Origin of the sequence: Streptomyces sp. NPDC048196 (genome assembly GCF_040652715.1) — a bacterium.
Lineage (GTDB): Bacteria > Actinomycetota > Actinomycetes > Streptomycetales > Streptomycetaceae > Streptomyces > Streptomyces siderophoricus.
In genome coordinates this window covers 1-112,745 of the sequence record NZ_JBEZMM010000005.1, presented here as the reverse complement: position 1 = coordinate 112,745, position 112,745 = coordinate 1, and the positions used below count along the sequence as shown (strand labels likewise).

At 71.1% G+C, this 112,745-nt stretch carries 110 protein-coding genes, 2 tRNA genes and 1 pseudogene (1 of these 113 running past the window's edge); 66 read left to right on the top strand and 47 right to left on the bottom strand.

All coding sequences use genetic code 11. From position 1 onward, the window contains the following. From AB0E02_RS08640 to AB0E02_RS08595, 10 genes are all read left to right on the top strand, one after another. A protein-coding gene (locus tag AB0E02_RS08640; RefSeq protein ID WP_362137262.1) for a cell division protein FtsK crosses the window boundary here: on the top strand, nt 1-120 show its end. Its footprint begins 2,076 nt before the window's first position; 120 of the gene's 2,196 nt are visible here — the last part of the coding sequence; the start codon falls outside the window, past its left edge; it ends in the stop codon at nt 118-120. Nucleotides 121-260: 140 nt separating this feature from the next. Continuing rightward, complete coding sequence (locus AB0E02_RS08635) at nt 261-512, top strand: hypothetical protein (RefSeq protein ID WP_362137261.1); 252 nt, start codon at nt 261-263, stop codon at nt 510-512. Nucleotides 513-630: 118 nt separating this feature from the next. Then, complete coding sequence (locus tag AB0E02_RS08630) at nt 631-819, top strand: hypothetical protein (RefSeq protein WP_362137260.1); 189 nt, start codon at nt 631-633, stop codon at nt 817-819. Nucleotides 820-830: 11 nt separating this feature from the next. Then, nucleotides 831-1,301, top strand: coding sequence for a hypothetical protein (locus tag AB0E02_RS08625; protein ID WP_362137258.1), 471 nt, complete (start codon nt 831-833; stop codon nt 1,299-1,301). A 15-nt stretch (nt 1,302-1,316) separates the two neighbouring features. Beyond that, a complete protein-coding gene (locus AB0E02_RS08620) occupies nt 1,317-1,478 on the top strand; it encodes a hypothetical protein (protein ID WP_362137257.1) in 162 nt (53 codons plus the stop codon). Between the two features lies 1 nt (nt 1,479). After that, nucleotides 1,480-1,860: a hypothetical protein gene (locus AB0E02_RS08615; RefSeq protein ID WP_362137256.1), complete on the top strand. Its 381-nt coding sequence runs from the start codon at nt 1,480-1,482 to the stop codon at nt 1,858-1,860. Nucleotides 1,861-1,975: 115 nt separating this feature from the next. Continuing rightward, nucleotides 1,976-2,860, top strand: coding sequence for a bifunctional DNA primase/polymerase (locus AB0E02_RS08610; protein WP_362137255.1), 885 nt, complete (start codon nt 1,976-1,978; stop codon nt 2,858-2,860). After that, nucleotides 2,857-4,020 carry an AAA family ATPase gene (locus AB0E02_RS08605; protein ID WP_362137254.1) on the top strand — a complete coding sequence of 388 codons (1,164 nt, stop codon included), beginning with the start codon at nt 2,857-2,859 and terminating at the stop codon, nt 4,018-4,020. Before AB0E02_RS08610 ends, AB0E02_RS08605 begins: the two co-directional genes overlap by 4 nt. After that, nucleotides 4,017-4,241: a helix-turn-helix domain-containing protein gene (locus AB0E02_RS08600; RefSeq protein WP_362137253.1), complete on the top strand. Its 225-nt coding sequence runs from the start codon at nt 4,017-4,019 to the stop codon at nt 4,239-4,241. Before AB0E02_RS08605 ends, AB0E02_RS08600 begins: the two co-directional genes overlap by 4 nt. Further along, on the top strand, nt 4,238-5,404 hold the full coding sequence (locus AB0E02_RS08595) for a site-specific integrase (RefSeq protein ID WP_362137251.1): 1,167 nt from the start codon (nt 4,238-4,240) through the stop codon (nt 5,402-5,404). Before AB0E02_RS08600 ends, AB0E02_RS08595 begins: the two co-directional genes overlap by 4 nt. A 77-nt stretch (nt 5,405-5,481) precedes the next feature. Here the strand turns inward: AB0E02_RS08595 and AB0E02_RS08590 are convergent. The 3 genes from AB0E02_RS08590 to AB0E02_RS08580 all read right to left on the bottom strand — a co-directional run bounded on the left by AB0E02_RS08590 (nt 5,482) and on the right by AB0E02_RS08580 (nt 7,610). Then, nucleotides 5,482-5,555, bottom strand: a tRNA-Pro gene (locus AB0E02_RS08590). Nucleotides 5,556-5,567: 12 nt separating this feature from the next. Beyond that, on the bottom strand, nt 5,568-6,296 hold the full coding sequence (locus AB0E02_RS08585; protein ID WP_362137250.1) for an integral membrane regulator: 729 nt from the start codon (nt 6,294-6,296) through the stop codon (nt 5,568-5,570). A gap of 387 nt (nt 6,297-6,683) precedes the next feature. Next, nucleotides 6,684-7,610, bottom strand: coding sequence for a metallophosphoesterase (locus AB0E02_RS08580; protein WP_030801414.1), 927 nt, complete (start codon nt 7,608-7,610; stop codon nt 6,684-6,686). Between the two features lie 335 nt (nt 7,611-7,945). Here AB0E02_RS08580 and AB0E02_RS08575 point away from each other — a divergent pair, with 335 nt between their 5' ends. Next, nucleotides 7,946-8,410, top strand: a complete 465-nt coding sequence (locus tag AB0E02_RS08575; protein WP_362137249.1) for a GatB/YqeY domain-containing protein — start codon at nt 7,946-7,948, stop codon at nt 8,408-8,410. A 382-nt stretch (nt 8,411-8,792) separates the two neighbouring features. Here AB0E02_RS08575 and AB0E02_RS08570 read toward each other — a convergent pair whose 3' ends face one another. After that, complete coding sequence (locus tag AB0E02_RS08570; RefSeq protein ID WP_362137248.1) at nt 8,793-10,988, bottom strand: transglycosylase domain-containing protein; 2,196 nt, start codon at nt 10,986-10,988, stop codon at nt 8,793-8,795. Nucleotides 10,989-11,618: 630 nt separating this feature from the next. Between AB0E02_RS08570 and AB0E02_RS08565 the strand changes: the two genes are divergently transcribed. Next, the gene (locus AB0E02_RS08565; protein WP_030412585.1) at nt 11,619-11,960 is read left to right on the top strand and encodes a WhiB family transcriptional regulator; all 342 of its coding nucleotides are present in this window, start codon (nt 11,619-11,621) and stop codon (nt 11,958-11,960) included. A gap of 178 nt (nt 11,961-12,138) precedes the next feature. On the opposite strand, the gene AB0E02_RS08560 is transcribed toward AB0E02_RS08565, so the two are convergent. After that, nucleotides 12,139-13,479: an ArsA family ATPase gene (locus AB0E02_RS08560; RefSeq protein WP_362137247.1), complete on the bottom strand. Its 1,341-nt coding sequence runs from the start codon at nt 13,477-13,479 to the stop codon at nt 12,139-12,141. Then, nucleotides 13,476-14,507 carry an ArsA-related P-loop ATPase gene (locus AB0E02_RS08555; RefSeq protein ID WP_261956500.1) on the bottom strand — a complete coding sequence of 344 codons (1,032 nt, stop codon included), beginning with the start codon at nt 14,505-14,507 and terminating at the stop codon, nt 13,476-13,478. The genes AB0E02_RS08560 and AB0E02_RS08555 overlap by 4 nt, the downstream gene beginning before the upstream one ends. Nucleotides 14,508-14,693: 186 nt before the next feature. Here AB0E02_RS08555 and AB0E02_RS08550 point away from each other — a divergent pair, with 186 nt between their 5' ends. From AB0E02_RS08550 to AB0E02_RS08535, 4 genes are all read left to right on the top strand, one after another. Then, entirely contained in the window at nt 14,694-14,864 is a 171-nt protein-coding gene (locus tag AB0E02_RS08550) for a DUF4177 domain-containing protein (protein ID WP_362137246.1), read from the top strand. Next, nucleotides 14,861-15,331 carry a RidA family protein gene (locus AB0E02_RS08545; protein ID WP_030801424.1) on the top strand — a complete coding sequence of 157 codons (471 nt, stop codon included), beginning with the start codon at nt 14,861-14,863 and terminating at the stop codon, nt 15,329-15,331. The genes AB0E02_RS08550 and AB0E02_RS08545 overlap by 4 nt, the downstream gene beginning before the upstream one ends. Before the next feature lie 218 nt (nt 15,332-15,549). Then, the gene (locus tag AB0E02_RS08540) at nt 15,550-16,629 is read left to right on the top strand and encodes an NUDIX hydrolase (protein WP_362137245.1); all 1,080 of its coding nucleotides are present in this window, start codon (nt 15,550-15,552) and stop codon (nt 16,627-16,629) included. Further along, the gene (locus AB0E02_RS08535) at nt 16,626-17,462 is read left to right on the top strand and encodes an MBL fold metallo-hydrolase (RefSeq protein ID WP_362137243.1); all 837 of its coding nucleotides are present in this window, start codon (nt 16,626-16,628) and stop codon (nt 17,460-17,462) included. Before AB0E02_RS08540 ends, AB0E02_RS08535 begins: the two co-directional genes overlap by 4 nt. A 601-nt stretch (nt 17,463-18,063) precedes the next feature. Here the strand turns inward: AB0E02_RS08535 and AB0E02_RS08530 are convergent. Beyond that, nucleotides 18,064-18,738: a Crp/Fnr family transcriptional regulator gene (locus AB0E02_RS08530; RefSeq protein WP_006604164.1), complete on the bottom strand. Its 675-nt coding sequence runs from the start codon at nt 18,736-18,738 to the stop codon at nt 18,064-18,066. 433 nt (nt 18,739-19,171) lie between these two features. On the opposite strand from AB0E02_RS08530, the gene nth reads away from it, so the two are divergent. From nth to AB0E02_RS08515, 3 genes are read left to right on the top strand one after another with little or no spacing between them, the layout of a single operon-like run. Further along, nucleotides 19,172-20,188: an endonuclease III gene (nth, locus tag AB0E02_RS08525; RefSeq protein WP_362137242.1), complete on the top strand. Its 1,017-nt coding sequence runs from the start codon at nt 19,172-19,174 to the stop codon at nt 20,186-20,188. A gap of 60 nt (nt 20,189-20,248) precedes the next feature. Next, nucleotides 20,249-20,992 (top strand): CoA pyrophosphatase, encoded by a 744-nt coding sequence (locus tag AB0E02_RS08520; RefSeq protein WP_362137241.1) that lies wholly within the window; start codon nt 20,249-20,251, stop codon nt 20,990-20,992. A 13-nt stretch (nt 20,993-21,005) separates the two neighbouring features. Further along, nucleotides 21,006-22,205 (top strand): MarP family serine protease, encoded by a 1,200-nt coding sequence (locus AB0E02_RS08515; protein ID WP_362137240.1) that lies wholly within the window; start codon nt 21,006-21,008, stop codon nt 22,203-22,205. A 184-nt stretch (nt 22,206-22,389) separates the two neighbouring features. On the opposite strand, the gene AB0E02_RS08510 is transcribed toward AB0E02_RS08515, so the two are convergent. The 7 genes from AB0E02_RS08510 to AB0E02_RS08480 all read right to left on the bottom strand — a co-directional run bounded on the left by AB0E02_RS08510 (nt 22,390) and on the right by AB0E02_RS08480 (nt 31,573). After that, nucleotides 22,390-22,587 (bottom strand): hypothetical protein, encoded by a 198-nt coding sequence (locus AB0E02_RS08510; protein WP_078866024.1) that lies wholly within the window; start codon nt 22,585-22,587, stop codon nt 22,390-22,392. A 145-nt stretch (nt 22,588-22,732) separates the two neighbouring features. Further along, complete coding sequence (locus AB0E02_RS08505) at nt 22,733-23,671, bottom strand: alpha/beta hydrolase (RefSeq protein ID WP_030412594.1); 939 nt, start codon at nt 23,669-23,671, stop codon at nt 22,733-22,735. Further along, nucleotides 23,668-24,126 (bottom strand): phage holin family protein, encoded by a 459-nt coding sequence (locus tag AB0E02_RS08500; RefSeq protein ID WP_362137239.1) that lies wholly within the window; start codon nt 24,124-24,126, stop codon nt 23,668-23,670. Before AB0E02_RS08500 ends, AB0E02_RS08505 begins: the two co-directional genes overlap by 4 nt. A 44-nt stretch (nt 24,127-24,170) precedes the next feature. Further along, nucleotides 24,171-25,568 (bottom strand): Na+/H+ antiporter NhaA, encoded by a 1,398-nt coding sequence (gene nhaA, locus AB0E02_RS08495; RefSeq protein ID WP_362137238.1) that lies wholly within the window; start codon nt 25,566-25,568, stop codon nt 24,171-24,173. A 274-nt stretch (nt 25,569-25,842) separates the two neighbouring features. Continuing rightward, nucleotides 25,843-27,807: an acetate--CoA ligase gene (gene acs, locus AB0E02_RS08490; RefSeq protein WP_362137237.1), complete on the bottom strand. Its 1,965-nt coding sequence runs from the start codon at nt 27,805-27,807 to the stop codon at nt 25,843-25,845. A 149-nt stretch (nt 27,808-27,956) separates the two neighbouring features. Further along, the gene (locus tag AB0E02_RS08485) at nt 27,957-30,287 is read right to left on the bottom strand and encodes a SulP family inorganic anion transporter (protein WP_362137236.1); all 2,331 of its coding nucleotides are present in this window, start codon (nt 30,285-30,287) and stop codon (nt 27,957-27,959) included. Nucleotides 30,288-30,586: 299 nt separating this feature from the next. Then, nucleotides 30,587-31,573 (bottom strand): ATP-binding protein, encoded by a 987-nt coding sequence (locus tag AB0E02_RS08480; RefSeq protein ID WP_362137235.1) that lies wholly within the window; start codon nt 31,571-31,573, stop codon nt 30,587-30,589. Between the two features lie 101 nt (nt 31,574-31,674). On the opposite strand from AB0E02_RS08480, the gene AB0E02_RS08475 reads away from it, so the two are divergent. Further along, nucleotides 31,675-32,532, top strand: a complete 858-nt coding sequence (locus AB0E02_RS08475) for an oxidoreductase (protein WP_362137234.1) — start codon at nt 31,675-31,677, stop codon at nt 32,530-32,532. Nucleotides 32,533-32,921: 389 nt separating this feature from the next. Here AB0E02_RS08475 and AB0E02_RS08470 read toward each other — a convergent pair whose 3' ends face one another. Beyond that, the gene (locus tag AB0E02_RS08470; protein WP_362137233.1) at nt 32,922-33,806 is read right to left on the bottom strand and encodes an HAD-IB family hydrolase; all 885 of its coding nucleotides are present in this window, start codon (nt 33,804-33,806) and stop codon (nt 32,922-32,924) included. Between the two features lie 524 nt (nt 33,807-34,330). Between AB0E02_RS08470 and ssd the strand changes: the two genes are divergently transcribed. The 7 genes from ssd to AB0E02_RS08435 all read left to right on the top strand — a co-directional run bounded on the left by ssd (nt 34,331) and on the right by AB0E02_RS08435 (nt 40,285). Next, the gene (gene ssd / locus AB0E02_RS08465) at nt 34,331-35,530 is read left to right on the top strand and encodes a septum site-determining protein Ssd (protein WP_362137232.1); all 1,200 of its coding nucleotides are present in this window, start codon (nt 34,331-34,333) and stop codon (nt 35,528-35,530) included. After that, nucleotides 35,527-36,693, top strand: coding sequence for a TadA family conjugal transfer-associated ATPase (locus tag AB0E02_RS08460; RefSeq protein ID WP_362137231.1), 1,167 nt, complete (start codon nt 35,527-35,529; stop codon nt 36,691-36,693). The genes ssd and AB0E02_RS08460 overlap by 4 nt, the downstream gene beginning before the upstream one ends. Continuing rightward, on the top strand, nt 36,690-37,775 hold the full coding sequence (locus AB0E02_RS08455) for a type II secretion system F family protein (protein ID WP_362137230.1): 1,086 nt from the start codon (nt 36,690-36,692) through the stop codon (nt 37,773-37,775). The genes AB0E02_RS08460 and AB0E02_RS08455 overlap by 4 nt, the downstream gene beginning before the upstream one ends. Nucleotides 37,776-38,155: 380 nt before the next feature. Beyond that, complete coding sequence (locus tag AB0E02_RS08450) at nt 38,156-38,716, top strand: type II secretion system F family protein (RefSeq protein ID WP_362137229.1); 561 nt, start codon at nt 38,156-38,158, stop codon at nt 38,714-38,716. 274 nt (nt 38,717-38,990) lie between these two features. Next, complete coding sequence (locus AB0E02_RS08445; RefSeq protein WP_267887879.1) at nt 38,991-39,149, top strand: DUF4244 domain-containing protein; 159 nt, start codon at nt 38,991-38,993, stop codon at nt 39,147-39,149. Then, nucleotides 39,136-39,534, top strand: a complete 399-nt coding sequence (locus tag AB0E02_RS08440; protein WP_362137228.1) for a TadE family type IV pilus minor pilin — start codon at nt 39,136-39,138, stop codon at nt 39,532-39,534. Before AB0E02_RS08445 ends, AB0E02_RS08440 begins: the two co-directional genes overlap by 14 nt. Then, nucleotides 39,509-40,285, top strand: coding sequence for an Rv3654c family TadE-like protein (locus tag AB0E02_RS08435; RefSeq protein WP_362137227.1), 777 nt, complete (start codon nt 39,509-39,511; stop codon nt 40,283-40,285). Before AB0E02_RS08440 ends, AB0E02_RS08435 begins: the two co-directional genes overlap by 26 nt. 337 nt (nt 40,286-40,622) lie before the next feature. Here AB0E02_RS08435 and AB0E02_RS08430 read toward each other — a convergent pair whose 3' ends face one another. Further along, nucleotides 40,623-42,989, bottom strand: coding sequence for a DEAD/DEAH box helicase (locus AB0E02_RS08430; RefSeq protein WP_362137226.1), 2,367 nt, complete (start codon nt 42,987-42,989; stop codon nt 40,623-40,625). Between the two features lie 161 nt (nt 42,990-43,150). On the opposite strand from AB0E02_RS08430, the gene bldG reads away from it, so the two are divergent. The 7 genes from bldG to AB0E02_RS08395 all read left to right on the top strand — a co-directional run bounded on the left by bldG (nt 43,151) and on the right by AB0E02_RS08395 (nt 50,440). Then, nucleotides 43,151-43,492 carry an anti-sigma factor antagonist BldG gene (gene bldG / locus AB0E02_RS08425; RefSeq protein ID WP_030412609.1) on the top strand — a complete coding sequence of 114 codons (342 nt, stop codon included), beginning with the start codon at nt 43,151-43,153 and terminating at the stop codon, nt 43,490-43,492. A 109-nt stretch (nt 43,493-43,601) separates the two neighbouring features. Then, on the top strand, nt 43,602-44,045 hold the full coding sequence (locus tag AB0E02_RS08420; protein WP_362137225.1) for an ATP-binding protein: 444 nt from the start codon (nt 43,602-43,604) through the stop codon (nt 44,043-44,045). Nucleotides 44,046-44,692: 647 nt separating this feature from the next. Then, complete coding sequence (locus tag AB0E02_RS08415) at nt 44,693-47,101, top strand: sodium-translocating pyrophosphatase (RefSeq protein ID WP_362137223.1); 2,409 nt, start codon at nt 44,693-44,695, stop codon at nt 47,099-47,101. Nucleotides 47,102-47,318: 217 nt separating this feature from the next. Beyond that, entirely contained in the window at nt 47,319-47,924 is a 606-nt protein-coding gene (locus AB0E02_RS08410) for a small secreted protein (protein WP_362137222.1), read from the top strand. 101 nt (nt 47,925-48,025) lie between these two features. After that, nucleotides 48,026-49,576 (top strand): methyltransferase, encoded by a 1,551-nt coding sequence (locus tag AB0E02_RS08405; RefSeq protein WP_362137221.1) that lies wholly within the window; start codon nt 48,026-48,028, stop codon nt 49,574-49,576. A 103-nt stretch (nt 49,577-49,679) separates the two neighbouring features. Then, nucleotides 49,680-49,877 (top strand): hypothetical protein, encoded by a 198-nt coding sequence (locus AB0E02_RS08400; RefSeq protein ID WP_362137220.1) that lies wholly within the window; start codon nt 49,680-49,682, stop codon nt 49,875-49,877. A gap of 158 nt (nt 49,878-50,035) precedes the next feature. Next, a complete protein-coding gene (locus AB0E02_RS08395) occupies nt 50,036-50,440 on the top strand; it encodes a hypothetical protein (RefSeq protein WP_362137219.1) in 405 nt (134 codons plus the stop codon). Between the two features lie 41 nt (nt 50,441-50,481). Here AB0E02_RS08395 and AB0E02_RS08390 read toward each other — a convergent pair whose 3' ends face one another. Continuing rightward, complete coding sequence (locus tag AB0E02_RS08390) at nt 50,482-50,898, bottom strand: DUF2752 domain-containing protein (RefSeq protein WP_362137387.1); 417 nt, start codon at nt 50,896-50,898, stop codon at nt 50,482-50,484. Nucleotides 50,899-50,903: 5 nt separating this feature from the next. After that, nucleotides 50,904-51,503: a hypothetical protein gene (locus AB0E02_RS08385; protein WP_362137218.1), complete on the bottom strand. Its 600-nt coding sequence runs from the start codon at nt 51,501-51,503 to the stop codon at nt 50,904-50,906. A gap of 441 nt (nt 51,504-51,944) precedes the next feature. Between AB0E02_RS08385 and topA the strand changes: the two genes are divergently transcribed. From topA to AB0E02_RS08360, 5 genes are all read left to right on the top strand, one after another. Further along, the gene (topA, locus tag AB0E02_RS08380) at nt 51,945-54,782 is read left to right on the top strand and encodes a type I DNA topoisomerase (protein ID WP_362137216.1); all 2,838 of its coding nucleotides are present in this window, start codon (nt 51,945-51,947) and stop codon (nt 54,780-54,782) included. A 148-nt stretch (nt 54,783-54,930) separates the two neighbouring features. Beyond that, complete coding sequence (gene tmk / locus AB0E02_RS08375; protein WP_362137215.1) at nt 54,931-58,332, top strand: dTMP kinase; 3,402 nt, start codon at nt 54,931-54,933, stop codon at nt 58,330-58,332. 287 nt (nt 58,333-58,619) lie between these two features. Further along, nucleotides 58,620-59,873, top strand: coding sequence for a DNA polymerase III subunit delta' (locus tag AB0E02_RS08370; RefSeq protein WP_362137214.1), 1,254 nt, complete (start codon nt 58,620-58,622; stop codon nt 59,871-59,873). A 467-nt stretch (nt 59,874-60,340) separates the two neighbouring features. Then, the gene (locus AB0E02_RS08365) at nt 60,341-61,930 is read left to right on the top strand and encodes an alpha/beta hydrolase (RefSeq protein ID WP_362137213.1); all 1,590 of its coding nucleotides are present in this window, start codon (nt 60,341-60,343) and stop codon (nt 61,928-61,930) included. Nucleotides 61,931-62,046: 116 nt separating this feature from the next. Then, nucleotides 62,047-62,120 (top strand) — tRNA-Thr (locus AB0E02_RS08360). A 469-nt stretch (nt 62,121-62,589) separates the two neighbouring features. Here AB0E02_RS08360 and AB0E02_RS08355 read toward each other — a convergent pair. The 3 genes from AB0E02_RS08355 to AB0E02_RS08345 all read right to left on the bottom strand — a co-directional run bounded on the left by AB0E02_RS08355 (nt 62,590) and on the right by AB0E02_RS08345 (nt 65,398). After that, a complete protein-coding gene (locus AB0E02_RS08355; protein ID WP_362137212.1) occupies nt 62,590-62,892 on the bottom strand; it encodes a hypothetical protein in 303 nt (100 codons plus the stop codon). 353 nt (nt 62,893-63,245) lie between these two features. Beyond that, the gene (locus AB0E02_RS08350) at nt 63,246-64,664 is read right to left on the bottom strand and encodes an ATP-binding protein (protein ID WP_362137211.1); all 1,419 of its coding nucleotides are present in this window, start codon (nt 64,662-64,664) and stop codon (nt 63,246-63,248) included. Continuing rightward, nucleotides 64,658-65,398 carry a response regulator transcription factor gene (locus tag AB0E02_RS08345; RefSeq protein ID WP_362137210.1) on the bottom strand — a complete coding sequence of 247 codons (741 nt, stop codon included), beginning with the start codon at nt 65,396-65,398 and terminating at the stop codon, nt 64,658-64,660. Before AB0E02_RS08345 ends, AB0E02_RS08350 begins: the two co-directional genes overlap by 7 nt. Before the next feature lie 1,416 nt (nt 65,399-66,814). On the opposite strand from AB0E02_RS08345, the gene AB0E02_RS08340 reads away from it, so the two are divergent. Continuing rightward, nucleotides 66,815-67,699: a glycerophosphodiester phosphodiesterase family protein gene (locus AB0E02_RS08340; protein ID WP_362137209.1), complete on the top strand. Its 885-nt coding sequence runs from the start codon at nt 66,815-66,817 to the stop codon at nt 67,697-67,699. A gap of 441 nt (nt 67,700-68,140) precedes the next feature. Here the strand turns inward: AB0E02_RS08340 and AB0E02_RS08335 are convergent, their stop codons facing one another. Then, nucleotides 68,141-68,287 (bottom strand): hypothetical protein, encoded by a 147-nt coding sequence (locus AB0E02_RS08335; protein WP_362137208.1) that lies wholly within the window; start codon nt 68,285-68,287, stop codon nt 68,141-68,143. 43 nt (nt 68,288-68,330) lie between these two features. Between AB0E02_RS08335 and AB0E02_RS08330 the strand changes: the two genes are divergently transcribed. Continuing rightward, a complete protein-coding gene (locus AB0E02_RS08330; protein WP_362137386.1) occupies nt 68,331-69,542 on the top strand; it encodes an acyltransferase family protein in 1,212 nt (403 codons plus the stop codon). Between the two features lie 687 nt (nt 69,543-70,229). Then, nucleotides 70,230-71,072 carry an arylamine N-acetyltransferase gene (locus AB0E02_RS08325; RefSeq protein WP_362137207.1) on the top strand — a complete coding sequence of 281 codons (843 nt, stop codon included), beginning with the start codon at nt 70,230-70,232 and terminating at the stop codon, nt 71,070-71,072. Here the strand turns inward: AB0E02_RS08325 and AB0E02_RS08320 are convergent. From AB0E02_RS08320 to AB0E02_RS08310, 3 genes are all read right to left on the bottom strand, one after another. After that, nucleotides 71,020-71,325, bottom strand: coding sequence for a PT domain-containing protein (locus AB0E02_RS08320; RefSeq protein WP_362137205.1), 306 nt, complete (start codon nt 71,323-71,325; stop codon nt 71,020-71,022). The two genes, AB0E02_RS08325 and AB0E02_RS08320, sit on opposite strands and share 53 nt — an antisense overlap. 31 nt (nt 71,326-71,356) lie before the next feature. After that, nucleotides 71,357-71,749 (bottom strand): RidA family protein, encoded by a 393-nt coding sequence (locus AB0E02_RS08315; protein WP_362137385.1) that lies wholly within the window; start codon nt 71,747-71,749, stop codon nt 71,357-71,359. Nucleotides 71,750-72,155: 406 nt separating this feature from the next. After that, nucleotides 72,156-73,037: a spheroidene monooxygenase gene (locus AB0E02_RS08310; protein ID WP_362137204.1), complete on the bottom strand. Its 882-nt coding sequence runs from the start codon at nt 73,035-73,037 to the stop codon at nt 72,156-72,158. A 174-nt stretch (nt 73,038-73,211) separates the two neighbouring features. On the opposite strand from AB0E02_RS08310, the gene AB0E02_RS08305 reads away from it, so the two are divergent. Continuing rightward, nucleotides 73,212-73,808: a TetR/AcrR family transcriptional regulator gene (locus AB0E02_RS08305; RefSeq protein WP_362137203.1), complete on the top strand. Its 597-nt coding sequence runs from the start codon at nt 73,212-73,214 to the stop codon at nt 73,806-73,808. Nucleotides 73,809-74,033: 225 nt separating this feature from the next. Here AB0E02_RS08305 and AB0E02_RS08300 read toward each other — a convergent pair whose 3' ends face one another. The 4 genes and pseudogenes from AB0E02_RS08300 to AB0E02_RS08285 all read right to left on the bottom strand — a co-directional run. Continuing rightward, complete coding sequence (locus AB0E02_RS08300) at nt 74,034-75,254, bottom strand: alpha/beta hydrolase (RefSeq protein ID WP_362137202.1); 1,221 nt, start codon at nt 75,252-75,254, stop codon at nt 74,034-74,036. A 184-nt stretch (nt 75,255-75,438) separates the two neighbouring features. Then, the gene (locus tag AB0E02_RS08295; RefSeq protein ID WP_362137201.1) at nt 75,439-77,121 is read right to left on the bottom strand and encodes a bifunctional 3'-5' exonuclease/DNA polymerase; all 1,683 of its coding nucleotides are present in this window, start codon (nt 77,119-77,121) and stop codon (nt 75,439-75,441) included. A 208-nt stretch (nt 77,122-77,329) separates the two neighbouring features. Further along, on the bottom strand, nt 77,330-78,160 hold the full coding sequence (locus AB0E02_RS08290; RefSeq protein WP_362137200.1) for a crosslink repair DNA glycosylase YcaQ family protein: 831 nt from the start codon (nt 78,158-78,160) through the stop codon (nt 77,330-77,332). Nucleotides 78,161-78,266: 106 nt separating this feature from the next. Continuing rightward, nucleotides 78,267-78,491: pseudogene (locus tag AB0E02_RS08285) on the bottom strand (crosslink repair DNA glycosylase YcaQ family protein); the annotation flags it as partial. 259 nt (nt 78,492-78,750) lie between these two features. On the opposite strand from AB0E02_RS08285, the gene AB0E02_RS08280 reads away from it, so the two are divergent. The 9 genes from AB0E02_RS08280 (at nt 78,751) to AB0E02_RS08240 (ending at nt 84,428) form a co-directional block, all read left to right on the top strand. Continuing rightward, on the top strand, nt 78,751-78,996 hold the full coding sequence (locus AB0E02_RS08280; RefSeq protein ID WP_362137384.1) for a chaplin: 246 nt from the start codon (nt 78,751-78,753) through the stop codon (nt 78,994-78,996). Between the two features lie 244 nt (nt 78,997-79,240). Continuing rightward, nucleotides 79,241-79,639: a rodlin gene (locus AB0E02_RS08275; protein ID WP_362137199.1), complete on the top strand. Its 399-nt coding sequence runs from the start codon at nt 79,241-79,243 to the stop codon at nt 79,637-79,639. A 363-nt stretch (nt 79,640-80,002) separates the two neighbouring features. Then, a complete protein-coding gene (locus AB0E02_RS08270; RefSeq protein ID WP_362137198.1) occupies nt 80,003-80,236 on the top strand; it encodes a chaplin in 234 nt (77 codons plus the stop codon). Between the two features lie 269 nt (nt 80,237-80,505). Beyond that, complete coding sequence (locus AB0E02_RS08265) at nt 80,506-80,793, top strand: hypothetical protein (RefSeq protein ID WP_362137197.1); 288 nt, start codon at nt 80,506-80,508, stop codon at nt 80,791-80,793. Nucleotides 80,794-81,128: 335 nt separating this feature from the next. Continuing rightward, a complete protein-coding gene (locus AB0E02_RS08260) occupies nt 81,129-81,530 on the top strand; it encodes a rodlin (protein WP_362137196.1) in 402 nt (133 codons plus the stop codon). 475 nt (nt 81,531-82,005) lie between these two features. Next, on the top strand, nt 82,006-82,401 hold the full coding sequence (locus AB0E02_RS08255; protein ID WP_362137195.1) for a rodlin: 396 nt from the start codon (nt 82,006-82,008) through the stop codon (nt 82,399-82,401). 148 nt (nt 82,402-82,549) lie between these two features. After that, nucleotides 82,550-83,161 carry a chaplin gene (locus AB0E02_RS08250; protein WP_362137194.1) on the top strand — a complete coding sequence of 204 codons (612 nt, stop codon included), beginning with the start codon at nt 82,550-82,552 and terminating at the stop codon, nt 83,159-83,161. Further along, entirely contained in the window at nt 83,158-83,412 is a 255-nt protein-coding gene (locus tag AB0E02_RS08245) for a hypothetical protein (RefSeq protein ID WP_362137193.1), read from the top strand. The genes AB0E02_RS08250 and AB0E02_RS08245 overlap by 4 nt, the downstream gene beginning before the upstream one ends. A gap of 170 nt (nt 83,413-83,582) precedes the next feature. Further along, nucleotides 83,583-84,428: a nitrilase-related carbon-nitrogen hydrolase gene (locus AB0E02_RS08240; protein ID WP_201810333.1), complete on the top strand. Its 846-nt coding sequence runs from the start codon at nt 83,583-83,585 to the stop codon at nt 84,426-84,428. 24 nt (nt 84,429-84,452) lie between these two features. Here AB0E02_RS08240 and tatA read toward each other — a convergent pair whose 3' ends face one another. Further along, complete coding sequence (tatA, locus tag AB0E02_RS08235; RefSeq protein ID WP_030414946.1) at nt 84,453-84,662, bottom strand: Sec-independent protein translocase subunit TatA; 210 nt, start codon at nt 84,660-84,662, stop codon at nt 84,453-84,455. A 54-nt stretch (nt 84,663-84,716) separates the two neighbouring features. Further along, on the bottom strand, nt 84,717-84,962 hold the full coding sequence (locus AB0E02_RS08230) for a hypothetical protein (RefSeq protein ID WP_362137192.1): 246 nt from the start codon (nt 84,960-84,962) through the stop codon (nt 84,717-84,719). A 75-nt stretch (nt 84,963-85,037) separates the two neighbouring features. On the opposite strand from AB0E02_RS08230, the gene rpmG reads away from it, so the two are divergent. The 5 genes from rpmG to AB0E02_RS08205 all read left to right on the top strand — a co-directional run bounded on the left by rpmG (nt 85,038) and on the right by AB0E02_RS08205 (nt 87,717). Beyond that, complete coding sequence (rpmG, locus tag AB0E02_RS08225; protein ID WP_030801565.1) at nt 85,038-85,202, top strand: 50S ribosomal protein L33; 165 nt, start codon at nt 85,038-85,040, stop codon at nt 85,200-85,202. A 5-nt stretch (nt 85,203-85,207) separates the two neighbouring features. Beyond that, a complete protein-coding gene (locus AB0E02_RS08220; RefSeq protein WP_310728319.1) occupies nt 85,208-85,459 on the top strand; it encodes a type B 50S ribosomal protein L31 in 252 nt (83 codons plus the stop codon). After that, nucleotides 85,459-86,607 (top strand): GTP-binding protein, encoded by a 1,149-nt coding sequence (locus AB0E02_RS08215; RefSeq protein ID WP_362137191.1) that lies wholly within the window; start codon nt 85,459-85,461, stop codon nt 86,605-86,607. The genes AB0E02_RS08220 and AB0E02_RS08215 overlap by 1 nt, the downstream gene beginning before the upstream one ends. Before the next feature lie 87 nt (nt 86,608-86,694). Continuing rightward, nucleotides 86,695-86,958, top strand: coding sequence for a 30S ribosomal protein S18 (gene rpsR, locus AB0E02_RS08210; RefSeq protein ID WP_362137190.1), 264 nt, complete (start codon nt 86,695-86,697; stop codon nt 86,956-86,958). A 519-nt stretch (nt 86,959-87,477) separates the two neighbouring features. Next, nucleotides 87,478-87,717 (top strand): DUF397 domain-containing protein, encoded by a 240-nt coding sequence (locus AB0E02_RS08205; RefSeq protein ID WP_261956420.1) that lies wholly within the window; start codon nt 87,478-87,480, stop codon nt 87,715-87,717. A 147-nt stretch (nt 87,718-87,864) separates the two neighbouring features. Here AB0E02_RS08205 and AB0E02_RS08200 read toward each other — a convergent pair whose 3' ends face one another. Then, nucleotides 87,865-88,359 (bottom strand): ATP-binding protein, encoded by a 495-nt coding sequence (locus tag AB0E02_RS08200; protein ID WP_030414952.1) that lies wholly within the window; start codon nt 88,357-88,359, stop codon nt 87,865-87,867. Nucleotides 88,360-88,672: 313 nt separating this feature from the next. Here AB0E02_RS08200 and AB0E02_RS08195 point away from each other — a divergent pair, with 313 nt between their 5' ends. From AB0E02_RS08195 to AB0E02_RS08180, 4 genes are all read left to right on the top strand, one after another. Continuing rightward, entirely contained in the window at nt 88,673-89,536 is an 864-nt protein-coding gene (locus AB0E02_RS08195; RefSeq protein WP_362137189.1) for a helix-turn-helix transcriptional regulator, read from the top strand. 104 nt (nt 89,537-89,640) lie between these two features. Next, on the top strand, nt 89,641-91,098 hold the full coding sequence (locus AB0E02_RS08190; RefSeq protein WP_362137188.1) for an aldehyde dehydrogenase family protein: 1,458 nt from the start codon (nt 89,641-89,643) through the stop codon (nt 91,096-91,098). Nucleotides 91,099-91,814: 716 nt separating this feature from the next. Next, nucleotides 91,815-92,363 carry a DinB family protein gene (locus AB0E02_RS08185; protein ID WP_362137186.1) on the top strand — a complete coding sequence of 183 codons (549 nt, stop codon included), beginning with the start codon at nt 91,815-91,817 and terminating at the stop codon, nt 92,361-92,363. A 204-nt stretch (nt 92,364-92,567) separates the two neighbouring features. Continuing rightward, entirely contained in the window at nt 92,568-93,209 is a 642-nt protein-coding gene (locus AB0E02_RS08180) for a PadR family transcriptional regulator (protein WP_362137185.1), read from the top strand. A gap of 157 nt (nt 93,210-93,366) precedes the next feature. Here AB0E02_RS08180 and AB0E02_RS08175 read toward each other — a convergent pair whose 3' ends face one another. From AB0E02_RS08175 to AB0E02_RS08160, 4 genes are all read right to left on the bottom strand, one after another. After that, nucleotides 93,367-93,843: an SRPBCC domain-containing protein gene (locus AB0E02_RS08175; RefSeq protein WP_362137184.1), complete on the bottom strand. Its 477-nt coding sequence runs from the start codon at nt 93,841-93,843 to the stop codon at nt 93,367-93,369. 105 nt (nt 93,844-93,948) lie between these two features. Then, nucleotides 93,949-95,364 carry a glutamate decarboxylase gene (locus AB0E02_RS08170; RefSeq protein ID WP_362137183.1) on the bottom strand — a complete coding sequence of 472 codons (1,416 nt, stop codon included), beginning with the start codon at nt 95,362-95,364 and terminating at the stop codon, nt 93,949-93,951. Between the two features lie 16 nt (nt 95,365-95,380). Then, nucleotides 95,381-96,010 (bottom strand): NAD(P)H:quinone oxidoreductase, encoded by a 630-nt coding sequence (wrbA, locus tag AB0E02_RS08165; RefSeq protein WP_362137182.1) that lies wholly within the window; start codon nt 96,008-96,010, stop codon nt 95,381-95,383. 83 nt (nt 96,011-96,093) lie between these two features. After that, on the bottom strand, nt 96,094-96,315 hold the full coding sequence (locus tag AB0E02_RS08160; RefSeq protein ID WP_362137181.1) for a DUF397 domain-containing protein: 222 nt from the start codon (nt 96,313-96,315) through the stop codon (nt 96,094-96,096). A gap of 12 nt (nt 96,316-96,327) precedes the next feature. Between AB0E02_RS08160 and AB0E02_RS08155 the strand changes: the two genes are divergently transcribed. Further along, on the top strand, nt 96,328-96,471 hold the full coding sequence (locus tag AB0E02_RS08155; RefSeq protein ID WP_362137399.1) for a hypothetical protein: 144 nt from the start codon (nt 96,328-96,330) through the stop codon (nt 96,469-96,471). 20 nt (nt 96,472-96,491) lie between these two features. Here AB0E02_RS08155 and leuE read toward each other — a convergent pair whose 3' ends face one another. Next, the gene (gene leuE / locus AB0E02_RS08150) at nt 96,492-97,187 is read right to left on the bottom strand and encodes a leucine efflux protein LeuE (protein WP_362137180.1); all 696 of its coding nucleotides are present in this window, start codon (nt 97,185-97,187) and stop codon (nt 96,492-96,494) included. Between the two features lie 114 nt (nt 97,188-97,301). Between leuE and AB0E02_RS08145 the strand changes: the two genes are divergently transcribed. Next, nucleotides 97,302-98,060 carry a MerR family transcriptional regulator gene (locus AB0E02_RS08145; protein WP_362137179.1) on the top strand — a complete coding sequence of 253 codons (759 nt, stop codon included), beginning with the start codon at nt 97,302-97,304 and terminating at the stop codon, nt 98,058-98,060. Nucleotides 98,061-98,124: 64 nt separating this feature from the next. On the opposite strand, the gene AB0E02_RS08140 is transcribed toward AB0E02_RS08145, so the two are convergent. Next, nucleotides 98,125-98,493, bottom strand: a complete 369-nt coding sequence (locus AB0E02_RS08140) for a YbjQ family protein (protein WP_362137178.1) — start codon at nt 98,491-98,493, stop codon at nt 98,125-98,127. Nucleotides 98,494-98,714: 221 nt separating this feature from the next. Here AB0E02_RS08140 and AB0E02_RS08135 point away from each other — a divergent pair, with 221 nt between their 5' ends. Both AB0E02_RS08135 and AB0E02_RS08130 read left to right on the top strand, forming a co-directional pair. After that, nucleotides 98,715-99,425: a VTT domain-containing protein gene (locus AB0E02_RS08135; RefSeq protein ID WP_362137177.1), complete on the top strand. Its 711-nt coding sequence runs from the start codon at nt 98,715-98,717 to the stop codon at nt 99,423-99,425. Nucleotides 99,426-99,887: 462 nt separating this feature from the next. Next, nucleotides 99,888-101,570: a threonine/serine exporter family protein gene (locus AB0E02_RS08130; RefSeq protein ID WP_362137383.1), complete on the top strand. Its 1,683-nt coding sequence runs from the start codon at nt 99,888-99,890 to the stop codon at nt 101,568-101,570. A gap of 69 nt (nt 101,571-101,639) precedes the next feature. On the opposite strand, the gene AB0E02_RS08125 is transcribed toward AB0E02_RS08130, so the two are convergent. The 9 genes from AB0E02_RS08125 to AB0E02_RS08085 all read right to left on the bottom strand — a co-directional run bounded on the left by AB0E02_RS08125 (nt 101,640) and on the right by AB0E02_RS08085 (nt 110,487). Continuing rightward, entirely contained in the window at nt 101,640-102,479 is an 840-nt protein-coding gene (locus AB0E02_RS08125; protein WP_362137176.1) for a hypothetical protein, read from the bottom strand. Between the two features lie 181 nt (nt 102,480-102,660). Next, nucleotides 102,661-102,843, bottom strand: coding sequence for a linaridin family RiPP (locus tag AB0E02_RS08120; protein WP_362137175.1), 183 nt, complete (start codon nt 102,841-102,843; stop codon nt 102,661-102,663). A gap of 127 nt (nt 102,844-102,970) precedes the next feature. Beyond that, entirely contained in the window at nt 102,971-103,552 is a 582-nt protein-coding gene (locus tag AB0E02_RS08115) for a hypothetical protein (protein ID WP_362137382.1), read from the bottom strand. A gap of 2 nt (nt 103,553-103,554) precedes the next feature. Beyond that, nucleotides 103,555-104,568: an alpha/beta hydrolase gene (locus tag AB0E02_RS08110; RefSeq protein WP_362137174.1), complete on the bottom strand. Its 1,014-nt coding sequence runs from the start codon at nt 104,566-104,568 to the stop codon at nt 103,555-103,557. Between the two features lie 72 nt (nt 104,569-104,640). Next, complete coding sequence (locus AB0E02_RS08105; protein ID WP_362137173.1) at nt 104,641-104,988, bottom strand: helix-turn-helix domain-containing protein; 348 nt, start codon at nt 104,986-104,988, stop codon at nt 104,641-104,643. A 41-nt stretch (nt 104,989-105,029) separates the two neighbouring features. After that, nucleotides 105,030-105,791 (bottom strand): class I SAM-dependent methyltransferase, encoded by a 762-nt coding sequence (locus AB0E02_RS08100; protein WP_362137172.1) that lies wholly within the window; start codon nt 105,789-105,791, stop codon nt 105,030-105,032. 310 nt (nt 105,792-106,101) lie between these two features. Next, entirely contained in the window at nt 106,102-107,586 is a 1,485-nt protein-coding gene (locus tag AB0E02_RS08095) for an NAD(P)/FAD-dependent oxidoreductase (RefSeq protein ID WP_362137381.1), read from the bottom strand. After that, entirely contained in the window at nt 107,583-109,568 is a 1,986-nt protein-coding gene (locus AB0E02_RS08090; RefSeq protein WP_362137171.1) for an ABC transporter ATP-binding protein, read from the bottom strand. The genes AB0E02_RS08095 and AB0E02_RS08090 overlap by 4 nt, the downstream gene beginning before the upstream one ends. A 427-nt stretch (nt 109,569-109,995) precedes the next feature. Then, a complete protein-coding gene (locus AB0E02_RS08085) occupies nt 109,996-110,487 on the bottom strand; it encodes an inorganic diphosphatase (RefSeq protein ID WP_030414975.1) in 492 nt (163 codons plus the stop codon). An 86-nt stretch (nt 110,488-110,573) separates the two neighbouring features. Here AB0E02_RS08085 and dacB point away from each other — a divergent pair, with 86 nt between their 5' ends. Further along, nucleotides 110,574-112,163, top strand: coding sequence for a D-alanyl-D-alanine carboxypeptidase/D-alanyl-D-alanine-endopeptidase (gene dacB, locus AB0E02_RS08080; RefSeq protein ID WP_362137170.1), 1,590 nt, complete (start codon nt 110,574-110,576; stop codon nt 112,161-112,163). Nucleotides 112,164-112,745 lie beyond the last annotated feature (582 nt).

Here is a 112,745-nt window from a genome sequence, read left to right as displayed (position 1 = left end):
ATCGAGACCGTCCAGATCGGGCGCCGCATCAACGGCAAGGTCGTCAACCGGCGCGGCATCGAACGCGCCCACATCACCGCCGCAGTAGCGGAGCGTGACGGAAACCGTGACGCCGGATGAGGCTCCGGGGCCGCTATCGCTAGCAGTGACCCTCGCTAACGTTAGCGGCCCCGCTAGCGCCTCACACCGCATCTGATCAGGCTGCTAGCGGATAGCGGCCCACCTGCGGAAACCCTCGAAAACCGCCCTGGAGGCCGTTCGTGACCCCCACTGCCCTCGCTATCACCTTCCCACTCATAGTCACACTCTGTTATGTAGCTCTGTGTGCGGTCAGCCCGTTCGGCGACTGCCGCAAGTGCAAAGGCTTCGGCTACGCACTCAAGAAGGACCGTCGCGGGCGCCTGCGTCCCGGCAAGACCTGCCGCCGCTGTCACGGCGACCGCAAGCGGATCCGCGTCGGCCGCCACCTGTTCAACGTCGCCATGCGCCTGCACCGCGACGGCACCCGCTGATGCGCCGCGCACTGCGCACCGCCGCCCTCATCGTCCTTCTGGGCGTCGCGGTCGCCTCCTGCCCCCACAACCACACCGACCCACGCCCTGCTCCCACCTTCCAGAAAGGAGTCCCGGCATGGCCGTGACCATCTCCCTCGTCGGCATCTTCGGCCTGGTCCTGTTCTTCCTGCTGCGCTCGAAGACCCTGGGCTACGGCTCTGCCTTCATCGCCATCATGTTCGGCTTTTTCCTCGCCTCCACCGGCGCCTCCGGCCCCATCAACCAGCTCACCCACGCCGTCCTCGACGCTGTCCGGAACCTGTAGGAGGCCCGGCCGTGAACGAGCCCACCGCGTCCCACGGGCTGCCCGGGCACCAGGCGGCGGCCATCGAGATCCACCACCCCACCCCGATCACGCCAATGCCGGCCGTCCCGCTCGTGCCCGTCCAGCCGGGCACCGTCCCGGCCGTGGCGAGCGTGGTCCTGCCGGACGGCCGGGTCGTGACCGGCTACGCCATCGAGTCCGCCAAGCCCAAACCGGCCGCGGCCAAGCCGGCCATCTCACGGACGGCGGTGAACATCGGGCTTGGAGGCATCGGGTTCGCCGCCGTCTGCGGCGGGCTCGTACTGCTGACCACGTTCATCGCCGCGCTCGCCGCGCTCATCCACCAGCTCGTCATCCTCGCCGCCGTCATCTTCGGCGGCTGGGTCGCCGTCCAGGTCTTCAGCGCCACCGGTCACCACCAGGGCACCACCACGGTCAACATCCGTAAGGCCGTCATCAAGCGCAACCGCTTCCACAACTAATCAGGAGGAACCCGCATGTTCAACGAGTACTGCGACGAGTGCGCCGACTACGGATGCCCCGGCCACGAGCTGTGTGACCGGTGCACCGGCGACATCTGCAACGAGTGCGGAGGCTGTGACTGCCCCGAGTCGGCCTGCCCCGGCTACATCGCCCACTACACCGGCAAGGAGTACTGACATGGCGGCGACTCGCAGGCCGGAAGGTATCGCGGACACGGCCGCTGAAGCAGTCCGCAAGTTCAACCACGCCACTCTGCCCACCCCACGCTCCCGCACGGGCAGCCTCCGCTACCCCGGGCAGGCGTACTCCAGCGTCGCCGCCTTCAAGCGGATGGCGCAGATGCTGCCCCAAGCCTTCGACCAGACCAGCGCTTGCCTCACCCGCCTCCACCTCGACGGCACCCTCACTGCCGACCACGGCATGGTCGAGGACCACGTCTTCGACGCCAGGCAGGCACTGACCGAAGCCGCGCACTGCGCGGCCATGCTCGCCGACGCCCTCAACCGCGCACACAGCGCGCTGGCCCCCATCGGCTACAGCGGCGAAATCGACGACTAAATACGCCCGGGGCGGTCGCCTCTCGCCAAAGACCGCGACCGCCCCGGCCGGCGCTCCGGCCTCTCGGCCCGTGCACCGGTTCTCCGTCCCTTCGACAGAACTGGAGAACTCCATCATGACGTATGACCACAAGACCGCCTTGCTGGCCGCAGCTCTGGACGCCGCCGCACGCGGATGGCACGTCTTCCCGCTGCGCCCCGGAGACAAGCGACCGGCGGTCACCAACTGGTCCGAGCGCGCGACGACCGACCGGCAGCGCATCACCCGCTGCTGGACGCACGCCCCCTACAACATCGGCATCGCCGCCGGTCCCTCCGCCCTCGTCGTCATCGACCTGGACATCAGTAAAGGTCCCGAAGACCTGCCGCCAGCCGACTGGGCGACACCCGGCATCGTCGGTGGCACGGGCGTGCTGGCCGCATTGTGCGAGCGCCACAACCAGCCCTACCCGACCGACACCCACACTGTTGGTACGGGCAGTGGCGGCACGCACCTGTACTTCACCGCTCCCGAAACCGTAGAGCTGCGGAACTCTGCCGGTTCGCTGGGGTGGAAGATCGACACTCGGGCGAACGGTGGTTACGTCGTTGGTGCCCGCAGCATCGTGGCCGGCCACCCTTACGAGACGCGACGCGACACCAGTCCGTCCCCGCTCCCCGGATGGCTGTTGGATCTGCTGCGCCCCGTCCCGCTGCCCCCACAAGAGCCCGTCACCGTGACGCTCACGACCGACCGTCGCGGACGGTGGTTGAAGGCGGCAGTGGACGGTGAACTGGCCCGCGTCACCGGCTCCGGTGACGACCAGCACAACAACGCGCTCTACATCGCCTCCGTAGCCCTCGGCCAGCTGGTCGCGGGCGGAGAGCTGAGTGAGAGCGAGGTGACCGGCTGGCTGCTCACTGCGGCCCTCCAGGTCGGGCAGGGGGAGCGGGAAGCACTGCGCACCATCGCCTCCGGCCTTCGGGCCGGGGCGGCGCGTCCGAGGACGGTGGCCGCGTGAGTGCCAACCCGATTCCCCCGCTGCACCTGTACTCCGTCCCCCGCGACCCGCAGGCCACGCCCGAGACACCGCCGGTACGGGAACGGCCTCGGACCGCATGGACCGCCGATCAGCTCATGGCTGCGGAATTCCCCGAGCCGAAGTGGGCCGTGCCCGGCATCCTCGCCGAAGGCGTCAGCCTGCTTGCCGGGCCGCCCAAGGTCGGAAAGTCCTGGCTCTCCCTCGGCCTTGGCCTCTCGGTCGCGGCCGGAGGCAAGGCGTTCGACTCCGTCCCGGTCAAGGGCGGCCCGGTCCTTTACCTCGCGCTGGAGGACACCCCGCGTCGCCTCCAGACCCGCATGGGCAAGCTCCTGGGCGGACAGAAGGCGCCGGCCGGTCTGACGCTGGTCACCGAATGCCCGCCCTTCCCGCAGGGTGGCAGCGACGCCATCGCCGGATGGCTGGACCGCAACCCGGACGCCCGCATGGTCGTCATCGACGTGTTCGCCAAGATGCGCGGCCAGGCCCCGCAAGGCGTCTCGGCGTACGACGCGGACTATGTCGCCGTCGGCTACGCCAAGCGCATCGCGGACCACTACGGCATCGCCGTGGTCCTGGTCCACCACGTCCGCAAAGCCGGGTCTGAGGACTTCCTGGCGGAGGTCTCCGGCACCAACGGCATCGCCGGAGCCGCTGACGCCACGCTCGTGCTCAAGCGTGCCCGTGGGCAGGCGGATGGCATCCTGCACGTCACCGGCCGCGACGTGAACGAAGCCGAATACGCGCTGTCCTTCCAGGAAGCCTCCGGGGCCTGGCACTTGCTCGACGGGCCCGCCTCTGACCACACCGTCGGCGATACCCGCGCCGCCATCCTCCGCTACGTCCGGAGCAACCCTGGAGCGAAGCCGAAGGACATCGCGGAAGCGCTCCCGCAGGCCGATGCGGACACCGTGCGCCGCACGTGCTCGCGCATGGCGGCGGACGGTCAGTTGGCCAAGGACGGCAGCGGTCGGTACTACCCGGACACCGAGACCCGGACACAGGGCACACCAGAGGTGTCCCAGCTGTCCGACTGTCCGGTTGACCCATCTGACCTGCAAGAACTACCCGGACAGCAGGAATGGGAGCTGTCCCACCTGTCCGACTCCGGCGCATCGCACAACGTAGGGAGGACCCCGTGACCCTCGCCGTACCTGAGCGGAACTCGCTTGCTGAACCCCTCCTCTACAGCGTGAGGGATGCCAGGAAGGCCCTCGGAGGAATGAGCCACACCGTCATTTACGACCTCATGCGCAGGGGGCGCCTGCGGTCGGTCAAGGAAGGCCGTTCGCGCCTGATCCCCGCGTCCGCCATTGAGGAGTACGTCGCGCTGCTGGAGCGCGAGGCAGGAGAGCAGAAGTGACCAAGCGCCGCAGCAGGGGAGACGGCGGACTCCACTGGGACGAGAAGCGCCAGCGTTGGATTGCCACCGCCAGCCTGGGCTACGACCCCAGCGGGAAACGCATCGTGAAGCGAGGCAGCGGCAAGACCAAGACCGAAGCCAAGAACAAGCTGAAGGAAGTTCTTCGAGACCATGAAGACGGGCTCGCCATCGCGCCCACCGGCTACACCGTGGAGAACGCGGTGAACGACTGGCTGATGTACGGGCTGGCTGGCAGGGACAAGGGCACGCTCGACAACTGCACGATCCTCAGCCGGACCCACGTGATCCCGTCGCTCGGTGCTCGGAAGCTCCGGGACCTGAGTGCGGAGGACGTGGACAAGTGGCTTGCTCAGAAGGCGAAGGCGCTCAGCACGCGGACTCTTCAGAGCATTCACTCGTGCCTGAACCGCTCCGTGAAGCGAGCCATGGCGCGGGACAAGGTGAAGCGCAACGTAGTGGAGTTGTGCTCCGTCCCTACGGGACAGCTGGGGCGTCCGTCCAAGGCTCTGACACTCACGCAGGCCGAGACAGTACTGAAGGCCGCTGAGCGCACGTCGATGCACGCGTATATCGTGCTGGCGCTGCTCACCGGAGCGCGTACCGAAGAGCTGCGGGCCCTCACGTGGGATCACGTCTTCCTCAAAGGCGACCCGGCCGCGAGTCCGCCAGTCCCGCCGTACATCGCGGTGTGGCGGTCCGTCCGTACCGGTGGCGACACCAAGACGCGGAAATCCCGGCGCACCCTCGCGCTCCCGGCCCGCTGCACCGACGTGCTCTGGCAGCACTGGGAGGAACAGGGGTGGGACCGGCTGGCTGCCGGCGACGACTGGGAGGAGAACGGACTCGTCTTCTCGTCGGCCGTCGGTAAGGAACTCGATTCGACCAACGTCCGGAGAGCCTTCCGCCAAGCGATCAATAAGGCGGAAGGAGTGAACGCCAAGGAATGGACCCCACGTGAGCTACGCCACAGCTTCGTTTCGCTGCTGTCGGACAGTGGCGTCCCGCTCGAAGAGATCTCGCGTCTGGTCGGGCACTCCGGGACGGCGGTCACTGAGGAGGTCTACCGGAAGCAGATCCGGCCCGTGATCCAGACGGGAGCGGTCGCCATGGACGGCATCTTCAAGGTGAATCCGGAGCGCTAGTCACGCAGTTAGTCACGCACAACGCAGGAGAGCCACCTACGAAAAGTCGTAGGTGGCTCTGACCTGTGTTCCTTCAGTCGGGGTGGCGGGATTTGAACCCACGACCTCTTCGTCCCGAACGAAGCGCGCTGCCAAGCTGCGCTACACCCCGAAGCAACGAGCTCTACTTTAGCGGACCGATCCCCGTAGGCGAAATCCGGTTCCGAGAGAGACGTGGGGAGGGCCTGACCTGGTCGATCGCGATGGTGATCACGGGGAGGAGGCAGCTCGCCAGGGCGGTGGTGAGGGTGGTGGTGAGGCTGCCGGGGCGGGTGCCGGTCGTGGTGGGGAGGGCGAGGGTGGCGGCGAGGTAGAGGAGGGGGTACGCCGGCCACTGCCAGGCGTGGCGGGGGCGGAAGCCGCGGGGCGTGGTGAGCAGAAGCCAGTCGGCGAGGGCGGCGAGCGGGGTGAGCGTGGTGAGGAGGAGGGAGGCGAGGGGGTGGGCGGGCGTGCCGGGGGTGGGGCTCGGGAGGGCGAAGGCGGTGGTGGAGGTGGCGGGGACGGCGTGGTGGAGGACGGCGGTGAGGGTGAGGAAGGAGAGGGCGGCGCCGGTGAGGCCGGGGCTCAGGGGGCGGCGGCCGGTCCAGGCGCGGTGCGCCGAGGCGACGGAGACCAGGGTGGCGGCGAGGCCGGCCTGCGCGGTGAAGGAGGCGAGCAGGCGGACGGGGTGGTGGGTGGCGACGGCCTCCAGGACCAGGCCGGTCAAGGCGGTCGCGGTGATCAGGAGGCGGTAGACGGCGGCCAGGGGGTGGCGGGTCGCGGGGGCGACGGCCGCGGCGGGAGTCCGGGCGGCGGCGCCGGCCGGACCGGTGGCGTGGCGCATGGACTGCGAGGTCCGGTTGGGGTCGGACATTCCTCCACGTTAGGGGGAGGGGGCCGCAGTGAGGAGGGGGACCCTTCGGGCGCTTTGCCCAGCGGGAAGGAGGCCCCTCCGGGCGGTGCGCCCACCAGGAGGGAGATCTCTTCCGGTCGTTCGCCCACCAGGAGGGCGACCCCTCCAGGCTGTTCGCCCTACTGGGAGGAAAGCCCGACGGGACAGCCGGACGGGAAAAGCTCGCCAGGAAGGGCCTCCAGGAAAGGCCTCAGGAAGGTCCTTCGGATGGGGTTCGCCCCACCGGGAGGAGAGTCCGCCAGGAAAGCCCTCAGAAAGGGCCGCCGGGAGGGGTCTCCCAGAAGGTCCTCCGAGGCGGCGCACGCCCGGAGTAGGCGCGGGGGGCCCGCCCCGGATCAGGCGTGCGTCTCAGTCGCGGGCGGTGAGGGTGAGGAGGGTCGCTTCCGGGGGGCAGGCGAAGCGGACCGGGGTGTAGCGGTTGGTGCCGCAGCCGGCGGAGACGTGGAGGTAGGAGGTGCGGCCGGCGGCGGTGTGGGTGGACAGGCCCTTGACCCGGTCGGTGTCGATGTCGCAGTTGGTGACGAGCGCCCCGTAGAAGGGGATGCAGAGCTGGCCGCCATGGGTGTGGCCGGCCAGGATCAGCGGGTAGCCGTCGGCGGCGAAGGCGTCCAGGGAGCGCAGGTACGGGGCGTGGACGACGGCGAGGGAGAGGTCGGCGCCGGCTTCGGGGCCGCCGGCCACCTCGGCGTACCGGTCGCGCTTGATGTGTGGGTCGTCCAGTCCGGTGAGGGCGATCTCGACGCCCTCCAGCTTGAGGCGGCCGCGGGTGTTGGACAGGCCCACCCAGCCGGCCGCGTCGAAGGCGTCGCGCAGTTCTTCCCACGGGTTGTGGACGGCGCCCACGACGGGAGCGTTGCCGTTGAGGCCGTGGCGGCCCTGGACCCGCTCGATCAGGTAGCGGGCCGGGTTGCGGAGCTTGGGGCCGTAGTAGTCGTTCGAGCCGAAGACGTAGGCACCGGGGAACTCCATCAGCGGGCCGAGCGCGTCCAGGGTCTCCGGGACGCCCTCGGGGTCGGAGAGGTTGTCACCCGTGTTGATGACGAAGTCGGGGCGCAGCCCGGCCAGCGACTGCAGCCAGCGCTGCTTCTTGCGCTGGCCGCTGACCATGTGGATGTCCGACACCTGCAGGACGCGCAACGGGCGCATACCGCGCGGCAGTACGGGAACCGTGACCCGCCTCAGGCGGAAGGAGCGGACTTCGTAGCCGGCGGCGTAGGCGAGGCCGGCCGCGCCGACTGCGGTCAGGGTCAGGGGTACTCCGTATCGCGCGCGCATGGGTCCCATCGTCGCAGAGTGGCGAGGAGTCGGTACACCGGGAGGGGCGGGCCGGGCCCGTACGGGTGCGGGCGCGTATGGGGCAGGGGCGCCTACATGTGCGGGTGCCGTTCGCGTACGGGGCCGGGCGGGTGTCGTTCGCGTACGGGTGCCGTTCGCGTACGGGTGGGGGCGCGTACGGGTGGGGGCCCGTACGGATGGAGGGCATAGGGGCGGAGGCCCATACGGGTGGGGGTGGGTCCGGCGGCTCGGCGGGACCCGGTGGGTCGTGGGCTCGCGGCGGGGGCCGGGAAAAGGCGCGGCGGTTGTCGGTGGGTGGAGGCATACTCGACGGCATGACCACGCTCAAGTCCAAGCTGCAGCACGACCTCACCGAAGCAATCAAGACGCGCGATGAGCTGCGTTCCTCCACCCTCCGTCTCACGCTGACCGCGATCCAGAAGGAGGAGGTCGCGGGCACGGAGGCGCGCGAGCTGTCCGACGGCGAGGTCGAGAAGATCATCGCGCGGGAGGCGAAGAAGCGCCGGGAGGCCGCGGAGGCGTTCGACCAGGGCGGCCGGAGCGAGTCGGCCGCGCGGGAGCGCGCCGAGGGCGAGCTGCTCGCCGACTACCTCCCCAAGCAGCTGACCGACGAGGAGCTGGAGTCGCTGGTCGCGGCGGCGGTGGCGGAGGCCAAGGGCAGCGGCGCCGAGGGGCCGAAGGCGATGGGCGCGGTCATGAAGATCGTCAACCCGAAGGTGGCCGGGCGCGCCGAGGGCGGCCGGGTGGCCGGAATGGTGAAGAAGCTGCTGGCCGGCTGAGCGTTCCGGACGCAGTTCCGCACCGCACCGCACCGCACCCGCAAGCGTCCGGACTGAGGCGCCCATCCGAGGCGTCCGGACTGAGGCCCTCACCTGTCAGGCGTAACCCGTCAGGCGTACGGACGGAAGTCCTGGCCGGCTGAGCAGCCCGGCCAGAGGCCCTCACCCGTAGGCGAACGGGCGGAGTTCCCTCACCCGCGGCGTACGGACGGAAGCCCTCACCCGCGCCGTGCGGGCGGAAGCCCCGGACGCCCGCGGTGAAGGGCGAGACGGACGACGAGGTGACGGACGACGAGGTGACGGACGAGGGGCCGCCCCAGCACCGGCTGGGGCGGCCCCTCGCTTGTCTCTCGGTCCCAGGAGGCGGGCGCCAACCGGGCCGCTACCACCCGCCGTTGCCGCCACCCAGGATGTCGGGCCAGCCGGGCAGGTGCCAGCCGCCGCCGGGCTTGTTGTCGCCGCCGTGGCCGCGGCCCGGCTTGTGCTTGCCGCTGCCCTTGTCGTCGCCCGAGGCCTTGCCCTTGTCGGGGTCGTCGATCGGGACGGTGGGCAGGGCGGGCGCGGGCCGGCCGGCCAGGGCGCCGGTCATCGCGTCGCGCCAGATGGGGCCGGGGGTGTCGGCGCCGTAGACCTTGTCGTGGGCCACGCCGCCGATGGTGATGTTGTACATCTTGCGCTGGTGCTGGGGGTCGCCCACCCAGACGGCGCCGGCCGCGTTCGGGGTGTAGCCGACGAACCAGGCGGCGTAGCGGCTGTCGGTGGTGCCGGTCTTGCCGGCGCTGTCGCGGCCCTTGAGACCGGCCTCCTTGCCGGTGCCGTCCTCGACGACGCCCTTGAGGAGGGTGTTGATCGTGTCCGCGGTCTTCTTGGACATCGCCGTACGGCAGCTGGTCTGCGGGACCTTCAGGGCCCGGCCGCGGGCGTCGGTGATCGACTCGATGGCGACCGGCGAGCAGTACTCACCGCCGTTGGCGAAGGCGGCGTAACCGGCCGCCATGGTCAGCGGGGACATCTCCTGCACCCCGAGCGTCATCGCCGGAACTTGCTGCAAAGGCTTGCCGTCGGCCCGCTCGATGCCCATCTTCTGCGCCATCTTGACCGCGGGGCAGATGCCGATGTCGCTGATCAGCTGCACGAAGTAGGTGTTGACCGACTTCGCGGTCGCCTCCTTCATGGCGTACGGACCGACCTCCTTCCGGTTCTCGTTCTGCGTCGTCTCGCCGTTCCCGTGCCACTCGCCGTCACAGGTCTGCACCGGGCTCGGGTACGGCATCCGGTACGGCGAGGGGTACTCCTGCTCGGGGCTGGTGCCCTGTTCCAGGGCGGCCGCCGCGATCACCGGCTTGAAGGTCGATCCGGGCTGGTAGCCGGCGCCGCCGCCCATGTCGTGGTCGACCGAGAGGTTGAGCATGGTCTGGTTCCCGCGGAAGCCGTACGGCCGCGACTGGCCCATGCCGAGGATCTTGCCGGTGCCCGGCTCCACGATGGTCGCGGCGGTGGCGACCGGGTCGTCCTCGTAGACGTGCTTGCCGATGGAGTCCTGGATCGACTTCTGGGTCTGCCGGTCGAGGGTGGTGCGGATGGTCAGGCCGCCCTGGTCCCAGCGCTTCAGACGGGCCTTGCGGGTCTTGCCGAAAGTTCTGTCGCTGAGAAAGACCTTGCGGATGTAGTCGCAAAAGAAGCCGGCGCCGTCGGTGGCGGTGATGCAGCCGTTCTTGGGCCGGCTGATCGCCAGCTTGATCGGCTTCTTGGCGGCCGCGTCGGCCTGCTCCTGGGTGATGTTCTTCAGGTCGGCCATCCGCTGCAGCACGGTGTTGCGCCGCCGGGTGGCCTCCTGCGGGTCGTTGACCGGGTCGTAGCGGCTGGGCGACTGGACGATGCCGGCCAGCAGCGCCGACTCCTCCAGGTTCAGGTCCTTCGCGTGCTTGCTGAAGTACCGCTGGGCGGCCGCCTCGACGCCGTACGCCTGCTCGCCGAAGAAGGTGATGTTGAGGTAGTTCTGCAGGATCTTGCGCTTGCCGAGCTCCTTCTCGACCTGGATCGCGTACTTGAGCTCCTTGACCTTGCGGCCGATCGTCTGCTGGGTGGCCTGCGCGACCTTGTCCGGGTCGTCGCCGGCCTCCTCGACGAAGACGTTCTTCACGTACTGCTGGGTCAGCGTCGACGCGCCCTGGGAGACGCCGCCGGACTGGGCGTTCTTGTTCAGCGCCCGCAGGATGCCCTTCACGTCGATGGCACCGTGCTGGTAGAACCGCGCGTCCTCGATGGCGACGATCGCCTGCTGGATGTACGGCGACATGTTCTTCAGGCTCACGACCGTGCGGTCACGGGAGTAGACCTTGGCGATCTCGTTGCCGTCCGAGTCCTGGATGGTGGTCCGCTGGCTGAGCGGTGGCGTTTTGAGGTTCGCCGGGATCTCGTCGAAGCCCTCGACCGAACCCTTGGCGGCGAGGCCCAGCGCCCCGGCCGCCGGCAGCGCGATACCGGCGAGCACCGCTCCGGCCAGGACGCTGACACCGAGGAACCTGGCGGTCCGCTGCGTCGTGGACAGACCCCCGCCATCGCGCTTCTTAGCCATGGGGGCAGCCTAATCCGTTGCCACATACGTGCGGACGGAGCGGGGGGCCCGGGGCCGTTCGGGCACCGGATGGTGACTTCGGGGCGATGCGGTCGTGACCTCGGCGGCGAGCCGCACGTGTTCTCCGTCCCCGGCCGAGCCGGCCGCCGGGGCAGCCGCGCGGCGGTCTTCGTATCCGGCCGGATCTGATCTCCGTGCTCGGCCGGATGTGATCCGTCGATGGCCGTACGGCCGCAGTCGCGGCGCACGTGAGGCGCCGAGGTTCCCATTCGCCGGACAGGGGCGCACCTGTTCGCTTAGCCTGTACTCAGCTGCCACAGCCGAATGGTTACGCCTCAGTTCGTCAACCCCCACCTCTCGCGGACCGAGCCCCCAGGTGTCCGCGTGTGCCGACAGAAACCCCGTGTCAGGGCGGCGAACTGTCCCGCCTTGTGCGCAATGTGACGTATGCCGCACGGTCACTCCGTTGGGTGATCTGCCGCGTACGCATAGTCCGTTCGGGCCATTCAAGATTGGGCCCGAAGGGGGTGTTGCGCCCTGTCCGCCTTCCGTAACGTCCTCAACTGGCAACGGTGAATATGCCGTTTGCCGCCGTGGGGGAGCCTCGATTCGGGAGAGGACGGCGCCAGCATGAGCTGGGTAACCGACTGGAGTGCACAGGCAGCCTGCCGCACTACCGATCCGGACGAACTGTTCGTTCAGGGTGCGGCGCAGAATCGCGCCAAGGCGGTGTGCACCGGATGTCCGGTGCGTACGGAATGCCTGGCCGACGCCCTGGACAATCGGGTGGAATTCGGCGTGTGGGGTGGAATGACCGAGCGGGAGCGGAGGGCGCTGCTGCGTCGCCGCCCGACGGTGACGTCATGGCGTCGCCTCTTGGAGACGGCGCGCACGGAATACGAGCGCAGCACCGGCATTCTGCCGATGGACTGTGAGGACGAGACCTTCGACGAGTACGCCGCGGTCGGATAGCCGGACGGCCGGGATGCACCGGCCGGCGGAACAGGGCCGACCGGCGGAACAGAACACCGGTGAAGTGCGGTGCCGGGCGCGCCCGGTGTGCCCGTCGACGGTGGCTCGGGCGACGGTTCGGGCAGCGCTTCAGCGTCCGATGTGGTCGGCGGTTCGGGCGGCGATGTGAGCCGTCGGTTCAGTCGTCGGTGTCGTGGTCCGTCGTGGTGCCGGTCAGCGCCAGGCGGTCGCCGATGGCGCGCAGGCCCGCGAGGTCGTGGACGTCGCCGGGCAGCGCGGCGACCTCCGTCACCGGGACCTCGGGATGCAGCGCGGTGAAGCGGTCCCGGGTGCGTCGTTCGCGCGCGAGGACCTGCATACGTTCCGCGTGCAGGCGGAGGAGCCCGGCGGCCAGTTGAGCCGCCGAGGCCGAGGTGGGTGCTGCCGGGTCCGCGGCGGCAGCGGGGGAGAGGCCGCCGGCGGTACCGGAGGCATCCTTCCCGCCGTCGAGATCCACAATGCCGGTTGGTTCAAGATTATTTTCGGTGTGGACGCCCTCGGCGTCGTCGTCCTCCGCGAAGCCCTCGCCCAGGGTCTCCGCGGCGGCCAGGGCCCGCTCGGCGCTGAGTTGGGCGGCGCCACTGCCGTGCACGCGGTTGAGGACCAGGCCGGCCAGCGGCATCTGCTCGGCGGCCAGCCGCTCGACGAAATACGCCGCCTCGCGCAGCGCGTCCCGTTCCGGCGCGGCGACCACGAGGAACGCCGTGCCGGGGGCCTGCAGCAGGCGGTACGTGGCGTCGGCGCGGGTGCGGAAACCGCCGAACATGGTGTCCATGGCCGCCACGAACGTCTGGACGTCACGCAGGAGTTGACCACCCATGAGCTTGCTGAGCGTGCCGGTCATCATCGACATGCCGACATTCAGGAACTTCATGCCGGCCCGGCCGCCGACCTTCGCGGGCGCCATCAGGACCCGGATGAACTTGCCGTCCAGGAAGGAGCCGAGGCGTTTGGGCGCGTCCAGGAAGTCCAGCGCGGAGCGGCTCGGCGGCGTGTCGACGACGATCAGGTCCCACTCGTTGCTCGCGCGGAGCTGGCCCAGCTTCTCCATGGCCATGTACTCCTGCGTGCCCGCGAAACCGGCCGACAGGGACTGGTAGAAGGGGTTCTCCAGGATCGCGCGGGCCCGGTCGGCGTCCGCATGGCCCTCGACGATCTCGTCGAAGGTGCGCTTCATGTCCAGCATCATCGCGTGCAGTTCGCCGCCGGCGGTCTCGTCCACGCCCTTGACCTGGCGGGGGACGTTGTCGAGCTCGGAGATGCCCATCGACTGCGCCAGCCGCCGGGCCGGGTCGATGGTCAGCACCACGACCTTGCGGCCGCGCTCGGCGGCGCGCACGCCCAGTGCGGCGGCGGTGGTGGTCTTGCCGACGCCGCCGGAACCGCAGCACACGACGATGCGGGTGCGCGGGTCGTCGAGCAGGGCATCGACCTCCAGCCGTGGGGCCGAGTCGTCCAGCGTCGTGTCGTCCGAGGTCATATGGGCCCCTGTTTCCGCAGGTCTCTGGCCAGTTGGTACAGCCCGGCGAGGTCGACTCCCTCGGGCAGCAGCTCCAACTCGTAGGTGGGCAGGCCGATCGCGGTCAGCTCGGCGTACTCGGCGCGCTCCAGCTCGACCCGCTCGGCGTGCTCGCGGGCCTGCTCCAGCAGGGGGTCGATGAGCCGGTCGGCCAGCCCGCCTCGGCGGGCCCCGCCCAGCCCGGCCTGCGAGAGCGCCTTGGCGACGCCGGCCCGCGCCCCGCGGGCCGCGAGGAGGTCGAGATCGCCGTTGTCCAGCAGCGCGGGACGGGTCATGTTGATGACGATGCCGCCGACGGGGAGGCCGGCGGCGCGCAGCTCCGCGACGCCGTCCGCGGTCTCCTGGACGGGCATCTCCTCCAGCAGCGTCACCAGATGGACCGCGGTCTCCGGTGACTTCAGGACCCGCATCACGGCCTGCGCCTGATTGTGGATCGGGCCGATCTTCGCGAGACCGGCCACCTCGTCGTTGACGTTCAGGAAGCGGGTGATGCGGCCGGTCGGCGGGGCGTCCATCACCACCGCGTCGTAGACGAATCTGCCCTGCTTGTCCTTGCGGCGGACCGCCTCGCACGCCTTGCCGGTCAGCAGGACGTCCCGCAGGCCGGGGGCGATGGTCGTGGCGAAGTCGATCGCGCCGAGCTTCTTCAGGGCCCGGCCGGCACTGCCGAGCTTGTAGAACATCTGGAGGTAGTCCAGAAGGGCGCGTTCGGCATCGATGGCCAGGGCGTGGACCTCGCCCGCCCGTCTCCCGCCACCACCCCGAACGGAATCGCTGCGCGATGCACCCTCTGATGCGGGGCCCACCGCGATCTTGCGCTCCTCGTAGGGAAGCGCCTCGGTCTCGAACAGCTGGGCAATGCCCTGCCGGCCCTCGACCTCGACCAGGAGGGTACGGCGCCCCTCGGTGGCCAGGGCGAGGGCGAGGGCAGCGGCGACCGTGGTCTTGCCGGTGCCGCCCTTGCCGCTGACGACATGGAGCCTGCTCACGCAAAGGAGCCTAACCAGTCCGCGTCGCGGCTACGCACGGGATACGCCTGGGAAGACCCGGAGATCCGCCCGTGCCGGACCCGGAGGCGGGTCAGGGTTGTCCCTTAGGGGACCGGCCGGCGCGGACCGGGCGGCCCGCGGTGGACGGCGTCCGCCGCCGCACTGGACAGGCATTACGCTCGGCCCATGACCAAGTGGGAATACTCGACCGTGCCGCTGCTGGTGCACGCGACGAAGCAGATTCTGGACACCTGGGGCGAGGACGGCTGGGAGCTGGTCCAGGTCGTGCCGGGCCCGAACAACCCCGAGCAGCTGGTGGCCTACATGAAGCGGCAGAAGACGGAGTACACGGCGTGAGCGCGGCGGAGGACAAGATCGCGGCGCTCGGCCTGAAGCTGCCGGACGTCGTGCCGCCGCTGGCCGTCTACCAGCCCGCGGTGCGCTCCGGCTCGTACGTCTTCAGCTCCGGCCAGCTGCCCATGGTGGGCGGCGCGCTGCCGGTGACCGGCAAGGTGGGCGCCGAGGTCAGCCCGGAGCGGGCCCAGGAGCTCGCCGCGACCTGTGCGCTCAACGCGCTGGCCGCCGTGAAGTCCGTCATCGGCGACCTGGACAAGATCCGGCGCGTGGTGAAGGTCGTCGGTTTCGTGGCCTCCGCGCCGGACTTCACCGGCCAGCCGGGCGTCCTCAACGGCGCCAGTGAGCTGCTCGGCGAGATCCTCGGCGACAAGGGCGTGCACGCCCGCTCCGCCGTGGGTGTGGCCGTGCTGCCGCTCGACGCGCCGGTCGAGGTCGAGATCCAGGTCGAGGTCGCCGACGAGGCGTAGGCCTAGCCGGTTCCGGCCGCCGGGACGGGCCTCGTGCGAGCCGTGCGGTCCGTAGGGGCCAGGCGATCCGTACGGGCCGGTGGCGGCTTTCCGGCTGCCGCGGGATGCGCGCGCCTCGTAGGAGCGCGCTCCCGCCGGCCGGCCGGAGCGGCCGCCGGCCGCGGCCCGGCGGAAAAGGACCCCTCGAACATCCGCGCGTGAGCGCATAGCATCCGGCCATGTCGTCCACGACGAATGGCCAGTGGTACCCACCGGAGTGGCCGGGCCGCATCCGGGCGCTCGCGAACGGCGAGCTCACCCCTGCCGAGCCCCGCCGGGCCGCGACCGTCCTGCTGCTGCGCGACTCCGGGACCGGCGGCCCCACCGTCCACATGCTGCGCAGACGCACCTCCATGGCCTTCGCCGGGGGCGCGTACGCCTATCCGGGTGGTGCGGTCGATCCCCGTGACGAACGCCCGGTGGCCTGGGCCGGCCCGTCGCGCGCCGAGTGGGCGGTCCGTATGGGCGTCGATCCGGCCACCGCACAGGCCATCGTCTGCGCGGCCGTACGGGAGACGTTCGAGGAGGCGGGCGTGCTGCTCGCCGGGCACTCGGCGGACACGGTCGTCGCGGACACCACGGGCGAGGACTGGGAGGCCGACCGGGCCGCGCTGGTGGCCCACGAGCTGTCCTTCGCCGACTTCCTGAGCCGCCGTGGCCTGGTCCTGCGCTCCGACCTGCTGGCCGCCTGGGCGCGCTGGATCACCCCGGAGTTCGAGCCCCGGCGCTACGACACGTGGTTCTTCGTCGCCGCACTGCCCGAGGGCCAGCGCACGCTTCCCCAGGGACAGCCGGCGAGCCCCGGCGGGAACGTCGTCGCGGCCGGTGAGGCGGACCTCGCGTTGTGGATCCGGCCGGGGGAGGCGGCCGCCGGGTACGACCGCGGCGAGCTGCTGATGATGCCGCCGACGATCGCCACGCTGCGCGCGCTGGAGCCGTACGCCACCGTCGCGAACGCGCTGGCCGCCGCCCAGGCGCAGGACCTGACGCCCGTATTGGCGCAGGCGCGCCTGGTGGGCGGCGAGATCGTACTGAGCTGGCCGGGCCACGACGAGTTCACCAAGCACATCGCGCCGGGGGGCGGCGCCGGGGACGGTGCCGCCGAGGGCGCCTCCGCCGGGGACGGTTCCGCGGCGCACGGGGCCACAGAGGCGGGGGGCGGTTCCGACGGCCCCTCAGGGGCCCAGCGGGCCACCGGCGTCCCAGGAGCCACCGGCACGTCCGGAGGCGCCGGCACCTCGGGAGGGACCCTCACATGACCGAAGCAGCCGCTCTCCCGGGCCAGCCCCGGGGCGGAGTGATCTCCGGGCCCGCCACTACGCGGGCGCACTGCGTGCTGGCGCCCAACCCGTCGGCGATGACCCTGGACGGCACCAACACCTGGATAGTCGCCGAGCCGGACTCCGAGCTGGCCGTCGTCATCGATCCCGGGCCGCTCGACGAGAGCCACCTCCAGGCCGTCATCGACACCGCCGAACGGGCCGGCAGGCGCATCGCGCTGACGTTGCTGACCCACGGTCATCCGGATCACGCCGACGGCGCCGCCCGGTTCGCCGAGCTGACCCGGTCGTCCGTAAGGGCGCTGGATCCGGCGCTGCGCCTCGGTGGCGAAGGGCTCGCCGCGGGGGACGTCATCACCACGGGCGGCCTCGAACTGCGGGTGGTGCCCACCCCGGGGCACACCGCCGATTCGCTCTCCTTCCATCTCCCGGCCGACCGCGCCGTCCTGACCGGTGACACGATCCTGGGACGCGGCACCACCGTGGTGGCGCACCCCGACGGGCGGCTGGGCGACTATCTCGACTCGCTGCGCCGACTGCGCTCCCTCACGGTGGACGACGGGGTGGCCACGGTCCTGCCGGGCCACGGGCCGGTGCTGAACGATGCCCAGGGCGCGGTGGAGTTCTATCTGGCGCACCGCGCGAACCGGCTCGCCCAGGTGGAGACCGCGGTCGAGGCCGGCCACCGGACCGCGGCCGAGGTCGTCGCCAGTGTGTACGCCGACGTCGACCGCTCGCTGTGGCCGGCCGCCGAACTGTCGGTGCGGGCGCAGCTGGAGTACCTGGGGGAGCACGGGCTGATCGAGGAGTGACCCCTTCGGGGACCGGGCGTCTAAGGAAGGCGCTTGCTGCGCCGGGGCCCTCCGGGCGGGGAGCCTCGCCCTGTGGCCGGCGAGGTATTCCTCGGCCAGCCAGGGGGCCAGGCCGGACTACCCGGCGCGCGCCGGCCAGATGCGCGCCGAGACCCGCGCCGCCCGCACCTCCGAACCGCGGAGGCCGCGGAAAGGCCCCCGTTGGTCTCACGGGCGAGGAGCGGGGTGGGCCGGTAAGGGGGCATCCGCTCCAGTGAGCCCTCCCGTACGAACCAGCCGTCGCGGTCCAGGCCTCTGCCGGTGCCTCCGCCGGGCCGGCGCCCGTTCCGTGGTGCGTCCTGTCGTGGGTCCCGTCGTAGGCCCCCTCGGGCGTTAGGGCGCCACTACGGCGAGGGCGTGCGGCGGGGACGACCGCCTTTCGCGCGGCCGGCAGCCCGGCCACTACGGCGAACGGAACGTCCACCACGGCGAAAGCCCGCCCCACTACGGCGAAGGGTCCGGGACGCCACGGCGAAGGGTCCGGGACGCCACGCCGAAGGACCCCGCCCCTACGGCGAAGGGCCCCGCCGGAGCAGGGCCCTTCGCCGTATTTGCCGGTTTGTCAGCGCGAGCGCTTGGCGAGCCGCTCGACGTCCAGCAGGATCACGGCGCGCGCCTCCAGGCGCAGCCAGCCGCGGCCCGCGAAGTCCGCCAGGGCCTTGTTGACCGTCTCACGGGAGGCGCCCACCAGCTGGGCCAGCTCCTCCTGGGTCAGGTCGTGTACGACGTGGATGCCTTCCTCGGACTGCACGCCGAAGCGGCGCGACAGGTCGAGCAGGGCGCGCGCCACGCGGCCCGGCACGTCCGAGAAGACCAGGTCGGACATCTGGTCGTTGGTCTTGCGCAGTCGGCGGGCGACCGCACGCAGCAGGGCCGTGGCCACCTCGGGGCGGGCATTCAGCCAGGGCTGGAGGTCGCCGTGGCCCAGGCCGAGGAGCTTCACCTCGGTGAGGGCCGAGGCGGTAGCCGTGCGCGGGCCCGGGTCGAACAGCGAGAGCTCACCGATCAGCTCTCCGGGACCGAGGACGGCGAGCATGTTCTCCCGGCCGTCGGGGGAGGTGCGGTGCAGCTTCACCTTGCCCTCGGTGACCACGTACAGGCGGTCGCCGGGGTCCCCTTCGTGGAACAGGGCGTCGCCGCGGGCGAGCGTGACCTCTCCCATCGAGGCGCGCAGCTCGGCCGCCTGCTCGTCATCGAGCGCCGCGAAGAGCGGTGCGCGCCGCAGAACGTCGTCCACGAGATCTCTCCTTGTCGACATGCTCCGGGGGACTGTGGTCCCCATCATGCCGGAATGCAAAACAGTGCGATCAATCACAAGTTTGCCGGACCGGTGGCCCGAGCCATAAGGCAGGGGGCCGATTGGAGTCAGGGATCACGGTGATCGAGCCGGATGTCAGTGGCTGGCCTTAGTCTGGCCGAGTGTCCAATACGCCGGTGAGAGCAGAGGACTGGGGGCCGGTCGAGTGAGCGCGGGAGATGATTCCGCTGTGGGCGAACAGGCGTCCGGCGGGGCTTCCGATTCGGACAAAAGTAACAAATCGCTCTCCGGGGTGAGGTCCACCCGGAACCCGACCGTCCGGAAGTCTGGCGCGTCGCGGTCCGCGACGCCGGACACGAACGAGGCGGGCCCGACCTCGGTACGTACCACCTCGGCAGGGAAGAAGGCCGCCGTGAACGAAACTCCCGAGAAGCCGGTGGCCGCGAAGAAGGCCGTCACGAAGAAGGCGACGGCCAAGAAGGCGACGGCCAAGAAGGCGACGGCCAAGAAGGCCGCCCCCGCCAAGAAGGCAGCGGCCAAGAAGGCGGACGGCAAGACCGCGCCCGCGAAGACGGCGACCGCCAAGAAGACCGCGACCAAGAAGACCACGGCGAAGAAGGCCGCCCCCGCCAAGAAGGTCCCCGCGCGCAAGGCCGAGTCGCGTGCGGCCATGGTGCGCCGGGCCCGCGAGATCAACGACGGGCTCGCCGAGCTGTATCCGTACGCGCACCCCGAGCTGGACTTCAGCAACCCCTTCGAGCTGCTGGTCGCCACGGTCCTGTCGGCCCAGACCACCGACCTGAGGGTCAACCAGACCACGCCGCGGCTGTTCGCGGTCTGCCCGACGCCCGAGGACATGGCCGCCATGCCCCCGGAGGAGCTGGAGGAGCTGATCCGCCCGACCGGCTTCTTCCGGGCCAAGAGCAAGGCGCTGCTCGGCCTGTCCGCCGCGCTGCGCGACCGCTTCGGCGGCGAGGTGCCGGGCCGCCTGGAGGATCTGGTCACGCTCCCCGGGGTCGGCCGCAAGACCGCCAACGTGGTGCTCGGCAACGCCTTCGGCGTCCCCGGGATCACCGTCGACACCCACTTCGGCCGTCTTGCCCGCCGCTTCGGCTGGACCACCGAACAGGACGCGGAGAAGGTCGAGGCGGACGTCGCGGCGATCTTCCCCGAGAGCGAGTGGACGATGCTCTCGCACCGCGTCGTCTTCCACGGCCGCCGGGTGTGCCACTCCCGCAAGCCCGCCTGCGGCGCCTGCGCCATCGCCCCGCTGTGCCCCTCGTACGGCGAGGGCGAGACGGACCCGGAGAAGGCCAGGAAGCTGCTGAAGTACGAGCTGGGCGGCCAGCCGGGCCAGCGCCTGAAGCCGCCGCCGGACTACCCGGGGCAGCCGGCGCCTCCGCTGGCGCCCCCGGCCGCCGCTTCGTGACGGCAGCCATGACGCCCCCTCGGGGGACCGATGATCCGAGCCAGGCCTGAGGGGGCGCGTATGAGGAGTGCACGGGAGCAGCAGTACGACGAGGAGACCGGCGTCGGCCCGGCGGCGGCACCCGGCGCGGCGACCGGCGACGAGGTCACGGTCTCGGCCGACGGCCTGCCCGAGTGGCTGGAGCCGGTGGCCCGCGCGGCCGCCACGGTCGAACCCCACCAGCTCAGCCGCTTCCTGCCGCCCGAGGACGGCGGCCGGCAGTCCGCGGTGCTGATCCTCTTCGGCCACGGACCGCGCGGCCCCGAGCTGCTCCTGATGGAGCGGGCCGGCACCCTGCGCTCCCATGCGGGCCAGCCCTCCTTCCCCGGTGGCGCCCTCGACCCGGAGGACGGCGATCCGGAGGGCGCCGGTCCGGTGCGGGCGGCGCTGCGCGAGGCCCAGGAGGAGACCGGTCTGGACCCGTCCGGTGTGCAGGTCTTCGGCGTGCTGCCGCGGCTGTACATCCCCGTCAGCGGCTTCGTGGTGACCCCGGTCCTGGGCTGGTGGCGACGGCCGAGCCCGGTCGGCCCGGTGGACGAGGCGGAGACCGCCCGGGTGTTCACGGTCCCCGTGGCCGATCTCACGGACCCCGCCCATCGTGTGACAACGCGCCACCCCAGTGGCCACGTAGGCCCGGCCTTCCTCGTCGAGAACGCCCTGGTCTGGGGCTTTACGGCCGGGGTGATCGACCGCATCCTGTACTACGCGGGGTGGGAGAATCCGTGGGACCGTGACAAGCAGGTCCCGCTCGACTGGCGCTCGTGAGACGGTGTCCGGCGTGAACGTCCTGGACATTCTGCTGCTGGTCGCGGCCGTGTGGTTCGCGATCGTCGGCTACCGGCAAGGTTTTGTCGTCGGCATCCTGTCCGTGATCGGCTTCCTCGGAGGCGGCCTGATCGCGGTCTACGTGCTGCCCTTGATCTGGAACGAGGTCACCGGCGACGCCACGCCCGGTACCTTCGCGGCCATCGCGGCGGTCGCCATCGTGATCGTGTGCGCGTCCGTGGGCCAGGCGCTCACCACCCACCTGGGCAACAAACTCCGCCGCCACATCACCTGGTCACCGGCGAGAGCGCTGGACGCGACCGGCGGTGCGCTGGTCAACGTCGTCGCGATGCTGCTGGTGGCCTGGCTGATCGGCTCCGCGCTGGCCGGGACGTCCCTGCCCACGCTCGGCAAGGAGGTCCGTAACTCCAAGGTGCTGCTCGGGGTGTCCCGGGTGATGCCGCAGCAGGCCGGCACCTGGTTCGCGGACTTCTCGTCGGTGCTCGCGCAGAACGGCTTCCCGCAGGTCTTCACGCCGTTCTCCAACGAACCGATCCACAACGTGCCGGCGCCGGACCCCCAGCTGGCCACCAGCCCGGTGGCGGCGCAGGCCAGGCGCAGCATCGTCAAGGTCGTCGGCACCGCCCCGAGCTGCGGCAAGGTCCTCGAAGGCAGCGGTTTCGTGTTCGGCCGGCACCGGGTGATGACCAACGCCCACGTGGTCGGCGGGGTGAACGAGCCGACCGTCCAGGTGGGCGGCGAGGGCCGGACGTACGACGCCAAGGTCGTGCTCTACGACTGGCGGCGCGACATCGCCGTCCTGGACGTGCCCTCCCTGGACGCCCCGGCGCTGCACTTCGCCAAGACGGACGCGAGCAGCGGCCGGAGCGCCATCGTGGCCGGCTTCCCGGAGAACGGCGGCTACGACGTCCGCGCGGCCCGCATCCGCAGCCGCATCCAGGCGACCGGCCCGGACATCTACCACCGCGGCACGGTCGGCCGCGACGTCTACTCGCTCTACGCCACGGTCCGGCAGGGCAACTCAGGCGGTCCGCTGCTCACCCCGAACGGCGAGGTCTACGGCGTCGTCTTCGCGAAGTCGCTGGACGACTCGCGCACCGGCTACGCACTGACCGCCGACGAGGTCCACCAGGACGCCCTCAAGGGGCGTACGGCCGAGCGGCAGGTCGACAGCCAGGGCTGCGCGATCTGAGGCGGCCAGGGCGCCCTCAGAGGGCCTGAGCGGCCCGGGGGCGCCCTCGCAGGGCCTCGGCGGTGCGTGACGGCACCGGCCGGGGCGTACGCACCGCAGGGAGCCGCCGGCGCGGCGACGGGCCGCAAGGCACCGTCCGGACGCCGCCTGGCGCAGGGGTGTGGTCAGGCGCTGTCAGGTGCCGTCAGGTGCGGGGATGGCGCAGGCGCGCGCTCATCCAGCGCGCCCGGCGGCGCAGGATGCGCGGAATGCCCATCGGATGCGCCGGATCGGGGGACGCGCCGGACCTGAGGTCCGGAGTGCCCCTGTCCTGAGTGCCCACTGCAGCGGCACTGCTGCGGCGGTTGCGTGCCACGTCACGGTAGTCGTGCGTCCAGCCCATACCCTCGACTTTGCCCGTGGCCCAAGGTCCGTAACCGCCTCAGGGACGGCCAATTGGCCTATGCGCCGGGCAAGTCGCCGTTCGCCATACGCGCGTTCGAGCGCCGGGTGCACGCGCTCCGCCGAGCGGTACCCGCCCGCCCCCGTCAGCGGTCCGGTTCCGGGTCCTTCAGCCAGTTGATCAGCTCGGTGGAGAACGCCACCGGGTCCTCCTCGTGCGGGAAGTGCCCGAGCCCGTCGAACAGCCGCCAGCGGTAGGGGGCTTCGACGTACTCCCCGGAACCGGCCGCGCTGCGGGTGCGCATCACCGGGTCCAGCGACCCGTGCAGATGCAGGGTGGGGACCCGGACCGGCAGCTTCATCCGGCGGTTGAACTGGATGCCGTCGGGGCGGGCCAGCGACCGCACCATCCAGCGGTACGGCTCGATCGAGCAGTGCGCGGTCGACGGGATGCTCATCGCCCGCCGGTAGACCTCGACCGCCTCGTCGTCCGGCAGTTGGGGGCCGGACCAGTCCCGGATCATCCGGCCGACCAGCGCCGCGTCGTCCGCGGTCAGCCGCCGCTCCGGCAGCCAGGGCCGCTGGAAGCTCCAGATGTGCGAACTCCGGGCGCTCTGCCGGACGTCGGCGAGCATCGCCGCGCGCCAGCGCCGCGGGTGCGGCATCGAGGCCACCGCGAGCCGGCGTACCAGCTTCGGCCGCATCACCGCCGCGGTCCAGGCGAGATAGCCGCCGAGGTCGTGCCCGACGAGCGCGGCGTCCGGTTCGCCCAGGGACCGTATGACGCCGGTGACGTCCAGCGCGAGGTTCGCCGGGTCGTAACCGCGCGGGGTGCGGTCGCTGCCGCCGACGCCGCGCAGGTCCATCGCGACCGCGCGGAAGCCCGCGTCGGCGAGCGCCGGGAGCTGATGCCGCCAGGTCCACCAGAACTGCGGGAAGCCGTGCAGCAGGAGCACCAAGGGGCCGTCGCCCATCTCGGCGATGTGGAAGCGCGCACCGTTCGCCGCGACGTCGCGGTGCGACACCTCTCTGTCGCCGGGGACGTCCAGGCGGACGACCGAGGCGGTGCTGTCAGGGGCTGTCATACCGACGAGCGTGTCACAGACTCCAGGACCGGATGGTCCTTGGTCTCCACGCGGGGGTGCGGCTTGGCGTTCTGCAGCACGGCCGCGGTCTCCCGGGCGGAGTTGATCGACTTCTCCGGCTTCTTGATCTTCTTGATCTTGGCCATGGCGATCAGGGCCAGCAGACCGGCGAGGACCAGGAAGGCGCCGCCCACGATCAGGAAGGACCAGGCGAGCCCCAGGCCGAGGTTGTGGATGCCGTACGCCGCCGCGAAGCTGAGCACCGGCAGCGCGAACAGCGCCAGCGAACCCGCCACGACGAACGCGGCGCTGCCGATGCCGGCCCGCTTGGCGTCCTGCCGCAGCTCCGCCTTGGCCAGCGCGATCTCGTCGTGCACCAGTGCGGACATCTCGGCGGTGGCCGTGGCCACCAGCTGTCCGAGGCTGCGGTCCGCGCCTGTGTCGGCTGCGCTCATCGCCGTCTCCCTCATCTCGTCAACCGGATGCAAAGCCTCTCAGATCATGCCGGACCATCGTCTCCGGCGTGCGTGCCGGAGGCCACTTCGGCAAGCCGCCGGTGTTCGGCGGCCTTTGCCTCGTGGATAGCGGCCATCCGAAGGTGGTATTCCGGTTTGTCGAGTTCGTAGACGTCGGGGATGCCGTCCTGGTCCTCGTCCCGCTCCTCGTCCTCCGTCAGCTTCTTGTACTTGGCGTTGCGGATCTTGAGCAGGATGCCGGCGAAGACGGCCGCGAGCAGCGAGCCGACCAGCACCGACGCCTTGATCTCGTCGGTCAGCACGGCATTGCCGGCGAAGGCGAGCTCACCGATCAGCAGGGAGACGGTGAAGCCGATGCCGGCCAGGGAGGCGAGTGCGAAGACGTCCGGCCACTTGAGGTCGGGATTCAGCTCGGCCCGGGTGAAGCGGGCGGTGAACCACGTACCGCCGAAGATGCCCAGCGCCTTGCCCACTATCAGGCCGAGGACGACACCGAGCGTCTCCGGGCGGGTGAAGACCTCGTGGACGGCGCCGCCGGAGAGCGACACCCCCGCGGAGAACAGGGCGAACAGCGGCACCGCCAGACCGGCCGACAGCGGGCGGACCAGGTGCTCGATGCGCTCGCCGGGGGACCGGGTCTCGCCGTCGCGGCGGTGGCAGCGCAGCATCAGGCCCATGGCGACGCCGGCGATGGTGGCGTGCACCCCGCTGTTCTCCATCAGCGCCCAGATGACCACGCCGAGGGGCACGTAGACGTACCAGCCGCGGACGCCCTTGCGCAGCAGCAGGTAGAAGACCGCCAGGCCGACGGCGGCGAGGCCGAGGGCCAGGAAATTGATCGTCGAGGTGAAGAAGACCGCGATGATCAGGATCGCGAAGAGGTCGTCGACGACGGCGAGGGTGAGCAGGAAGGCGCGCAGCGCGGCGGGCAGCGCGGTGCCGATCACGGCGAGGACGGCGAGCGCGAAGGCGATGTCGGTGGCGGTGGGGACGGCCCAGCCCCGCAGGGACCCGGCGTCGAGACCGTTGACGGTCACGTAGACGAGCGCGGGCATCACCATGCCGCAGAGGGCGGCGATGACCGGGAGCGCGGCGGCCTTGGGGTCGCGCAGTTCGCCGGCGACCAGTTCGCGCTTGAGCTCGATGCCGGCGACGAAGAAGAAGACGGCCAGCAGGCCGTTGGCGGACCAGTGCTGTACGGAGAGGTCGAGCCCGAGGGAGGCCGGGCCGAGGTGGAATCCGCGGACCGCCTCGTAGCTTGCGCCGAGGGTGTTCGCCCAGATCAGCGCGGCCACGGCGGCGGCGAGGAGGAGGATCCCGCCGACGGTCTCCGCGCGCAGCGCATCGGCGACGAAATTCCGCTCGGGCAGGGACATCCGCCCGAGGAATATGGATCGGCGGTTGCTCGTGGGCGCGCTCACGCGGTGACCTCCGGCCTTCGGCAGCTGTGTACGGCTGTGTCAGTTGCCGACCAGACTTCCCGGCGCACCCAGAGTTTCTTAGCGCGTCATTGACGCGGTTCCCACTGTACCGGGCGGGCGCGAGGGAGTACTCGGTGGCCTCACTTTACGGGCAAATCGGGCGGGTGGCTGCCGGGGCGGAGGGCCCTTGTACCGGAGGCAGGGAGGCGTGTCGTACGCGTGAGGGGGCACCGGGCCGCCGCCGGCCCGGTGCCCCCTCCGCCGGGGGCCCGGTTCAGTCCTCGGAGGCCGCGCTCGGCAGCTTCGCCTGGATCAGGTCCATGACCGAGGAGTCGGTGAGCGTCGAGACGTCCCCGAGGTCGCGGTTCTCGGCGACGTCACGCAGCAGCCGCCGCATGATCTTGCCGGAGCGGGTCTTGGGCAGCTCCGCCACCGGCAGGATCCGCTTGGGCTTGGCGATCGGGCCGAGCTGCTGGGCGACATGGGCGCGCAGCTCATCGACCAGGCCCTCGTCCTCCGCCGCGCTGCCGCGCAGGATGACGAAGGCGCAGATGGCCTGGGTGGTCTGCGGGTCGGTGGCGCCGACGACCGCGGCCTCGGCCACCTTCGGGTGCGAGACCAGCGCGGACTCGACCTCGGTGGTGGAGATGTTGTGCCCGGACACGAGCATCACGTCGTCGACCCTGCCGAGCAGCCAGATGTCGCCGTCGTCGTCCTTCTTCGCGCCGTCACCGGCGAAGTACTTGCCCTCGAAGCGGGACCAGTACGTGTCGAGGTAGCGCTGGTCGTCGCCCCAGATCGTGCGGAGCATCGACGGCCACGGCTCGGTCAGGACGAGGTAGCCGCCGGCGCCGTTGGGCACCTCGTTGGCGCCGTCGTCCACGACCGTCGCCGAGATGCCGGGCAGCGGCACCTGCGCGGAGCCGGGCTTGGTCGCCGTGACGCCCGGCAGCGGGCTGAGCATCACCGCGCCGGTCTCGGTCTGCCACCAGGTGTCCACGATCGGCGCCGAGTCCGCGCCGATGTGCTTGCGGTACCACATCCACGCCTCGGGGTTGATCGGCTCGCCCACCGAGCCCAGGACGCGCAGCGACGACAGGTCGAACTTCGCCGGGATGTCGTCGCCCCACTTCATGCAGGCCCGGATCGCGGTCGGCGCGGTGTAGAGGATCGTCACGCCGTACTTCTGGACGATCTCCCACCAGCGGCCCTGGTGCGGGGTGTCCGGGGTGCCCTCGTAGAGCACCTCGGTCGCGCCGTTGGAGAGCGGGCCGTAGACGATGTACGAGTGGCCCGTCACCCAGCCGACGTCGGCGGTGCACCAGTAGACGTCCGATTCCGGCTTGAGGTCGAAGACGGCGTGGTGGGTGTACGACACCTGGGTGAGGTAGCCGCCGGTGGTGTGCAGGATGCCCTTGGGCTTACCCGTCGTCCCGGAGGTGTAGAGGATGAACAGCGGGTGCTCGGCGTCGAACGCCTCGGGGGTGTGCGTCTCGCTCTGCCGGTCGACGATCTCGTGCCACCACACGTCGCGGCCCTCGTGCCAGGCGATGTCCTCCTGGCCCGTACGGCGCACCACGAGCACACTGCGGACGTTCTCCGTGCCGGGCCTGGTCAGGGCCTCGTCGACGGCCGGCTTGAGGGCGGACGGCTTGCCGCGGCGGTAGCCACCGTCGGCGGTGATCACGACGCGGGCGTCGGCGTCGTTGATCCGGGTCGCCAGCGCGTCCGCGGAGAAGCCGCCGAAGACCACCGAATGCGGCGCGCCCAGGCGGGCGCAGGCCAGCATGGCGACGACCGTCTCCGGGATCATCGGCATGTAGATGGCGACCCGGTCGCCGGCCCGCACGCCCAGCTCGGTCAGGGCGTGGGCGGCCTTGGAGACCTCGCGCTGCAGCTCGGCGTAGGTCAGGGAGCGGCTGTCGCCCGGCTCGCCCTCGAAGTGGACGGCGACCCGGTCGCCCAGGCCGTTCTCCACATGGCGGTCGACGCAGTTGTAGGCGACGTTCAGCTTGCCGTCGGCGAACCACTTCGCGAAGGGCGGGTTGGACCAGTCGAGGGTCTGGGTGGGCTCGGTCTCCCAGGACAGGCGCCGGGCCTGCTCGGCCCAGAAGCGCAGCCGGTCCGCCGCGCCCTCTTCGTACGCGGCAGCCGTGACGTTGGCGTGCGCGGCCAGCTCGGCGGGGGGTGCGAACCGCCGTTCCTCTTTGAGCAGGTTGGCCAGGCTTTCGTTGCTCACGACTTCTCCCAATCACAGGGGTGTCCGATGTGTCCCAGGCCATAGCTCATCAGCCCGCACGGGCCCCTGACAAGGGCTGTGGACAAAAAATGGTCCAGACCTGTTGACGGCCAGTCGGTTCCGTGCTGACCGGCGGCCTTCGGCGCAGGTCAGGCCCGGGCCGGGGACGCCTCGCCGCGGACCGCGCGGAACCGCCCGGTGGCCTCGTCGAGCACGTACGCCTGGGCCTCGCCGACATGGAAGTACATCCCGTGCAGGGTGAGCGCTCCCTCCGCCACCCGGCGCGCCACACAGGCGTGCGCCCTGAGGTGGTCGAGCTGCTGCCGGACGTTGACGAGTGCCAGCCGTTCCTGATCATCGCTCACGGGTCGGCCGCACAGCGCGACTTCTCCCCGGCCCAGCCGCCCGATGCGCTGCATCCGGGCCAGGCTCGGCAGGCCGTGCCGCAGCCAGCGGGAGAGGGGGGTCGGCTCGCCGTCCTCGGGCGCGGCGGAATTCAGCAGGGCCCCCATGGCGCCGCATCCGGAATGCCCGCAGACCGTGATCGAGCCGACCCGCAGGACCTCGACCGCGTACTCGATCGCCGCGCCCACGGAGTCGCACGTGGCCTCCGAGCCGGGCGGGGGCATCAGATTGCCGACATTGCGCACGGTGAACAGGTCGCCCGGACCGCTGGCGGTGATCATGCTCGTGACCACCCGGGAGTCGGCGCAGGTCAGGAACAGCTGGGTGGGCCGCTGGCCCTCGCGCGCCAGCCGGGCCAGCTCCTCGCGCACCAGTGGTGCCGTGTGGCGCTGGAACGCACTGATCCCGCCCAGCAGTTGGCTGCTGCCCTCCGGGGTCGCGCCCTGGTCCGAGGCGGTCCGGGTGCACTCGTGGTGGCGCCACGGCGTCCACGGCCGGCAGGAGTGCGCGCCGGCCGGCTCGGCGAGCGGCCGGGCCGAGCGGCCCCCGAGGGTCACCCAGCCGCCGTGCGCCCGATGGGCCGCCGACCAGGACTGCAGCGCCTCGTGGGCGGCGTGGTCCATGAAGGAGCCGCGGAGTTCGATGACGACATCGGTGTGGGCCGGGACCAGCGCCAGCGCCCGGGTCAGCCGCGGCACCGCCAGGAACGTCAACTGGCCGCTGATGCGCACCCGGTAGCCCTCGTCCTCCTTCGTGACGGTGACGCGTGTGTGGGTCAGCCGGCGCAGTGCCAGGAAGGCCGCGACGGCGATGCCGGTCAGCACGCCCTGGAGGACGCCGAGCAGCACCACACCGCCCAATGTGGCGGCGTAGACCGGGAATTCGCGGTGCCGCTGTACGTGCCGGATGTGCGCGAAGCTCACCATCCGTACGCCGACCACCATCACCAGGGCGGCCAGTGCGGCCAGCGGGATGAGCTCCAGGGCGGCCGCCGCCAGGCCGGCGCACAGCAGCACCCACACGCCGTGCAGCACGGTGGCGCGGCGGGTGACGGCGCCGGCCCGTACGTTGGCCGAGCCGCGGATCGCACCACCGGAGACGGGCAGCCCGCCCAGCAGTCCGGAGACGGCGTTGGCCGCCCCCTGGGCGGCCAGTTCGCGGTTGAGGGCCAGGCGGCCGGTGGGGGCCCCGGGCCGCTCGGCGGCGAGCCGGTCCACGGCCACGGCGGACAGCAGCGACTCCATGCTGGCGACGAAGGTGACGGTCAGCACCGCGGCGGCCAGGGCCGGAACGGACACCTCCGGCAGCGCCGGGAGCGTGGGCACCTGCCAGTTCGGCAGCACCACGCGCGGCACCGCCGAACCCGCGCCGGCCGCCGTCGCGGCGGCCACCGCGACCAGCGGCGCCGGCAGCGCCCGCGCCCACCGCCCGGCGCGGCCCGGCAGCCGCCCCCAGCCGGCGAGTACGACCACGGTGACGGCGCCGATCAGCAGCGCGGTGGGGTGCGGATGCGCCAGCTGGCCGGGGAGGGCGGCGATGTTGTCGAGCGCCGAACTGTCGGGCCGGCCGCCGAGCACCACATGGAGCTGCCCGATGGCGATGGTGGCCCCGATGCCGGCCAGCATGCCGTGCACGATCGCCGGGCTGACCGCCAGCGTCGCCCGGGCCACCCGCAGGGCGCCCAGGGCGAGTTGGGTCAGACCGGCCAGGACCGTGATGGCGCAGGTGGCCCGCCAGCCGTAGCGCTGGACGAGGTCGGTGGTGACCACCAGGAGGCCGGTGGCGGCGCCGCTCACCTGAAGGGGCGCGCCGCCCAGCAGCCCGGCGACGATGCCGCCGACGACCGCGGCGATCAGTCCGGCCTGGAGCGGGGCTCCGGTGGCCAGCGCGACGCCGAGCGACAGCGGGACGGCGAGCAGGAAGACGACGGCCGAGGCGGAGAGGTCCCGGAGCCAGGCGGCCCGGCCGGCCCGCTTGGTCGGGGGTGCGAGGGGCTGGAGGAGCGGCTCGGGAGGGACGGCGGCCCAGTGCGGGGAGCGGGGCGGCTGCGGCGGCGACTTCTCGATCTGCGACATTCCCGTCTCCTCCGGGGCGACGCGGTCGCGCGGGGCGCGATCGTGGGCGGCGGTGTACTGCGGCGGGTCGCGAGCCGGCCGGTGGGCGTCGCGGTGGGTGACGGTCCGGTGACTCTCAAGCGGCGGTAAACGAAGCGTAATGACGTGTAAAGGTCCGGAGAAGACTTTGCGGGCATTTGCCCCAATCCACCCCTCTATCGGGTGAAGATCCCGGCTCCGGCGTTGCCGGGATCGGTAAACGGGGCGGCCGGTCCGGTGGGCCCGGCGCGAGCCGTGCGACGACTCGCGCCGGCCGGCGGTCAGGCCGGCTGCGGGGTGGCCGTCCCCTCGGAGAGGACGAACGCCGGGTCGACCTGGGCCGCGAGATCGACGCCCGTCTTCGCGTTGCCCCAGCTCTCCGCGTTCTTCAGGTGGAAGTGCACCATCTGGCGCGTGTAGCGCTCCCAGTCGCGACGCCCGTAGGTCGCATCGGCGGTGTCGTGCAGCGTCTCCAGGGCGCGCCGGTTGGCCTGCTCCAGATAGGCGAAGCGGGCCGGGCGGCCCTTCTCCATGGCGCGCACCCACTCCGACTGCCCGACCGTCACCAGCAGGTCGTCGCCCGTCGCGTCGCGCAGGAACGCCAGGTCGTCCGGTCCCTGGACCTTGTTGCCCACCACCTTGAGGGGGACCCCGAAATCCCGGGCGTACTCCTTGTACTGGCGGTAGACCGCGACGCCCTTACGGGTCGGCTCGGCGACCAGGAAGGTCATGTCGAAGCGGGTGAACATCCCGGAGGCGAAGGAGTCGGACCCGGCCGTCATGTCGACCACGACGTACTCCTCGCGGCCGTCAACAAGGTGGTTCAGGCACAGTTCGACGGCGCCGACCTTGGAGTGGTAACAGGCCACGCCGAGGTCCGACTCGGTGAACGGCCCGGTCGCCATCAGCCGGACCGGGGCGCCGTCCAGTTCCACCGTCCGCGCGCACGCGTCGTAGACGGGGTTGTCCTCGCAGACCCGCAGGAGGCGCGACCCCTCACCGGGCGGGGTCGTCTTGATCATGGCTTCGGCGGACGGGATCCGGGGGTTGCTGCCGCGCAAATAGTCCTTGATCAGCGGGAGATGGGTGCCCATCGCGGGAAGCGCGGCGGCCTCCGCCTCGTCGAGGCCGAGCGCGGCACCCAGATGCTGGTTGATGTCGGCGTCCACGGCGATCACGGGGATCCGGGCCGCGGCGAGATGGCGGACGAACAGGGAGGAGAGGGTGGTCTTGCCGCTGCCGCCCTTGCCTACGAAAGCGATCTTCATGTTCACAAAGGGTAATCCGGCGGTTCCGGTGAGTGAGAGCCCTGCGTGAAGAAGACCACTCCTTCGAGGGGTTCGGGCTGCCGGTGCGTAGGGTCGTACCCATGGCTGGAAACTCCCGGGGGACCACCCCCGCACCCCCGAAGGCGAGCGACGATCCGCTCGCGACCCTGGCCTTGCTCCCGGGAGTCGCCGACTCCGTGGACTCCGTACGCAAGGGCGTCGACCGGGTCTACGGACACCGGATCATGCGGCGTCGCAGCAACGAGGTCAGTTCCGAGGCGGCGCTGCGCGGAGCGCGCGGTTCCGCGGCCCTGTCGGGCGCCGACTGGGCGCTCGAAGAGGTCAGGCGCCGGACCGACTTCGGCGTCGAGGGCGAGCCGCGGACGGTCGGCGCGGCCCTGCGGCTGACCGCCGAGGCCGGCCAGCTGCTGAGCGTGTGGCGGCAGTCGCCGCTGCGGGTGCTGGCGCGGCTCCACCTTGTGGCGGCCGGCAAGGAGGCGGCGGACGAGACGGTGGGGCGGCCCCGGCTCGCCGGGGAGCCGGTGGACGAGCCGCTCGTCGAGCTGCCGCTGCCGGATGCCGACGAGGTGGCCGGGCGGCTGGACGGCCTGTCGCGGCTGCTGCTGGCCGGCACGGAGGCGCCGGCGCTGGTGCTCGCCGCCGTGGTGCACGGCGAACTGCTGGCGCTGCGGCCGTTCGCCTCGCACAACGGGCTGGTCGCCCGGGCCGCGGAACGGGTCGTGCTGGTCGGCAGCGGACTGGACCCCAAGGCGATCTGCCCCGCCGAGGTGGGGCACGCGGAACTGGGCCGGGCGGCCTACGTGGCGGCCCTGGAGGGCTATGTCTCGGGCACCCCGGAGGGCGTCGCCGGATGGATCGCCCACTGTGGACGCGCGGTCGAACTCGGCGTACGGGAGAGCACGGCGGTCTGTGAGGCCCTCCAGCGCGGCGCGGCATAAGCGGCGGGGGCGCGGTATCCGGCCGTTGCGGGCGGCGGTATCCGACCCGGTAGCCGGAATTCCGGAACGCATTGCTTGATTTGGCCCGAACACAGGGTTGCGGCGGTACCAATCGGTGGTACCGCCGCTGGCATGTCTGCCGGGTTACCAGGCGTGCTCGAATATTTGCCCATCAGGTCGGAATCTTCGTCCGGTTACCTGGTGCGGCTGGCCCGTAATCGACGGGTCGGCGTCGCGTGGGTGCCCGGCATTCATGCATCGGTCCGTGGGCCACTTGCTGCGTTAAAGGTGTTCCTCTCGGATGTCCTTGGTCTCGCGGGCCGTTAAGTCCTTTGTACTACTCGTACCGGGCAAGCGGAACCCCGGGCCGCAGATCTTTACGTTTGGCTTCAAACGCGGTCAATACGGGCGGCGCGGCCGAGCCGGCCAATACGGGCGAGGCCCGGCTTTGCGGTTTTCCGCCGGCTCGCGTACCAGACCAGGGTGGCGGTGGCGGCCGCCGCGCTCACCGCGGCCATGGCGGCGAGCGCCGGCCGGGACGGCATGGACAGCGCCGGCAGCCGCTGCTTGAGCGGAACCGGGCGGTTGAAGGAGAGCACCGGCCAGCCCCGCGCGACGGCCTCGCGGCGCAGCGCGCGGTCCGGATTGACCGCGTACGGATGCCCCACGGCCGACAGCATCGGAACATCGGTTGCCGAATCGCTGTACGCATAACAGCGCTCCAGGTCGTAGCCCTCGGACTCGGCGAGCTCCCGGACGGCCTCCGCCTTGGTGGGGCCGTAGGCGTAATACTCCACCTCTCCGGTGAATCGGCCGTCCTCGCCGACGACCATACGGGTGGCCACGACCCGGTCGGCACCGAGAAGTTCCCCGATCGGTTCGACGACCTCGGCACCCGAGGTGGAGACAATGACGACATCGCGTCCGGCGGCGTGATGCTCCTCGATGAGTGAGGCCGCCTCGTCGTAAATGATCGGGTCGATCAGATCGTGCAGTGTCTCGGCGACGATCTCCCGCACCTGGGACACATCCCAGCCGCGGCACAAGGAGGAGAGATATTCCCGCATCCGCTCCATCTGATCGTGATCGGCACCGCCCGCGAGGAACACGAACTGGGCATACGCAGTGCGCAGTACGGCCCGCCGATTGATCAGGCCGCCTTGGTAGAACGACTTGCTGAAGGTCAGCGTGCTCGACTTAGCAATGACGGTCTTGTCCAAGTCGAAGAACGCGGCAGTACGGGGCGTCGAGTGAGGCACGGAGTGGTTTTCCACGGGGCGAGCATAGGCGGCCCACCATTCGGCGTAAGGTGTGGCGCGTGGGTTTGCCTGAGAAGGCTCTCGGGTACACCATGGAAGTCACGGATCGTTCGCGACCGTGCTAACCCGGTCCGGCTCCTCCCCCCCCGAGTCGGCCGTGGGGACGACCCCCGCTCTCCCCCCCGGCGGGGGTCGTCGCATGTCCGGGGGCCTTTTCTGCCTTGAGGCACCGATCCGCCCGTCTTTGCGCCCGCTCGGCGCTTGCCGTCACGACGCCTTCTTCCCCTTACGCACCGTAGTCATCACGCTGCTCTGAGGAAGGCTTGGACGGGCCGCCCCCTGGTGTCCCTGGAGTACCTCGCGAGGCCCTCTTGCGTCACGGAAGTGGCCGCCGGTCGCTGGAATAGGTGACGGGGATATTCACAGGCGCGGAGTTGTCCACAGATTTGGACCAAGATCCACCCGGATTTCCCGATCCCTGCATCGTAAAAGTCCGCGAGTTCGCGAGTGCGGGTCGCGTAGCGATAGGGGGACGGGACATGGCTGGAACCATGCCATCGGAAGGGCCGGCCCGGGCCGGCGAAGAGTGGGGCGGCCCGCTGATCGTCACCGAGGACGAAGGGCTCCTCGACGACCTGCTGCGGCTGTGTGCGGCGGCCGGCGCGCTACCCGAAGTGGCGCACGGCCTGCCGGCCCGCAAAGGGGGCTGGGAGGCGGCGCCGCTGGTGATCGTCGGGGCCGACTGCGCGGGCCGGTTACGCGGTGCCGGACGCCGCCCGGGCGTGATCCTCACGGCCCGGGGCACCGACGACCCCGAGACCTGGCGGCAGGCCGTCGCCCTGGGCGCCGAGCGGGTCCTCGGCCTTCCCGACGGGGAGCGCTGGCTGGTCGACCGGATCGCCGACGCGGTCGAGGGGGACGGGCCGCCGGCCCTCACGGTGGGCGTCATCGGCGGCCGCGGTGGCGCCGGGGCGAGCACCCTGGCCGCCGCGCTGGCCGTCACCGCCGCGCGGACGGGGCGGCGCACGATGCTCGTCGACGGCGACCCGCTGGGCGGCGGGCTGGACGTCCTGCTGGGCGGGGAGAAGGAGAAGGGACTGCGCTGGCCGGCCTTCGCCGAGTCGCGCGGCCGGGTGGCCTGCGGCGCCCTGGAGGAGTCCCTGCCCCGGCTGCACTCCCTACGGGTTCTCAGCTGGGACCGGGGCACGGAGGTCGCCATTCCGCCGCCGGCCATGCGCGCGGTCGTCTCCGCGGCACGCCGGCGCGGCGGGGTCGTGGTGGTGGACCTGCCGCGCCGCGCCGACGAGGCGACGGCGGAGGCACTGTCCCAGGTGGACGTCGGGCTGCTGCTGGTGCCCACGGAGCTGCGGGCGGTCGCGGCGGCCCGACGGGTGGCCGGCGGGGTGCGGCCTCTGCTCGGCGATCTGCGGCTGGTGGCGCGCGGAACCCCCGACCGTCATGGACACGGCCTGCCCCCGGCCGAGATCGCCCGCCTCATGGATCTTCCACTGGCCGGTGAACTCCCCTGGGAGCTGGGCCTGTTCGCGGACCTGGCCCGCGGTCTGCCACCGGGCTCCCAGGCCCGCGGTCCGCTGGCGCGCTTCTGCGCGGAGTTCTGGTCCCGGGCGGCGGGTGGCCGGGACGGCGCCGCTGAGCCGGGAGCGGGCCGGAAGGGGGCACCCGGCGGCGTGGATCCGGCGGCCGCGCGCCCGGACGGAGCGGACGGAGGCCGGCCGTGAAACAGGGCGAGGGCCTGCTGGAGGCGGTGCGGCGACGACTCGCCGAAGCCGGGGCGGAGCCGACCCCGGCCCGGGTGGCGGTGGCGCTGCGCGAGGAAGGGCGGCTGCTGGGGGACACCGAAGTGCTGGGCGTGGTGGGGGCGTTGCGCTCCGAGATGGTGGGCAGCGGACCGCTGGAGCCGCTGCTGGCCGCGCCCGAGGTGACGGACGTCCTGGTCACCGCGCCGGACGAGGTGTGGGTGGACCGCGGCGCCGGCCTGGAGCGCACGGAGGTCCGCTTCCGGGACGGCGCGGAGGTCCGCCGGCTCGCCCAGCGGCTGGCGGCGGTGGCCGGCCGGCGGCTGGACGATGCCCGGCCATGGGTGGACGCCCGGCTTCCGGACGGCACCCGGCTGCACGCCGTCCTGCCCCCGGTGGCGGTCGGCGGGACCTGCCTGTCCTTACGGGTGCTGCGGCCCAGGGCCTTCGCGCTCGCGGAGCTGGTCGCGGCGGGGACGGTCCCTCCCGGCGGCGACCGGCTGCTCCGGGCGGTGCTGGCGGCCCGGCTGTCCTTCCTGATCAGCGGTGGTACGGGCTCCGGCAAGACCACGCTCCTCAGCACGCTGCTCGGCCTGGTCGGCCCGGCCGAGCGGATTGTCCTGGCCGAGGACTCGGCGGAGCTGCGCCCCGACCACCCCCATGTGGTGCGGCTGGAGACCCGGCCCGCCAATCAGGAGGGCGCGGGGCGGGTGACGCTGCGGGACCTCGTACGGCAGGCGCTCCGGATGCGGCCGGACCGGCTGGTGGTGGGCGAGGTGCGGGGCCCGGAGGTCACGGACCTGCTGGCCGCCCTCAACACGGGCCATGAGGGCGGCTGCGGCACGGTCCACGCCAACGCCGCCTGCGACGTCCCCGCCCGCCTGGAGGCCCTCGGCTCCACCGCGGGCCTGGACCGGGCCGCGCTGCACAGCCAGTTGGCAGCCGCGCTCTCCGTCGTCCTCCACCTCGTACGCGACCGGACCGGCCGCCGCCGGATCGCCGAGGTGCACGTCCTCGAGCGCAATCGCGACGGCTGTGTGGTGACCGTCCCGGCAGCGCTCTGGAGCCCGGACGGCTTCCAACCGGCCCAGGGGTGGGGGCGGTTGAGCCGCCTGTGCGAGCGCGGCGGAGGCGAGGGGGCATGAACGGCACAGGGCTGGCGCTGGTGGGCGCGGTGGTGTGTGCGGGGGCCGCGGCCCGGCTGGCGGCCGGGAGACGGGAGGAGGTACGGCGGCGGGCCCGGGCGGTCCTCGGGGGCGATGCGGGCGACCGGACTGCCCAGGGGCGGTCCCCGCGGCTGGGGGAGGAGGTACGGGCGTGGTGCGCGGGACGCGTGATCGACGGGGAGCGGCGCTGGCGCCTCGGGCGCCGGGCCGACCTCGGCCGGGAGCTGTGGTGCCTGCCGGCCGGGCTGGCGCTGGGCGTACTGGGCGGGTCCGTGCTGCCGGTGCTCGCGGCACCGGTGGCGGGGTACCTCGTTCGGCGGTGGCTCGCCGGTCGTCGGGCGGAAAGGGCGCGCGAGCGGCGGACCACCGAGGTGATCGGGCTGTGCGCGGCGGTGGCGGGGGAGCTGCGGGCCGGCCGGCAGCCGGCCCAGGCGCTGTACGCCGCGGGGGCACCACCGGCGCTGGGCCCGGCGGGCCGGGCGGCGGCCGCGGCCGCGCGTTACGGCGGGGACGTGCCCCGAGCGCTACGGGCTGCGGCGCGGCAGCCCGGGGCCGAGGGGCTCACCGCGGTGGCGGCGTGCTGGCAGGTGGCGGTCGAGGGCGGTGCGGGCCTGGCCGCCGGTCTGGAGCGGATCGCGGCCGGACTCCGCGTCCGCCGGGAGCTGCGCGAGGAACTGCGGGCCCAGTTGGCCGGCCCCCGGGCGACCGCGCTGATGCTGGAGCTTCTCCCGGTGGGCGGCCTCCTGATGGGCACCGCATTGGGCGCCGACCCCCTGGGAGTGCTGCTGCACTCCCCGGCCGGCTGGGGCTGCCTGGTGCTCGGCGGGCTCCTGGAGTGGGGCGGGGTGGCGTGGACGACCCGGATCGTCGCGGAAGCGGAAGGCACGGGTGGCACGGGGGGCACGGAGGGCGTGCGAGGCGCGCGAGGGACAGATGACGTGGAAGGGGCGGACGAGGCGCAAGGCATAGAAGGCACGCGAGGCACGCGAGGCATGCGAGGTGCGGAAGTGCGGAACGAAGGCGCAGGCGCACGAAAAGTACGCAGAAGGGGCATGTGGTGAGCGCGATGGTGGACGCAAGCAGCGACGTCGCGGAGGTTGTCCACAGGGTGGGGATGACGGTGGCCGCCGCGTCACCCGTGGTGTCGCCCGTCGCAACGGTGCTGCTGTGTGCGACGGCGACGGCGACGGCGGCGGTGGCGGCAATGGCGGTGCTGGGCGAGGCGCGCCGGCGCCGGGCCGTACGAAGACGGGCGGCGGCCGTTCTGGGCCACGGGCCGGCCGCGGACGGCGGCCGCGGTGGCGGTGCCGGGCCTGGTGGGTCGAGTCGGCTCTTGGGGCCCGGAGGGCGCGCAAGTCGTAGGCGAGCGAAGGCCCGGGGCCGTCCAACGGGAGCCGGCGGGCCGGCGAAATGGGTCGGGCCCCTGGGAGCGGCGGTCTTCGTGGCCCTCCTCATCGGCGGCGCGACCGGCGTCCTGGCGGGTCTCTTCGCAGGCTTCGTCGCGCACCGCAGGCTGGCGCGCCACCAGGAGGCGCAGGCCGCACGGTCGGCGGCCGAGGAAGTACACCGGCAACTGGTGCCGGCCGCAGATCTGTTGGCCGCATGCCTGGCGGCGGGAGCAGGTCCACGCGAAGCAGCCGAAGCGGTCGGCCGGTCCCTCGACGGGCCGGTGGCCGAACGGCTGCGGCAAGTGGCGGCGGAGCTGCGACTGGGAGGGGAACCGGCCGTCGTCTGGCGGCGGTTGGCCGCACTGCCCGGCGCCGAGGAACTCGCCCGCTGTATGGAGCGCGCCGGGATATCCGGCGTGCCGGCGGTGGAGTCCGCATCCCGGATCGCCGCTGCTCTACGCGCCGAACGGGACAGAGCCGCGGCCGCACGGGCCCGGCGGGCCGGCGTGCTGGTCACTCTCCCGCTGGCCGGTTGCTTTCTCCCGGCGTTCCTCCTGCTCGGGGTGGCCCCGGTGCTCCTCGGACTGGCGGACGGCCTGCTGGGGCGCAACTGACTGCGGGGACTGACGACGAGGACTGACTACAAGGGCTGACCAGGAGGGCCGACACGAAGCGCAGACGCGAGAACGAGAAGACGTCACCAACCAACGACAACAACCCAAGCAACGAATACGACCACAGCGACAACGACAACGACAGCGACAACAACCAAGCAACCACACGACCCAGACAGCGACAGCGACAGCGACAACGACAACGAACCGGCCGGGAGGCGGCCGGGGAACGGGGGTTGGCATGTTCCGGCGATGGAGGAAGCGGCTGCGCGGGATGGCGGCCGACGACCGTGGGATGGCAACGGCCGAATACGCGATCGTCACGCTCGCGGCCTGTGCGCTGGCCGTGGTGTTCTACCGGCTCATCACGAGCGGCACCGTGCGTGCGGCATTGCGGTCATTGATCGAGCAGGCGCTCCATGCACCGTCGTGACGTCGGAAGGACGCTCCGCGGGGCCCGCGCGGCCCCGCGGAGGGCGCGCGACGCCGGCTCTGTGACCGCGGAGACGGCTCTGGTGCTGCCGGTGCTGGTGGTGGTCGTGGCGGTGCTCATCTGGGGCCTGATGGCCGCCTGTGCCCGCATCGAGTGCGTGGACGCGGCGCGGGCCGGGGCCCGGGCGGCCGCGCGCTCGGAACCGCGGACAGCGGTGCTCGCGGCCGCCCGGCGCGTGGCGCCCCGGGGCGCGCGGGTGGCGCTGGCCCGGGAGGGCGATCTGGTGCGGGTGCGGGTCGAGGCCGCACTGCCCGGTGTCGGGGAGCTGACGGTACGCGTCGGAGGGGAGGCGGTGGCTCTTGCGGAGGAAACGGTGGGGCGATGAGGGCTCGGCGACGGTCTGCACGGTCTTCGCCGCCGCGGCGCTGTGCGCGGTCTTCCTGGCCCTGATGGGACTGGGCCAGGCCGTCACGGCACGCCACCGGGCGGGCGGCGCCGCCGACCTGGCCGCGCTGGCGGCCGCGGACCGAGCCGTACGGGGCCCGGCCGCCGCCTGCGCGGCGGCGGGCCGGGTGGCGGCTGCACAGCACACGCGGCTGGTGCGCTGCGCGGTCTCCGGCCCGGTCGCGGACGTCTCGGTGGAAGCAGGCAGCGGGCCCTTCACCACCCAGTCACGGGCCCGCGCCGGACCGGCGGGACAGGAGCCACCCCCTGCCCGCCCGGAGGCGCAAGGGCCGTCCTCTGCCCGTAGGGAGGCTCAACGGGCGCCCTCTCCCGGTACGCCGCCACGAGGGGAGCCTCCTGCCCGGCCCGACACCACAAGGGCCGCCCCCGGCCCGTACGGCGACGCAGGAGGCCCGTTGCCGGCCCGGCGGGCATACGAGCCTCAGCGGCCGCTCCTACGACAGCGCAAGCACGCCCAACGCCCCTCAGACGGCACGCGGCCCACCCGCCTCCCGCCGGCCAGCACGGTCGCCCGCGTACGTGCACCCCCACCGGCCTCTTTCGACCCACCACGGGAGGGGACAGACCGGAGGACGAAGTCCGTAGGGCTGGCACCGCACCTGACACCCACCCAGCCCGCCGCAGGCGCAACGGCGCACAACAACCGCGGCGGGACGGCCAAGTACGTGTGAGGGGCCGCCAGCGCATCGGCGGGCTCCAGGCACGGCGCCGCAGCCGACCGCGTGGGAGGCGCCGCAGGCGCTACGGCGAGTAGCGCTCACGGCGCTGCAGCCGAGTACGTGGGAGGGGCCGCAGGCGCTACGGCGAGCAACAGGCACGGCGCCGCAGCCGAGTACGTAGGAGGGGGCCGCAGGCACAACGGCGAGCAACAGGCACGGCGCCGCAGTCGACCACGTGGGAAGGGCCGCCAAGCGCAACGGCGAGCAACCACCACGGCGCCGCACCCTAGTACGTGGGGCCACCCAGCCTGCCCCAGCCAACCCGCCCGTTCCGCCCCCGGCGCGTGCCTCAAGCGGGGGTTTTCGGGGCGCCGCGGAGGAGTTCGCCGAGGAGGCGGATGGCGCCGCGTTTGTGGAGGGGGTCGTTGCCGTTGCCGCATTTGGGGGACTGGATGCAGGACGGGCAGCCGGCCTCGCACTCGCAGGAGGCGATCGCGCTGCGGGTGGCGGTGAGCCAGTCGGCGGCCGTGTGGAAGGCGCGTTCGGCGAAGCCCGCGCCGCCCGGGTGGCCGTCGTAGACGAACACGGTCGGCAGCAGGGTGTCCGGGTGCAGCGGGACGGACACCCCGCCGATGTCCCAGCGGTCGCAGGTGGCGAAGAGCGGCAGCATGCCGATGGAGGCGTGCTCCGCGGCGTGCAGCGCGCCGCCGAGCTGCCGGGGGCCGACGCGGGCGGCGTCGAGCTGGTCCTCGGTGACCGTCCACCACACCGCGCGGGTGCGCAGCGTACGCGGCGGCAGATCGAGCTTGGTCTCGCCCAGGACCTCGCCGGTGATGAGCTTGCGGCGCAGGTAGGACACGACCTGGTTGGTGACCTCCACAGAGCCGAAGCACAGCCGGGCGTCCCCCCAGGGGACCTCGGTGTCGGTCTCCAGGATGGAGATGGCCGTGGTGTCGCGGGCCGTCGTGGAATACGGCGGGCTGGCCTCCTCGACCAGCGCGACGTCGTCGTCCAGGTCGAGGTGGCGCACGAGGTACGTACGGCCCTGATGGAGGTGGACCGCGCCGTCGTGCACGGTGGTGTGCGCGGCGCCGGCGTCCACGGTCCCCAGCAGCCGCCCGGTGCCGGCCTCCACGACCTGAACCGGCGCGCCCCCCTGGCCGCGGATGTCGGTGAGGTCGGCGGCCCGTTCGCGGCGCGTCCAGTGCCAGGCGGTGGCCCGCCGCCGCAGCAGTGCCGCGGCCTCCAGCTGCGGCATCAGCCCTGCGGCGGCGGGCCCGAAGAGCGGGAAGTCGGCCTCGGTGAGCGGGAGTTCGGCGGCGGCGGCGCACAGGTGCGGGGCGAGCACATAGGGATTGTCGGGATCAAGGACGGTCGACTCGACCGGCTGGTCGAAGAGCGCCTCGGGGTGGTGGACGAGATAGGTGTCCAGCGGGTCGTCGCGGGCCACGAGCACCGCCAGGGCGCCCTGCCCGGCCCGTCCGGCCCGGCCGGCCTGCTGCCACAAGGACGCGCGGGTCCCCGGATAGCCGGCGATGATCACGGCGTCCAGGCCGGAGACGTCCACGCCCAGCTCCAGCGCCGTCGTGGCGGCCAGGCCCAGGAGTGCGCCGCTGTGCAGGGCGCGTTCCAGGGCGCGGCGCTCCTCGGGCAGGTAGCCGCCCCGATAGGCGGCGATCCGCGCGGGCAGCGAGCGGTCCACCTCGGCGAGCCGTTCCTGAGCGATCAGCGCGATCAGTTCCGCGCCGCGCCGAGAGCGTACGAAGGCGACCGTGCGCACGCCCTGGACGGCGAGGTCGGTGAGCAGATCGGCGGTCTCGGCGGTGGCCGTGCGGCGCACCGGGGCGCCCTGTTCACCGTGCAGTTCGGTCAGCGGCGGCTCCCAGAGCGCGAAGACCAACTCGCCGCGCGGCGAGGTGTCCTCGGTGATCTCCACCACGGGCAGACCGGTGAGCCGGGTCGCGGCCCGGGCCGGCTCGGCGGACGTGGCGGAGGCGAGCAGGAAGACCGGCTCCGAGCCGTAACGGGCGCAGACCCGGCGCAGCCGGCGGAGGACCTGGGCGACGTGCGAGCCGAACACACCGCGGTAGGTGTGGCACTCGTCGATGACCACATAGCGCAGCGCGCGCAGGAAGGAGGACCACCGGGAATGGGACGGCAGGATGCCGCGGTGCAGCATGTCCGGGTTGGTCAGCACGTAGTTCGCGTACTGGCGGACCCACTCGCGCTCCTCGACGGGGGTGTCGCCGTCGTAGACCGCCGGCCGGACGGCGTTGCCCAGCGGGGCGGCCAGCTCCCGCACGGCGCGCCGCTGGTCGGCGGCCAGGGCCTTCGTCGGGGCCAGATACAGCGCCGTGGTGCCCCTGCCGTTGGGCGCCTCCGCACCGTCCAGGAGCGTGGAGAGGACCGGCGCCAGATATGCCAGCGACTTGCCCGAGGCGGTGCCGGTGGCCACCACGACCGACTCGCCGCGCAATGCGTGTTCGGACGTCCGTGCCTGGTGGGCCCAGGGACGCTCGATTCCGGACGAACGGATCGCGTCGATCACTTCGGGCCGGATCCGATCGGGCCAGTCGGTGTGGCTCCCGATGCGCGGGGGCAAGTGCTCCGTATGAGTGATGCGCGCAGCGCGGGTCGCGCCCCGGGCGAGACGTTCGAGAATCATGCCTGGGGAAGGGCGCGCGCCCGCATCCGGCGGGAGTCGATTGGAGGCCATCGGCACCGAGTGTGTCACCGGAGTGACGGACAATGCTCAAAGGGCGTCGTGCACGCCTGCTGGTAAGTGATTGAATGCCATCGCGGCTGCCAGATCCGCCCCTACTTCGGTGGGGAGGCCCCAGGGGGGCGACCGCTCGATAGCAAGGTGCTGGAGGATCCGTGGACCTGTCCCTGTCGACCCGGACCGTTGGCGACCGTACGGTCGTCGAGGTCGGTGGCGAGATTGATGTATACACCGCGCCCAAGCTGCGCGAGCAGCTGGTCGAGCTTGTGAACGACGGAAGCTACCACCTCGTGGTGGACATGGAACGTGTCGACTTCCTCGACTCCACTGGGCTCGGCGTCCTGGTCGGCGGACTCAAGCGGGTGCGCGCCCATGAGGGCTCGCTGCGCCTGGTCTGCAACCAGGAGCGCATTCTCAAGATCTTCCGTATCACCGGTCTGACCAAGGTGTTCCCGATTCACACCTCGGTCGAGGAAGCCGTCGCAGCCACTGACTGACGGCTTGCCGGGCCCCCGCGCCGGCAGGCGCGGGGGAAGGAAGGAGTGGGGGGTACCGGACGGGTGTCCGGCCCCCTGCGTCGCACGCCCGCATATCGAGGGGGATGGCATGGCCACCGTCGAACTCCGTTTCAGCGCCCTTCCCGAGCATGTCCGCACCGCGCGACTGGTCGCGGCTGCCGTGGCACGGCGGGCCGGGGTGGACGAGGCCGTCCTGGACGAGGTGCGGCTCGCGGTCGGCGAGGCCTGCAGCCGGGCCGTGGGGCTGCACGAGAGCCATGACATCGAGTCGCCGGTGCGGGTGCTGCTGATCGAGGACGAGAAGAAGTTCTCGATCGAGGTCGGCGACGGCGTGCCCGGCGGGCCCACCGCGGCGGGTGCCCGGGGCGCCGGTGAGGCCGAGGGCGCCGCGGAGAGCGACGCCGAGGGCGAGGACGAGATGGGCCTCGCGGTCATCAGCGGGCTGGTCGACGACGTCGAGGTGACCGCCGGTGAAGAGGGCGGCATGATCCGCATGACCTGGCCCACGACGACGGCGGCCACCATCTCGTAGCCGGCACGGACGGCTGCCCTGCCGCGGCCCGTACCCGCTCGTACCCGTATCCGTACCTGCACCTGTGCCCGTGCTCGTGCCCAGCGTCTGTACGGCTTCTGACATGCCCCTGCCCTTGCCGCTGCTCTGCGTGGGGGCAGCGGGGGTCCGTCACCCCGCCATGCGTTGCCACGGGCGTCCGTCACCCCGCTCCCCATGCGTTGCCCCATGCGTTGCGATCCGGACTCGATCTGACGGGTCCTCATGGGGCGTGATGAGCCCTCACGGTCCCTCAGGGGGACGTTTGTGGGCGGTGGGTCACCCGTTCGGCCGCGGCCGGGCGGCTCAATTCTCTCCGGGGTCTCCTGTGCCTCATTCGGCCCAGCCGCCGGGGGCGGTGTCCTTGAGCAGCGGCGATCAATGCGTGATCAAGCGGTGATCAGTACGACGAAGAGATCATCTGTCGACGGTCAGTGAATTCGGTGCATTCCTTCGTCCGGGCGAATTCCGGGCGCCTTCTGCCTTTTGATCTTCGCGACTACCGGCGAATTCCCTTTGAGGCGCCCTGTTTTGATCAACCGGGGCTCCCTACAATCCGTCCACATCTCTTGCTCAGGACGCCTGAGCGTGCTTCCGCGCGCCCATGTGCCAAACGTCAAGGAGGACGAATGGCGGGGCCTTACACCCCTCAGTTGCTTGACACCCCCTCTTTTCTGGCCGGGCCGTCACTGACCGCGGGCAACCGCGGCATCGTGCTGGTGATCGCCGCGGTGGCGCTGGCGGCGCTGGCCGTCGCGGCGGTGCTGGTCCGCCAAGTGCTTGCGGCCGGCGAGGGAACCGACAGTATGAAGAAGATCGCGGCGGCGGTGCAGGAAGGCGCAAATGCCTACCTGGCACGGCAGTTGCGGACCCTCGCCGTATTCGCGGTCGTGGTGTTCTTCCTGCTCATGCTGCTGCCCGCGGATAACTGGTCGCAGCGTGCCGGGCGCAGTGCCTTCTTCTTGATCGGCGCGGCATTCTCGGCGGCCACCGGCTATATCGGCATGTGGCTCGCGGTGCGCAGCAATGTGCGTGTGGCGGCGGCCGCCCGGGAGGCCACTCCGGCCGAGGGCGAATCCCGGGAAAAGGATCTTACGGCGGTATCCCACAAGGCGATGAAGATCGCTTTCCGTACCGGTGGCGTGGTCGGCATGTTCACCGTGGGACTCGGTCTGCTCGGTGCGTCCTGTGTGGTCCTCGTCTACGCGGTCGACGCGCCCAAGGTGCTGGAGGGCTTCGGTCTCGGCGCCGCGCTGATCGCGATGTTCATGAGGGTCGGCGGCGGCATCTTCACCAAGGCCGCCGACGTCGGCGCCGACCTCGTCGGCAAGGTCGAGCAGGGCATCCCCGAGGACGACCCGCGCAACGCCGCGACCATCGCGGACAACGTCGGCGACAACGTCGGTGACTGCGCCGGCATGGCCGCCGACCTCTTCGAGTCGTACGCCGTCACCCTGGTCGCCGCCCTCATCCTGGGCACCGCGGCCTTCGGGGACGCGGGCCTCGCCTTCCCGCTGCTGGTGCCGGCCATCGGCGTGCTCACCGCGATGATCGGCATCTTCGTCGTCGCGCCGCGGCGCCGGGACCGCAGCGGCATGACCGCCATCAACCGCGGCTTCTTCGTCTCCGCGGGCATCTCGCTGGTCCTGGTGGCCGCCGCGGTCTTCACCTACCTGCCGTCCAGCTACCGCGACCTGACCGGCGTCAGCGACCCCGTGGTCCTGGGCCACAGCGGTGACCCGCGGATGCTGGCCCTGGTCGCGGTCGCCGTCGGCATCGTGCTCGCCGCGCTGATCCAGCAGCTGACCGGATACTTCACCGAGACCACCCGGCGGCCCGTACGGGACATCGGCAAGACCTCGCTGACCGGGCCGGCCACCGTCGTCCTCTCCGGCATCTCGGTCGGCCTGGAATCGGCCGTCTACTCGGCGGTGCTGATCGGACTGGCCGTCTACGGGGCGTTCCTGCTGGGCGGCGCGTCCATCACCCTGGCGCTGTTCGCGGTGGCGCTGGCCGGCACCGGCCTGCTGACCACCGTCGGCGTGATCGTGGCCATGGACACCTTCGGACCGGTCTCCGACAACGCGCAGGGCATCGCCGAGATGTCCGGCGACGTCTCCGGTGACGGCGCGCAGGTGCTGACCGATCTGGACGCGGTCGGCAACACCACCAAGGCCATCACCAAGGGCATCGCCATCGCGACCGCTGTACTGGCCGCCTCCGCGCTCTTCGGCTCCTACCGGGACGCGATCGCCACCGCCGTACGCAACATCGGCCGGGCCGCCGGCGGCATGGGGCTCAGCCTGGACATCTCGCAGCCCAACAACCTGGTCGGGCTGGTCCTCGGCGCCTCGGTCGTCTTCCTGTTCTCCGGGCTGGCGATCAACGCCGTGTCGCGGTCGGCGGGAGCGGTGGTCTTCGAGGTGCGCCGGCAGTTCCGGGAGAAGCCCGGGATCATGGACTACACCCAGACGCCCGAGTACGGGCGGGTGGTCGACATCTGCACCAAGGACGCGCTGCGCGAGCTGGCCACCCCGGGCCTGCTGGCGGTGCTCACCCCGATCGCGGTCGGCTTCTCGCTGGGCGTCGGGGCGCTGGGCTCGTTCCTGGCCGGGGCGATCGGTACCGGCACCTTGATGGCGGTCTTCCTCGCCAACTCCGGTGGCGCCTGGGACAACGCCAAGAAGCTGGTCGAGGACGGCCACCACGGCGGCAAGGGCAGCGAGGCACACGCCGCCACGGTCATCGGTGACACCGTCGGCGACCCGTTCAAGGACACCGCCGGACCGGCGATCAACCCGCTGCTGAAGGTGATGAACCTGGTGGCGCTGCTGATCGCGCCCGCCGTGGTGAAGTTCTCGTACGGCGAGGACAAGAACCTCGGCATCCGGATCGCGGCGGCCGCATTGGCGCTCGTCGTCATCATCGGTGCCGTGTACATCTCCAAGCGGCGCGGAATCGCCGTGGGTGACGAACACAACAACTCCGAGGAGCCCGACGGCGTCGCCAAGTCGGCCGAGACGGCGGTGGCGTCCTAACCGGAACCGACCGTCGGAAGGCTCGCGGACCGCTCAACTGGGCGGGTGGACGGCGCATGTTGCAGGCGCCGGCCACCCGCCCTCGGTCTGCCCGGGTGGCCCTGCGCTCCTTGGTGCAAATGGCTGCAATGAGAGCCGGACCGGATGCCCGACCCGGGGACCAGGCCGTTCGGACGTGTATGTTCCGGGGCCGAGAGCCATGGAAGGGACCAATCCGGTGAACAAGAAGCTTGTGGCTGCACTGTCCGGCGGGGCGGCACTGATGCTCGCGCTGACCGGCTGCAGCGAGGACAACGGAAAGAAGCTCAACGACTGGGCGAAGAGTTTCTGCGACCCCGCGCAGGCTCCGTTCAAGCAGATCCAGGACGCCAACGCCGCCATGCAGACGGCCGACAACGGCAGCACGGATTCCAAGAAGGTCCAGCAGACCGACTCGGCGGCCTTCCAGAAGATTTCCCAGGCGTACGCCTCGCTGGCCAAGTCCCTGCAGCAGGCCGGGCCGCCGCCCACCGACCAGGGCAAGCAGGCGCAGGCGAACGCGGTCAAGGAGCTCAACTCGCTCTCCAAGGGCTACGCGGACCTGCAGAAGCAGGTCAACAACCTCGACACCTCGAACAAGCTCAAGTTCGCCGACGGGCTGCGCGACCTGTCCAACGGCATCAACAAGCTCAACAAGCAGAGCGAGGCCGCCTTCAAGAACCTGGAGGCCGGTGACGTCGGCGCCGCGATGGCGCGGCAGAAGGGCTGCCAGAACCAGGCCGCGTCCGGTTCCCCGGTGGCCACGCCCTCCAAGGCGGCGCCCACGCCCTCCAAGAAGTCGTAACGCGCTTCTGCGGGGCCTCTTGCCGGCCCGGCGACGCGCCCGGGAAGGGCGTGCCGCCGGGCCGGCGCCGATTGTCAGTGGCAGCACGGACAATGGTCGGTGTGAGTACGCACCTCCCCACCGCTGATGTCCAGGACCCCGAGAGCAACGCCCGCACCGCCCGGCTGCGCGAGGCGCTGCTGACCGCCGCCTTCACCGCCGACGGACTGCTGGACCTGCTCGGCGCGCCCGCCTACGCCGCGCTGGCGCGCAACGAGACCGTCCCCGCGCTGCGCGCGACCCGCGGCGACAGCCCGCTCGCGACCCTGGTGCGGCTGTTCCTGCTGCAGCGGCCGGTGGAGCTGGGCCGGGCGCGGGCGGCCCTGCCGGTCGAGGACTGCCTCGCCGACGGCTGGGTGGTGCAGGACGGCGACACCCTGCGCGCCACGGTGGACGTCCGCCCGTACGGCGGCCCCGAGGGACAGGACTGGTGGATCGTCTCCGACCTGGGCTGCGCGGTCGGCGGCGCCGGCGGCATCCGGGGCGCCGGGGAGAGCGAGCGCGCGGCTCTGGTGCTCGGCGTCGGCGGCGCGTCCACCACCCTGGCCGGGATCAGCGTGCGCCGCCCGGTCGCCAAGGCGCTCGACCTCGGGACCGGCTCCGGAATCCAGGCACTGCACGCCGCCCGGCACGCCACCCGGGTCACCGCCACCGACCTCAACCCCCGCGCCCTGCGGATCACCGCGCTGACGCTGGCGCTCTCCGGGGCGGGCGCGGCGGACCTCAGGGAGGGCTCGCTGTTCGAGCCGGTCGGGGACGAGACGTACGACCTGATCGTGTCGAACCCGCCGTTCGTGATCTCGCCGCTCGGGCCGGACGGCGCCCGGCTGACGTACCGGGACGGCGGCATGGGCGGCGACGACCTGTGCCGGATCCTCGTCCAGCAGTCCGCCGCGCACCTCAACGACGGCGGGTACTGCCAGATGCTCGCCAACTGGCAGCACGTCGAGGGTGAGGAGTGGCACGACCGGCTGCGCTCCTGGGTGCCGCGCGGCTGTGACGCCTGGATCGTGCAGCGCGAGGTGCAGGACGTCACCCAGTACGCCGAGCTGTGGCTGCGGGACGCCGGTGACCACCGCGCCGGTGACGAGGAGTACGCCGCGCGGTACGACGCCTGGCTGGAGGAGTTCGCGGCCCGTAGGACCAAGGCCGTCGGCTTCGGCTGGATCACGCTGCGCAAATCCGGATCCGACGCCCCGTCCGTCACGGTCGAGGAATGGCCGCATCCGGTCGAACAGCCGCTGGGGGACGCGGTCGTGGCCCACTTCGAGCGCCAGGACTATCTGCGCTCCACGGACGACGCCGCGCTGCTGGCCGGGCGCTTCCGGCTCGCCGACGGCGTGGTCCAGGAGCAGGTCGGGCTGCCGGGGGCCGAGGACCCGGAGCATGTGGTGCTCCGTCAGAACCGCGGTATGCGGCGGGCGACGAAGGTGGACACCGTCGGTGCGGGCTTCGCCGGTGTGTGTGACGGCACGCTGCCCGCCGGACGGATCCTGGACGCCATCGCCCAACTCGTCGGCGAGGACCCGGTGCTGCTGCGGGACCGTACGCCCGCCTCGATCCGGATGCTGGTCGAGCAGGGCTTCCTGGAGCCGGTGGCGGAGGACGAGTAAGGGGGAGTAAGGGGAGTAGGGGGAGCAGAGGCGGACGGTGAGGGGCGGAAGGCGTTCATCCGGTGTTCGCCGGGGCGCCGCCCCGGGGTGCGACGCTGCGCGCATGGAGAGTGGACCCGAGGCATTCGCCGGTGTGGCGTTCGCGCTGTTCGGTGCCGGACTGCTGGTGTGGACGGGGGCGTGTGCCCGGAGCGGTACGCCGGTCGCCGAGGGGGTCAGCCGGCCGGTGGCCGCGGTCACCGCGCTGCTCGCGGGGGTGCTGTTCCTGATCACCGGAGGCTGGCTGCTGGTGGCGCTGTAACCGGTAGGCGGGCGGAGGGACGCGGTAGTACGTCCAGTTCCAGACAGTTCTGTAACGGATGGCTGATCTGTGACGGTACGCGGAACGTCCGCGGGCCGTCCGTCATGTTCCTCGGTGAAGGTCACCAACGGCCACCACACCGACAGTGAGGAACTCCCATGAACCGCGCACTTCGCTATGCCACCGTCGGCGCCATCGCCGTCTCCCTGCTCGCCGGGGGCTCGGCCGCCGCCTTCGCCGCGCCGCAGGACCTCCACGCCGCCAAGCCGGTCGTGGCCACCGCCCCGGCCGCCGCGTCGCTGACCGCGAAGGCCAGCGTGAACTCCGTCAAGGCCTGGCAGGAGTTCCGGATCTCCGGCGCCGCCAAGGGCATTCAGGCGGGCACCAAGGTCACCGTCCAGCAGAAGCAGGGCACGAAGTGGGTCTCGCTGCCCGCGCAGACCCCGGTGGCCAAGAGCGGTGCCTACTCGGTCCGGGTCAAGCTCGGCATCAAGGGCGCCAACCAGCTCCGGATGGCCGCGGGCAAGACCGTCTCGCCGGTGGTCTCCGTCACCGTCCGCTGACCCCGGTGGTCTCCGCCCCCGTGGGCTGAAGCCGCCGGGCGTCAGCCGACGAGATTGCGGACGAGCATCCACACCGCGGCAATGCCGAACACCACGGCATTGCCGCGGCTCGTCAGCTGCAGCCGGTATGCGCGCCCGCGCAGCCCCAGGACCAGCCAGCGCAGCAGGACGTACGCGATCGCCGGCACGCCCAGGACGAGCAGCACCGCGTTGTCGTGGAAGGCCCGCAGCACGTCGCCGTGCAGCAGGTCGTACGCCATCCGGGTGCCGCCGCACGCCGGGCACAGCACCCCGGTCAACAGCCGGAACGGGCAGGGGATCAGCACCTGCCCGGGCTGGTGCGGATTGCTGTGCCAGAGGTAGACGGCGGCCGCCGCACCGGCGGCGAGGGCGAGCGACGCCCGCCGGACGGTGCGGCTCCGGATCGCCGCCCCGGAGGGCGGCCCGGCCTGTGCCACGTCGCTCACACGCTCAGCGACCGTGCGTAGTTGACCTGGTTGAGCACGAACATGACCTGCTCGCGGGACTGCACCGGGACCATCGTGGAGTGGTGCCGGCCCCCGCTGGCCACCGTGACCTGCACGAAGCCGGTCGTCGTCCGCTCCTTCATCAGCAGGAAGAGCAGACCCAGCAGACAGAAGAAGAAAAAGATGATGGCGAGCACGACCGCGTGCGTCGGCATCTTCTCCTCGGTCCGCGACATGTCCGTCGCGGTCCACACGGCGCCCTTGAGCGGCATCACCCCCGTGGGCGTCGTGATCGTGTCGCCGCTCACCGCGATGTCCCCGAGCGACAGCGCCATCCCGCCGGGCTGCGGACCGGCCTGGAAAGCGCCGGGCCCGGGCGGCGGGGGGCCGGCCGGAGCGCCGGCGGGCGGGAAACCGGGTGGCGGCGGCGTCGAGCCGGGCTGCGGATAGCCGTACCCGGGCTCGCCGGGACGGCCGCCCTGCGGGTAGCCGTAGGCGGAGTCGGCCGGGCCGGGCGGCGTGGCGTACGGATTCTGGCCGGGCTGAGCGGGCTGGCCGGGCTGCTCCGGTGGCGGTCCGGGGTACTGGTTCGCCATGGGTGAGATTCCCCCCGAGGGTATGCGTGACGACGGCGGTGTCCGGCCCGAGCGGTGGGCCGTGCCGTGTCCATCCTGCGCCCATCCTGCCAGCCCGCTCACCTGTCGTACCAAGACAGTGACGGGATCCGGGGCCGCCTTGTGACAGTCGCCGCGGCGGGGGCGCGATCGCGAATCCGGATCATGCGCGGGCCTCCGGGCGGAGCCGTGGGGCCGTCATGATCCAGATGGCGCGTGCCGGACCCGCGGCGACCGGCTGAGGTGGTCCAGGCGGCATGAAGGCATGTAGTCGGGTTACCGTTCGAGTGGCGTTGCGGGGTTTTTCCGTTTGACACGGGGGCGGGAGGTACCGTCACACTCCGCAGCGTCAAGCGTCACCGCAGTGCGCCCCCGCATCCGGCCGGGGGGCATTTTCCGCGTCGACCGGAGAGAAGAGCGAAGTTGTCCCCGACCAGCGAAGCCACGAAGGGCGGCGGCCGCCGACTTGTCATCGTCGAGTCGCCTGCCAAGGCGAAGACGATCAAGGGCTACCTCGGCCCGGGCTATGTGGTCGAGGCCAGCGTGGGGCACATCCGTGACCTGCCCAACGGCGCGGCGGAGGTCCCGGCGAAGTACAAGGGCGAGCCCTGGGCCCGGCTCGGGGTGAACGTCGACGCCGATTTCCAGCCCATCTATGTGGTGAACAGTGACAAGAAGGACCAGGTCAAGAAGCTCAAGGAGCTGCTGGCCGAATCCGACGAGCTCTACCTCGCCACCGATGAGGACCGCGAGGGCGAGGCCATCGCCTGGCACCTCCAGGAGATCCTCAAGCCCAAGGTCCCGGTCCACCGCATGGTGTTCCACGAGATCACCAAGGACGCGATCCGCGAGGCCGTCGCCAATCCGCGCGATCTGAACCAGAAACTGGTCGACGCCCAGGAGACCCGCCGGATCCTCGACCGCCTCTACGGCTACGAGGTCTCGCCGGTCCTGTGGAAGAAGGTCATGCCGCGGCTGTCGGCCGGCCGGGTGCAGTCCGTGGCGACCCGTCTCGTCGTCGAGCGGGAGCGCGAGCGCATCGCCTTCCGCTCCGCCGAGTACTGGGACCTGACCGGCACCTTCTCCACCGGGCGGGCCGGCGACGCGAGCGACCCCTCGACGCTGACCGCCCGCCTGAACACCGTCGACGGCCGCCGCGTCGCGCAGGGCCGCGACTTCGGCCCCAACGGGCAGCTCAAGAACAACGACGTGCTCCACCTGGACGAGGCGAACGCCCGCGCGCTCGCCGCCGCCCTGGAGAACACCGACTTCTCGGTGCGCTCCGTGGAGTCCAAGCCGTACCGGCGCTCCCCGTACGCGCCGTTCCGGACCACCACCCTCCAGCAGGAGGCCAGCCGCAAGCTCGGCTTCGGTGCCAAGGCGACGATGCAGGTGGCGCAGAAGCTGTACGAGAACGGCTTCATCACCTATATGCGTACGGACTCCACCACGCTGAGCGACACCGCCGTGGCGGCCGCCCGTGCCCAGGTGACGCAGCTGTACGGCGCCGGCTACCTGCCCGACAAGCCGCGCACGTACGCCGGCAAGGTCAAGAACGCGCAGGAGGCGCACGAGGCGATCCGCCCCTCCGGCGACCGCTTCCGCACGCCCGCCGAGACCGGGCTGACCGGCGACCAGTTCCGCCTCTACGAGCTGATCTGGAAGCGGACCGTCGCCTCCCAGATGAAGGACGCGACCGGTAACTCCGTCACCGTCAAGATCGGCGGCACCTCCGCCGACGGCCGGGACGCCGAGTTCAGCGCGTCCGGCAAGACCATCACCTTCCACGGCTTCCTCAAGGCCTACGTGGAGGGCGCCGACGACCCGAACGCCGAGCTGGACGACCGCGAGCGCCGGCTGCCGCAGGTCGCCGAGGGCGACGCGCTGACCGCCCGGGAGATCACCGCCGACGGGCACGCCACCAAGCCGCCCGCCCGCTACACCGAGGCCACCCTGGTCAAGGAGCTGGAGGAGCGGGAGATCGGCCGCCCGTCGACGTACGCGTCGATCATCGGCACCATCCTGGACCGCGGCTACGTCTTCAAGAAGGGCACCGCGCTCGTCCCCTCCTTCCTCTCCTTCGCGGTGGTCAACCTCCTGGAGAAGCACTTCGGCCGGCTGGTCGACTACGACTTCACCGCCAAGATGGAGGACGACCTCGACCGCATCGCCCGTGGTGAGGCGCAGGCCGTGCCGTGGCTGCGGCGCTTCTACTTCGGCGAGGGCGAGGACGCGAGTGCGGTGGGTACCGCCTCCGACGCCGGCAACGGCGACGGCGACCACCTCGGCGGGCTGAAGGAGCTGGTCACGGACCTCGGCGCGATCGACGCCCGGGAGATCTCGTCCTTCCCGGTCGGCGAGGGCATCGTGCTGCGGGTCGGCCGCTACGGCCCGTACGTCGAGCGCGGCGAGAAGGACAGCGAGGGCCACCAGCGCGCCGACGTCCCCGACGACCTCGCGCCCGACGAGCTGACCGTGGCGTACGCGGAGGAGCTGCTCGCCAAGCCGAGCGGCGACTTCGAGCTGGGCATGGACCCGGAGAGCGGTCACCAGATCGTCGCCAAGGACGGCCGCTACGGCCCGTACGTCACCGAGATCCTGCCCGAGGGCACCCCGAAGACCGGCAAGAACGCGGTCAAGCCGCGCACCGCCTCGCTCTTCAAGTCGATGTCGCTGGACACCGTGACGCTGGCGGACGCGCTCAAGCTGATGTCGCTGCCGCGCGTCGTCGGCAAGGACCCCGAGGGCGTGGAGATCACCGCGCAGAACGGCCGCTACGGCCCGTACCTGAAGAAGGGCACCGACTCGCGCTCCCTGGAGAGCGAGGAGCAGCTCTTCACCATCACCCTCGAACAGGCCCTGGCGATCTACGCCCAGCCCAAGCAGCGCGGGCGGGCCGCCGCCAAGCCGCCGCTGAAGGAACTGGGCACGGACCCGGTCAGCGGCAAGCCGGTGGTGGTCAAGGACGGCCGGTTCGGTGCGTATGTGACCGACGGCGAGACCAACGCGACGCTGCGGCGGGACGACGACGTCGAGACGATCACGCCCGAGCGTGGCTACGAGCTGCTGGCGGAGAAGCGCGCCAAGGGGCCGGCGAAGAAGAAGACGGCCAAGAAGGCGCCGGCGAAGAAGACGGCCGCCAAGAAGACGACGGCGAAGAAGACCGCGGCCAAGAAGACCACCGCGAAGAAGACGACCGCCAAGAAGGCCACCGCGAAGACCGCGGCGGCCAAGAAGACGGCGGCTTCGGCGGAGGACTGAGGTCGCACCGAGGCCAGGGCCGGGACTTGGGTCCTGCGCCTCTGGTGAGGCGTGATGGCGGGCGGGCACGACGGACGCGTTCCGTGGTGCCCGCCCGTTTGTTCGGGCGGGCGGTCGACGCTGCGCGCCCTCCCGATAGGCTGGCGGGATGACGCGTGCCGAGCAGCCAACGGTCGTGACCCCCACTTCTGGCGCCCTAGCGGCGGATTCCCGCGAGCGCGCCGTGCGAGCCCTGCTGCGCTTCCCCCCACTGAAGCGGCTGTGGAGCGCCCAGTTCGTCGGGGGCATCGGCGATGCCCTGTCCATGCTTGTCCTGGTGGTACTCGCCCTGCAGGCGGCGCTGTACGTGCCGCTGGGCGGTGAGGCCGTCTTCGGCGGTGGTTATCGCGGTGCCGCCCTCGCCGTCACCGCGGTCTTCGGCGCCCGGATGCTGGCGACGCTCCTCTTCGGAGCCGTCCTCCTGGGCCCGCTGTCCGCGCTCACGGCGCCCTCCGGGCCGCTGGACCGCCGCTGGACGATGATCGGCGCGGACGTGCTGCGGCTCGCGCTCCTGGTCATCGCCCCCCTCTGGATCGACTGGACGCCCGGCAAGGCCCTGGCCTGGGTGCTGGTCACGGTCTTCGTGACCGGCGTCGCCGAGCGCTTCTGGACCGTCGCCAGGGAGAGCGCGGCGCCCGGCCTGCTGCCCGCGCCGCCCCCCGAGGGCGCCGTCGCGAAGCCGTTGCCGGACAACCTGGACGCCCTGCGCCGCCTCTCGCTGCGCACCACCTTCGTCTCCCTGCCGATCGCGGCCGCCGCCCTGGTGGTCGTCACCCTCATCAGCAAGCTCCTGGGAACCGGCATCGACTGGTTCCACCTCCACCAGGTGGCACTCGCCTCCTACGTGGCGGCCGGTCTGTTCGCCGCCTCCGTGTCCATCCTGTACTTCATCGAGCTCCCCGGTGGGCAGACGCCGCGGCCGCGCTCCCCCCTGGAGGGGCTGCGCCGCCCGAAGGCCGCGAAGTCGGCCCAGGGTGAGCCGGCCGGCGCCGACAAGGGCCGTACGGGCGCCATCCCGCTGCTGGTCACGGCGTGTGCGGCGGTCGCCGCCGGGATCGCCGCGGCCGTCTCGCTGGCCGTGCTGCACGGCTACGACCTCGCGGGCGGGCCGGCCTCCTTCGCCCTCCTGGTGCTCGCGCTCACCGGCGGTACGGCCGCCGGCATCCGCGGTGCCCACCGGGTGCTGCCCGCGCTCTCCCGGCGCCGGCTGCTCGCCCTCGCGGTGGCCGCCACCGGCGTCGCCCTGCTGGCCATGGGCCTGGTCCCGGACCCGACGACCGTCCTCCTGCTCGCGCTGCTGGCCGGCGTCAGCGCCGGCATCGCCGCCCATACGGGACACGTCCTGCTGGACCAGGAGGCCGAGGAGACCCGCACCGCCCGTACGACCGAGCACCTGCAGGCCGTCGTACGGCTCTCGATCGCGCTGGCCGCCATCGTGGCGCCGCTGCTCGCCGCCCTCATCGGGCCGCACCGCCTGGGCAACGACACCTTCGACTTCGCCTACGGGGGCGCCGCCTACACCCTGATGCTCACCGGCGCGCTGCTGCTGCCGGTCGCCGCCTGGGTCCTCGGCAAGGTCGACGACCGGCACGGCGTTCCGCTGCGCCGCGATCTGCGGGAGGCGCTGCGCGGCGGCGACCCGGCGCAGGCACCCGCGCCCACCGGCTTCTTCATCGCCCTCGAAGGCGGCGACGGGGCCGGCAAGTCCACCCAGGTCGAGGCGCTCGCGGAGTGGATCCGCAACAAGGGCCACGAGGTCGTGGTGACCCGCGAACCGGGCGCCACCGCCATCGGCAAGCGCCTGCGCTCGATCATCCTGGACGTCGCGACGACCGGGCTGTCCGACCGGGCGGAGGCGCTGATGTTCGCCGCCGACCGCGCCGAGCACGTCGACAGCGTCATCCGGCCCGCCCTGGAGCGCGGCGCGGTCGTCATCACCGACCGGTACATCGACTCCTCGGTCGCCTACCAGGGCGCCGGGCGGAACCTCGCCCCCACGGAGATCGCCCGGATCAACCGCTGGGCGACGGACGGCCTGGTCCCGCACCTGACCGTCCTGCTCGACATCTCCCCGGAGACCGCCCGGGAGCGCTTCACCGAGGCGCCCGACCGACTGGAGTCCGAGCCCGCCGAGTTCCACCAGCGGGTCCGGGCCGGCTTCCTCACCCTGGCCGCCGCCGACCCCGCGCGCTATCTGGTCGTCGACGCCGGGCAGGACCCCGAGGCCGTCACCACCGCCGTACGGCACCGCCTCGACCAGGTGCTCCCGCTGTCCGAGGCCGAGGCCAAGGCCCAGGAGGAGGCCCGTAAGGCGGCCGAGGAGGAGGCCCGCCGCCGGGCCGAGGAGGAGGCCGCCCGCAAGGCCGAGGAGGCGCGCCTGGAGCGGGAGCGCCAGGAGCAGCTCGCCAAGCTGCGCGCCGAGGAAGAGGAGCGCAAGCGCCAGGAGGCCGAGCAGGCCAAGGCGCTGGAGGCCGCCCGCCAGGCCGCGGAGGCCCGGCAGCGCGCCGAGGAGGCCCGCCAGGCGGCCGAGGCCGAGCGCCGGCGCCGGGAGGCGGAGGAGCGGTCCCGCCAGGCCGAGCAGGAGCGGCTGCGCAAGCAGCACGAGGAGCAGGCCCGGCTGCGCAAGGAGGCCGAGGAACGCCGCCTGGAGAAGCAGCGCAAGGCCGAGGAGGCCCTGCTCCGCGCCGAGCAGGCCCGGATCGCGGCAGCGGAGGCGGCTGCCGCGGCGGAGGCGAAGGCGGCTGCCGAAGCGGCCGCCGCGGCCGAGGCTGCGGAGGCGCCCACCAAGGAAACGCCGGTGGCGGACCTGCGGAAGCGGCTGGGGGAGGAGCACGGCGACGGCTCCTCGTCCGGGGCGGGAGCGCCGGGGACTGGGACCGCCGGTTCGGGAGCGCCCGGTTCCGGTTCGGCGGGTGTCGCCCCGCACGAGCGGACGGAGTCGCTGCCGCGGCCCGAGGCCCGGGGCGGCAACGCGCCCGGCGCGGCGGACGAGACGGCGGTGCTGCCGCCGGTCCGCGACGCCGGCCCGGATGCAGGCCACGGTGCGGGCAGCGACGCCGAGCAGACGGCCGTCCTGCCGCCCGTACGGGACACCTGGCAGGGTGGTCAGGAGGCCCCGCAGGGTGGTCAGGACGCCTGGCACCAGGACACCCGGCCGGAGCAGCAGAACGACTGGCAGGGACGGAACGACCGGCAGGCGCGGGACACCCGGGGCGAGGACCCCACCGAACGGGTGCCGTCGTGGATGTTCCGCAAGGAGACCCCGAACAGCGCCTCCACCGCGGAGTCGGGCGTCGAGCGGACCCGCGAACTCCCGCAGATCGATCCGTCGACGGGTCACCCCTCAGAGATCCCGCCGCGCACCCGCCGGCGACCCGAATGGGCGGAAGAGACCCCGCTGGACGATCTGCCGACGCTCGCCGACGAACTGCTCGGGGCGCATGACGACGAGGACGCGGACGACGGTGCGGGCGACGACGGCCGCCGCGGGGGCCGGGGCCGGCGCCGCTAGTCCGGACGGGAGCCCTTGCGAAAGCCGTCGCAGGCGCAGGCCGTGGCCGCAGTGGGAACGCTGCGGCCACGGCCTTTTCGCGGCCTTCCGCGGGTTCCCGGGCAGCTCCTCCGCGGGGCCGCACGTGCGCCGTCCGACTGCTCCGGCGCCGGCTTCCGGATTCGTTTGTCAGTGGGTTGCACCACAATGGGTCAGGTCGCGGGCGACGCGCGGACGGCGATCCCGGCCGTGGCGGCGACCCGCGGTCACAGACACGAAGACACCGGAGAAGAGGAACGGCGGCAGCGATGGCGGTGTGGGACGACGTGGTCGGCCAGGAGCGGGTGACGGCTCAGCTGGCCGCTGCCGCGCGGGACGCGGACGCCCTCGTCACCGCCGAGGCGGAGGGCCGGGCCGGTGCCCCGCAGGACCGGTCCGGAACGCCGGCCCCCGGCGAGCGGGGCGGTGCCTCCCAGATGACCCACGCCTGGCTGTTCACGGGCCCGCCCGGCTCCGGCCGGGCCACCGCCGCGCGCGCCTTCGCCGCCGCCCTGCAGTGCGTCAGCCCCGACCGCGCCCTCGGGGGCGCCCCCGGCTGCGGCTTCTGCGACGGCTGCCACACCACCCAGGTGGGCACGCACGCCGACGTCGAGATCGTCCGTACGGACCTGCTGTCCATCGGCGTGAAGGAGACCCGCGACCTGGTCCGCCGGTCCTCGCTCTCCCCGGCCGGCGGCCGTTGGCAGGTGATCGTCCTGGAGGACGCCGACCGCCTCACCGAAGGCGCCGGCAACGTCCTCCTCAAGGCCGTCGAGGAGCCCGCGCCCCGTACGGTCTGGCTGCTCTGCGCGCCCTCCATCGAGGACGTCCTCCCCACCATCCGCTCCCGCTGCCGCCACCTCTCCCTGCGCACCCCGCCGGTCGCCGCGGTCGCCGACGTCCTCGTCCGCCGGGACGGCATCGCCCCGGAGGCCGCCGACCGCGCCGCCCGCGCCACCCAGGGCCACATCGGCCGGGCCCGCCGCCTGGCCACCGACGAGCGCGCCCGCGCCCGCCGTGCCGCCGTCCTGAAGCTCCCGCTCCGCATCGACGACATCGGGGGCTGCCTCAAGGCCGCCCAGGAGCTGATCGACGCCGCGGGAGAGGACGCCAAGCAGGTCGCCGAGGAGGTCGACGCCAAGGAGACCGAGGAGCTGCGCGCCGCGCTGGGCGCCGCCGCCGGGACGGGCGGCCGACTGCCCCGGGGCACCGCCGGCGCCATGAAGGAGCTCCAGGACAAGCAGAAGCGCCGCGCGACCCGCACCCAGCGCGACAGCCTCGACCTGGCCCTGGTCGACCTCACCGGCTTCTACCGCGATGTCCTCGCCCTCCAGATGGGCGCCTCGGTCCCGCTCGCCAACGACGAGGTGCGCGACAGCCTGGAGCGCATCGCCGCCGGTTCCACCCCCCAGCGCACCCTCCGCCGGATAGAAGCGGTGATCGCCTGCCGAGAGGCCCTGGACCGCAACGTCGCGCCCCTCCTGGCGGTCGAGGCCATGACCGCCGCCCTCCGCGCCGGCTGACCACCTGACCTCGCCGCCCCTCCGTCAAGCCACAGCGGCTCCACCGCCCACCCGACCAGCCACCCGACCGGCCAGCACTCAGCACCCGACCTGCCACCACGCAGCACCCGACCCGCCACCACTCAGCACCGGCCAGCCATCACTCAGCAACCGGCCAACAGCCCATCCGCACGCACCCGCTCGTCAGCATCACCGAAGCGCCACCCAAGACGCACCAACGCCGAAGCATCAACCCCGAAGCACCACCAAGGCGCACCACTCAAGACGCACCACTCAAGGCGCAGCACCCAAGACGCAGCGCCAAGGCGCACCACCAAGGCGTACCACTCAAGACGCAGCACCAAGACGCAGCACCCAAGCCCGACCACCACGAGGTACCTGCCCCCCGACCACCCCCCCGATCACCGGTTCTCCCGGCTACCAGACCCAGGCTCCAGCTTCCAGGGACCGCGACCAAGGGACCGTCCATGGCCACCAGCCGTCTGTTCCGCACCTCCGCCGCCGTAGTCGCGGCCACCGCTCTGCTGATGTCCGGCTGCTCCTCGGGCAGTTCGTCCCCCGATGCCCATGCGTCCCCGGGCCGTACGACCGAGGCCGGCGCCCAGCGGCCCGCCGACGACGCCACCCTCCGGCCCCTGCCCGCCGCGATCCCGGCCGACCTGCGCCCGTACTACGACCAGAAGCTGACCTGGCATCCCTGCGGGGTCGCCGGCTTCGAGTGCGCGACGATGAAGGCCCCGCTGGATTACGCGCACCCCTCCGCGGCCACCGACCTGAAGCTCGCGGTGGCCCGTAAGAAGGCCACCGGCCCCGGCAGCCGGCTCGGCTCCCTCATGGTCAACCCGGGCGGCCCCGGCGGTTCGGCGATCGACTACCTCCAGCAGTACGCCCCGCAGCCCGCGTCGGTCCGCGCGCGCTACGACATGGTGGCGATGGACCCGCGCGGCGTGGCCCGCAGCGAACCGGTCGAGTGCCTCACCAACCCGCAGATGGACCGCTACACCCAGACCGACCAGACCCCGGACTCACCGGCCGAGGTCACCAAGCTCGTCACCGCGTACCGCGACTTCGCCAAGGGCTGCCAGGCCCGCTCCGGCAAGGTGCTCCGGCACGTCTCCACGATCGAGGCGGCCCGTGACATGGACGTCCTGCGCGCCGTCCTGGGCGACAAGAAGCTGACCTACGTCGGCGCCTCCTACGGCACCTTCCTCGGCGCCACCTACGCCGGCCTCTACCCCTCCCGCACCGGCCGCATCGTGCTGGACGGCGCCATGAACCCGGAGCTGGACTCCCGCAGGATCAACCTCGACCAGACCAAGGGCTTCAACACCGCCTTCACCGCGTTCGCCGCGGACTGCGTCAAGAAGAAGGACTGCCCGCTCGGTCACAAGAACGCCCAGGACGCCGGCAAGCGGCTCGCCGCCCTGTTCAAGAAGCTCGACGCCCATCCGGTGGAGACGGGCGAGGCCCGCAAACTCACCGAATCCCTGGCCACCACGGGCGTCATCGCCGCGATGTACGACCAGCGCGCCTGGCCCGTCCTGCGCGAATACCTCGCCCAGGCCGAGGCGGGCAACGGCCGCGGGCTGCTCACCCTCTCGGACAGCTACTACGAGCGCGACCCCAGCGGCAAGTACGCCAACCAGATGTACGCGAACCCCGCCGTCAACTGCCTCGACCTGGCGCCCCCCTTCACCGGCCCCGACCAGGTCCGCGCCGCCCTCCCCGCCTTCCGCAAGGCCTCCCCGGTCTTCGGCGAGAGCTTCGCCTGGTCCGCGCTGAGCTGCGCGTACTGGCCGGTGAAGGCCACCGGCACGGCCCACCGCATCCCGGCCAAGGGCGCCGCCCCGATCGTCGTCGTCGGCACCACCCGCGACCCGGCCACCCCGTACGCCTGGGCCCAGGCCCTCGCCGCCCAGCTCTCCAGCGCCACCCTCCTCACCTACGAGGGCGACGGCCACACCGCCTACGGCCGCGGCAGCACATGCATCGACAACGCGATCAACACCTACCTCCTGACCGGCACCACCCCGCCCAAGAACAAGCACTGCACCTGACCCCGCCCCACCCCGCCGCGTGACCCGCCCCACACCCCTCCCCGCCCACCTCTGACCAGCCCCGCAACCGGTTACGAACCACCCCTCAGTGGTGTGTAGACTGGGCCGCGCACCACGCCGCCTTAGCTCAGTTGGCCAGAGCAACGCACTCGTAATGCGTAGGTCTCGGGTTCGAATCCCGAAGGCGGCTCCGCGGAAAAGCCCAGGTCACGTTATGTGGCCTGGGCTTTTTGCGATGTCTGGTGGGCCGGCGACGGACTCGGTCGTGGTCTCAGTCGTGGTCTCAGTCGTGGTCTCAGCCGTGGTCGCGCGGCGGAGGGCGGTCGTGGGGGAGACGGTGGTCGGCAGTACGGCGGTGGTGACCAGGGAAAGCGCCACAAGACGACGTGCCGACGTAGGTGCTGTGGCAGGTGCTCTTGTAGGTGCCGCGGTGGTCACCGAGTCACCGATCTGCCTGATCAACCAGCGAGCGTCCGAGCCCGGTCCGGCCGGGGTAGCCCCGGGGCACGGCGGCGGGCAGGACGACGGCGTCTCGGGGGCTGGCGGGGCCGGTCCCGGAAGTCGGCCAGCCGGCGCCGTGGGAGGCCAAAGGGCAAAGGGCCAAGGAACCGAGCGGGGCGGGGGCAGACGGAGCGTCAGGTCCTCGGGACCTGGTGGGTCTAGTGACCCTGGAGGGCCTGGTGGCCGTCCTTGGTGACCGTGAGGTGCTTGGGGACCTCGACCGTGAATCTGGCGTCGCAGAGGGCTAGTCCGCTGCAGCCGGCGTCGATGTCGAGGGTGTCGCCCTTGAGCGTCCACTTCAGGTGCACGGTGCCCGCGGCGGAGTCGAACCAGCGGGTGACCTTGATGTCCTTGCGGTCCGTCGCCACCAGTTTCGTTGCGACCTCGTGGGTCAACAGCTTCAGGGACGTGCCGGCGTACGGGAAGCGCTTCGATTCCGGCTTCGCGGTTTTGGCGTCCACGGAACAGCCGGTGAGGCCGAGCGCAGCGACAGCTGCAAAGGCAACGGCGGTCGCCGTGACGGATGCGGCGGTGCGGCATGTGCGTGTGGGGGTGCTCGTGGGGGTGTTGGTGTTGGTGTTGGTGAGGGCCGGGGCTGGGGCGGGGGACGGTACGCCTGCGGACATCGGAATCTCCGGTTGGTGCGTGTTCGGCTGGGGAGCGGTGGCTCCGAGGAGAGGATTCCGGGGGGCGGTGGCAGCCACATCTGCCGATCGGTAGATATCGCGAAGGGAGATATCGCGGAGGCAGATAGTGCGGAGGCAGGTGTGCGGTCGAAGGAGTGGGTGGTGTCACTTTGTGAGGAGAGGACTCCTCAGCGGGTGGGCGGCGTGGGCAGTAGGCAGCGCACGTGCCAGCGCTTTCCGTTTGTGTGCGGGCCGGCTTCGAGGGTGCCGCCGAGGGCGCTGACGCGTTCGGCGAGAGCGGCGAGGCCGGTGCCGCCGCCCTGGCGGGGGCTGCGGGGGGATGTGGCTCGACCTGCGGTGTTGGTGACCGAGATCATGAGGATGTGGTCGGCGGTCCGGCCGACGGAGACCTCGACCCGGTCTGCCCGCGGGGCGTGGCGGCGTACGTTGGTCAGTGCCTCCAGCACCACTCGGTAGGCGGTGTCCTCGGCCTCTCGGGTGAGGCTGCCGGTGTCGGTGTCGGTGTCGGTGTCGGTGTCGCGCGTGAGCTCCGTTAGCTCGGTGAGCTCCAGTGTGACCTCGGCGGGTGTCATGGACGAGAAACGGTCGACGAGTTCAGGCAGGTCGGTCAGACCGTGGGGGCGGGTGGGTGGGGGTTCGTTCCCATTGGGTGGGGGTTCGCTCCCGGCGCTTTCCCCTTTCGCATCGCTTCGGTCGTGACTTTCCGCGGTGCGTAGCGCCGCCACCGTACGGTCCATGGATTCCAGGGCCCGTAGCCCGGCCTGCTCGATGCGTTCGAGCAGAGCGCGGTGTTGTTCCTGCTGGTCCCGTTGCTGTTGCTGTTGCTGTTGCTGTTGCTGTTGGTGGGGTGGGTTGGGGGCATTGGTGGTTGAGGCCGCGGGTGGGGGGTCGGTGAATTGGGCTGCCTGTACTTCCAGGACGATGCCGGTCACCTCGTGGGCGACGAAATCGTGGAGGTCGCGGGCGACTTCGAGGCGTTGTTCGCGGCGGGCCAGGGCCACCGCGTGCGCACGGCGGGTGTCCAGCGACCGCAGGTAGAGGCCGACGCCGGTCGCGCAGGCTGCGGGGAAGAAGGCCAGCGCGGCGACGAAGATCGATTCCTTGAGCCCGGTGTGTGGCGCGTGCAGGGTGAAGCGCAGGGGTAGCAGCACCGCCGCGGCGCCGGTCAGACCGCCGACCAGACCCACCCAGGAGCCGGGCACCTGGCGTACCGCCCGCCCCAGGAGAACGAGCAGAGCCACCGTCTCGAAGGGGAGCCAGAGGACGACGAGGTTCGGCGGTCCGAAGTAGGCGATGTCGGTGATGAGCGAGAGCAGTGCCGTGCCAGCAGCCACGTGGGCGAGGTCGTACCGGCGTATCGGCCAGGAGAGCAGTGAGACGACAGTGGTCAGTGCGGCCAGGATGGCGAGTGGGGCGGCGCCGGGCGGGGTCAGGAGGGCCGGGGCGAGCAGCAGTACCGCGGCGGTCGTTGCCCATGCCCGGCGGAAGCGGCTATTCCGTCGGGCTGGCTGGCTCTGGCGTGGTGTGTGGGGACCTCGCTCTGCGCCCCGGGGCTGCCCGGGCGGGGTGATGGACGGGGTCACCACGACGGTCCCAACGGTCCCAACGGTCCCGGCAGCTCCGGCGGTCCCGGCGGTCCCGGCGGTCCCGGCGGTCCGGGAGTGCGGCCGGTGGCGTAACCCAATTCCCAGGCCCGTACCGCGATCCCCACCCGATTGCGGACCTGCAACTTCCGCTGAATGCTGGCTACATGGGTCTTGACCGTGCCCGCGGAGATGAACAACTCGCCGGCGATATCAGCATTGGTCTTTCCCTCGGCGACCTTTCCGGCGATTTCCCGCTCCCGTTCGGTCAGCACGGAATCCCGGTGACGGGTACGACGGTCCGATGCGCTTCCCGTGACGTGCTGTAACAGCCGTACGGTGATCGATGGGCTGATCAGGCTGTCTCCGGCCATCGCCGCCCGCACCGCCTCGATCAGCATTGCCGGCCCGGACCGTTTGAGCAGAAATCCCGAGGCGCCGAAACGCAGTGCGGGGTAGACGTATTCGTCGAGGTCGAAGGTGGTGACGACCACGACACGTACCGGGTGCGCGGAGGCGGGATCGGTCAGCCGACGGGTCACTTCCAGGCCGTCGAGGCGTGGCATACGGATATCCACCAACGCCACATCCGGCGCGAGGGCCCGGCCCAACTCGACGGCGGCCACTCCGTTCGCCGCTTCGCCGACCACTTCCATGTCGGGCTGGCTCTCCACGATGCGGCGTATCCCCCGGCGGACCATCTCTTGGTCGTCGGCGATCAGCAAGCGAATGGTCACGGGGAGGAATTCTGCCGGACGGGGAGAGCGGGTGGGTCCGAATCGGCGTGCTGCGCTGCTTGGGGTTGCGGTGCTGCGGTGCTGCGGTGCTGCGGTGCTGGAGTGTTGCGTTCTGCGTTCTGCGGGAGAACTGCGGCCCCACTCTCACCACGACCTCGCCCTCACTGCGACCGCGCCCCCTCCCACCCCAACACCGAGAAGATCCGGGTCGTGGTGAACCCGTTCGTGCGGTACAGGTGCCCCGCTGGGCTGTGTTCGCCGATCCACAGGAACCCCACGCAGTGTGCGCATCGCCTGTGTGCGGTCCGGGTGAACTCCTCGGCGGTTAGCGGGAGTAGCTCCACGAGGTCGTCGTCGTCCGGCGTGCCGAAGCGGAAGCCTTGTGCCACCAGGGCTTGCCAGGCGAGGGCGTGGGGCAGCAGTCGCGGCGGCCGAGGCCCATGCCCCGGTGAGGGAATCGACGAAGAAGAAAAGGATCCAGCCACCCTGCGACTCCAGGTCGGTGCCGTACAGGGGGTATGGCAACGCACCACATAAGCGGCGCCGACGACCTGACGTCCGAGACCGGCCACCCGTAGTCCCTCGGGGTCGAAATTCGGATCAAGCGGAATCAAGCGGAATCAAGCATGGGCAAGCAGGTTCAGCGCGCAGACCACGAGGAGGGAACGCAGGCGCGGCTCCAGCAGCCCTACCGGCGTCTCGGGCGTAACGGCTCGGCACTCCGACGTTTTGACGTACGGCGGGTCTGGGGCGCCCCCTGCGGTCCGAACCCCGCCGTGGCGCCGTGCTGCGCCATGGCGTCGAATCGCACCGCAGCGCCGAACCGGGCCGCAGCGCCGACCCGCGCCATAACGCCGTACGACACCGCTCCCGCGGCGTTTGGCAAGGCGGCCGGCGCGGCCTCATGGATACGGCTGGCGGGTCACCGGAATGGACGCGTGGTCTGCACGCCTTTCGCCGGCCTCTACACCCACCTCGCTCCCTCCTCCCAGCCCTGCCCTGACCTGCGGAAAGCTGCGGAAAGGTGCTGAGGCGCACCAGGGGTGCAGCGGCTCGCGCGCGGCCCGTCGCCGGACCGTTCGTGTGGCCGACTCACCGGCCCGCAGGCACGTTGAACAGAAAGGCCCAAATCCCCAAGGCCCCAAAGGCCCACCGGTCGGGGCCCGAGTGACCTGAGTGGAGACCCAGCGGCGCCCTACGGGAGCCCCCGTGACGCCCTACGGGCCCGTGACGCCTACGAGGCCGTGCGGGGACACACGAAGCCGTGCAGGGACACACGAGGCCGTCCGGGGACACACGGGGCCTACATGGTGAGGCCGGACACCTACGTGACGACGCGCCCCACGCGCCTACGTGAGGGACCCACGCGCCTACGTGAGGGGCCCGCGTGCCCGGACCCGACCTGGAGGCTGCCGCATGCTTCGGAGATCGTTGCGGATCCCGGCCGCCGGAGTCGCCTATCTGGTGACGGCGGCGATGTCGTCGTCGGCCATGGCGTCGGGGCCGGAGGAGTACGCGGACGTCGCTGTGAGCAGCGGGGCGCGGGCCGGCCCCGGCACCCCCGCCGCCATGGTCATCGCGCACCGCGGCGCCTCCCGTTACGCGCCGGAGAATACGCTGGCCGCCGTGGACGCGGCACATCGCCGCGGCCTCATATGGGTCGAGAACGACGTGCAGCGCACCAAGGACGGCCGGCTGGTGGTGATCCACGACACCACGCTCAAGCGGACCACGAATGCCGCGAAGCTGTTTCCCGGGCGGGCGCCCTGGCGGGTGGGGGATTTCACGGCCGCCGAGATCGCTCGGCTGGATGCCGGGAGCTGGTTCGGCAAGCGGTTCGCGGGGGAACGGGTGCCGACGCTCGCCGACTATCTGCGGCGTCTCGACCGTAACGGGCAGCGGCTTTTGCTGGAGATCAAGTCCCCTAAGGACTATCCCGGAATCGAGGCCCAGGTCGTCCGGGAACTGCGGTCCCACGGTTGGCTGGATCGCGACCATGTGCGGAGCCGGCTGGTGGTGCAGAGCTTCAGCGTGACCACCGTGAAGACCGTGCATGCACTGATGCCACAGGTACGTACGGGAATCCTGGGGGCGCCCGATGTACGCAAACTGGCGGCCTATGCCCGCTTCGCCGATCAGATCAACCCGCGTATGTCCGCGCTGAGTTCGCGATGGCTGGCAGCGGTCCACCGGCTGCGCGGTCCGCACGGGCGCCCCTTGCAGGTCTACGCCTGGGACGTGGCGAAGAACACCAACGTGCGGTCGGTGCGCGCCCGGGGAATCGAAGGTGTTATTGAATAGCGGGTGGCGTCCCCGACGGTCCGCCGGCCGCCGGCCCCGGCCCCTGACGGTGCGTGAAGGTGCTGTGGAGGGTGGATGGGTGCCGGGTGGCCGCGACAGTCGGGGATTTACGTGATTCCCGCCGCGGAGCTAAGGTGCCTGAGATGTTCGACGCCGCCACCCTTCCCGTAAAAGAACTAAGACGCAGGATTTGGCTTTTGGGTTCCGATTTGCGGCCCGGTGCGGGCCAGCGTCCGGCTCCTCCCGTGGTCCCGTTCCGGGAGGCTTCTTGAACAACGATTTTCCGGTATACGGCCAACGGCGGGTCCCACTCCCACCGCCGCGGCAGACACCGAACGGCACGAGTGACGGTGCCGGCTCCGGCGCCCCGTATTCCTCTTCGTCCTCCTCCTCGTACTCCTCGCCGCACCCTTCTTCGTCCTCCTCCTCGTATGCGTCCTCCTACGCGTCCCCGGCAGCAGCAACGGCCGCGACGACGACCACGAACATGACGAGGACCACGAACATGACGACGGCCACGGACTCCACGACGGCCGCTGCGACGATGGCGCCGGCCGGCACGGAGACGTCCGTGTCCGAACGCGCCATGGGCGAACGCTCCATGGGTGAACGTGCCCTGAGCGAGAGGGCAATGGCCGACGGGTCCGTGGCGGAACGTGCTGCGGCACCGGCGGGCGGACGGGCCTCCGGCTCGGCCTCGCACGCCCGGCCCCGGGGCCGCGCCAGGGGCCGGGGCCGGGGACGGGGCAGCCTCGCGAACGACGGTGCCGTCGACACCAAGGCCGGCACCAGTGCCAACACCGCAGGCGGCGCCAAGGCGAAGCCGCGCGACGCGTTCTTCGACAACGCGAAGTACCTGGCCATCGTGCTGGTCGCGATGGGGCACTCGTGGGAGCCGCTCCGCGACGGCAGCCGGTCGGCGGCGGCGCTGTATATCACCGTCTACGCGTTCCATATGCCGGCCTTCATCATCATCTCCGGCTATTTCTCGCGCAGTTTCGATATGCGCAAGGACCGTTTGCAGCGGCTGATTACCGGCGTCGCGGTGCCGTACATCCTCTTCGAAGTCGCCTATACCTTCTTCAAGAGGTGGGCGGATGACGACCCGCATTACCCGATAAGCCTTACGGATCCCTGGTATCTGACCTGGTTCCTGCTGGCCCTGTTCATCTGGCGGCTGACCACTCCGCTGTGGAAGATCGTGCGCTGGCCCGTACCGCTGGCGCTCACCATCGCCGTCCTCGCGTCCATCTCCCCGGACATCGGCGATGACCTGGACCTCCAGCGGGTGCTGCAGTTCCTTCCGTTCTTCGTGATCGGGCTGTCGCTGAAGCCCGAACACTTCAAGCTGGTCCGCCGCAAGAAGGCCCGGATCGTCTCCGTCCCCGTCTTCGCGGGCGCCCTGGTCTTCGCCTACTGGGCGGCACCCCGTATGAACGCCGCCTGGTTCTACCACCGGGACGCGGCACAGGAATTGGCCGCTCCGTGGTGGAGCGGTGCGGTGATGACGCTGGCGATGTTCGGATGCTCGCTGGTACTGGTGGCGTGCTTCTTCGCCTGGATACCGGGCCGCACGATGTGGTGCACGGCGCTGGGCGCGGGTACCCTGTACGGCTATCTGCTCCACGGTTTCCTGGCAAAGGGATCGCGCTTCTGGAACTGGTACGACGTGCACTGGATCCACACCCCGTGGGGCGCGGTGCTGCTCACCCTCGCCGCCGGCACCATCGTCACGCTGCTCTGCACACCACCGGTCCAGCGGATGTTCCGCTGGGCCATGGAGCCCAAGATGACCTGGGCCTTCAAGAAGGACCCGGTGGGAATGGCCCGCGAACGCACCTGACCGCCAGGGTCAAGTAGGACCGCCCCCGGCCAAGACGGTCAGCGGGGCGGCCCCTACGGCCACCAAGGAGAGCAGGGCGGCCCCCTTCGGCCACCACGGTCGGCGGGCTCCTGGTGGCCGGGAGGGCCACCGGCGTTCCGTAGGGAGCGACACAGTCAGCGGCCAGAACAGCACCAGCAGTACCAGCAGCACGAGCAGCAGGGGCGCCTACGCGGCCGGAAACCGGCGCGCGGGCGCCCCTGGCGCGTACGGGGCATCGGTGCGTACGGAGCAACGGAGCGTCGGTGCGTCGGTGCGTCGGTGCGTACGGAGCAACGGAGCAACGGAGCAACGGAGCGTCGGTGCGTACGGAGCCCTTGCGCGTCCGGGCCCTTTGGCGCGTTCCGGGCCCCTTGCGCGTATGGGCCCTGGCGCCCGGCTTTGGCGTGGCCCGTGGCCCTGGCCCTCTCCCCACACCCTGCCCTGAGGCTGGTCAGCGGCCCTGAGGCTGATCAGAAACCCTGAGACGGGTCAGGGGCCCTGTGGCTGGTCGGGAACCTCAAGTCTGATCAGGAACCTTAAGACTGATCAGGGACAGACCTAGGTCGCCTCGGGGACAAGCCTTAGGACGAATAGCCGATCCCCTTACGGTGGCAGATCTCCTACGCTCAGGACGGGAAAGACCCAGGTCAACGGGGAGGGTGCAGCGTGACTACCAATGCCGCTTGGGGCGGGGACCAGCTGGATCTGGAGGCGTATCTCGCCCGGATCGGCTACGAGGGCGACCGTCGGCCCACCTTGGAAACCCTGCGCGCACTGCACGCTGCCCACCTGTCCTCGATCGGCTTCGAAAACCTTGAGATCGTGGTGGGCCGGCCCGTCCTGCTCGACCTGGAGTCGTTGCAGGCCAAGATGGTTGAGCAGGGCCGCGGCGGCTACTGCTACGAACAGAACCTGCTCTACGCCGCCGCTCTGGACCGCCTCGGTTTCCGGATCTCCGGCCTCTGCGCCCGGACCCGTATGGGCGAGCGACGCATCCGCCCGGCCACGCACGCGCTGCTCAAGGTCGAGCTGGACGGTGAGGACTGGATCACCGACGTGGGCTTCGGCGCCGAGGGACTCCTCGAACCCCTTCCGCTACGGGACGGCGTCGAGTCCCACCAGGGGGAGTGGACGTTCGGCCTGGTCCACGAGAAGGAGACGGAGACGGGCCCCGAGGCCTGGGTACTCCGAACGCGCCACGCAGACGACTGGTTCGACCTCTACGCCTTCGGGACCGAACGGCGCTTCCCCGTCGACTACGCGGTCTTCAACCACTACATATCCACCCATCCCCGCTCGCCGTTCACCGGCCAGATGGTGGTGCAGCGCCCGAGCCGCGACCTGCGCAGGACGCTGATCGGCCGGGAGTACGCCGTCACCCGCCCGGACGGCACCCGCGAAGCACGCGAGGTGAGCCCCCAGGAACTCCCGGACCTCCTGGCCACCGAATTCGGCATCACCTTGTCGGCAGCGGACGCACAAGCACTGGTGACATTCCACGAACGCTAGGGGGAGACACCCTCTGGATGGTTGGCCGGTTGGCCGGTTGGCCGGTTGGCCGGTTGGCCGGTTGGCCGGTTGGCCGGTTGGCCGGTTGGCCGGTTGGCTGAACGGCTAGACGGCTAGACGGCCAGACGGGCAGAGGAGCAGACGGCCAGCCGACCCACGCGGCAGACGAGCCGACGGCCAGGTGGACAGCCCACGTTGACCCTTCGCCTCCCTTGTCCCTCCCTCCTTTTGCCTTCCATCCCCTCCCGGCCATCAACTACTCAGTGCGGCCAACCCGTTGCCAGCTACCGGATCACGGCGATCCCCTCGATTTCGACGAGGGCCGTCTCGTCCCAGAGGCGGGTGGCGCCGATCACTGCCATCGCCGGGTAGTCACTGCCGACCAGACGCTTCCACACCCGGCCGATCTCCCGAGCGTGCCGGCGGTAGTCCGCGATATCGACGGCGAAGACGGTGAGTTTGGCGAGGTCCGACGGGGCGGCTCCGGATGCGGCCGCGACGTCCAGGAGGTTCGTCAGCGCACGCTCGAACTGCTCGACGATCCCGTTCCCCACGATCCGACCCGCACCATCCAGCGCGGTCTGACCGGCGAGGAAGACCAGCGTTCCCGGCGCTGCCCGTACGGCGTGACTGAATCCGGTAGGCGGGGCAAGGTGCGGCGGATTGATCCGCTCCATCTCCCCGCCACCCGTGGCTCTCCGCGGCGCGTCACCGGCGCCGCTCGCCGTCTGCTCGGGCTCACCGCTCATATCAGTCTCCGCACTCATCCGCACGAACTCCCTTCCACCGCCCACTCGTACCGCATCCGCCGCGCACGGCCCCCTGCGCACGCGCACCTGCCGCGCACGGCCCCCCTGCCTACGCGCCCCTGCCGCGCACGCGCCCTCGCACTCAACCGTGTCCTCGTCCTGGACCACGTACTCGTACTCGCACACGCACTCCAGGGATTGAAGCCCGTCCTGTTCCTCAGGGGAAGCCGCCCATCGGGGAAGACAAATGGCAGTCAGTCGGCCATCGGGACAGGGGCGCGGCGGTCCACCATCACACCGCTGCCCCGAGCCGCGGCCATCAGCACGCGCTTGATCAGCGCGTTTCCCTGTGGCTGGTAGCAGCAGTCGCCGCTCCCGAACCAGCAGTCGCCAGCGGGTCCCGGCCGTCCAAAGTGCCTTGGGCGGCATAAGGGAGGCAGCGCACGAATCCGGCCTCGTGGTGGAACGGTGCTGTCTGATGCGCCTGGATCGCTGCCTTGTGATCGGGCTGGGCGGAGCCGTAGGCGTAGCGGCGCATGGCGTCCACGCTCCGCCATATGGAGAACGTGCTGACGAAGCGGGGCGGTCTGGCCAGGGCGAGGGAGGCGAGCAGCGCGGGATCGGCTGCCGCTCGCCCGGCGGCCCGGGAGTTGGCGCGGAGGAACGGCAGGGCGCGACGCAGGCGGAGCTGTCCGAGGGTGAGGACGGCGACCGGGGTGGCGGTAGCGCCGGCCGCCCCTTCGACGTGCCGCTCGCCGCTCTCCAGCCCATGGCTGTCCTGCCCACGGCTGTCCTGCCCACGGCCGTCCAGCCCACGGCTGTCCTGCTCCCGATACTCCTCCTCGCCGTATCGCTGCTCGCCGTATCCCTGGTCCTCATCCGTCGCTGTGCCGGGTGCGACCTCCACCGGCATCGCGCTCCACGATCCGGACATCCGGATGGGCCGGAGTCGTACGTGCCAGCCGCCTGCCAGCCGTTCCGCCAGCGGGTTCTGCTCAGCGCGGAGGAAGCCGTCGAGTGCGGCGTCGTCCTCCCAGGAAGCGAGCAGTGCGACCCGGCCTGGATGCAGCTTGGGCAGGAGGCCGGCCTCGATGGCCCCGGTCAGCGTCGTCCGGGCGGAGCGCAGCCCCGGAACCTCGCCCGGATGCAGACGCTCGCGGAGGAGGGCGGGCACGGCACGCGCCCCTACGTCGGCGACATGCAAGGAAATGATCACAGCGACCCCCGTGTCCGGTCGCCTCACGGTGAGTCGACCCGTAAGTGTTGTTACTGAGTAAGTTACTCATGCGTATACCAATTGGTACACGATCTAGTATCCTTCATCGCAGCGATGATTGCCAGAGGAATCGAGCAGTCCGAATCGGCCAAACGGAGGGGTGGCGAGGGTCGTATGAGGGAGATCGATCGAGGGCGCGCGGCGCGCGCCGAGGCCAGGACGCGCATTGAGGACACCGCCGCCCGGCTGTTCGCCGAGCGCGGCTACGCGGGTACGACGATCGGGGAGATCGCCGCCGAGGCCGGCCTGAGCAAACCCATGCTCTATCGCCACTTCGACTCCAAGCAGGAACTGCACCTGGCGCTGCTGGAGCGGCACCGTGATGAGCTGGCGGCCGCCCCGATCCAACAACTCCTGCACGGCGAGGGGGATCTGGACAGCCGTATGAGGGCGATGTACGACGCCTGGTTCGGATATGTGCAGAGCCACCCGTACACCTGGCGGATGATGTTCCGGGACACCACCGGGGACGCGGAGGTGCAGGACTTCCACCGTGAACTGCAGCGCAGACAGCGCGAGACGGACATGGCGCTGTTGCGGGAGTTCGCCCCTGGGCTGCCCGAGGGCGAACTTGAGCCGCTGGCCGAGGCGATCCGCAGTTCGCTCTACGGACTCGCCCTGTGGTGGCTGGACCAGCCCGAGCAGCCACGGGAACTCCTGGTGTCGGCGATGACCCGAATCACCCGTGGCCTGATGTCAACCGTGGGTTAGTCGGGGACGGGCGGGAGGCATCTCCTCCCGGGCCGGGGGAGCAACTGCACAGGGAGCAGACGCGCAGGGAACAGCTCAGACAGCCCAGACCACACGGCGCAGGTCGCACAACCGAGGCCGCACAGCCAGACCGCACAACCCGGCCACACGTCCCAGGCCGCTCGACGCAGTCCACCCCGCAGCCCACACCCGGCCCCCGCCCGCAGCCCCCACCCCCCACCCCGCTCAGGCCACCCCCATCCCTTCCGCCCGCTCCGGATACAGCGCCGACCGCAACTGTCCCTTCCAGTGCGCCTTCGTCTCCCTCGCGAGGCGGGTGTCCGGGGCGTGCAGTTCGAAGCCGTGCCAGGCGCCGGGGACGTTGTGGACCGTCACCGGCACGCCCGCGTCCATCAAGCGCCGGGCGTACGCCAGGCCGGTGTCGCGCAGCGGGTCGAGGTCACAGACCATGACGTACGCGGGCGGCAGGCCGGAGAGATCGGTGGCGCGGGCCGGCGAGGCGTAGGCGTCCGGCACCGTCGTCCCCTCGGGGAGGTAGTGCTGCCAGGCCAGGCGCACGGTCCGAAGGCTGTTCAGCCAGGGATTCGGCAGCGCCCCGGCCCCGGCCCCTTCACCGGCCCCGGCCACCTCACCGGCCCCGGCCACCTCACCGGCCCCGGTCCCGGCCTTGGCCCCTGCCCCGGTCCCGGCCCCGGAGTCGGCGCCCTCGTCCTCCGGCATGGCCGGGATGGGCTGCTCGGCGGCGCGGTCGTCCACGTCCGGTACGCACATCGACTGGTAGACCAGAGCCGGGCCGCCGCGGTCGCGGGCCATCAAGGCGACGGCCGCGCTCAGCCCACCGCCCGCCGAATTGCCGGTAACCGCGATCCGGTCCGCGTCGATCCCCAGATCATTCGCCTGCTTGGCCGTCCACTCCAGGGCCAGATAGCAGTCCTCCACACCTGCCGGGTACCGGTGCTCCGGAGCGAGACGGTATTCCACGGTGACGACAATGGCGGGCAACTCGCGGCAGAGCGCGATCGCCGACCGGTCCTGACCGGGCAGCGAGCGGCCGATGGCATATCCGCCACCGTGGAAGTGCAACACGGCGGGCAGGAGATCCTCACCAGTCTCCCCAGCCGCGCCAGCCTCCTCAGCCTCACCAGCCGCGCCAGCCTCCTCAGCCTCACCAGCCTCCTCAGCCTTCGCACGCTCCGGTCGGTAGACCTCGACCGTGAGGGCGCTGCCGTCCGGCCGCGTGATGTCGTACCGCTTGCTGCTCACCCCGGTCCGATCGGCCGGGCGCAGCGCCAGCAGCCCGCGGAACCTCTCGCGGGTGGCCTTGATGTCCTCGTACGGATCCGAGAACGGCGGCAACTTCGCCAGATAGGGGACCAGTTCGGGATGCACGGTCAATCCGGGCGGGACAGTCACAGGAAGTTCTGCAGGAAGCTTCTTCTCAGCCATATACGTCTCCTACCAGCGTTGGCGTGCGGATGTGGCGATATGGCGAAGCCGGAGTCGCCGCACCGAGGGAAGCGAAGAAGCCGAAGAAACCGAAGAAACCGAAGAGACCAAAGAGACCAAAGAAACCAAGAGCCTTGAGAGGCGCACGTCGCGCGAGGAGGGCAGCACGCGCCCACCTCACTCCTCACTTCGCGTCCGCGTAGCACTCCACCACCGCCGTGGTGAAGGGAAAGCGGACGGGTGTCTCACCGAACGCCGTCCGGCCTGCCGTCGCGGCCGCTGCCGTGATGGCCTCGGACACCGCGGCCGCCTCCTCCGCGGGGCAGTGCACGATCACCTCGTCGTGCTGGAAGAACACCAGCTCGGCGCGGAGACCGCCCGCCCACAGTGCCCGGCGCAACGCGGCCAGCAGCAGCAACGCCCAGTCGGCGGCGCTGCCCTGCACGACGAAGTTACGGGTGAACCGGCCGCGGGCGCGGGCGGCCGCCGAACTGCCGCCATACCCGGTGGACGGCTCCTCCTCCTGGGGCAGACCCGCCTCGTCGGGCGGTGCCATGGAGACGGGCGGGCAGGTGCGGCCCAGCCACGTACGCACCAGGCGGCCCTCCTCGCCCGCGCGCGCCGCCTCGTCCACATACGCCACGGCCGCCGGATAGCGGCGGCGCAGATCGGCCATGTGCTTGAGGGCGTCGCCCGATGTCTGGCCGTAAATCGCCCCCAGCAGCCCGAGTTTGGCCCGGTCCCGGTCGCCGCCGAACGCACGGGCGGCAAGGTCCGCGTAGAGATCCTCGCCGCTGCCGGCCACCTCCATCAGACCCCGGTCGCGGGAGACCGCGGCCAGCACCCGCGGCTCCATCTGGTCCGCGTCGGCGACCACCAGGCGCCACCCCGGATCGGCGAGCACCGCCCGGCGGATCACCTTCGGGATCTGCAACGCACCCCCGCCGTTCGTCGTCCAGCGGCCGGAGACCGTGCCACCGGGCAGGTACTCGGGACGGAACCGGCCGTCGTGCACCCACTGCTGCAACCACGCCCACCCATGTGCGGTGTGCAGACGGTAGAGCGTCTTGTACGCCAGCAGCGGCGCCACCGCGGGATGATCGACCTGCTGCAGCTCCCACTTACGGGTCGAGGTCAGCGGAATCCCGGCCCGGCCGAACGCCTTGACGATGTCGTTCGGCAGATCGGGACGCACCCGGGCACCGGGCCCGAACGCCCGGGACACCTCGTCCGCCAGCTCCGCCATCCGCCGCGGCTCCAGCCCACCCGGGAAACGCTCGCCCAGCAGCTCGTCGAGCAGCGCACGATGCACATCCGCACGCCACGGCACCCCCGTACGCCCCATCTCCGAGGCCACCAGCATGCCCGCGGACTCGGCGGCGAGCAGCAGCCGCATCCGCTCCGGGTGCTCGGCCCGGGCCGTACGCGCCACCTGCGCGGCGTAGACCTCCGTCAGCGCCGACAACTCGTCCGTGCCGGGCGGCAACGGCACCGGACCCGGTTCGAAGAGGGACGGCTGGGTCTCCGCCGTACGCGGGGGAGCGTCCGGGGGCACGGGCAGGGAGTGCAGCCGTGCCCAGGCGGCGGCCAACGAACGCGGCTGCCCCGACTGGCCCTCCTCATGGCCGAACAGCAGCGCCTCCGCGGCCTCCACGTCGTAGCACCGCTCGACGCGCACCCCGGCAGCCAGCAGCCGCCGGTAGATCTCCGCGGTGGACCGCCACACCCACCGCTCGACCTCGGGCCGCGACCGCACCGCCTCGGCGAGCGACGGCTCGCTCACCACCGGCCCCGCCACCCGGCCATCCGGAGTGAGCGGGCAGAGACGAGCACCCCCGTCGCCCGTCTCCACCACCGCCCATCTCATGTCCTTCAGTCTTGCACCAGGGTCTGACAATCGCCCTGACCTGCAGGTTCGCCACAAAACAGCAGCCACAACCTCCCGTGGCGGCCACGGCCGCGACCACGGTCACAGGCGCCGTCGCAGCTACAGGCACAGACTCAGCCACAGGCACAGTTACGACCCCGACCCCGACCCCGACCCCGACCCGACTCCGACCCCGACCCGCCCCGACCTACCGCACCCGCACCACCAGCCGCCGTTCGCGGCCCGTGCAGCGGGCGAGATGGGCGGCCTCCGCCTCCAGGCCGGCGGCCGGTACCGCACCGTGCTCCGCGAACAACGTCACGCCCACCGTCTCCTCGGTGAACTCCCATACGCCCGCCACCCGCCCCTCATGCGCCACCACCGGCGAGATCCAGCCGCCGCTGCGGCTGACCGCCGTACGCCGAGCAGCCGCGATCAGTCGCGTATCGGCCGTGCCGGGCCCGAGGACGTACTGATCGAAACCGGCCAGCAGCCGCACCTCCTGCGAGGGCTTGATGCGCGCCAGCGCCGTCAGGTCCTCACTCCGCACATACGCCGTGCCCCCACCCCCGCCCCGGCCCGTGCTGCCGCCCCCGCCCCCGCCCCCGGTCACGATCTCGACCGGTGTCAGCCGGTCGCCGAGCGACGCGAACCACCCGCGGAGCACGGCCTTACGGGTCGCGCCGCGCAGCAGCCAGGCGTCGAACGTGGCCGGTGTGGCCGGACCGTGGGCCGCCAGGTACGCCGAGATCACCGCCGGCGCGGCCGTGTCCGGGTCCGGTACCCCTCGCCAACCGGGCACCCAGGAGCGCGGCGAGGTGAACGTGACGTTCTGCCCCTGTGGCGGGCCCTGACACAACCGGCCCGTCCAGGCCAGCGGTTTGAGCACGGTGCCCCAGCCGGACGCCAACTGCTCTCCCAGGCCTTCGAGGCCGGGCCGCGCCGGCACCGCGTCGATCAACTCCTGGCGGGTCAGTACCCGCGCGTCGAGGATCTCGTCGACGGCCTCGCCCAGCGCCGACACCTGCTGCGGACTCACCCCGAACGCCCGCTGCCAGGACGGCCTTTTCCCACGTACGCGCCGCCCCCAGCAGCGCGAGATACGCCGCCGCACCGTCGGCCGGCAGCAGATGCAGCGTGCCCCGCATCGCCCAGGTCCTGACCAGCGAACGGGCCGCGAGCGCCTCCTGGACAGCGCCGCGGCGATGCTCCTTCTGCCGTATTGCCAGGGCGAGTTCGGCCGCCGAGGCGACCTGCGCCTGCACACCGGCCAATTGCCCGACGAGCTGCTCCACCGAAGCGGTCGTCCGCGGTGCCAGACTCTGCTGCCGCAGCCGCCACGCCAGCACCTGCGCACATGTCACCTTCATATCGCCATTGGACCGGACGCCACTGACAACCGGCCTTTTCCGGGCCTGGTTTGGCGGACCCCCTGGCCGCACCGCGTGCGACGATGACGACGGGACGCCCGGCAGGCCGATCCGCCGAACGGCCAACTACCACCAAATGTGCGAGACATCCCTTTCACCCGTTTGAGCCCGCTACTTTTGCCCCAGTTGATGCGTTGAGCTGCTTGTCGCCCCACGCGGCGCGCACATACCTGAATGCTGCTCAGTGAAGAGGTTCACCGTGAAGTTTGTCTCGAAGGCCGTCGTCGTGTCCGCCGCCGCGGGCGTCGCTGTGGTGGGGGCGGCCGGTATGGCCAGTGCCACCGGCGGGGCATCCGCCGCGGGCGGCGCAGTCAACTCCCCCGGTGTCCTCTCCGGCAATCTCATCCAGGTGCCGATCTCCATTCCGATCAACCTGTGCGGAAACACCGTCAATATCGGCGCACTGCTGAACCCGGCGTTCGGCAATGTCTGCATCAACCGCTGAGCGCTGTACAGAGGTTGATGGCTCGGGCCGCTGACGCGGGCGGTCCACCACAAAGGCCGGTACGCATTCCCGTACCGGCCTTTGTGCCGCCCACTACGCATCCGCGGCCGAAAGGGCCGCCCAGATGCAGTGATATGTGTCTATCGTTCCGCGGCATTCGGGTGAATGGGCGAAACCGCACCCAAAGAAGCGAGTTGACCAGGGCGCTCCGGATACGGGCACTCCGCTTCGAGAAGGGTAAATCGTGATCAAGAAGGTCCTGGCCACGACGGCTGTCGCCGCGTCCGTCGTCGGAATTTCGGCGGCGATCGCGCCCCAGGCGATGGCGATCGGCAACCACCACGGCACGTCGACGGTCAACGGCAACGGAGCCAAGAGCGCGTTCGGCAACTCCACCACGCACGGCAGCATGAGCCCGCAGCTGGAGCTCATCCAGGGCACGCTGAACAAGCCCTGCCTCGCCGTGGGCAAGGTGCCCGTCCAGGTCCTGGGCGCGATCCAGGTCCAGGACATCAACGTGCTGTCCAACCCGCAGAACCAGCAGTGCGTGGACAACTCGACCCAGGCGAAGGGCGACGAGACGCTGTCGCACATCATCGACGACATCCCGATCCTGTCCGGCAACGGCGTCGGCAACCACTGAGCCGGCCAACGGCCGCAGGTCCGGACCGCCGGCTCTCACTTCCAGGGTGGTCCGGTCCTGCGGTGTCCCTTACGGAACGTAGGGACAGATATTCTCGATCCCCCTTTCGGTAGAAATTCGTATTCGGCGGATACCGCGCCTGTTCGAAGTCCGGTGTTTTTTCCGCGTCGTATGCGCGGCGGCAATCTCTCGAAACGGTCGTGCACCCTTCGAGCGATTCCTCGGAAAACCACCGGGCAAGGGTTTCATCCACGACGGGCAATCGTTACCAATATCGGCAGCGGCGTTACGGGCGAGCAGATCAGCGCCCGAGCGACACGACGGTCGTGTGCGCTACGGACCCGCTGACAGGAAGGGCAGAAAGTGAAGTACGCAAAGGTCGCAGCGGTCACGGCCGGCACGCTGATGGTAATGGCCTCGGCGGCGCCGGCGTTCGCCGACGCGGAGGCCGCGGGCGGCACCAAGGGCTCCCCCGGTGTGATCTCGGGCAATTCCATCCAGGTTCCGATCCACATTCCGATCAACCTGTGCGGAAACACCGTCAACATCATCGCACTGCTGAACCCGGCGTTCGGCAACAACTGCCTGAACCACTGACTCGAAGGAATTCGAGCTGTGTCCTTGTGACCCGGCCCCGATGCGCGGTTCCCTGTGCATCGGGCCGGTCGACATTCGCTTGCATGGGTAATGGTGCAGCTGTCCGCACCTTTCGGGTGGCCTGGCCGAAAAGGGCGAAATTCAGGGTTTCTTCGGACCGCGGCCCTCGTTAATCACGTTGAAAGCGGTGATCCGAGCAGCGAAGTGATCGCTTATGCGGCGCTGATCTCCCGGGACCGTCAAGCACCGCCCGAGAAGGGACAGTTGAAGTGAAGTACGCAAAGTCTGCTGCGGTTGTTGCCGGTTCCGTCCTGGCGCTGGGGGCCGCCGCGCCCGCTTTCGCCGCGCAGCCCGGAGCTCCCACCATGAGCCTCAACGGCGCGGTGAACGACACGCTGAGCAGCGATCAGCTGGACGGCCACCAGCTCGGGCCGCTTTTCAACACGGTCAGGACCGCGCGGGACAAGGTCAAGTCGGCCAGCGCGAAGAAGCTGCTCGGCGGCCTTAACGGCGCGGCCAAGAAGGGCCGGCTGCTCGGTGGTCTTCCGCTCAAGTAATTCCTGACGCGTGACGCCGGCCGGCGACCACCGGAACCGCTCGGCAAGGAGCCGCGACGCAGTCCGGACCAAACGGCGCCTCGGCCGCCCTCCGGTGGAATGCGACGGGGAGCAGAATTCCCCATTATCGGATCGCGGAGTTCGATTTCACGAAGCTGCACCGCACCCCGGACGTTTTTCGTGCCGGGTTCCGGTTACCGGGTGCCGGTCGCGATGGCGATGGGCAAAGCGCATCAGGCCACCCGCTGTTTGAGTGAATGAGAACAACCAAAAACGTCCCTGTCAGTTGGGCAGATTGCCCGGCCCAAGGGTATCCCGAAACACGAAGGACCAAAATGATCAAGAAGGCTCTGGCGACCGCAGCAGCGGCTGCGTCCATTGTCGGCGTAGCCAGCGCCGCTGCCCCTGCGGCGATGGCGATCGGTAATCAGCACGGGACGTCTTCCGTCAACGGCAACGGCGCGACGCAGTACTACGGGAATTCGACCACGTACGGCTACATGAGCCCGCAGATCGGCCTGATCCAGGGCTCGCTGAACAAGCCCTGCGTCGCCCTGGGCAAGGTGCCCGTCCAGGTCCTGGGCATCCTGCTCCAGATCCAGGACATCAACGTGCTGTCCAACCCGCAGAACCAGCAGTGCGTCGAGAACTCGACCCAGGCGAAGGGCGACGAGCCGCTGTCGCACATCCTGGACAACATCCCGATCCTTTCGGGCAACGGCGCCGGGAACCACTGACCGGCTGAGCAAAACCCGGGCCGCCCGGCCCTCCTTCTTCCGGGCGGCCCGGGTTTTTGCTGCCCACCCCGGGGCCGGGAATTGTTATTCGCTCGTGACTGAACTCCGGCGCATCCGGTCGTTAGGAAGGGTGTGTGGAGGGAAGCATGCCAATGCCCTTGCGAAATTGATGGGGTTGCCAGGGCATTGGCATGCCGGCCGGAAACGAGGACAGGGTCTGCGCAGCCGTTCGGACGGTGGTGCGGGCCCTGTGTCGTGCACCGGGCCCCGATGAGCCGGTGAAGAGGGACGGGAGCGGTACGGCGAAACTCCGGGCACATTCATCGCATTGTCGTTTTCGGGCCGGTGTGAGCGGCCTCTTTTCCGGAGAACCGGCCAGCTATTCGGGTGATGCTGCGCAACTCGCGGCCGCGTGGCGGGTTGTTCAAATAGGGCTCCCGGGCCGGGAGTTCCATCTCCTGAAGGGTTTGCGTGAATGAAGAAGATTTTTGCGGGCGCGGCCTTGGCGGCGTCGCTCGTCGGTATCTCCGTTGCGGCCGCTCCGCAGGCCATGGCGATCGGTGACCAGAAGGGCACCCGGACGGTCAACGGGAACGGGGCGGCGTCGGTCTACGGCAACTCCACCACGCACGGCAAGCTGAGCACCCAGCTCGGGCTCGTCCAGGGCTCGCTGAACCAGCTGTGCATCGCTGTGGGCAAGGTGCCGATCCAGGGCCTCGCAGCCGCTCAGATCCAGGACATCAATGTGCTGTCCAACCCGCAGAACCAGCAGTGCGTCCAGAACTCGACCCAGGCGAAGGGCGACGAGACGCTGTCGCACATCATCGACGACATCCCGATCCTCTCGGGCAACGGTGTCGCCAACCACTGAGGACGGCCGACGGCTTCGGCCGTTGCACCGCTTGCGTCTCCGGGCGGCCGGCGCCGCGTATGCGCTGCCGGCCGCCCGGCCGTATTCGCACCACGGGGGGAGCGGGCCCCTGGGCCCGTACGCAACGACTGCAGACGAGGGATGAGAGATGCGACAGAGCCTGAAGACCTGCGTGCTCATGGCCGCGGCGTCGGGCATGCTCGGCGCGGGCGGCGGGACGGCGTACGCGGACGCCGGCGCCGGGGGAGGCGCCTCGGACTCCCCGGGGGTGCTGTCCGGCAACAGCGTCCAGGTGAGCGTGGACACCCCGGTCAACGCGTGTGGCAACTCGGTCGACGGGGCCGCGGCGCTCAACCCCGCCCTGGGCAACTCCTGCGGGAGCGGTGCGGCGCCCGCGCCGGCCGTACCGCCTCCCCCGGTGGCACAGCGGCCGCCCGTCTCACCGGGGAAGCCGGCGGGGCCGGTGCGGCGCCCGGAGAAGACGCACGTGCGGCACGAGGCCCCGGCGCCGGTGAAGCCGGCGCCCGAGAAGGCGCCGCCGGCCGGCCACCCGGCCGTGCACGAGGCCGCGCACCGGCCCGCGCCGCGGTCCGTACCGGACCAGCGGATGGGCGCGGTGGCGCGGGCCGGGGCATCCGCGGGCTCGGCGCTGCTGGCGAATACGGGGACCGGCGAGCTGGGGACGGCGGCCGGTGCGGGCGGGGGGCTGCTGCTGGGCGGGGCGCTGCTGCTGCGCAGGGCCCGTACGCGACGCCGGTGAGCGGCGCGGACGACGCGGATCACGGAGTGGGGGAGAGGACCGGCCGGGCCGGTGACGCCAGGGGCGTCCGGGGGCGAGGCGGCCGGCCGAGCGGGTCCGGCGGGCCGCTCGGCCTGGGCCGCCCGGTCGATCCGGCCGTCGGCATCACCGGACGGTTCGACCGCGGGCCGTCGCAGCGCTTCCGGCGGGCGGGGCTGCGGCTGGAAGCCGCCCTTCCGGTGGTACGACGGATCGTGCGGATCAACGCCTGAGCACACACTCCGGCACGGGAAGGATCGTTCTTTCGCTCATTGGTGGGACCTGCCTCGCCGGGCGTTTGAAGTGCGCGGAAGCGGGAGTTCCGCGGGGTGGTGCCGGTCCGTTCCGCCTCTGGCAAAATGGCGGAAAAGCCGCAAAAGTGATGAGTCGATGAGGTGGGGTCATGCTCATTGCGCTGGCGCAGACCGATTGCGTGCTGGGCGAGGTGGCGGACAATCTGAAGACCGCCCATGAGCAGATCGAGCAGGCCGCCGCCCAGGGCACCGATCTCGTCGTCTTCCCCGAACTGAGCCTGCACGGCTACCACTTGGGCGCGCTCAAGCGCGACGAGTCCATCGAGGCGAACGATCCGCGGCTGCTGGAGCTGAGCACCCTGGGCCCCGACGTCCTCGTCGGCTTCCACGAGCACACCAGCCTGCGCGCGTACAACACCGCGGCCCACTATGCGGCCGGCGCGCTGCTGCACGCCCACCGCAAGCTCTATCTGCCCAACTACCTCGCCTGGGAGGAGCGCAAGCACGTCAGCCCCGGACAGTCGCTGCGCGCCTACGAGCTGAAGCGGTCCGCCCGCGGCGGCCGGGGCGCGACGCTGGTCTGCAACGACGCCTGGCAGCCGGTGCTGCCGTGGCTGGCGGTGCAGGACGGGGCGGAGGTGCTGTTCGTGCCGACCAACAGCGCGGCGAGCCTGGACCCGGAGGCGATGGACACCGGCCTGTACTGGGACACGCTGCTGTCCTATACGGCGAAGATGCTGCAGTGCTGGGTGGTCTTCGTCAACCGGGTCGGCAATGAGCACGGGGCGACGTTCTGGGGCGGCTCGCGGGTGGTGGACCCGCGCGGCGCGGTGGTGGCGCAGGCGCCCAAGTGGGAGCCGGCGCTGGTCACCGTCGAGATCGACCTGGCCGAGGCGCGCCGGCAGCGCCGGGCGGTGCCGCTGGTCGCCGAGGCCCGGCTGGGCCTGATCGACCGCGAGGTGCGGCGGCTGATCGACGAGGGCGGCGACCACTGACCACGGTCGGCAGCCCGGCCGGGATCAGCGGCCGGCGGCGGACTCCGCAGGAGCCTCTGCGCGGGGTGCCTCGGCGGCCCGGTCGTCCTTGAGGGCCTTGGCCTCGGACTTCAGGATCCGCATCGAGCGGCCCAGCCCGCGCGCCATGTCGGGCAGCTTCTTCGAGCCGAAGAGCAGCACCAGGACCGCGATGATCAGGATCAGGTGCCAGGGTTCGAAGGCGTTGCGGAGCATGCGCACTCGCTTCCGTCGGGGGCCGCCAGGGGTCGGCGGGCGTTCTGTCCAGTATTACCCGGCCGTGCCGGGCGGTGCGGTCCGGGGGGCGCCGCCGGCGCCGGACGGCTGAGCGGGCCGCCGACGGGCCGACCGGGCGCGGCCGGCGGCGCGCACCTCCGCCGGTGTGGGGCAACTACGGATGACGGCCCGCAGAACGGCCCGGCGGGCCGCGTAACAGGCGACGACCGCCCGGCGCCGCGCGTTCCCCGCGATCCTGCCTTGCCGGGGCAGTGAAGGCGTCGTAGGTATCGACGGCATCGACAGCGCTCCTTCCGGTAGAGGCCCAGGTCAGAGCCTATTGAAAATGGAAACCATTTCCGTATACTAGCCGGCATGGCCCGCAACGAACTACGCCCGGTCGTCAAACTCCGGTCCACCGCCGGCACCGGCTACACCTACGTGACCCGCAAGAACCGCCGTAACGACCCCGACCGCCTGCACCTGCGCAAGTACGACCCGGTGGCCGGCCGGCACGTCACCTTCCGAGAGGAGCGCTGAGCCCCATGAAGCACGGAATCCACCCCACCTACGGGCCGGTCGTCTTCCGCGACCGGGCCGCGGACCACGCCTTCCTCACCCGTTCCACCGCCACCAGCGACAAGACCATCGAGTGGGAGGACGGCCATACCTACCCCGTCATCGACGTCGAGACCTCCTCGGCGAGTCACCCCTTCTACACGGGCACCGCCCGGGTGCTGGACACCGCCGGCCGCGTCGAGCGGTTCGAGCGGCGTTACGGCAAGCGGGCCCGCTGATGGGCCCGCTGAACATCGTGCTGGTGGGCGGAGTGCACGCGGACGCCCGGCGGGCCACCGTCGAGCGGCTGCTGCACTCCGTCCCCGGCAGCGTCGCCCTCCACCACGACCTCGCCCCGGCCGCCGACGGCACCGTCCGCCGCACCATCCGCGACGCCGGCGGCACCCTCGCCACCGGCGAGGCACCGCTCGTCAACGACTGCGCCTGCTGCGCCCTGCGCGAGGACCTGGTGCCCGAGCTGGAACGACTGGCCGCCGGCCGCACCTGCCGGCTGGCGGTCGTCGAACTGTGGGACTCCGTCGAACCCAAGGCGATGGCCGAGGTCATCACCACCTGCGGCAGCGAGCACCTCGCACTGACACAGGTGATCACCGCCGTCGACCCCGCGCTGCTGCTGCCCTACCTCGGCTGCGGCGACGACCTCACCGAGGCCGGACTGGCTGCCGCGGCGACCGACCGGCGCACGGTCGCCGACACCTGGGCCCGGCAGCTGGAATACGCACCCGTGCTGGCGATCGCCGCGGGCGACGAGCCTGCCGAGCCCGCCGACCTGGCACTGCTCGCCCAACTGCACCCCACCGCCCGCCAAGTGCCGGTAGAGTCGGGCCGGTTGGCGGCCGCCGCCACGGCAGGATTCGACGTCGAGGCGGCCGCCGCCCGCCAGCACCCGGCCTGCGCGCTGCTCCCCCAGGAGGCCGACGCGGACGGCGTCGGCACCCTCGTCTGGCGGCACACCCGGCCCTTCCACCCCGAGCGGCTCTACACCGCGCTGGAGGACCTGACCTGCGCGGCCGCGCGCAGTCGGGGCCGCTTCTGGCTGGCCGACCGGCCCGACACCCTGCTCTCCTGGGACGCGGCCGGCGGAGCGCTCTGCGTCGAGAACGCCGGTCCCTGGCTGGCCGCACTGCCGGACGCCGCCTGGGAGATGGTCCCGCCGATGCGCCGCGCGGCCGCCGCACTGGACTGGCACCCCGAGCACGGCGACCGCGCCCAGCACCTGGTCTTCACCTCGCCGGGACTCGACCGCGACGGGCTCACCTCCCTCCTGGACTCCTGCCTGCTCACCGACGCCGAGTACGCGGGCGGCCCACCGGCCTGGAAGACCCTGCCGGCCGCCTTCGACGAACTCCTCGATCCGGTTTCGTAGCCCCCCGGTGCCGCAGGGTGCAGCCCGCGGCCCGCGGCCCGCGGCACCTCACACCCTCCCCGCCCGCCCTCGTCACAAGGAACTCCCATGCCCCGACGGCACGACCCGCGCCGCAGGACCACGCCCCGCCCCAATCCGCTCGACGCGGCCGGCATCACGTACATCGACTACAAGGACACCGATCTGCTGCGGAAGTTCCTCTCGGACCGCGGCAAGGTGCTCCCCCAGCCTTCGGCCGGGAGGTGCCCCCACCGCCGGGTCACCCGGGTCACCGCGCAGCAGCAGCGGCAGATCGCCCGGGCGATCAAGAACGCACGGGAGATGGCGCTGCTTCCGTACGCCTCACGGTGACGGGGGACCGAGGAACGGGCCGGCCGGCAGCGGATCCACCGCCCGGAGGTCGCACCGCACGGTCCGACCGCCTGCGCCGGCGGAGGTCCGGCGGGCGCTGACCGAGCCCGGGCCGATCACCCGGTGGCTGATGCGGGGCGATTTCCGGCTGGCCGAAGGGAGCCGCCAAGAGCCAGGGGGAAGGGGGAGGGAGCTGCGGCTGCGCCGGGGGGACGCCGACGAGGAGCAGGGGCGGCCTCGCCGGCCGGACCCTCACCCGGACCTGGAACCCGAGCGGCGTGGCACACGTCTCTTCCTCGCCCATGAGGGTTCGAACCGGACCGTCCGTACCAGGTAAAGGCACACCGCATCAGGGGCGGCGGCCGGCGATCGATGGTGGGGGAGCGGTGGGGGCAGGTGCTCGACAAGCTGTGACGGGAGCGGCACCGGCTGTCGTGCACGTGCATCTGCGCATGCATCCGCATGTGAACGCAGCTATGATCCCGGGCAGTTGACACCATTTCTCACCGGGAGAGCCCTGTGCCCCACGCATACAACGGCATGGCCGCAACGGATCTCCGCGATGTGACCTGGCAGAAGAGCCGGCACAGCAACTCCCAGGGCTCCTGCGTGGAGTTCGCCAAACTCCCCGGCGGTGAGATCGCGGTCCGCAACTCCCGCTTCCCGGACGGCCCGGCGCTCGTCTACACCCCGGCCGAGGTACGGGCCATGCTGCTCGGCGTCAAGGACGGGGAGTTCGACCACCTCGTACCGGACTGAGCGTTCACGCGACCCAGAGGCCACGGCGCCGAGCGGCACCACGCGCCGCCGGCACGTGCAGAGGCGACGTCGGCACATGCATATGCAAGGAGCGCCCACCGGCAGGGCGGGCGCTCCTCGTGTACGACGGGTGGCGGGCACGGCCGGCTACGGCAGCCGGAACTGCGCCCACACGATCTTGCCGTGGGTGACGCCGGACAGCGGGTGCCAGCCCCAGCTGTCGCTGAACGAGTCCACCAGATAGAGCCCCCGCCCCGATTCGGACGCCGAGTCCGCCGCGGAATCCGCCTCGCCGGCCACCGGTGAGTCATCACTGGGATCCCGCACCGCACAGATCAGCCGCTGCGACCAGCGCATCAGGTGGAGCCGGGCGGGCGGCGGGGCGTCGGCGTGCTCGGGGGCGGCGAGGACCGCATGTCTCAGGGCGTTGGTGACGAGTTCGGACACCACCAGCGCGACCGAGTCGAAGAGCTCGTCGAGTTCCCAGCCCTGGAGCGTGTCACGGGTGAACTTCCGCGCGGAGCGCACCGATTCGTACCGCGGGGGGAGCGTGCACGACGCGGATCCGGAGACGGCCAGCGGGTCGACGGGAGGAAAGCCCTGCCATAACGGCTCGAGCATGGTCAAAACCTTGGTCCCCATGCGAGGCACTCCTGGCGTTCGCGGACGTCATGACCCTGGCCGGTTCAGCCGGATCTGGCGGATCTTTCACGAGCGTGCATGCGTGCGCCGCCTATGGTTCCCAATGTGCGAGACAGATGCAAGGGCAGATGCACGTGCACGCGCCGCGATTGGAGGGGATCAGCCCGGTTTGGCGGCAATTATTGCCACCGGTTCTTGTGGAGGGCTTGAGAGAGCGGCTCATATCAGTAACCGGATGAGCACTCAACGAAGCCTGAACGTGGCAGACTGCGGCCCACCATTGGACGGGGTGGGTCACAGGAGGGTCAGAGAGGTGTCCGCAAGTGAGTCGAGCGGGTCGGTGGTGCGGCGGATCCTGCTCGGGTCGCAGCTTCGCCGCCTGCGTGAATCCCGTGGAATAACCCGCGAGGCGGCCGGCTACTCGATCCGTGCGTCCGAATCCAAGATCAGCCGCATGGAGTTGGGCCGGGTCAGCTTCAAGGCACGCGACGTCGAGGACCTCCTCGTGCTGTACGGAGTCAGCGATCCGCAGGAGCGCGAGGCGCTGCTCTCCCTCGCACGCGAGGCCAACGTCGCGGGCTGGTGGCACAGTTACACCGATGTACTGCCCAGCTGGTTCCAGACGTATGTCGGCCTGGAAGGAGCCACTTCGCTCATCCGGGTCTACGAAGTCCAGTTCGTACACGGGCTGTTGCAGACCGAGAGCTACGCACAGGCCGTCATCCGGCGCGGCATGCCGGACGCCGCGCCCGCCGACATAGAGCGCCGGGTCGCGCTCCGCATGGAACGCCAGAAACTGCTCGTCGCCGAGCGGCCCGCGCAATTCCACTGCGTACTCGACGAGGCGGCGCTGCGCCGCCCGTACGGCGAACGCGAGGTGATGCGCGAGCAGCTGCGGCATCTGATCGACGTTTCCGAACGTCCCAATGTGCGCCTCCAGGTCATGCCGTTCAGCCTGGGCGGGCACGCGGGGGAATTCGGCGCCTTCACCATGCTCGGATTCCAGGAATCGGGACTCCCGGACGTCGTCTTCCTGGAACAGCTCACCAGCGCACTGTATGTGGACAAGCCCGAAGAAGTGGCCCAATACGCGCGGGTGATGGACCGCCTCCAGGAAGAGGGACCCAGTCCGGCGGAGACCAGAGACCTTTTGCGTGGTCTACTCCAACTTATGTGACGTCTATCCCCTCTCATGTGACGCGTCGGTAGGATGCGCCCCATCAGGAGTCAGCACCCCCCAACTAGGCGCCCCGCGCGCCCTGTTCTCCAGATCGGGATGGCATGTCCTACTTCGACGAGTTGGCCTATCAGTTCATCGACGGTGAGTGGCGCTCCGGAAGCGGCTCGTGGGACATCGTCGATTTCAATCCCTACAACGGCGAGAAACTGGCCTCCATACCCTGCGCCACGGTCGAGGAAATCGACCAGGCCTACCGCGCCGCCGAGCGTGCGCAACGGGAATGGGGCGCGGTCAACCCGTACACCCGGCGGCTGGTCTTCGAACGGGCCCTGCGGATCATCGACGACCGCGAGGCGGAACTGTCCGAGGCGATCGCCGCCGAGGTCGGCGGCACGCTCACCAAGGTCGGCTTCGAACTGCACCTGGCCCGCGAATTCCTGCGTGAGGCCATCCAGTTGGCGCTGCGCGCCGAGGGCCGCATCCTCCCGTCGCCCATCGACGGCAAGGAGAACCGCCTCTACCGGCTGCCGGTCGGCGTCGTCGGGGTGATCAGCCCCTTCAACTTCCCGTTCCTGCTCTCGCTCAAGTCCGTCGCGCCGGCCATCGCGCTGGGCAACGCGGTGGTCCTCAAACCGCACCAGAACACCCCGATCTGCGGCGGCGGGCTGGTCGCCAAGCTCTTCGAGGAGGCCGGGCTGCCGGCGGGTGTGCTCAACGTCGTCGTCACCGACATCGCCGAGATCGGCGACGCGCTCATCGACCACCCCGTGCCCAAGACGATCTCCTTCACCGGCTCGGAGAAGGTCGGCCGCCACGTCGCCACGGTCGCCGCCGCCCACTTCAAGCACTCGATCCTGGAACTCGGCGGCAACAGCGCGCTGGTCGTCCTCGACGACGCCGACATCGACTACGCCGTGGACGCCGCCGTCTTCAGCCGCTTCGTGCACCAGGGCCAGGTCTGCATGGCCGCCAACCGCATCCTGGTCGACCGCGCCGTCGAGCGGGAGTTCACCGAGAAGTTCGTCGCCAAGGTGGCGTCCCTCAAGGTCGGCGACCCCACCGACCCGCAGACCCACATCGGCCCGCTGATCAACGAGGGCCAGGCCGAGGCGGTGGCCTCCCTCGTGGACCGCGCGGTCGCCGAGGGCGCCTCGGCGCTCCTGCACGGCGAGACCCACGGCACGCTCGTCGGCCCGAGCGTCCTGAGCGGCCTCCCCGACGACTCTCCGCTCCTCACCCAGGAGATCTTCGGCCCGGTCGCGCTGCTCGTCCCGTTCGACGGTGAGGAGGAGGCCGTACGGATCACCAACGCCACGCCCTTCGGGCTCAGTGGCGCGGTGCACACCGGCGACATCGAGCGCGGGGTGCGGTTCGCCAAGCGCATCGACACCGGGATGTTCCACGTCAACGACGCCACGGTCCACGACGAGCCGATCGTCCCCTTCGGCGGGGAGAAGAGCTCGGGGGTCGGCCGGCTGAACGGGGACGCGATGGTGGAGGCCTTCACCACCACGAAGTGGATCTCCATCCAGCATGGGCGGTCCGCGTTTCCGTTCTGATCCGAGGCGATCGGCGGATCCGAGGTGATCGGCGGATCTGTTCCGAGCGGTTGGCGGATCTGGCTTGAGCGGTTGGTGGATCTGTTCCGGGCGGTCGGCGTATCTGGTCTGAGGGGTTGGCGTATCTGGGATGAGCGGTTGGCGTTTCCGGTCGGCGTTTCTGTGCGGTGGGCGGCTCGGGGGGTGGCTCGGTGGGGGCCGTGGGCTGGGCGGGCTCGGGGGCGGCGTTGGGCTGGGCCGAGTTGAGCTGGGGTGAGCTGGGCTGCGGTGAGCTGGGCTGGGCTGGTTAAGGGGCGGGCGGGCTCGGGGCGGGGTCGTCTCGGGGCGGGTTGTGGGCGGGGCGTGCGTGGGTTTCGGGGGCGTGTGGGGGTTTTGGTCGCGGGCGGTGTGGGGTGCTGTGTGGCGTGACGTGGGGTGGTGCGCGGGGGCCTTGGGCCGGGCTGCCTCCTTCTTTTCCGGCAACGATTACGGAGGGTAGTTTTATTCCCGCGAGCGTAACAGAAAGTAGTTGGGGGTTGGGAGGGGGTGGCGTGCGGGGGCGTCGGTGGGGGTGAGGTGTTGGGGCGGGGACGGGGTGTGTGGCTGGTGTTGTTGGGGGTTTGGGGAAAGAGGACGCGGGCTGTCCTTTATGGGGGCTAGCTTGGGGGTGTTGGAGGGCGGCGGCTCGGTTGTGTGGGGCCGGGTGTCCTTGGTGTGTGGGGCGGAAGGTGGATGGCATGCCTACTCATGTTGCGGCTGAGGCTCATGGGGACGAGATCGGGGCGCTGCTGGCCTTTTTGGAGGCGCAGCGGGGCGGGTTGCGGCGGGCCGTTCTGGGGCTGACCGACGAGCAGGCGAATCAGCGGCCGAGTGCGAGTGAGCTGTCGCTGGCCGGGCTGGTCAAGCATGTCGCGGAGACCGAGCAGGGCTGGGTGGAGACGGCGCAGGAGCGGCCGCACTCGATCGAGCGGACGCAGGAGACCTGGCACCTGTCGTTCCAGCTGGAGGACGGCGAGACGGTGGCCGGGGTGCTGAAGTTCTGGGACGACGTCGCCCGTCGGACCGAGGAGTTCGTGCGGTCCGTGCCGAGTCTGAACGACACGTTCCCGCTGCCCGAGGCGCCGTGGTTCCCCAAGGACGCCCGCCAGTCGATGCGCTGGCTGCTGCTGCACCTGATCGAGGAGACCGCCCGGCACGCCGGCCATGCGGACATCATCCGGGAGTCGCTGGACGGTAAGACCGCCTTCGGGCTGGTGGATGAGGAGCTGCAGGCCACGGAGGGATAGGGGGATGGAGGGGTAGGGGGATGGAGGGGGAGGGGAGGCTGGGGGAAGGCCGGGGAAGGGGAGCGGCGTAGCGTTCCTTGTGCGTTCTAGGCTGGGCCTTGAGGGGTCGGGGCGTCGTCCGGTGGCGGCCCGACCAGGTGTGTTGCCGAGGCGATGTGTCGTGGGGGGCGACGGACGCAGAGGTGACGGGACGCGAGGGGTGCGATGTCGGCGATCCGGCTGCTGGTACTGGGCGCCGTGCGGCAGCACGGGCGGGCGCACGGCTATCAGGTGCGCAACGACCTGGAGTACTGGGGCGCCCACGAGTGGTCGAACGCCAAACCCGGTTCGATCTACCACGCGCTCAAGCAGATGGCCAAGCAAGGGCTGCTGCATGCGCACGACATCGCGCCCAGTACCGTCGGCGGCCCGCCGCGTACCGAGTACGAGCTGACCCCGGCGGGCGAGGCGGAGTATTTCTCGCTGCTGCGGGAGGCGCTCTCCCGGGCGGACCAGAAGTTCGACGTGCTGAGCGCGGGCATCGGCTTCGTGGTGGATCTGCCGCGGGACGAGGCGGTGGCGCTGCTCAAGCAGCGGGTGCGGGCACTGGAGGAGTGGCGGTCCACGGTCACCGGGTACTACACGCCGGAGGAGGGGCCGGGGCAGCTCGGCCACATCGGCGAGATCATGAACCTGTGGGTGCACTCGGCGGACAGCGGCGCGGTGTGGACCCGCGGGCTGATCGAGCGGATCGAGGGCGGGGCGTACGTTTTCGCGGGCGAGGGGGAGCCGTTCGTCGGGGTGCTCGCCGAGGGGGAGGAGAACCCGTACGCGACGGGGGAGCGTCATCCGGGGGATGTTCAGTGAGGCTGTCACCAGGGCACTGAGACCGTCACCAAGCCGGTTGCTGAGACCGTCACCAGCCGGTCGCTGAGACCGTCATCAAGACGGTCGCCAAGACGGTCGCTAAGACCGTCAGTAGGGCACCGAGAGCAGTCAGGCCTCAAGGCCGTCGTCTGCCACGTCACCCGTCGGAGACGAGTTCGGCCAGGTGGTGCAGTGAGTTGGTGAGGTGTTCGGGGGCGAACGGCGGGAAGTGGAGGTACTGCCGGATGGACTGCGGCACCGCCGACCAGTCGTAGGTGAGGGTGATCGCGGTCTCGGACGGGCCGAGCGGGGTGAGGTCGTAACGCCAGGTCCAGCCGCCGAACTCCAGGCGGCCGTCGTCCTTCTCCTCCCCCGTCAGCCAGCCGATGGCGTGTGGTGGGTCGAGCACCTGCACCTTGTTGGCCACCTGGTAGTCACCGTCGGGGTGGTGGGGGTGGTACATGGCCATCCGGAAGATCTGCCCCACCTCGGTCAGCGGCGCGCGGTCGACCGCTTCCTGGACCCAGCCGGTGCCATCGATCGCGGAATGGGCCGTCGGGTCCGCCAGCACCGCGAAGACCCGCGTGGCGGGCACGGCGACAGTCAGGGTGGCGCTCACGTTCTCCTGGTCCACGGTGTGCACGCTCCTTCTCAGCCCTTGTTCTCAGACCTTGTCAGTCCGGTCAGCCCTTGTCAGCTCGTCTCCGGTGCCTCCCTAGGTGCGGGAGGGGGAGACGGGCTAGTGGTGGAACGCCGTGGCCAGGCGTTGCGGGCGGTCGAGGGGGGCGGATTGCCGGCGGAGTTCCGGGAGGAGTTGCGTCAGGTCGGTGAGGAAGAGGTCGGCCAGGTCGTGGGAGAAGCCGTTGCGGCAGACGATCCGCAGGACGGAGAGGTCTTCGCGGTTCGGGGGGAAGGTGTAGGCGGGGAGCAGCCAGCCGCGTTCCTTCATGCGGCGGGAGACGTCGAAGACGTCGTACGAGGTGACGTGGTCGGCCGTGGTGAAGGCGAAGACGGGCAGTTGGTCGCCGCGGGTGAGGAGGGTGAAGTCGCCGAGGGCCTCGATGCGTTCGGCCGTGGAGCGGGCCACGTCGCGGGTCGCCTGCTGGACGGCGCGGAATCCGGACCGGCCGAGGCGGAGGAAGGTGTAGTACTGGGCGGCGACCTGGGCGCCGGGCCGGGAGAAGTTGAGGGCGAAGGTCGGCATGTCGCCGCCCAGGTAGTTCACGCGGAAGACCAGCTCCTCCGGGAGCGCGTCCATGTCGCGCCAGAGCGCCCAGCCGACGCCCGGGTAGACCAGGCCGTATTTGTGGCCCGAGGTGTTGATGGAGGCGACCCGCGGCAGGCGGAAGTCCCAGACCAGTTCCGGGTCGAGGAAAGGGGCGATCATCGCGCCGGACGCGCCGTCCACGTGGACCGGGATGTCGAGGCCGGTGCGTTCCTGCACCTCGTCGAGGGCGGCGCAGATCTCGGCCACCGGCTCGTACGACCCGTCGAAGGTGGAGCCGAGGACGGCGACGACGCCGATGGTGTTCTCGTCGCAGAGTGCGGCCGCGGAGGCGGCGTCCAGGTGGAAGCGTTCGCCCTCCATGGGGACCAGGCGCGCTTCGACCTCCCAGAAGTTGCAGAACTTGTCCCAGCAGACCTGCACGTTGGCGCCCATGACGAGGTTGGGGCGGGCGCTGCCCGGGTAGCGGTCGGCGTTCCGCCGCATCCAGCGCCGCTTGAGCGCCATGCCGGCGAGCATGCCGGCCTCGCTCGACCCGGTGGTGGAGCAGCCGACGGCGGCCGACGGGTCGGGGGCGTGCCACAGGTCGGCGAGCATCGCCACACAGCGCCGTTCCAGTTCGGCGGTGCGCGGGTACTCGTCCTTGTCGATCATGTTCTTGTCCCGGCATTCCGTCATCAGGACCCCGGCCTGCGGTTCCATCCAGGTCGTGACGAAGGTGGCCAGGTTGAGCCGGGCGTTGCCGTCCAGCATCAGCTCGTCGTGGACGAACTGGTAGGCGGTGTGCGGGGAGACCGGCCCGTCGGGGAGGGTCGTGCGGGGTGGCGAGGTCTCCATGCCGGAGACCGGGTCGGCCTCGCCGTAGAAGGGGTTGACCGGGCGTGCGGTGCGCTTCTGGTCGGACGTCGATGCGCCTTTGTGCAGAGTCAACTGTCGCCCCTTCGCGTCAGGTTGCCGGCGCCAGGCCGTGCTTGATGGCTTTGGTGAACCGCACGACGCGCTGCGCCTGGATGCGGGCGGCGGTGCGCGCGTCGTCGTCGAGCGGGGTGTCCGGGCCGCCGGTGTGGGAGGTGCCGTACGGGTTGCCGTCCCGGTATTTCGCCGGGTCGGTGTAGCCGGGGGTGACGAGGATGCCGCCGAAGTGGTGGACGGTCTGGTAGAGCGCCAGCAGGGTGGACTCCTGGCCGCCGTGCCGGGTGGCGCTCGCGGTGAACCCGCTGTAGACCTTGTCGGCCAGTCTGCCCTGGTGCCAGAGGCCGCCGAGGGTGTCGAGGTACTCCTTGAGCTGGGCGCTGACGTTCCCGAACCGGGTCGGTGTCCCGAAGATCACCGCGTCCGCCCAGAGCATGTCCTCGTGGGAGGCTTCCAGGATGTCCGCGGTGGCCGTGGCGTTGGCCGTCCATGCCGGGTTGGCGTCGATCGCGGTCTGCGGCGCGAGTTCGGCGGTCCGCCGCAGCCGTACGTCCGCGCCCGCGTGCTCGGCGGCGTCCGCGATCCACTGGGCGAGCGTGGCGATGGTGCCGGTCGACGAGTAGTAGATGACGGCGACGTGCACGTCGTGCACGGGCAGGTGCATACGGCATACCTCCTCATGCCCGACAATACGGGCATGAGGAGGGGGTAGCCATTACCGTCGGCCGCTCGGCCCGCCTTGATGGCTCAGGCGTCGCCGAGCGTTCCGTCCTTGACGGCGTCGACGAAGGCGGACCAGTGGGTGCCGGCGAAGGTGAGCACCGGGCCGTGCGGGTCCTTGCTGTCCCGCACGGGGACGAGGCCGGGAGCGTCGTCGCGGACCTCCACGCAGTTGGCGCCGTCGGGGTTGCTGTGGCTGGACCTGCGCCAGGTGGCAGAGCTCAGGTCAAGCTTGTTGCTGGGCTTCATCTCTGTATCCCCTTGCCGCTTTTGCCGTCGCTCGGCGTCGATCTGCCGGGGTTCGCGGGGAGTTCCGCGCTGCCGCTGGTCGCGCTCGGGAACTGCAACGCCGAGACGGCCCGCAGGCTCACGGATGTCCTGCACAAGGCGGCGGCAGCGCGTTAGCGGCAAGAAAAGCGAAGGCTTCAGCTTGCGCCGGCCAGGGACAGTTTCGCGGCGAAGCCGAGGAAGGCCGCGCCGGCGCCCGCGGACAGGCCCGCGGTCAGGCGCCGGCGGCGGCGGAAGGTGGCCGCCAGGTACGTACCGCTGAAGATCAGGATCGACAGGTACGTGAAGCTGAACAGCTGGGCCCACGCGCCCAGGGTCAGGAACGACAGCACCGGGTGGGCGTAGGACGGGTCCACGAACTGCACGAAGAAGGAGATGAAGAAGAGGATCGCCTTGGGGTTGAGGAGACTGACGATCAGGGCGCGGCGGTAGGGGCGTTCGGCGGCCTCCTTGCGGGACACCGCAGGGGCCGCGGCGGCACCGGCCGGCTCCGAGGTCTCCGCGTCGCGCGTCGCCTTCCGCGCCTCGCGGCCGTGCCACAGCGCCCAGGCGCCGCGCAGCATCCCGACCGCGAGCCAGGTGAGGTAGCCCGCGCCGGCGAACTTGACGATGCCGAAGAGGACCGGGCTGGCCTGCAGCAGGGAGGCGACGCCGCCCGCGGACAGGGTCATCAGCACCGTGTCGCCGCACAGCACTCCGGCGGCCGCCCGGTACGCGACCCGGGGGCCGCGCCGGGCCGCCACCGAGACGACGTACAGCGAATTGGGCCCCGGCAGCAGAATGATCAGCGCGAGCCCGGCCAAGTAGGTCGACAGATCCGTTATCCCCAGCATGGGCGGAAGGATCTCACCCCCGATTCGGTCGCCCCACGGTTTTTCAGGATGCGGACTTGCACCTCACGCGGCGTGAGGACACATCGTTGCGTGCGTACCGAGAAGGGAGCGGGAGTGAGCTATTCGGTAGGGCAGGTCGCGGCCTTCGCCGGGGTGACGGTGCGCACCTTGCACCACTACGACGAGATCGGGCTGCTGCACCCCGGTGAACGCAACCGCGCAGGTCACCGTCGTTACGGCGACGACGACCTGGACCGGCTGCAGCAGATCCTGTTCTACCGCGAGCTCGGTTTCCCGCTCGACGAGGTCGCGGCCCTCCTGGACGATCCGGGCGCCGATCCGCAGGAACACCTGCGGCGCCAGCACGACCTGCTGACCGCCCGGATCGGCAAGCTGCAGGACATGGCCGCGGCCGTCGAACACGCCATGGAGGCACGCAGGATGAACGTACGGCTCACACCGGAGGAGAAATTCGAGGTCTTCGGGGAATTCGACCCCGATGCGTATGCCGCGGAGGCCGAGGAGCGCTGGGGCGGGACGGACGCCTACGAGGAGTCGCAGCGCAGGACGGCGGCGTACACGAAGGAGGACTGGCAGCGGCTGACGGCGGAATTCGACGCCCTCCACCGCAGGATGGCCGATCTGCTCGCCGAGGGCGTGCCGGCGGATTCCGAGGCGGCGATGGACGTCGCGGAGGAGCACCGGCAGTACATCGGCCGCTGCTACTACGCGTGCTCCTACGAGGCGCACACCGGGCTCGGCGAGATGTACGTCGCCGATGAGCGGTTCACCGCCACCTACGAGGCGATCCGGCCCGGCCTCGCCGTGTACATGCGGGACGCCATGCTGGCCAACGCGGTCCGCCACCTGTGATCCAGCCGTACGGGCCGGGCGGCGCAGTTCCCCGCCGGGCGCCCCGGCCCGTGCGATCGCGCTCTCAGCCCAGGGGGGCGATCACCACGGCGGTCCCGTAGGCGCACACCTCGGTGCCCACGTCCGCCGCTTCCGTGACGTCGAAGCGGAACATCAGCACCGCGTTCGCGCCGCGCGAGCGGGCCTGTTCGATCAGCCGCTCCATCGCCTGGTTGCGGGTCTCCACGAGGGTCTTGGTCAGTCCCCGCAGTTCGCCGCCGACCAGCGACTTCAGGCCGGCGCCGATCTGGCTGCCGAGGTGGCGGGAGCGCACGGTGAGGCCGAAGACCTCGCCGACGACCCGTTCCACGTGAAACCCGGGGACGTCGTTCGTCGTCACCACCAGGACGTCGGACTGTGCGTGCTGTCCGCCGCCGTAATCCTCGATGCCCATGGGTGCGCACCTCCTCAGTGGCCAGGATCACCCGGGTCCGGGGGCGCGGCCAGCGGTGGGGGAGCGGTCGGGTGGGGCCCGGGGCGGGCGCCTGGAACCGAGGGGGGCCGCGGGGCGTTGATAGCTTTGGGCCGACACCCGGCGCCCGGGCCCGTCCACCGCTCGTACCCCGCTCGTCGCACCGCACGATCCGGCGCCCTCGACCCAGGAGCCTTCACCCCGTGAATACTCTCGCGCTCGGCCCCCAGTGGCTGGACCCGGACTATCTGATCGCGACGTTCGGCCTGATCGGCGTCCTGGTCATCGTCTTCGCGGAGTCCGGCCTGCTGATCGGCTTCTTCCTGCCGGGCGACGCGCTGCTGTTCACCACCGGCCTGCTGGTCACGACGAACAAGATCACCCAGCCGCTGTGGGCGGTGTGCGTGCTGATCGTGCTCGCGGCGGTCCTCGGCGACCAGGCCGGCTACCTCTTCGGCCGCAAGGTGGGACCGTCGCTCTTCAAGCGGCCCGACTCCAAGCTCTTCAAGCAGGAGAACGTGGTCAAGGGCCATGAATTCTTCGAGAAGTACGGCCCGAAGTCGCTGATCCTGGCCCGCTTCGTGCCGATCGTCCGGACGTTCACGCCGATCATCGCGGGCGTGAGCCGGATGAACTACCGCCCCTTCATCACCTTCAACCTCATCGGCGGCGCGCTGTGGGGTGCGGGTGTGACGCTGCTGGGCTCGCTGCTCGGCAACATCAAGTTCGTCCACAAGAACATCGAGATGATCCTGATCGCGATCGTGCTGATCTCGGTCGTGCCGATCGCGATCGAGTTCCTGCGCGCCCGCGGCAAGGCAAAGAAGGAAGCCCCGGCCGCCCCGGCCGGCCCCCGCCCGCACGGCGCATCAGCCGCCGAACCGGCCCGCCGAGGCCGCCACGCCAAGCGCTGAGCGAACGACCCGGCAACGGGACCACCGACACCAGCCCCCACCGGCCCCCCTCCTTCCCCCCAGCGGGAGGGGACGGGCCGGAGGGGGCTTGTTCGTGGGCTTCGCTTCGGATGGCTCGAATAGAGAGCGAAGGCGGAGCGCAGCGGAGCGTAGAGCGTCAGCAGTCCATGAACAAGCCCCCGGAGGACCGTCACCGCACCCAAAACACACCCGCCCGCCGCAGGCGCCACGGCGAGCAACCCCCACGGCGGGACAGCCGGCTGCGTGGGAGGCGCCGCAAAGCGCAACGGCGGGCATGCAAGCATCGTGGGTAGGCGGCCAGAGCGCAGCACCCGCAGAGCGCAGCGATTCGGCACAGGAGGAGCGAACACCGTGGCGTCGGACCCACAACGCGGCCAGCGCAACACCGACAGCGACAACAACGGCACCAAGCCCAGCGACACCAAGCCGAGCGGCAGCGGCATGGGCCCCATCGAGGACCGCAAGCCGGCCTCCGACGAGGCGCACAGCGCCTTCACGCCGCCGCTCGGCGTGCCGTACCCGCCGCTGCCCGAGGACGAGCACCCCACTTCCGAGTTCGCCCTGCCCGCGGGCCTGCGCCCGGAGCCGCCCGCCGAGCAGGAGGGCTCCGCTTTCACACCGCCGGCCGGCACCACCACGGGCCAGACCCCGGTGCCCACCCCGGTGGGCGCCACCGCCATGGGCCTGGCCTTCACGCCGCCGCACGGCATCCCCACGGTCAGCCTCACCAAGGAGGCGCCGTGGCAGGACCGGATGCGCACGATGCTGCGGATGCCGGTCGGCGAGCGGCCGGTCCCCGAGCGCCGGGAGCGCGGCGACGAGGACACCGGCCCGGCCGTCCCCCGCGTCCTCGACCTGACCCTGCGCATCGGCGAGATCCTGCTCGCCGGCGGTGAGGGCGCCGAGGACGTCGAGGCGGCGATGTTCGGCGTGGCGCACGCCTACGGGCTGGAGCGGGTCGAGCCGACCGTCACCTTCACCCTGCTGTCGATCTCGTACCAGCCGTCGCTGGTCGACGACCCGGTGACGGCCAGCCGGACGGTGCGGCGGCGCGGGGTGGACTACAACCGGCTGTCGGCGGTGTTCCGGCTGGTCGACGAGATCACCTCCGAGGGGATCACCCTGGAGGAGGCGTACCGGGGGCTGGCCGAGATCCGTCGTAACCGGCACCCGTACCCGAGCTGGGCGCTGACGGTGGCCTCCGGGCTGCTGTCCGGTGCGGCGTCGATGCTGGTCGGCGGCGGGTCGCTGGTGTTCCTCGCGGCGGCGGTGGGTTCGATGCTCGGTGACCGGCTGGCGTGGCTGGCGTCCGGACGCGGGCTGCCGGAGTTCTACCAGTTCGTGGTGGCCGCGATGCCGCCGGCCGCGGTGGGTCTGGCCTTCGGGCTGGCGCACTCCAGCGTGCAGGCTTCCGCGGTGATCACCGGTGGGCTGTTCGCGCTGATCCCGGGGCGGGCGCTGGTCGCCGGGGTGCACGACGGACTGACCGGCTACTACATCACCGCCGCGGCCCGGCTGCTGGAGGTCGGCTATCTGATCGTCGGCATCGTCGTCGGCGTGCTGAGCGTGCTGTACATCGGGTTGCAGGTGAGTCCGGGCCTGAAGCGGCTCAATCCGGAGCAGGCGCTGGGCTCGTACAACGCGCCGCTGGTGCAGACCTTCGCGGCGATGCTGCTGGCGCTGGCGTTCTGCGTCCTGCTCCAGCAGGAACGTCACACCGTGGCGTTCGCGACGCTGAACGGCGGGGTGGCGTGGGTGGTGTACGGGGCGCTCGCCAATGTGGCGGGGATCAACCCGGTGCCGGCCACCGCGATCGCGGCCGGTCTGGTGGGCCTGTTCGGGCAGCTGCTGTCGCGGTACCGGTACGCGTCCGCGCTGCCGTACGTGACCGCCGCGATCGGCCCGCTGCTGCCCGGTAGTGCCACGTACTTCGGGCTGCTCAACTTCGCCCAGGGGCATCTGCCGCAGGGGCTGACGTCGCTGGTGCAGGCGGCCTCGCTGGCGCTGGCCATCGCGGTGGGGGTCAACCTCGGTTCCGAGGTCGCCCGGCTGTTCCTGCGGGCGCCCGGGTTGCTGGAGGCGGGCGCCGGCCGCCGCGCGGCCAAGCGGACCCGCGGGTTCTAGCGGGCGGCCCCGCCCCGCGCTTGGGGGAAACCCCTGGGGGGAGACACCCCCCCCGGGGTGTCTCCCCGGTCAGGCCGCGGCCTTGGCCGCCGGCGCGGACTTCGCGCCGGCGGTGAGCGCGCGCCGTGCGCTGTGGGTGAGGGCGGGCTGCTCGCTCTGCGCGAAGACGTAGAGCAGCGCCGGGTGGGTGGCGCCGAAGGCCAGCACGAAACGGTTGAGGCCCATGAACTGCCCGATGCCCAGGTGGAAGAGCGTCATCGAGCCGAGCCATGCCTTGGCGGCGGGCTTCGGCAGCACGAAGACCAGCGGGAAGCCGACCTCCGCGGCGACCGTTCCCCAGGTGATGAGCTTGCCCAGCATCGGGTACTTGTGCACGAGCTGGTAGATGCGCTGGTCGCCGTAGTTGTGGGTACGGATGACGCCGCTGAACGCCTCGCCGCTGAGCCACACCGGGGACACGAGCTTGACCACGCCGGACGCGACGTAGGAGATGGTCGTCTCCAGGGCCAGGGCCCGCATGGCCACGTCGCGGGCCTTCTCGCCGTCCTTGAAGGTGCCGGTCGAGGCCAGGACGATGTTGATCACCTGCTGGAGCTGGTCGGCGCCGTCCCCACCGAAGGGGGAGCGCAGCCGCCCGGCCGCGCCGGTCACCGCGAGCACGGCGCTGCCCGCGGTGCGGACCGCGCGCTTGTGACCCCAGATCAGCGTGGCGGCAGAAGCACCCGCCTGCACTCCGTAGAGGGCGGCCGCTGCCTTCTTGGATTCGAGGGCGCGGGTCAGCCGGGGAAAGCGCTTGGCGAACTTGGGGCGCATGTTCGCAATCTGGCCGCTCAGCATTTCGCCGTCTTCGAACTTACGCGTCTGGCTCAGCATTTCCAGTGCGGAGACCAGCGTACCCAGCGAAGCCACTCGGCGTGCCGTGACCTCGGGCGGAGCGCTGAGGAACATGGTGGGGTGCTCCCGATTGTGATGCGAGTACGGTGGGTATGGAAAACGGCGGCACGGTATGCGTATCGGGCGTACCGTGCCGCCGCATCTTTCATCGGACGGGACTAACGATGCCGGTCAGCATCGCCTGCCGGTCGGATGGTCAGCGCTGGATGTCCTTGGTGACCTCGTGCAGCGCGTAAGCGGTGGCGGAGGTCACGGCGACACCCTCGGGGGTGGCGAGGGCGGCCAGCGGGGTGAGCATGGTCGGGGTCGCGTCGTTGCCGATGCGGCCCGGGGTCACGTCGGCCAGCTCGGTGTTGGCGAAGTCAGCCACGATGGACATTTCTTTCCTCTTTCTCTCAGAAAATCTCAGAGCGAGTTCTCCAGCCGTTCGGCGGGAGGGCGCGGACTCACGCGGCAAAGGTGCCGAGTGAGCTCGCAGCTTCCAGTCGACAGGGTTGAACGGCTCGCTATGCGGCTAGCAGAGATGGGGCGTTGGTGGGGGTGACGTCTCCGTCCAGAGGGAATTCCAGGGAGACGAAGACGGGGTCGATGTGCCGGTCTTCGGGGCTGGTGGGGAAGGAATGCAGCAGCATGAACTGGCTGTGCGTGGTGCCTTCGGCGTGGGGCAGGTGGAGCTGGATGTAGCGGGCCAGCAGCCGGTATCCGGACGCCGTCGTCACGGGGAGCACGTCCGAGCCGAAGGCGACCGCCTGGGCGAGGGTGTGCTGGGTGGCGTCGAACAGGGCCTTCGGGGCGCGGTTGCGGGCGTTCCAGGCCAGTGCGTACCACGGCCGGTCGCGGACGATCGGCACCTCCGTCCACTCACCGGGCTTGCCGTCCACGATGTCGCGGTAGAGCAGGTGGTTGTCCTTGGTGCCGGGGTTCGGCCCGAAGAAGCGCCAGTTCGGGGTCGGGATCCAGACCTTTCCGCGGCGCATGAGGTTGTCGAAGCGCTGCTCGGGGATCTGTGCCACGGCCGTCGCGGCCAGCCATGCGGCGAGTGACGCCGTCACGGCGACGGTCTTCACCCGTTCGGTGTTCACTTTCATGATCACGTGAGTTCCTCCTCCCGCTCCGCGGCCGGGCGCTTCTTGGTGGACGTGGACGGCTGCCACGACGGTCCGAGCGGACCGGCGGGCGGTTCGCCGGCGATCAGCTCCGCCACCTCTTCGGCGTGCGGCTGCACGGCGAGGATGGACTCGTGGTCGGAGCCGTTGACGAAGTGGTGCCGGGCCCGGTCCGAGATGACGGCCAGCCTGGCCTGGATCCCGGCGTGCAGGGTGTTGTCGCCGAAGTTGTTCTCCGCCGTGACGACGGTCAACGGGCAGTCGAGATCGGTCAGTTCCGGATAGGTCATGGCGTCCCGGTACTCCCGGTAGGCCTTGGCCCAGGTACGGGGGTTCGCCAGGAATGCCGTGTAGCTCCGGTTGACCTCCGGGCGGTACTGCTGGTGCGCGTTCATGGCGGGGCGGAAGACCGCGAGGCCCGTCGCCGCGAACACCTGCTCCATCAGCATGCGCTGGTGGGACCACCGGTCGACATCGGTACGGCGGGAGTGACGCAGGCTGACCACTTCGGTGGCGTCGATCATGACCACGTGGGTCACGCCCTTCACCGCGTCCGGATGCCGCGCCGCATAGGCCGCGACGAAGTATCCGCCCAGGGAATGGCCGGCCAGGACGACCGGAAGGTCGGCGATGTAGGTGTCGCGCAGCTCCTGCAGGAGCTCGAAGTGCGGCTCCAGGCCGTATTGGGTGGACGGCGTGCTGAGCCCGTAACCGGGGCGGTTGAACCGCACGTATCCCATGTCCGCGGGAAGTGCGCCGCAGATCCAGTCCCAGTATTCCTGGGGCGCACCCATGCCGTTGTCGAACAGCACGGCGCGCTGCGCCTGCGGAGGAATATGGACGTCAACCTCGACGAGGCTGCCGTCCGGCCTCTCGTGCAGCAGGTAACGACGTGCACGCTCGCGCTTACCGGTGAATCGCGTTACCGCACCGGTCAGAAGGCTGGCGCCGGCCAGACCGGCCATGCCGACGGCGAATTGGCGCTCAAGAGACGCCACATTCCCCTCCCCCGAATTCGAAGTGGCTGTTGCTGAGAAACCTAACACGCGGTTCCCGGATAAAATAACGAGTTAATTGACTCTTTGTGCGGGGTGCGTCCGCCCGCGGGGCATCGGTACACGGACTCCGGCGCTCCGGGTGTGCTTCCGGAGTTCCATGTACAGCTCGCCTATCGTGGCCTTCAGGTTGGCGATCTCTTGGGTGAGTTCGGCTGTCCGGGAGGCATTTTCAGAAGTCTTGCCACTCTCGCCGGCGAGGCCATTACGGGCCCCCTCAATAAACTGCCGGCGCCAGTTCGAGACGGACTGCTCGGAGACTCCTGCCTCTCGAGCTGCTTCGGCTGCGGTCAGTTCGCCGGTCACCACTCTCAGTACCAGAGCGAATTTCTTGTCTGCCGGCAATATCGGAGGACGTCCCACGTGCGATCCTCTTTCGTCATCCGTTTTTCTGGGTGCTGCCCTCAGTGCTTGAGGTAACTGCAGATGAACATCGGGGCGCGTTCGCTGTAGGGACTTCCGTCCCAGTGCGCGAGGTGGGATTCGGGCGTGAGCCCGGCCGCCAGGGCGTAGCCGTCGATGTCCTCGGGCGTGGTCAGGCGGGTGAGTTCGGAGCCGACCCTGGTGGTCCCGTCGGCCTGGTACAGGATGTGCGAGCAGTGCCACAGACCGCCCTCCAGCAGGGTGGAGTGGGTCTGCACGCCGGTGCCGGGCTCCGGGTGGGGCAGGAAGTAGGTGGTGCGGGTGAGGCCTTCGTGCATGGCCAGGATCGGCGGCTTGTTGTGCGTCTCGATGACGAGCCGGCCGCCGGGGGCGACGAGATCGGCCGCGCGCCGGACGGCCTGCCGCTGGTCCTCGGGCGTGGTGAGACACGAAAGCGTCGCGCATACGCAGTACACCAGCGCATAGCGGGATTCCGAGGTGTAGGTGCGGATGTCGCCGTGCACCGGAGTGACGTCCCCGGCGCCGTCGTTCAGTTTGACGCGGAGCATGTCCAGCATCTCGGGCGAGGAGTCCACGCCCGTTATGTGGCCGACCTTCCCGGAGAGTGGGAGGGCAATGCGGCCGGTGCCGACGCCGAACTCAAGGGTTCCCCCCTCGGGATCGGGATGGAGGGCCGCCAGCCCCTCGACGGCGGCGGCGGTAATGGCGTCGTCCGGGATCAGTCGGTCGTACCAACCCTCGAACTGCCGCCCGTAGCCTATGTCCTGGACCCCGTTTTCCACCCGAGCTTCCCCTCTCTTTTGCCCCCACTGTCGATGCCCGGGGAACGTCAAGAAGACGAAGAGCGAGGCAAGGCGTGACACGCCACCGAAGGGCGGCCGGGCGGAAGAACCGCAGCCGTCTGCATGGTTGGTCAGACCAGCAGCTGATGCCGATCCCCTGATGACGTCTCAACGAAGTGTGGGGGGAGTAACTTTAGAACGAACAATATCAGCCACGTCTGCGGGCTGGCAATCGATTATCTGGCGCAATCCCCATGCCTGGCGCGGGCGTTGGGAGTGGTTGACGACGAAACAGATGAGTGTTCCTGCATTAGTGCGCAGGGCTGAATTGACGCGGTGTCGGTGAGAGTGACACGTCGGCTGCGTTGCGTATACCGAAACAATGTCGGAGCGCGGAGAGCGCCGCGAAATAGCCGGACATGCCGTGCACACCGGGCCCCGGCGGAGTGGCCGAGGAACACAGGAAGACGCCGGGCAGCGGCGTGCGGTACGGATCGAAGCGCGGAACGGGCCGGGCGATGCTCTGGTACAGCGTCATCGCGCCGGTGCCGATGTCCCCGCCCACGTAATTGGGGTTGTAGGTCTCGTACGACGCGGCGGGCACCGAGCGGTGCGCGAGGACGGTGTCCCCGAAACCCGGGGCGTAGCGCTCGATGCGGGCCCGCACCAGCTCGAACGGGTCGGTGGGATCGCCGTTCGGCACATGTGCGTACGCCCACACCGGGCGCTTCCCGGGCAGCGCGCGTCCCGGATCGGTCGCCGCCGGGTCCACCACGAGCACGAAGGGCTCCCGGGTGCGGATCCGGCGGGCGGTCGCGGTCTCCTGCCGGATGATGTCGGCGCGGGTGCCGCCCAGATGCACCGAGCCGGCCCGGCCGACCGCGGGATCGGCCCAGGGGATCGGCTCGGAGATGAGGAAGTCGACCTTGGCGGCGCCCGGGCCGTACCGGAACCGCGCCAGGCCGCGCGCGTACGAGCGGGGCAGCCGGTCGCCGGCGAGCGCCAGCACGTTCTTGGGGCTGGTGTCGAGCAACACCGCCCGGGCGCCGTCCAGTTGGGCGAGGTCCGTCACCTCGTGCCCGGTGTGGAAGACGCCGCCGTGCGCGGTGATGTCCGCGGCCAGCACCTCGGCGATGCGGACGCTGCCGCCGCGGGGCAGCGGCCAGCCCGAGCCGTGCGCGAGGTGGCCCAGCAGCACGGCCACCGCGCCGCCCGCCGGGCTCGGCAGCCTGCCGACCGCGTGGGCGGCGACCCCGGTGAGCAGGGCGGCCGCCTCCTCACCGCGGAAGTACCGTGCGCCGAGCGCGGTGCCGTGCACCGCCACCCGGGCCGCCAGCAGCAGGGCCGCCGCGGGGTCCCGCGGCAGCCGGCGCTGCCCGTTCATGATCAGGCCGACGATGCCGTCGCTGTGCTCCACCAGCGGCGCCATCAGCCGCCGCCAGCGCGGGCCGTCGGCGCCCAGGTGCGCGCAGGTCTCGGCCAGCGACCGGTACGCCAGGGCCGCGCGGCCCCCGTCGAGCGGATGGGCGTAGGCGATCTCGGGCTGCAACAGCTCGACACCGCGCTCCGCCAGGCCGAACGCCCGGAAGAACGGGGAGGCGGCGGCCATCGGGTGCACGGCGGAGCAGAGGTCGTGCAGCACGCCGCTGTCGAAGAGGGGAGCGGTGCGCAGCCCGCCGCCGATGGTGTCGGCCCGCTCGTACAGCGCCACCCGCAGGCCGGCGCGGGCCAGGACCACCCCGGCCGCGAGTCCGTTGGGCCCGGTGCCCACGATCGCCACGTCGGTGCGGTTCACCACTGCTCGTCGCTCCTGATCGGACGGAGCCGGATGGTCTGCTCGTTGAGGGTGGCCGGCGGCAGCCCGCCGAAGGCCAGGGAGAGGGAGAGCGTGGTCTCCGTGTCGCGGGGGGCCGTGTGGTCCGGGTAGCGGGCCGGGACCGGGACCGGGGCCGGGGCCGGGGCCGGGGCCGGGGCGCGGCCGCCGGAGTCGGCGTGCAGCTGGGAGCCGGCCAGCCGGCGGTAGAGCGCATCGCGCGTCATCAGGTCCTGGTGCCGGCCGGTGGCCCGGACCCGGCCGTCCTCCAGCACCACGATCTGCTCGGCGTCGATCACCGTGGAGATCCGGTGGGCGATGGCGATGACCGCGCAGTGCCGGGAGACCCGCTGCAGGACGTCGCGGAAGTCCCGCTCGGAGTCGGAGTCGAGGTGGGAGGTGGCCTCGTCCAGCAGCATGACCGCCGGCTTCTGGAGCAACGTGCGGGCGATGCACAGGCGTTGGCGCTGGCCGCCGGACAACCCGCTGCCCTGGTCACCGAGTTCGGTGTCGAGGCCCTGCGGGAGGTTGGCCACCACCTTGCTGAGCCCGGCCATCTCCACCGCCTGCCGGATGTCGTCCTCACCGGCGTCGGGGCTGGCGTAGGTCAGGTTCTCCCGGACGGTGCCGCGCATCGCCGCGCTGTCCTGCTGGACGTAACCGACCAGCCCGCGCAGCGAGTCGAGGGGCAGGGCCTCGATGTTCCGGCCGCCGACCAGGATGGTGCCGCCGCCGGCCGGATAGAAGCGTTCGATCAGCTGGAACAGGGTGGTCTTGCCCGCACCGGACGGCCCGACGACGGCGGTCAGCCCGCGCGCCGGGACGCCGAACGAGACGCCGTGCAGGACCTGGGTCCGTCCGCCGTCACCGTCGCGCTCGTAGCCGAAGCGGACGTCGCGGAACTCCACCGCCGCCCGGGTGTGGGCCGGCAGGGCCAGGGGCGCGGCCCGGGAGGCGTCCACCGTTCCGCTGCCCTCCTGGGGCATGGCGGCCAGCTCGTCGACCTTCTGGATGGCGGCCCGGCCCTGCACGAACTGGCCCACCGCCATGAAGAACATCACCAGCGGGGAGACCAGCTGGAACAGGTACATGATGAACGTGGTCAGGGCGGCCATGGTCATCTCGCCGCGGGCCACCCAGGCCATGCCGACGCCGACGACGACGGCCAGCGCGCCCTGCGTGCCGACGTTCATGGCCGGCGTCAGCAGGGCGCCGTAGGCGGTGCCCCGGATGCCGGACCGCCGGGCCCGGCCGGCCAGCGTGCCGATGCGGCCGGCCTCCCGGGACTCGGCGCGGGACGCCTTGACGGTGGGCAGGGCGGAGAGCACGCGCTGGACGGCGGTGCCGAACGCGCCGATGTCGTCGCGGTTCTCCATCGCCACCTTGCGCAGCTTCCGGGCGAGGAGGAGGGAGACGACGCTGGCGGCGCCGAGACAGCCCAGGGTGATGACCATCAGTCCCACGTCGATGGTGAACATCAGCACCACGCCGCCGAGCACCGTGACGCCACTGGTGATCAGCTGGGTCAGGCTCTGCGAAAGGGCGATCTTCACCAGTGAGGTATCGGTGACCGTGCGGGTGAAGATATCGCCCTGCGGCCGTTTCCCGAATGCGGTGAGATCGGCGCGCAGCAGACGTTCGGTCAGCAGCCGGCGGACGTCGAAGACGATGTTCTCCCCGGCCCGGCCGATGACATAAGCCTGGAGCGAGGTGAGGAGCGCGCCGGCCAGGAAAAGGGCGACGAGCCAGGCGATGGGGGTGCCCAGCGGTTCGCCGCGGCCCGCCGCCTCGATCAGGCGGCCGATGGCCACCGGCTGGGTGAGCGAGGCGGCCACTCCCACCAGGCCCAGTGCCACGCCTGTGACCAGCAACTTCGTGTGCTGTCGGAAGACCGTGGCGACCAGTTTGCCGTCGCGTGGTCTGCTCCTGCTCCTCTGGCTTGCGCGGCCCACGCGATCTGCCATGAGTGCTCCCCCCGCTTTGACGACGGTCGCGCCGGGCGCGACCCAGAGAACCGCCTTGCCTATTGGGGTGCTCTCGTCAAGACGGCGAAGCTAGCATCGCCGTGCACTGTCAAGTTATGGGTTAATTGGCCGCCGGGAGCGCGATGCGCGGAATAGGCGGGACGCGGACGCGGCCGGCGTAAGTTAATTTATCTCGCGCTTATTTCGTGGTGAATCGCCGAGCGGACGGCCGCCGCACGCAGACTTTACTTTTCCTTCCCCGCTTTTTACCGGTGAACGGGAATTTCCCTGGCCGCCGGCGTGTCGCGCACGGCGGCAGGGGCCGGCGCGGGGCGCGCACCGAACGCACGACGGGCGGCACCCGGATGGATGCCGCCCGTTCGCGTACGAAAATCACCGGGCGCCGACCGGCGCCCGGGCGCTTCGATCAGTGCCCGCCGTGCGCCTCGGCACGCTTGTACGAGGCCTCGATCTCGGCCTCGGCGTCCGCACGGCCGACCCAGTTGGCGCCCTCGACGGACTTGCCCGGCTCCAGGTCCTTGTAGACCTCGAAGAAGTGCTGGATCTCCAGGCGGTCGAACTCCGACACGTGGTGGATGTCACGCAGGTGCTCCACGCGCGGGTCGGACGCCGGGACGCACAGCAGCTTGTCGTCGCCGCCGGCCTCGTCCGTCATCCGGAACATGCCGATGGCGCGGCACTTGATGAGGCAGCCGGGGAAGGTCGGCTCATCCAGGATGACCAGGGCGTCCAGCGGGTCGCCGTCCTCGCCCAGGGTGTTCTCGACAAAGCCGTAGTCCGCCGGGTAGCTGGTCGAGGTGAAGAGTCGACGGTCCAGGCGGATCCGACCGGTCTCGTGGTCCACCTCGTACTTGTTCCGCGAACCCTTCGGGATCTCGATGGTGACGTCGAACTCCACGGGTGGCTCCTCCATGATCAACACATACGTCTGGTGATTAAGTGTCCCCCACGCAGGTGTGTGGTGGCGAAAGGGGCTGGTCCGAGGTGCCGGAGACCAGAAAATGGCAGGTCAGATGGCAGTCGGCGCAGCGTTCGGCGCAGCGCACCGCGCGGGACGCGGCCGACGCGGCCGGGCGCTCGGCCCGGGCGGCGGCCGGCACCGTACGGCAGGCCTGGCAGGACACCCCGCGGCACACCCAGCAGACCTGGCGGCTGACGGTGGTCTCCGCAGCCACCGGCCTGACGGTCGCGCTCGTCGCGGTGGCGGCGGCCGGCCCGTGGGACTCCGGTCAGCGTACGGCCGAGCGCGCCGAGGCGGCGGTGGTCGACGGATCCAGTGGTGAGCATCACGCCGCGGAGCCCGACCGTCCGGCGCCCAGCGCCGCGCCCGTGCTGCCCGCGCTCGGCGTCCGCCCCGCCGCGGGCGCCGGCCGGGGCGCGGCACCGGTACCGACCGGCGCCGGGCTCGCCGACGCCCTCGCGCCGCTGCTGAAGGACCCGGCGCTGGGCCCGCTGCGCACCGCCTCGGTGGTGGACGTCGCGGCCGGCCGCGAGGTCTTCGGGTCCGGCCAGGGCAAGGCCGCCATCCCGGCCTCCACGGTCAAGCTCGCCACCGCCGTCGCCGCGCTGTCCGCCCGCGGCCCGGAGCACCGCATCGACACCTCCGTCGTCACGGCCGGCAAGGACCGCATCGTCCTCGTCGGCGGCGGCGACCCCACGCTCACCGTCCGCGCCCCGCAGCCCACCGCCGCCGAGCAGCCTGCGAACCTCCGCACCCTGGCCGACGCCACCGCCCGCGCGCTCAAGCAGCGGCACCGCACGACGGTGCACCTCGGGTACGACGCCTCCGCCTACTCCGGGCCGGTCGAGCACCCCATCGGCCCCAACGAGAACCTCGCCCCGGTCACGGCGCTGATGACCGACGAGGCCCGCCTCGACGACAGCGACCACGGCCCGGCGCCCCGCGACGCGGACCCCGCCGGGGCCACCGCCCGCACCTTCGCCGACCTCCTCCACGAGCGCGGCATCACCGTCGACGGCACCCCGAACGGCACCAAGGCCCCCGCCCACGCCCAGCGGCTGGCCGCCGTGCACTCCCTCCCCCTCTCCTCCCTCGTGGAGCGGATGCTCACCTACAGCGACAACGACATCGCCGAGGCACTGGCCCGGCAGGCCGCCCTCGGCTCCGGCCGGCCGGCCAGCTTCGCCGGCGCCGCCGAGGCGGTCCACCACGCCCTCGCCCGCCAGCATCTGCCGCTGGCCGGCGCGGTCTTCAAGGACGGCAGCGGCCTGGACCGCGACGACAAGGTGTCCGCCGCGCTGCTCTCCCGCCTCCTGCTGCAGGCCGCCGCCCCCGACCACCCGGCCCTGCGGTCCGTGGTCACCGGCCTCCCGGTGGCGGCCTTCACCGGCACCCTCAGCAACCGCTACACGGGCCAGAGCGCGGGCGCCGGCGCGGTCCGGGCCAAAACGGGAACGCTCACCGGCGTCAACACCCTCGCCGGCACGGTCGTCGACGCCGACGGCCGCCTGCTGGTCTTCTCCTTCATGACCACCGGCACGACGGACGCGGTGGGCGCACAACGGGCGCTGGACAACTTGGCTTCCGCGGTGGCGAATTGCGGGTGCCGCTGACTTCCCACGTACCTGGCTTTCCCGCCGTGGGGGTTGCCGTTGTGCGCTTTGCGGCGCCCCGCACGTAGCTGGCCGTCCCGCCGCGGGGCTTGGTCGCCGTTGTGCGCTTTGCGGTGCCCCGCACGTACCCGTCTCTCCCGCCGCGGGTGGTCTCGCCGTTGCGCCTGCGGCGGGCTGGATGGGTGTCGGGTGCGGTGACGGACCTCCGGGGCCGGTTGCGTGGACTGCTGACGCTTTACGTCCACACAACCGGCCCCTCCGGCCCGTCCCCTCCCGTTGGGGGAGTGTGCGGGTGAGTGGGGGCGCGCGTTGTGGCGCGTACACCTGGTGTCGCCGGTCAGCGGGAATACCGCCCCTCGCCTGCCGAGTTGTGGCCCCGCAGGGGGCCCTCGCGACCCTTACGGGATCTGTTCGACCCACCCCTACGGGTCCGAACGTCCCCACGCCAACCCCTACCCACCCGCACCCTTCCCCCAACGGGAGGGGACGGGCCGGAGGGGCCGGTGTTTGGGAACCCGGATCATGCGGCTGCTGGAACGCCGCGCCAAGGCCTCGGTCGGCCGGGCGGTGCCCCGCGGCGAG

What these genes read in the sequence shown, in the direction of transcription:
- AB0E02_RS08630 (WP_362137260.1), top strand. Translation starts at nt 631, where the DNA reads ATGGCCGTGACCATCTCCCTCGTCGGCATCTTCGGCCTGGTCCTGTTC.
- AB0E02_RS08620 (WP_362137257.1), top strand. Translation starts at nt 1,317, where the DNA reads ATGTTCAACGAGTACTGCGACGAGTGCGCCGACTACGGATGCCCCGGC.
- AB0E02_RS08615 (WP_362137256.1), top strand. Translation starts at nt 1,480, where the DNA reads ATGGCGGCGACTCGCAGGCCGGAAGGTATCGCGGACACGGCCGCTGAA.
- AB0E02_RS08610 (WP_362137255.1), top strand. Translation starts at nt 1,976, where the DNA reads ATGACGTATGACCACAAGACCGCCTTGCTGGCCGCAGCTCTGGACGCC.
- AB0E02_RS08585 (WP_362137250.1), bottom strand. Translation starts at nt 6,296, where the DNA reads ATGTCCGACCCCAACCGGACCTCGCAGTCCATGCGCCACGCCACCGGT.
- AB0E02_RS08580 (WP_030801414.1), bottom strand. Translation starts at nt 7,610, where the DNA reads ATGCGCGCGCGATACGGAGTACCCCTGACCCTGACCGCAGTCGGCGCG.
- AB0E02_RS08575 (WP_362137249.1), top strand. Translation starts at nt 7,946, where the DNA reads ATGACCACGCTCAAGTCCAAGCTGCAGCACGACCTCACCGAAGCAATC.
- AB0E02_RS08570 (WP_362137248.1), bottom strand. Translation starts at nt 10,988, where the DNA reads ATGGCTAAGAAGCGCGATGGCGGGGGTCTGTCCACGACGCAGCGGACC.
- AB0E02_RS08565 (WP_030412585.1), top strand. Translation starts at nt 11,619, where the DNA reads ATGAGCTGGGTAACCGACTGGAGTGCACAGGCAGCCTGCCGCACTACC.
- AB0E02_RS08560 (WP_362137247.1), bottom strand. Translation starts at nt 13,479, where the DNA reads ATGACCTCGGACGACACGACGCTGGACGACTCGGCCCCACGGCTGGAG.
- AB0E02_RS08550 (WP_362137246.1), top strand. Translation starts at nt 14,694, where the DNA reads ATGACCAAGTGGGAATACTCGACCGTGCCGCTGCTGGTGCACGCGACG.
- AB0E02_RS08540 (WP_362137245.1), top strand. Translation starts at nt 15,550, where the DNA reads ATGTCGTCCACGACGAATGGCCAGTGGTACCCACCGGAGTGGCCGGGC.
- AB0E02_RS08535 (WP_362137243.1), top strand. Translation starts at nt 16,626, where the DNA reads ATGACCGAAGCAGCCGCTCTCCCGGGCCAGCCCCGGGGCGGAGTGATC.
- AB0E02_RS08520 (WP_362137241.1), top strand. Translation starts at nt 20,249, where the DNA reads ATGAGGAGTGCACGGGAGCAGCAGTACGACGAGGAGACCGGCGTCGGC.
- AB0E02_RS08510 (WP_078866024.1), bottom strand. Translation starts at nt 22,587, where the DNA reads ATGGGCTGGACGCACGACTACCGTGACGTGGCACGCAACCGCCGCAGC.
- AB0E02_RS08505 (WP_030412594.1), bottom strand. Translation starts at nt 23,671, where the DNA reads ATGACAGCCCCTGACAGCACCGCCTCGGTCGTCCGCCTGGACGTCCCC.
- AB0E02_RS08500 (WP_362137239.1), bottom strand. Translation starts at nt 24,126, where the DNA reads ATGAGCGCAGCCGACACAGGCGCGGACCGCAGCCTCGGACAGCTGGTG.
- AB0E02_RS08485 (WP_362137236.1), bottom strand. Translation starts at nt 30,287, where the DNA reads ATGTCGCAGATCGAGAAGTCGCCGCCGCAGCCGCCCCGCTCCCCGCAC.
- AB0E02_RS08480 (WP_362137235.1), bottom strand. Translation starts at nt 31,573, where the DNA reads ATGAAGATCGCTTTCGTAGGCAAGGGCGGCAGCGGCAAGACCACCCTC.
- AB0E02_RS08475 (WP_362137234.1), top strand. Translation starts at nt 31,675, where the DNA reads ATGGCTGGAAACTCCCGGGGGACCACCCCCGCACCCCCGAAGGCGAGC.
- ssd (WP_362137232.1), top strand. Translation starts at nt 34,331, where the DNA reads ATGGCTGGAACCATGCCATCGGAAGGGCCGGCCCGGGCCGGCGAAGAG.
- AB0E02_RS08455 (WP_362137230.1), top strand. Translation starts at nt 36,690, where the DNA reads ATGAACGGCACAGGGCTGGCGCTGGTGGGCGCGGTGGTGTGTGCGGGG.
- AB0E02_RS08445 (WP_267887879.1), top strand. Translation starts at nt 38,991, where the DNA reads ATGGCGGCCGACGACCGTGGGATGGCAACGGCCGAATACGCGATCGTC.
- AB0E02_RS08440 (WP_362137228.1), top strand. Translation starts at nt 39,136, where the DNA reads ATGCACCGTCGTGACGTCGGAAGGACGCTCCGCGGGGCCCGCGCGGCC.
- AB0E02_RS08430 (WP_362137226.1), bottom strand. Translation starts at nt 42,989, where the DNA reads ATGGCCTCCAATCGACTCCCGCCGGATGCGGGCGCGCGCCCTTCCCCA.
- AB0E02_RS08420 (WP_362137225.1), top strand. Translation starts at nt 43,602, where the DNA reads ATGGCCACCGTCGAACTCCGTTTCAGCGCCCTTCCCGAGCATGTCCGC.
- AB0E02_RS08415 (WP_362137223.1), top strand. Translation starts at nt 44,693, where the DNA reads ATGGCGGGGCCTTACACCCCTCAGTTGCTTGACACCCCCTCTTTTCTG.
- AB0E02_RS08400 (WP_362137220.1), top strand. Translation starts at nt 49,680, where the DNA reads ATGGAGAGTGGACCCGAGGCATTCGCCGGTGTGGCGTTCGCGCTGTTC.
- AB0E02_RS08395 (WP_362137219.1), top strand. Translation starts at nt 50,036, where the DNA reads ATGAACCGCGCACTTCGCTATGCCACCGTCGGCGCCATCGCCGTCTCC.
- AB0E02_RS08385 (WP_362137218.1), bottom strand. Translation starts at nt 51,503, where the DNA reads ATGGCGAACCAGTACCCCGGACCGCCACCGGAGCAGCCCGGCCAGCCC.
- tmk (WP_362137215.1), top strand. Translation starts at nt 54,931, where the DNA reads ATGACGCGTGCCGAGCAGCCAACGGTCGTGACCCCCACTTCTGGCGCC.
- AB0E02_RS08370 (WP_362137214.1), top strand. Translation starts at nt 58,620, where the DNA reads ATGGCGGTGTGGGACGACGTGGTCGGCCAGGAGCGGGTGACGGCTCAG.
- AB0E02_RS08365 (WP_362137213.1), top strand. Translation starts at nt 60,341, where the DNA reads ATGGCCACCAGCCGTCTGTTCCGCACCTCCGCCGCCGTAGTCGCGGCC.
- AB0E02_RS08340 (WP_362137209.1), top strand. Translation starts at nt 66,815, where the DNA reads ATGCTTCGGAGATCGTTGCGGATCCCGGCCGCCGGAGTCGCCTATCTG.
- AB0E02_RS08335 (WP_362137208.1), bottom strand. Translation starts at nt 68,287, where the DNA reads ATGGCGCGTTCGGACACGGACGTCTCCGTGCCGGCCGGCGCCATCGTC.
- AB0E02_RS08330 (WP_362137386.1), top strand. Translation starts at nt 68,331, where the DNA reads ATGGCCGACGGGTCCGTGGCGGAACGTGCTGCGGCACCGGCGGGCGGA.
- AB0E02_RS08320 (WP_362137205.1), bottom strand. Translation starts at nt 71,325, where the DNA reads ATGGCCGGGAGGGGATGGAAGGCAAAAGGAGGGAGGGACAAGGGAGGC.
- AB0E02_RS08315 (WP_362137385.1), bottom strand. Translation starts at nt 71,749, where the DNA reads ATGGAGCGGATCAATCCGCCGCACCTTGCCCCGCCTACCGGATTCAGT.
- AB0E02_RS08305 (WP_362137203.1), top strand. Translation starts at nt 73,212, where the DNA reads ATGAGGGAGATCGATCGAGGGCGCGCGGCGCGCGCCGAGGCCAGGACG.
- AB0E02_RS08300 (WP_362137202.1), bottom strand. Translation starts at nt 75,254, where the DNA reads ATGGCTGAGAAGAAGCTTCCTGCAGAACTTCCTGTGACTGTCCCGCCC.
- AB0E02_RS08295 (WP_362137201.1), bottom strand. Translation starts at nt 77,121, where the DNA reads ATGAGATGGGCGGTGGTGGAGACGGGCGACGGGGGTGCTCGTCTCTGC.
- AB0E02_RS08260 (WP_362137196.1), top strand. Translation starts at nt 81,129, where the DNA reads ATGATCAAGAAGGCTCTGGCGACCGCAGCAGCGGCTGCGTCCATTGTC.
- AB0E02_RS08255 (WP_362137195.1), top strand. Translation starts at nt 82,006, where the DNA reads ATGAAGAAGATTTTTGCGGGCGCGGCCTTGGCGGCGTCGCTCGTCGGT.
- AB0E02_RS08250 (WP_362137194.1), top strand. Translation starts at nt 82,550, where the DNA reads ATGCGACAGAGCCTGAAGACCTGCGTGCTCATGGCCGCGGCGTCGGGC.
- AB0E02_RS08240 (WP_201810333.1), top strand. Translation starts at nt 83,583, where the DNA reads ATGCTCATTGCGCTGGCGCAGACCGATTGCGTGCTGGGCGAGGTGGCG.
- tatA (WP_030414946.1), bottom strand. Translation starts at nt 84,662, where the DNA reads ATGCTCCGCAACGCCTTCGAACCCTGGCACCTGATCCTGATCATCGCG.
- AB0E02_RS08230 (WP_362137192.1), bottom strand. Translation starts at nt 84,962, where the DNA reads ATGCCGTCGATACCTACGACGCCTTCACTGCCCCGGCAAGGCAGGATC.
- rpmG (WP_030801565.1), top strand. Translation starts at nt 85,038, where the DNA reads ATGGCCCGCAACGAACTACGCCCGGTCGTCAAACTCCGGTCCACCGCC.
- AB0E02_RS08220 (WP_310728319.1), top strand. Translation starts at nt 85,208, where the DNA reads ATGAAGCACGGAATCCACCCCACCTACGGGCCGGTCGTCTTCCGCGAC.
- AB0E02_RS08215 (WP_362137191.1), top strand. Translation starts at nt 85,459, where the DNA reads ATGGGCCCGCTGAACATCGTGCTGGTGGGCGGAGTGCACGCGGACGCC.
- rpsR (WP_362137190.1), top strand. Translation starts at nt 86,695, where the DNA reads ATGCCCCGACGGCACGACCCGCGCCGCAGGACCACGCCCCGCCCCAAT.
- AB0E02_RS08200 (WP_030414952.1), bottom strand. Translation starts at nt 88,359, where the DNA reads ATGGGGACCAAGGTTTTGACCATGCTCGAGCCGTTATGGCAGGGCTTT.
- AB0E02_RS08190 (WP_362137188.1), top strand. Translation starts at nt 89,641, where the DNA reads ATGTCCTACTTCGACGAGTTGGCCTATCAGTTCATCGACGGTGAGTGG.
- AB0E02_RS08185 (WP_362137186.1), top strand. Translation starts at nt 91,815, where the DNA reads ATGCCTACTCATGTTGCGGCTGAGGCTCATGGGGACGAGATCGGGGCG.
- AB0E02_RS08180 (WP_362137185.1), top strand. Translation starts at nt 92,568, where the DNA reads ATGTCGGCGATCCGGCTGCTGGTACTGGGCGCCGTGCGGCAGCACGGG.
- wrbA (WP_362137182.1), bottom strand. Translation starts at nt 96,010, where the DNA reads ATGCACCTGCCCGTGCACGACGTGCACGTCGCCGTCATCTACTACTCG.
- AB0E02_RS08160 (WP_362137181.1), bottom strand. Translation starts at nt 96,315, where the DNA reads ATGAAGCCCAGCAACAAGCTTGACCTGAGCTCTGCCACCTGGCGCAGG.
- leuE (WP_362137180.1), bottom strand. Translation starts at nt 97,187, where the DNA reads ATGCTGGGGATAACGGATCTGTCGACCTACTTGGCCGGGCTCGCGCTG.
- AB0E02_RS08140 (WP_362137178.1), bottom strand. Translation starts at nt 98,493, where the DNA reads ATGGGCATCGAGGATTACGGCGGCGGACAGCACGCACAGTCCGACGTC.
- AB0E02_RS08130 (WP_362137383.1), top strand. Translation starts at nt 99,888, where the DNA reads ATGGGCCCCATCGAGGACCGCAAGCCGGCCTCCGACGAGGCGCACAGC.
- AB0E02_RS08120 (WP_362137175.1), bottom strand. Translation starts at nt 102,843, where the DNA reads ATGTCCATCGTGGCTGACTTCGCCAACACCGAGCTGGCCGACGTGACC.
- AB0E02_RS08115 (WP_362137382.1), bottom strand. Translation starts at nt 103,552, where the DNA reads ATGAAAGTGAACACCGAACGGGTGAAGACCGTCGCCGTGACGGCGTCA.
- AB0E02_RS08090 (WP_362137171.1), bottom strand. Translation starts at nt 109,568, where the DNA reads ATGGCAGATCGCGTGGGCCGCGCAAGCCAGAGGAGCAGGAGCAGACCA.